Here is a 115,343-nt window from a genome sequence, read left to right as displayed (position 1 = left end):
CAAGCCGCCACCAAGCAGGCGCGAACCGGCGTACAGCACGGCGCTTTGGCCCGGAGCCACCGCAAACTGCGGTTCGGCGAAGCGCAACTCGAAGCCCGTTTCATCGGCGCGAATGACCGTAGCCCGCACAGGCTGGGTGCGGTACCGCACTTGCACTTCCAGTTCAGTGGGCAAGTCGGCCAAGTCCAGCAGATAATTGGGCGTTTCGGCTTTCAGGTCTGTCCAGAGGCAGTCCTCGTAATCGCCCACCCAGACGGTGTTGGTGGCCGGGTCAAGGTGCACGATGTGGCGCACCCGGTGAGACTGATACAGGCCCATGCCCTTCTTCTGGCCCAGCGTATAAAACTGCGTGCCCATGTGGTCGCCCACCACTTCGCCGCTGCTGATTTCGCGGATGAGTCCCGTGGCCTGCGGCAAATGTTCGGCCACGAAGTCCTGCACCTTGCCCGGCACGAAGCAGATGTTCTGGCTTTCGGGTTTGCGGGCCGTCAGTAGGCCGCGTTCCTCGGCGATCTCGCGCACACGAGGTTTTTCCAGTTCGCCTACCGGAAACAGAATGTACGGCAGGGCGTCGCGGGGCGTGCCCCACAAAAAGTAAGTCTGGTCTTTGCGGGGATCGTCGCCCCGGTGAAACTGCACTTCGCCGCCCTCCAACTCCACACGCTTCACGTAATGCCCCGTCGCCACGTAGCGGCAGCCCAGCATCTTGGCCTTCTTCACCAGTTCGTCAAATTTGACCTTGGTGTTGCAGTTCACGCAGGGATTGGGCGTGCGGCCCTTGGCGTATTCCTCCAAAAAGGGGCCGACGATGTGGCGCTGAAACTGCTCGCGGTAGTCCAGCAGATAAAACGGCACGCCCACTTGCTCGGCCACGCGCCGCGCTTCGTAGGCCGCGTCGGGCGAGCAGCAGGTATCGAAGGTATCCACGCGCTTGTCGTCGGGCCAAAAACGCATCATCGCGCCCACCACCGAGTAGCCCGCGTCTTTGAGCAGGGCCGCCGTGACGCTGCTGTCTACGCCGCCTGACATGGCGCACAGCACGCGCTCGCCCGCCGGAGCGACGCCCGGAGTGCCCAGATAGTGCTGACCCAGATAGTTGTTCACCTGAGGGGTGGTGGGGGTGGGGTTTTCCGCTGCCGTCATACCGCCGGGGAGCTTAGCAGAGGGCGCGGCGCGGCGCGGTGACGAGGGAAGCAATCGCCGCCTGAGCTGCGGGTCATGAACGAAGTCCTCCAGCGGGGATCAGCAGTACCATTCAGGGCAACTGCTCCAGTACAGCGTCCTGAAAGTTTCTCTGCGCACTCAAGACAATTCTTGAGACAGTACTTTCACGCCCAGCACGCATTTCCCACTCACTCCTGACCCCTCACTCCTAGCTGGGCACCACGGCCAAAACGCTGCTCTAAGCGCTCCGCCGCACACTGCCGCCCACGCTTTTTCGGGCAGGCAAGCGCCCGGCGGCGTGGGCCGTCAAAAAAGCATAGATGACCTGAGGATCGAATTGGGTGCCCGCGCCCTGTCTCAGGTAGTTCAGGGCGTCGGCTTCCGTCCAAGCTTCCTTGTAGGGCCGGGCCGCCCGCAAGGCGTCGTACACGTCGACCACGCTCACGATTCGGCCCACCAGCGGAATGGCCTGCCCGCGCAGACCCAGCGGATAGCCGCCGCCATCCCAGCGCTCGTGGTGGGTGCGGGCCGCCGCCGCTGCCAAGGGCAAAAAAGGATGCTGCGGGCCTTCCAGAATTTCTGCGCCAACAAAGGTGTGTGTTTTGATGATCTCGAATTCTGTAGGGGTCAGGTGTTCGACCTTTTGCAAGATGGCGTCTGGCAGGGCAATTTTGCCGATGTCGTGCAGGCGGGCGGCCACCTGTAGGGTCTGCACGAATTCTGGCGGCTGCCCCAGTTCGCGTGCTATGCAGGCCGCCGCGTCTCCCACCCAGTGCATATGCGCCCGCGAATCCTGATCGCGGTATTCGGCCACGGTAGCCAGCCGCTCCAGCGTATGCAGTTGCTCGCTCTGGAGGGCGTCTTCCCGCTGCTGCACCAGTTCGCTGAGGGTGTCGGCCCGCCGCCGGGCCACTTTGCTGGTCTGCTGGGCCTGCGCCACCTGAAAGCGGGCGGTCATTTCTTCCAGCGTCCTTCTGGCCTCGTGTTGCAGGCGGGCAAACAGCAGGCGGTTGTAGGCTTCCAGCTGAGCCAGCGCCGTTGCAAGGTCTCCGACTTGCCGCGCGGCATGGCCGTACTGACTGTGCAGGCGCAACCACGCCGTGTCCTCGAAGGGAATGGACTGGGTCAGGGTCAAGGCCTGTTGAAAATAGGAATGAACGCCTGCCGGGTTGCCCCGCAGTCCGGCCTCGCGGCCCAGCGCACACAGCCAGCGGTGTTCGGTACGCGGATTGATTCTCAGTTCGTGGTCGTCCGTCCACATCCGCCAGCGCTCCAGCGCCTGCCGCAGCGGGTCTGCCTGACCCTGATCCTGTCCGGCCCTCCCCGCCTGCCCGCCTACCGGCTGCACCTCCACCGGCTCCATGAATTCCAGCAAGCGCACATGCACATGCAACATCCGCTGCTGAAAAGCGGCGTTGTCGGTGATGGGCGGCAACTGGAGCAGGCGGCTGAGGGCCACCAGACCCAGCCGGGCATGCGAGTTCACCTCTGGGTGGTGACCGCTGAGCAGGGCGTGTTCTGCCAAGTGCGCCGAACCTGCCGCACAGGTCAGGTGTCCATACGAGCAGACTTTATTCTGGACGCTGGGCGGCAACCCGGACAGATCGAGGGCCAAGATGTCTCGCCCCAGTTCCAGCACGCGCTCTGGGCGGTGGAATTCGTTGAAGCCGACGCTGGAGTTGTAGAGCGCGAAAGCCAGTTCGGCGGCGTCGAGCTGCTGGGCCAGCGCACAGGCCTGCTCGTGCTGCCCGGCGGACTGTGTCAGTTGGCCTAAGCACAGGTACGCGATGCCCAGAATGCCGTGAATACGCCGCAATTGCCGTGGGGGCGCGTAGATTCGGCCCAGCCGCACCGCCTCCGGGGCAGATTCGGCCAGCCAAGTGTTCATGCCCAGAAAGCCTGCCAGCGGAATCTGCTGGGCCAAGGCCGCCCACTGCGCCGCCTCGTCACCCCTTCGCCGCGCCTCTACGTAGGCCAGCCGCGCCAGCTGAAACGAGGATTCCGGCTGTCTTTCGCTCAGCTGAATAGCCAGATCTATGAGGGGGGTCGCAGGCAGGGGCGCGGGGCCAGATTGAAACGCATCTTTGGGCATTTGAATTCGGCTCCTGACCCGCGAGCCGAGTCTAAGGACAGCAGTTGGGAGGAGTGAAGGGGCAGTAGGGAGTCTGAACAGGAAAGGCGTGGTGGCCGATTCAACTAAGATTCATGTTGGCTCAGAACCTTTGGAACGCCGCACTAAATGAACACCTGTATTGCAATCTATAGTATGACACAGCACGTCAGCACAGCGCGGTTCCGCTTTTCAGGGCGGCGCGGCAGGGAGAGCACCTGTGCCCGGCACATCTTCACGGTCACTGGCCTGTTTACACTGGGGAGCTGTGAGCCTCTCCCCCACCGACACCCCCCAGCACGCCCCCGAACACCTGCACCGCGCCGCCGCCCAGTACGGCACGCCGCTGTACCTCTACGACGCCGCCGAACTGGACGCCGCACTGGGGCGGGTGCGCTCGGCGTTTGGCGCGGCGCGGGTGTACTACGCCATGAAAGCCAACCCCAATCTGACCCTGCTGCGGCGCTTGCAGGCGGCGGGCGTGGGCTTCGAATGCGTCAGCGCGGGCGAGATTGCGCGGGCCGAACGGGTAGGCGCGGGCGGCGAGACCTTATTGGTGAACGGGCCTGCCAAAAGTGACGCCGAATACGCGGCGGGCGCAAGGCTGGGAGCCACTTTTATCGTAGACCGGGCCGAAGAAGTGGGCCTGCTGCCGCCTCACTCGCGGGCGCTGGTGCGGGTGAATCCGGCGCTGGACATCAGCACGCACGATCACCTTGCCACCGGCGCGGCACACAGCAAATTCGGCGTAACCCTGGCTCAGGCTCCGGCGGTGCTGCAAGCCCTCCGGGAGGCGGGCCACACGGCGCTGGGGCTGCATGTGCATATCGGCAGCGCCATTCGCAACGCGCAGGATTTCACGGCGGCCTTTGCGCGGCTGGCCGACCTGCGTGCCGAGACTGGCCCGCTGGCCGTGCTGGACGCGGGCGGCGGCTGGGGCCTGAACGCCGACCTGCCCGGCATTGCGCGGGAAGCGTGGGCGGTGGCGGAGGTCTTTGGGGCAGACCTGTGGGTGGAACCGGGCCGCTACCTGGTGGCTCAGGCCGGAACGCTGCTGACACGGGTGGTGGGCACCAAACACACCGGGCGAAACTTTGTGCTGGTCGACGCGGGCATGACCGAATTGCTGCGGCCCATGCTGTACGGCGCGGCGCATCCGGTGTCGGCGCTGTGGGAGGGGGCAGAGGAAACCGTGTGGGACGTGGCCGGGCCAGCCTGCGAAAGTGGCGACCTGTTGGCGCGGGACGTGACCCTGCCCACCCCCAAACGCGGCGACCTGTTGGCGATTCATGAGGCCGGAGCGTATGGCGCGGGCATGAGCAGCAATTACCTGACCCGCTCCCGCCCCGCCGAGGTGCTCTGGGAGGGCGGCGAACTGAAGCTGATGCGTCGGCGCGAGACTCCGGAAGAGGTGTGGGCGGCGGAAGAAGTGTGAGTGGTGGAGTAGGTGGTAGAGCCTCGCTGGAAAGTTGTGGGGAGCGGTTTTACGCCAGATGACGGTATGGTTGAAGCATCATGATCCGCCTCGTTGCCCTCGTTGTTTGGCTCATGCTTAGCTATGCTGCCGCTCAGCCCCTCACCAGAACCGTTCCGAGCAATCTCTTTTACAACACGATCTCACCGGAACGTCATTCAACGATCTGTCAGGCGGCCATAGCAACAACACTAGACACAACCCTTACCGATGACCAACGCGATGCCCGTTTCAAGCGGGAGGGCGGCTACTCTTTACCGATCTTCAAGGATAAAAACATCACTGTCTATTTAAAAACTCCGGAGATTGGTGCTTACATTTCTTGTGCCGGTGAAGCAAGACGAGTTCAGAAAATCGGTGCTCCACTGAGTAGTATAGGCCCACTCCAAATTGTAGACGTTGATTTTTATGTAATTGGAGAAGCAGAGAGTTACTTTGATGCGACATTCCCAAGACTTGAACTTGTCTTCCTAGATTCCAGAAAATCAGAGATTATTCGATTGAAGTACAGAGCGGGTGGGGCGGATCCACGAGCTCTGCTCAACAGTAATGACGAAGTTACATCTTGGAGAGTAAACAGCTTTTACAGGTTTACCTACTATAGAGAACCTGATCAGTACGTTGAGCAGTTTGCCAAAGCGATGTATCTTCGTGTTGAACTACAGTATGAAGACGTCAACAAGTTCATTGACTTGAGAGTCTTGCGCCGATAAATCTGAGATGCCCCTGCCGCATCTGGCGTAAAATTGCTCCCATCGTTCCAAACCTTTCCGTACTGGGGCCGATTGGGGGTTATGGCTCGTGGCCTCCTGTTGCCTGCTCCTCTACTTCTGGCCCGGTATGATGCAGCCGTGACCGCCCCGCACCCGCCGACGCCCCTGCCCGACACCACCCGCACCCGCATTCAGACCGAGGCGGCGCGGCTGTTTGTCGCCAGCGGCTATCACGGCGTCAGCATGCGCGAGGTGGCCGAGGCGGTAGGCGTGACCAAGCCCGCGCTCTATCACCACTACGCCGACAAGGAAGCCCTGTTTCTGGCCATGCTGGACGGCACACTGGCGGGCTTGGCGCGGCTGGTGGCTCACGCGGGCGAGCAGCAGGGCATCCGGGCACAGTTGGAGGTGTTGGTGGGCGATTTGGTCGCCAGTGCTCCGGCCCAGCGCGTGGGCCTGCAACTGGCGGGCGAGCTGCGGCATGTATCGCCCGAACGCCGCGCCACCTTCGAGGGTGAATACCGCCGGGTGTGGATGGGCGGCCTGACCACGCTGATAGAAACGGCGGCGGCACGCGGCGAACTGCGTGCCGATTTGCCCCCAGCGGTACTGACGCGGGCGCTGCTGGCGCTGACCTACCCGCTGGTCACGGGCGCGCCGCCTGCCGATCCGCAGGGCACGGCGCGGGCGCTGCTGGCGGTGTATCTGGACGGGGCGGCGGGGCAGTGAGGGGCGGTCTAAGGGTCTAAGAACGGCGTTGGCTCAACACCGACTCTGCTCCCCCTTTGGCTCAACTGAGATCTTGCAGTTTTTCAAAACGATGTCTGGAACGCACTTTTGGCCCCATAGTGGGGTGTGAACCCAAAAGAACCGCGCTCCAGACGCCTCTATTCTGACATCCTCACGTGCTTTTCAAGGTCGCAGCATCGGGCTTCGTTCGAAGTGTTCCTTGATCTGCTGCTGGATGGTTCTGGCCATCCCCTCCCCGAACGGGCCACCGTGAAATCACCCTCGGCCATCAGTCGGTTCCTCAATCACGCCGGGTGGAACACCCGGCAGTTCTGCCGGGTGATGCGTCAGCACGCCCTGCAACTGCTGCAAGACGAGTGGCGATCTCGGCCCCATCAGCGACCTCGACTCGACCTGTTGGTTGACTTGACCAGCCTCGAGAAGCGTGGCAAGTTCGCCGACTTGGACGACTGGATGCACACGTTCAACAGTGTTCATGGCGTCCATCTGGTCGTGCTGTACCTGTGTTGCGGTCATCTTCGTCTGCCCTGGGCGGTTCAGATCTGGCGGGGGAAGGGGACGCCTTCCCCCGCACAACTGGCTTTGAAGTTGCTCCGCACGGTGTCCCCTGAGCTGCGATCGGGGAACCGGCGTCCCCGTCTGCATGCGGATGGGGGGTTTGAGAGCATGGCGTTCGTCCAGGGTGTCCTCGCTCATGGCCTCGACATCGTGGTGGGGGTTCGCTGTACACGCAAGCTTGAGGATGGCCGTCAGGTGCGAGATCTCATGGTCAGAGGCGATCTGGTCAAGCCCCAAGGGCTTGACCAGACGATGTGCATCTCTTGGGTGTGGTTACACCGCAACAAGGAGCCGGAACAACGCTTTGTGATGTCGGACCTCAATCTCGGCGGCGTGTATCTCGCACGGGTCGGGAAAGGGCGCTGGAGGATAGAGGCGTTCTTCAAAACGATCAAGGGCCGCTTTGGACTGGAACGCTTTGCCCAACACAGCAAACAGGGCGTGTTCCGCTGGTGGTGTCTGTCCACCTTGGCCTTTTTGCTCTGTCATGTCCAAGACTTGGACACACCCATGACGAGACCCAAAGTCTGGCCGGATTGGGGAGCTTTAGCGAGAACCATACGGTTCTCGTGTGTTCCAGAAGTGCGTCGCAGAGCGCTTCTCCTAGAACTGGCTGCCCTCGATGCCTTCCAGCACGCACAAATCCCCCTCAAGGTTTAAACTGCAAGATCTCAGTCAACCCTTTGCAAAGAAGAACGAGCGAAAAGCCTACAACGACAGCCTTTCCCAAGGAGCGAGACACCCCAGCAAAAGGCTATCCACACGCCTTTAGGCCCTCGCCCCTTAGACACCTCCCCCACTGCCCGCCAAGAATACCCCCGCCGAGGGGCACAGGTCGCGCAGCACGCAAGCTTCACAATCAGGGCGCTGGGCGCGGCAGGTTTCGCGGCCATGCCGAATGGCCGACACATGAAAGCCGTAGCGCGAGGCCCAGTCACGGGGCAGCACTTCATCGAACCAGCGTTCTACCTTTATGGCGTTCCAGCGGGCGGGAACCCACTCCAGCCGCGCCGCGATCCGGCCAATGTGCGTGTCTACGGGCATGGCAGGCCGCGCCAGATCGAACAGCAGCACAAGAGACGCCGTTTTCATGCCCACTCCCGGCAACGATTCCAGCAGGGCGCGGGCTTCGACGTCGTTCAGGTCATGGGTGTCTTGCAGGCTCAGGGTGCCCCGCGTTTCTTCCAGCCTGTGCAGCACGTTGTAGATGTAGTCGGCCTTGATGCGCGCCAGCCCGCCGCCTGCGCCCCGCAACACGCCCTCTATACCGTCTGGGCCATCGGCCAACGCCGCTTCCCACTGCGGATAACTGGCTTTCAGGGCCGCGAATTGCCGCCGCGCAATAATGCTCGTATTTTGCTGAGACAAGATGGTGCCGATCAAGGCGTCCACAGGCTCAGGGCTACGGCGGGGCGCAGGCAGCGTGGGCAGATAGCGTTCCCGCAAGCGCCGCGCCACCTCACCCAAGTCGGCGGGCGGGGGCTGCTGCTCGGCCAGAGTAAGTTTTGGCAGTACGGATTTGGGCAGTGTGGATTTGGGCAAACGGACAGCGGGCGGCACGATTCAGGGTAGGCGGCGGCCCCTCCCCGAAGTGTGCTGTTGGCCGGATTGCGCGGGCCACTACAGCTGAAAAAAGCTTCAGCGGGCGCGGAAGGTGGTGCTGTTGCCCGCCGCGTCTATGGCCTGCACATCGGCGTAAATGCCGCTGGTTTCGGCATAGAACTGCACGCTGGGGCCGGGGGTGATGTTCAGGCGGTTGCCGTCTACGATGACCTGCACCACGCGGGTGTTGTCGGTGGCCACGCCAGACACGCGAATCTGGTTGCCAGACCGCTCGAACTGCGCCACCTTGATGGCCGGATTCACCGCGTCCACGCTGATCGGCAGCACCAGCGTGCTTTCGTTGCCCGCCGCGTCGGTGGCCTTGATCGTGAACTGGCCCTTGCTGCCCTGCACCACCGTCTTGAACTGAAAATTGGCAATTTTTCGGCTGCTGGCCGGAATCGGTATGGCCTTGCCGTCCACGGTCAGGCGCGTGACGCCAATATCGTCGAGCGCGTACCCCTGAACCGTAAAATTGCGCTGGCGACTGACGCCGCCGCCGTCCGGACTGCTGATGACAATACGGGGCTTGAAGGTATCCACCGTGCGGGCGCAACTGCTCAGAACGCTGCCGAGCGCCAAAGGCAAGGCGGTGGCAATCAGCAGGCGGGCGGCAGGAGAACGCATGACCGCGAGTATACCGGGGCGGGGGCGGTTTGGCTTGGGCGGGGGCGAGTCTGAGGGTCTAAGGTGCTGGGGCCGGATCGCTGCGGAATTGCCCCCTCTTGCACGAGGGGCGAGGCGTCAGCTTGAGCTGGGTCTTGTAGCACGAAAAAAGGCCCAAGCAAAGACGCCTCCGCCGTTGCTTAGACCCTTCGACCCTAGACCCTTAGACTAGCCCCCACACAGTCAGAACCAACCCATTAGGCAAAGTTAGGCCGAAGCCCCAGCGCCCGCAGCCGCATCATGCTGGCGACGAAGACGGCGGTGCTGAGCAGAGTGACGAACATCAGGGTAATGAACGCCGCTTGAGGGCCGAGGCTGGGCTTGAGAAAGGCGAAGGCGAGGGGCAGGATGAACCCGCCGAGGCCGCCCAGTAGGCCCACCAAGCCACCGACCACGCCCATATCGTGCGGATACCACTGGGCTACCAGCGTATAAGTGCTGGCCTTGCCCACGCCCATGCCCACACCGACGACGGTGGTCAGCAGCATAAACGTAGTCAGGGGCAGTTCACGAATCAGGGGCAACGTGCCCAGCAGCATCACGGCAAAGCTGGCCACCGTGATGCTGCGCGGGCCGAAGCGGTCACTGAGGTAGCCGCCGAGGGGCCGCAGCAGGCTGGCCGGAAAGATGAACAGCGCCGTGAGCAGGCCCGCCTGTGCCAGCGGCAGGTCGTAGTGGTCTACGTAATATTTGGGCAAAAACAGGCTGAGGGCCACGTATGCGCCGAAAAACACCACGTAATACAGCCCGAACCGCCAAACCTGTGCGCTGCCGAGGGGCCGCATCCAGTCGGCAAAGGTACGCACTGGGCGAACAGCGGCGTCGGCGGGCGTAAAGCGGGCGGTAAGAGCGGCGATCAGTACCAGCAAAATGGCGAACACGAACGGGACGAAGTGCCAGCCACCGGGAATGAGGAAGCCTACAGGAACCAGCGTAATTAGCAGCGGCGCAAGCAGCTTGGTGATGCTGGCCCCCGCGTTGCCCGCACCAAAAGTGCCCAGCGCCAATCCACGCCGCGACACCGGAACCCACTGGGCAATCCACGCGTTGCCCACCGCGAAACTGACCCCCGCGAGACCCACGCCCAGCGCCAAGGCCAACAGCGTGTTGTAGCTATTGGCAAACGCCAGAGCGAGGGCAAACACCGCCGTCAGCAGCGTGACGCCCAAAAAGACCTTCTTGCCGCCGATTCGGTCTGCCATCAGGCCAGCAGGCAAGCGCAGCAGCGAACCCGTCAGCACGGGAATAGCGGTGAGCAGCGTGAACTGAGTATCGCTGAGGCCGAGGGTTTTGCGGATCGGCAGGCCAACGATGGCAAACATGACCCACACGGCGAACATCAGCGTAAATCCGGCGGTGCTCCACGCCACCACGCGGCGGGCATCGGGGCTGATCGGCTCGGCAGCAGGACTGGAAATCGGGGTAGATGTCATGGCAAAACCTCGCAACAGAGACAAGAGAGGGCAAACACGGCGCGGGAAACACGGTGTCGAGCGGCAGAGCGGGAATATTGGACGGTCAGCGCATCACAGGTTGACCCACCCCCCGCATTGGTTCGTTGGCTAGTTCGGCAGCATGGGCCGGGTGCAGCGTGACGGGCGTGGCCTTGAACGCGGGCATCTTGGAATGGGGGTCAAGGGTGTGGTGATCGGTGAGCAGGTTGGCGGTATCAGGCCAGTGAAACGGCAAAAACACCGTGTCGGGCCGAATGCCGGGGGTGAGGGATACGGGGAGCGTGGTGCTACCATGCGCGGTTCTGAGGGTCACGGCGTCGCCTGCTTTCAGCCCATGCTGGCGGGCGGTATCAGGATGCATCTGGGCGGTGTTTTCGGCGCGGAGGCCTGCGTTGCGCCGCGTCTGGGTGCCGCTCTGGTATTGGTTGCCGAGGCGTCCAGTGGTGAGGGTGAGGGCCAGCTTTGAGGATTGGGGGGCAGCGGTAAAGGCGGGTAGCGTGGGCAAATGCAGGGTTGCCAGCCCATCGGCGGTGGGGTAAGTGGGCGCGTAGGCGTAGGGCGTATCGGGGCCAGCCGCGTGTGGCACGGGCCACTGGGCACTGGCGCGGTCAAGGCGTTCGGCACTCAGACCGCTGTAATCGGCCTTGCCCCCGCGTGTGGCCCGGAAGAATTCGTCCTGCAAGTCCCGGAAGGTGGCGTACTCAAACCCTTTGGGACGGCCTACCGCGTGGGCCAGATCGCACAGGATGCGCCAGTCTTCGCGGGCGGCCCCCGGCGCAGTGATCGCTTTGCGGCGGCGCTGCACCCGGCCTTCCAGATTGGTGGTCGTGCCTTCTTCCTCGCACCACATGGAACCGGGCAGCACCAAGGTTGCCAGTTGCGCCGTCTCGCTGGGCAAAAAATCGATGACGATCAGGTGCTTCAGCGCCCGCAGGCGTTCGGTCACGTGGCCCGCTCCCGCCGCGCTGACCACCGGATTCGATCCCAACACGATCAGGGCTTCTATGTCGGAACCGCAAGCATTCAGAAGTTCCTGTGCGCTCTTTCCGGGCTGGGGCAAATCGGCAGGATCGCAATCCCACAAGGCGGCTATTTCGGCGCGGTGACGAGGATCGCGCAGGCTGCGTGCGCCCGGCAACTGGTCGGTTTTCTGGCCGTGTTCGCGCCCGCCCTGCCCATTGCCCTGCCCGGTCAGCGTGCCGTAGCCCCCGCCCGGTTTGCCAAAATGCCCCGTCAGGAAAGCAAGATTCAGCAGCGCATGAACCGTGTCGGTGCCGTGGGCGTGCTGCTCTGCTCCGCGTCCAGTCAGGATTAGGGGCTTGGTGGCGTTCGCGTAGGCGTGGGCCAACGCCATAAATTCGCTTTCGGGAATGCCGCATTCGTGGGCCACGCGGGCGGGCGGGTAATCGTCGGCTTGCCACAGCACCCCGGTCAGGCCGTGTGCGGTGGCGGTGGGCCGAATCTTGTTCCACTGCTTCATCAGGTGCAGGAGGCCCAGCGCCAGCACGCCGTCGCTGCCGGGCCGAATCCCCAGATGCTTGCCCGCGACTTTGGCGGTGGTAGTGGCACGGGGGTCTATCGCGTACACCAGCGCACCCCGGTCTTTGGCGGCCTTGAGGTACTGCATGATCGGCGGCAACGTCTCGGCAATGTTCGCACCCACCAGCACAATCAGATCGCTGGTGCCCATATCGGACAGGGGAAAGCCCAGCCCCCGGTCATAGCCCACCGTGCGGTTGAGAGCCGTGCTGGCCGACGCCATGCAGTAACGCCCGTTGTAGTCGATGTTGGCCGTTTTCAGCGCGAGGCGGGCAAATTTGCCCAGCAGATAAGTCTTTTCGTTGGTCAGGCTGCCGCTGCCGTAGACGCCCACCGCGTCAGGGTTGGCCGCCAGCATTGGCGTCAGGGCTTCACGCACATAGGCCATCGCCTCGGCCCAGCCCACGGGCACCAGTTGGCCGTTTTTCCTCAGCAGCGGCGTGGTCAGGCGTTCGGGGTGGCGCAGATCGCTGAGGGCCGCCAGCCCCTTTTTGCAGACCGTACCGTGTGCCACCGGGCATTCTTTGGTGGGCGTGCTCTTCACGGGCAGATTGTTTTCTATGTGCAGATCGAAATTGCACTGCACCGCGCAGTAAGGGCAAGTGGTTCGCACCAGCCGGGGCACGGCGGGCGGCAACACACTGGAAGCGGAGACGTGCGGCGCAGACATGGCCTCACCTTGCGGGGTGCTTCGGCCTATGTCAAGGCCAAATTTGCAGAGTGGAATCTTTTTTGATGACATTAAACTGCACACGTCTAAATTCTGCTGTTACCATCCCAGTAGTTTTGCAATTTGTTCGTAAATCTATTGACAATTGGATTGGAATCGTTCCCAATAGGGGATAGAGAGGGTGCGGCGTGCAAGTTGGCCTTCCCTGACCCGGCCAGCCCCTCACCTTCCCCGCCCGCTTTACGCCAGAGATTCGTGAGATTGAGAGAGGTTTTTGATGTCGCAACCCACCCGTTCTGCCGTTCCAAGCACCTTGCCGCACGTTGTCGTCGTGGGCAGCGGCATGGTCAGCCACCGTTTCGTAGAACAACTCCGGGCGCAGGCCGACGCGAGTTGCCTGCGCGTGACCGTGATCAGCGAGGAATCCCGGCTGGCCTACGACCGGGTGCATCTGAGCAGCCACTTTGACCAACCGCGCCCTGAGCTGGCACTGGCGACTCCTGCGGGCTACGCCGAGCTGGGCGTGAATGTGGTGTTTGGCCGCGCCAGCCACATCAACCGCACCACCCGCAGCGTGAGTGTGGGGAACACTGAACTGACTTACGACGTGCTGGTGCTGGCAACGGGCAGCTTTCCCTTCGTGCCGCCGCTGCCCGGAAAAGAGGCGGCAGGCTGTTTCGTTTACCGCACGCTGGATGATCTGGACGCCATGAAACAGGCCGCCCACACCCTCATCGCAGCGGGCAAAACCACCGGAATCGTGATTGGTGGCGGGTTGCTGGGGTTGGAAGCGGCAGGCGCATTGGGCAAACTGGGACTCCAGACGCATGTGGTGGAATTCGCGCCCCAGCTGATGCCCGCGCAACTGGACGCCGAAGGAGGTGCGACGCTGCGCCGAACGATAGAGGGCATGGGCATCGGCGTACATGTGGGCAAGGCCACTTCTGAAGTACAGATGGATGAGAGCGGGCAGGTGACCGGGCTGGCCTTTGCCGACGGCTCCAGCTTGCCCGCCGACCTCGTGGTGTTTTCGGCAGGCATCCGGCCCCGCGACGAATTGGCCCGCACGAGTGGCCTCAGCGTAGGCGAGCGCGGCGGAATTACCATTGATGACCGCTGCGTGACCTCCGACCCCGCCGTGTACGCGGTGGGCGAATGCGCCCTGCACGATGGGCGCGTGTACGGGCTGGTGGCCCCCGGCTACAGCATGGCAAAGGTAGCCGCCGCCAGTGTCCTCACCGATTTGGGTCTGAGCAGTGCCTCTGAAGCCCGCTTTACCGGGGCCGACCTGTCCACCAAACTGAAATTGTTGGGCGTAGAAGTGGGCAGTTTTGGCGACGCCAAAGGCACGACCCCCGGCGCACGCACGGTGTCTCTCAGCGACAATGTGCGGAACACGTACAGCAAACTGGTGCTGTCCGAAGACGGATTGCGCGTGCTGGGCGGCCTGCTGGTGGGTGATACGGCCCGCTACAGCGACCTGCTAGACCTGACCCTGAGTGGCACGCCCCTGAGCGTGCCGCCCGAAACGCTGATCGTGCCGCCCATACCGGGAGGCGCGGCTCTGCCCGCATCTGCCAACGCCCTGATCTGCTCCTGCGAAAACGTGCGCTCGGACGAGTTGTGCAGCGCCATTGCAGGCGGAGCGCGGGACGTGGCGAGTCTGAAAAAATGCACAGGCGCGGGCACGGGCTGCGGCGGCTGTGTGCAAGTGATGCATGGCCTCCTGCAAACGGAACTGCGGCGGCTGGGCGAGACCGTGTCCAACCACCTCTGCGAACACTACCCGCACTCGCGTCAGGAACTCTTCGACCTGATTCGCGTGAAGGGCTGGCAGAGCTGGGATGAGGTGCTGGACGCACACGGCAGCGGCATGGGCTGCGAAGTGTGCAAGCCAGCGGTGGCTAGCATTTTGGCGAGCCTGCACAACGAGTATGTGCTGAAGCCGCAGCACGCGCCGCTTCAAGACACCAACGACGCTTTCCTCGCCAATATCCAGAAAAACGGCACCTACAGCGTGATGCCGCGCATTCCCGGCGGCGAAGTGACGGCAGAAGGCCTGATTGCAATTGGTGAAGTGGCCCGCAAATTCGGCCTGTACTGCAAGATTACGGGTGGGCAGCGCATCGACCTGTTGGGTGCACAGCGCGACGATCTGCCCGCCATCTGGACAGACCTGATCGCGGCAGGCTTCGAGAGCGGGCACGCTTACGGCAAGAGCCTGAGAACCGTCAAAAGCTGTGTGGGACAGACGTGGTGCCGCTACGGGGTGCAAGATTCCACCAGCCTCGCCATCCGGCTGGAACTGCGCTACCGGGGCCTGCGCAGCCCGCACAAGCTCAAATCGGGCGTATCGGGCTGCACCCGCGAGTGCGCCGAGGCCCGCAGCAAAGACTTTGGCCTGATCGCCACCGAAAAAGGCTGGAACCTGTACGTGGGCGGCAACGGCGGCGTGACGCCCAAGCACGCGCTGCTGCTGGCCGAGGGGCTGGATGAAGCCACGCTGATCACGCTGCTTGACCGCTTCCTGATGTTTTACGTGCGAACCGCAGACCGCCTGCAACGTACCAGCACTTGGCTGGAAAACCTAGAGGGCGGGCTGGAGTATCTGCGGGCCGTGATCGTGGACGACAAATTGGGCATCTGCGCCGATCTGGACGCGGCCATGCTGCACCACGTCGGCACCTACGAAGACGAATGGGCCGCCGCCCTCACCGACACGGCAGGGCTGGCCCGCTTCCGCACTTTCATCAACAGCGACGCCCGCGACAACGCCATCGAGTGGGTGGACGAACGCGGCCAAATCCGGCCCGCACCGCTGCAACCCCTGTCATTGGATGGGCTGATGCCGTTGCCGATGGCGGGCGGGGACGATTGAGAAACCCGTTAGTGGTGAGTGGGAACTGCAAAAAAACCCTGACGTTCGCCCCTCAAACTTTGACCAACTCAGACCCTTAGACCCTCGACCCTTAGACCAGTTTGTGCCCCCAGTCTTCGACTTGTCCAGCGTCCAGAGTTCACAGCAGCTCACCAAATCTCAACAGGAGCCATGATGACCCTCACACTTTCTTCTCCGTCTACCGCTTGGGTTCGCGTGTGCAAGCTCGACGATATTTTGCCCGGTGCGGGCGTGTGCGCCCTCGTGGACGGCGCTCAGGTGGCCGTGTTCCGCGTGAATTACCGGGGCGCAGACCGGATTTTTGCGGTGGGCAACCACGATCCCTACACCAGCGCCAACGTGCTGTCTCGCGGGCTGACTGGAAGCTACACGGCGGTGGATGGCCTGCGCTTCAAGGTGGCCTCGCCGCTACTGAAGCACGCCTTCGATTTGGAGACGGGCGTGAGTTTGGACGACCCCGCCCTGCGCCTGCCCGTGTATGCGGCCCGCGCCAAAGGGGGTGACGTATGGATTGGTTTGGCGGTTTAAGGGTACTGAGTTTGGAATCCCGGCGCTCCGAGGAAATGGCGACGCTGATCGGCAAATACGGCGGCGTGGCGTTGGTGGCCCCCAGTATGCGCGAGCAAAAGCTTGACCTGAGCGCCCACCTGACCCAATTTGAGGCGGGGCTGGCGGCAGGTGACATTCACGCGGTAGCCTGCATGACGGGCGTGGGCAGCAAACTGTTTTTGCGCGACTTGGCGGCCCTCAATCCACAGCACCTAGAAACGCTGCAAACCATTCCGATGGTGGCACGCGGCACCAAGCCCATGCAGACACTCAAAACCTTTGGCCTGACCGGGGTCAGTGTGCCCAAGCCGTGTACGTGGCACGAAGTTCAGGATCATCTGATCGCTACCCTCTTGCCCGGCCAGCACGCCGTCATTCTGGAATATGGCGACGCCACGCCGCCCGCCATGCTGCACACGCTGAAGCACGCGGGCCTGCGCGTGACCAGCATTCCGGTGTACCGCTGCGCCTTTCCCGCCGATACCGCGCCGCTGGCCCACGCCATCCGCGATACCGTGCTGGGCGGCCAGGACATCTTGCTGCTCTCCAGCGGCACACAAGTCTTGCATCTGCTGAAATTTGCCGCCCGCATGAATCTAGAAGCGGAACTGCGCGACGCGATTCGCCGGATGGTGGTGGTCAGCATCGGCCCCGCGTGCAGCGAGAGTGCCGCCGAACTGGGCCTACGAATTGATCTGGAAGCCAACCCGCACAAGATGGGGATTCTGGTGCGTACCGCCGCCGAACACGGCCCCGCGCTGCTGCGTGGGCGGCTGGGGAAGGTGGGGTAGATGGACTGGGCAATCGCTTCGCTCACTGCCCCCCTCCCAGCCTCCCCCGCAAGGGGGGAGGAGCTAAAAGAAGTGCCATGATTGGCGATTGTGCGGAGGATTTACCTTTATTTGTTAAGCACGCAGGTGATAAGGCACGTTCTCTCTGGCTCTTACTCCCTCTCCCCTTGCGGGGGAGGGTTGGGGAGGGGGCAAGTGAACGTGAGTTCGGGTTAAGCCACGAGCTTCAAGGGGCCTGCTTGGGGGATGAGCGAGGGTTTCTTGGGCTGACGTGAATAGGCAATCAGTCCACACACCAGGTTGACCATGAAGTTGACTGGGCTGCGGTGCCGGGAATGCTCGATCTGGCTGATATTTTTCAGTTGATCAATGACGGATTCGATGATGGCTCTCTTCCTGAGGAAGAGAGCATCTTCGCTCAGGACGGGGACAGCGCATTTCATGTTCTTGCGGAGCCGGGTGTGTAGCGCCACGTGGTGCTCGTTGAGAAGTTCGGTGGCGAGGGCTTGTGAGATATACCCGCGATCTGCAAACACCTTCCCAAACAGGGAAAACAGGTCATGTTGGAAAAAATCCCGCAGGGCGGCGCGATCATCTCCATTTCCTGGCGTGAGGCTCACCCACAGCAACTCACCGGTGTCGTTGCAGAGCAAATGCAGTTTGAAACCGTAGAACCAGCCCATGGAGGTCTTCCCCAAGGCAGCGTCCTCCTTGAACACCCGGTGGGTGTTCATTCGCTTCAGCCGACAGACTTCCAACTTGGTGGAGTCCACGAAAGAAATCCCGGTACACGCCCCGAAGCTGCGATAGAAGTAGATCACCAGAGACAGCAGCGCCCGTGGCATCAACTCCACGAAACGGGAATACTTGGGCGCTTTTGGGAAGTCAGCTCGCCCATGTTTCAAGATTTCTGTTGTGTAGTACGCCTTGAACTGGCGATAGCTCGACTGATGAAAGGCGATGAGGATCGTCATGATTTCGCTGAGATGGAGTCCAGTGGGACGATTGCGGATCGGGCGTGAGTCCGAGGCCTGCTCTGGGAGAGCAGGTCTGGTCAGTACCACTTGGAAGGGCGGGAGAGTTTGGCAGAAGTCGTCGACGTCGCAAAACAATTCGAGTATGGTCATGGTGGCTCCTGAGTGGGTGTGCAAACCAATCATCTCAGTGAGCCTCTACTTATGCCAATCTTTCGTCTAAAAACAGAATATATACTTGTATTACGCCAATAGGCTTAACCCGAACTCACGTAAGTGAGCAAAGCGATTGCCCTCCACTCAAATCCTACCTTCCCCGCCTGTCTGCCATGCCCAGACGGGCGATTCCTTTGAACTGCACGGGTGCTAGCCTGCCGGAAACGCGACAACCTACCCCAACAAGGCTGCACCGGAGGAATTCCCATGACCCATGCTCCATCCCCCCTCGAATCCGTCTTTACCGTCGAAGCCACCCCCATCAAGTTTGGGCCGGGAGCGGCGGCAGAGGCGGGCTGGGAACTGGCGCGGCTGGGCGTACGGCGGGCCTTCGTGGTGGTTGATCCGGCCTTGCTGGAACAGACAGCGGGGCAAGCGGTGCTGGACAACTTGCGGGAAAGCGGCGCTGAATTGGTGATCTTTTCGGATATTCGGGTAGAACCGGACTTGCAAAGCCTAGAGCGGGCGGCAGCGGCGGCACGGGCATCCGGGGCCGATGGATTCGTGGCGTTGGGCGGCGGCAGCACCATCGACACGGCCAAAGTTGCCAACTTGCTGGCTTCCTGCGGGGGCGGGGTGATGGATTACGTGAACCCGCCCATCGGCGCGGGCCGCCAGCCGACGCGGGCGCTGATGCCGCTGCTGGCGATTCCCACCACGGCGGGCAGTGGATCGGAGGCCACCACCGTCGCCATTCTGGATTTGCCCGAACTGGGCGTGAAATCGGGCATCAGTCACCGCTTGCTGCGGCCTTCGCAGGCCATCGTAGACCCTGAACTGACCCGCACGGCCCCGCCCCAAGTCATCGCCGCTGCCGGGCTGGATGTGGTCTGCCACGCCGCCGAGAGCTTCCTGAGCCGCCCTTACACCACGAGGCCGCGCCCCGCCACGCCCGCCGAGCGCCCGCCGTATCAGGGCAGCAATCCGGTGGCCGACTTGTGGTCAGGCCAAGCCCTGCGTTGGGGTGGAGACTACCTGCGCCGCGCCGTGCAGGACGGCCAAGACACCGAGGCACGCGGCTTCATGATGCTGGGGGCGACGATGGCGGGCGTGGGCTTCGGCTCGGCAGGGGTGCACATTCCGCACGCCTGCGCCTATCCCATTGCGGGCCTGCGCCACAGCTTCCAGTCTCCGGGCTACCCCACAGATCATGCCTTCGTGCCACACGGCTTTTCCGTCATCGTCACCGCGCCCGCTGCCTTCCGCTTCACCTTCGAATCCAGCCCCGCACGCCACATTCAGGCCGCCAGCTTTTTGACCGGGGGAACCTATGCACCGGATGACCGGGACGCCCTGCCCAACGCCCTTTCGGCCTTGATGCGTGATGTAGGCGCACCGTCAGGACTGCGTGCGCTGGGCTACGTGCCCGCCGATTTGCCCGCACTGGTAGACGGGGCGCTGAAGCAGCAGCGGTTGCTGGCCGTCGCGCCGCGTCTGCCTACCGGAGCGGATTTGGAAGCGATATTTGCGGCGAGTTTTGAGAACTGGGGGTAGGGCAATAGCTTTGCTCACTCACCCCCTCTCCTGCGTAGCTCTACGAGTCCCAACCCTCCCCCCTCAAGAGGGAGGGCTTAAAAACCCAAATTGTGCGACTTATATAAATCTGCTTGCCCCCTACTCCCCCACCGCTTCCGCCACCGTCTTAAACCCGTCGCGCTGCAAATACTGCGCTAGCGTGCGGTTCAGGCGGGCGGGCAGCAACGGGCCTTCGTAGATTAGGCCGGTATACAGCTCGATCAGGCTGGCCCCGGCGCGGATTTTGGCGTAAGCCTCAGCAGGGGTAAAAATGCCGCCCACACCCACAATCGGCAGGCGGCCCCGCGTTTGGCGGTAGGCATCACGAATCAGCGCGGTGCTGCGGAGGGCCAACGGAATCCCGCTGAGGCCGCCCGCTTCGGCAGCGTGGCCGTGGGTCAGTCCGGTGCGGTTCAGCGTCGTGTTACTGATGATCAGACCGTCTGCACCCGCGTCCTGCACGGCGTTGACGCTGGCCTCGAAGTCGGCGGGGTGCAGGTCAGGGGCCAGCTTCACCAGCACAGGCGGAGCGCGGCGGCCCCCTCGCACCCGCCCCGCCTCACCCCCGCTCAGCCGTTCCACTTCTTCCTGCACAACACGCACCAGCGCCGCCAAGCCCGCCGCCTCTTGCAGCGCCCGCAGACCCGGCGTATTGGGGCTGCTCACATTGATGACAAACCCGTCGGCCACCGCGTGCAGCGCCCGCACACATTTAAGGTAGTCCTGCGCGGCTTCTTCGTTGGGCGTGTCTTTGTTTTTGCCGATATTGACCCACACGGGCACAGGCCGTATTCCCCCCGCCAGACGCCCGCGCAAGGCCTCTGCCCCGGCATTGTTGAAGCCCATCCGGTTGATCAGAGCCCCGTCGGATGGCAGACGGAACAGGCGCGGGCGCGGGTTGCCGGGCTGCGGCAGCGGTGTGACTGTGCCCACTTCCAGAAAACCAAAGCCCATCGCGCCAAAGGCCGGAACCGCCACACCGTTCTTGTCCAGCCCCGCCGCCAGCCCCACCGGAGAGGCGAAGGTGCGCCCCCACAGCGTTTGCGTCAACTGCGGTTGCACCGTTCCGGGCAGCGTGACTCCGCGTACCAGCGCAGGCCACAGCGGAAGCCGGGAGGCCGCCTCCAACATATTCAGGCTCAGGTGATGCGCGTCCTCGGCATCCAGACGAAACAGCAGCGGGCGGAGGGCTTGGCGGTACACGGGCAACAGGATAGAGCGTGGAAGGTCAGAACTTCTCTGGACAGATCACAGGGTTTCAGTCGCTCCGGCCAAGTTGGAAAGTGAGAACAATCCATCTGGCGCGGGCCGAAAGTCGGACACCCGGACTACGGCGTCCAGATTGATGGTGCCGTAGACATGCGGGAAAAACAGCCCACTGTCTTCGTATTCCTCGGACTTGAGTGTTGAGGTTAGTCGTTCGGGATTGATGTGCAGTAACAATAGGTCAGGCTGGCCCAAAAAATAGGCGTTGGCAACGGCGATAACCTGCTCGGCAGTCGGCGTAGAGCAATGAATGTATCCGTCTGCAACCAGACTGGGATGGCTATAGTGGCCGACGTGCTGTGCCTCCGCCCAAGCTGAGCGGGTGGTGATATGAACGATCATTCAAGCCTCGCGATGTCAGGGACGGAAACCTATCTTCGGGTTTCAGGGAGAACACATGAGCCAGACCGCCGTAAAGCGTTTGTATATGATGCAGGTGGGAAACATGCCGCAGTACCAGATTCCGATTGTGTGCTACTTGGTGCAGATGGAGGACGGCCACAACATTCTGATCGACACTGGCCTCCCAGAGATCATCCCAGAAGAAGGCTCCGACTTCGAGAATGGGCAGAACGTGACCGTGCAGTTGGCGAGCATCGGCCTGACACCGGACGACATTGATACCGTCATTTCGACGCATTACGATCTTGACCACGCCGGAAGACACGCGGCCTTCAAGGAAGCGCAGTACGTAGTTCAGCGTGTGCATCATCTAGACGCGGCGACCAATCCCCGTTTTGCGGCCACACGGCCCGAATGGGATCAGCCCTCAGAGCGAATCCGACTGGTGGATGGGGACATGGAACTGCTGCCGGGGCTAGAGCTGATCGAAACGAGCGGGCACGTACTGGGGCACCAATCGGTGCTGGTGCGGCTGCCCAAGACAGGGACGGTGTTGTTGCCTATCGACGCGGTTTCCTTGGGCAAAGACTTCAGCCGTGACGAGCATGCTGACGGCAGCAATCCGGACGCCGAGGCAATCCGCATCAGCACCGTCAAGCTGCTTGATCTGGTGGAACGCGAGCAGATCGGGCTGGTCATTTTCGGGCATGACCAAGCACAGTGGGCAGGGCTGAAGACGCTGCCGGAGTATTACGATTGAGGAGGGTAAGCCTTCTAGCTACCCAGCCCCAACACATCAGGCCGCATAGGTTCCAGTTGCACCAAGCGGGCGTGCTGTTGGCGGTCACTCTGCTCGATCAGATCGGCCAGCGAAGTGCCGCCCAATACGTCGCGTAGGGCAGCATCTACGCGGTACCACAGGTCTTGCGTGCCGCACACGTTCTGGCTGTCGCACACGTGGTTGTCCTCTACGCAGGACACTGGGGCAATGCTGCCTTCCATCGCCGTGACCACATCGTAGGCATTGATGGCCGACGCCGCCCGCGCCAGACGGTAACCGCCGTGTGCGCCGCGAATACTGCGAATAAACCCGGCCCGGCGCAAATTGCTGGCGATCTGCTCCAGATAGTGTTGGCTGAGGCCTTGGCGCTCGGCCACATCCTTAAGCGGCACAGCCTCACCGCCCCGGCGGCCTATCTCAATCAGGGCACGAAGTCCGTATTGCGCTTTGGTTGAGACCCACATGGGGTTAGTTTACCCGGAAAGCCGTACAAGAAATAGGGGATTAAGCGGGGATGTAGAGCGTGGAGTGTGGATCGTAGGAAACGCCCAAGATTCTAGGGTTGGCCCTTGACCTTCCCACTCACCACTACCCACTGACCACTCACGGTTTCTCTACACTTACAGCCGTGCCAGACCTCACTCCCCCACTCCTCTCTCCGGCAGACGTGCTGCTGCGCCTGCGGGCCATGCATGCCCCCGGCATTGCCCTGCTGGAATCGCTGGGGCCAGAGGTGGATTACGGGCGCTTTTCGTACCTCAGCGCGTGGCCTGCGCGGGCGCAAACCGAACTCCCCGAACGGCCCAGCGGCGGTGAATTGTTTCCGGCGTGGTTAGGCGGCCTGAAGTACGAGGCGGCGCGGGAATTTGGGCTGGAAACTCACGACTCGGACGGCGCGGCGGGGTGGTGGGGCTTCTATCCCAGCGGGTTGGTGTGGGACAGACAGGCGGGCACGCTGACGGTGGTGGGCGAGGCGGGGCATGTGGACTGGGCGGCAGTGTTGGCCCACGCCCCGGCTCCCATCCCGGCGCTGCATGTGGGGCCATTCGGGGCCGATGACGTGGCGTACCCGGACGGTGTGCGGGCCGTGCAGGAGCTGATCCGGGCGGGTGAGGTCTATCAGGTGAACCTGTCGCGGGGGGTGCGGGCGGCGGCGGCGGGCGATCCGTTGGCGGCCTACCTGCGCCTGCGGGACGTGAATCCCAGCCCTTTCATGGCGTTCTTGGAGATGGGGAATGAGACGGTGGTGTCGTGCAGCCCGGAACGCTTGGTGCTGTGGGAGGGCGATAGATTGTCGGCCCGCCCGATTGCGGGCACGCGGCGGCGCGGCGACACGCCCGCAGAAGACGCCGCACTGGAAGCCGAACTGCGGGCCAGCGCCAAAGAACAGGCCGAACACACGATGCTGGTCGATTTGGTGCGCCACGATCTGGGCGCGGTGGCGGCGGCTGGCACGGTCTCGGTGCCCGATCTGATGCTGGTGGAACGCTACAGCCACGTCATGCATCTGGTGTCGGAAGTGACGGCTACCGCCCGCCCCGGAATTGGCTTGCGCGACGTGCTGGCTGCCACTTTTCCCGGCGGCACGATCACAGGCGCACCCAAACCCCGCGTGATGGAAGCGATTCGGGCGCTGGAGCCGGGGCCGCGTGGCTGGTATACGGGCGGCGTGGGCATTTTGTCGGGGGCGCGGGTAGACCTGAATATCCTGATCCGAACGGCGGCGTTTGTGCGAGATACAGACGGCTGGACGGTGACGGTACGCGCAGGCGGAGGCACGGTCATAGATGCCGACGCCGACGCCGAAGCACGGGAAACGGTACACAAGGCTCAGGCGCTGCTGGGCGTGCTGGCCGATGTGCCGGGGCGAGCGGCGCAGGCTCCAGCATTACCAGCAAAGGGGCGGGCGTGGCAGGCTCCCAACGCGAGTGCCGCTGTGGGCGCGGGCCTGCGCGTGCTGCTGCTGGACAACCGCGATTCCTTCACTTGGAATCTGGCCCACGACTTGCGGGCGCTGGGCGCAGAGGTCAATGTGCACTCGCAGGACGAACAGCCTGAAGCGCTGCTGGCAACTCGCCCTGACGCCGTGCTGATCGGCCCCGGCCCCGGCACGCCCGATTCCAGCGGCTGCACGTTGGCTCTGACCCGGCTGTGTCTGGAACGCCAGATTCCGCTGCTGGGCGTGTGCCTCGGGCATCAGGCGTTGGGGCAAGTGTTGGGGGGCAACGTGGAACGGGCCGCGCCTGTGCATGGCCGCCCGGAAGCTGTGCAACACGCGGGAACGGGGCTGTTCGCGGGGATTCTGGACGGCGCAGAATTTGGCCGGTATCACTCGCTGGTGGTGCGTGGCCTTCCACCCAAACTGATCACCGCCCGCAGCGCCGACAGTTCGGAAATCATGGCCCTGCAAGCCCAAAACTTACCCGCGTGGGGCGTGCAATTTCACCCCGAAAGCATTCTGAGTCCGTTTGGACGGGTGCTGCTGGGCAATTGGCTGAAGGGAAGCCGAGCGTGGTTGGTGGATCGTGGATCGGGGGAGAACCTGTGAACATCTTGCCTGCTGGCTTGGACGATGCGGCTTGGCTGCATGGGGCTTCGGCGTTTACAACTGTTCGGACACGGCAGGGCGCGGCGTTGAACTGGCCTGCACATTGGGCGCGGCTGGCAGGCACTTGCACGTTTCTGGGCCTGCCCGCACCTGAAACCGAGTTGCCAGCGCTGGAAGCTTTCGCGTGGGGCTTATTACGCGTCACAGTCACGGCAGGCGGCACCTTCGCCCTGCACCGCCCGCTGACCCCCGGCCCGCGCCCTGTTGCTGGCGTCCGGGTTGTCCTCACCGACATTCAGCCGCACCCGCAATTGGCCGCGCACAAAACCGGAAATTATCTGCCCTACCGCCTCGCCGCGCAGCAAGCCGCTGCCGCAGGAGTGTTTGAGGGTTGGTTGCTAGATGCAACTGGTCACGTCGTAGACGGCTCGCGCACCTCGCCTTTGCTGGAAATCGGCGGGCGACTGGTTCTTCCGGCGGGCGGCTTACCGGGCCTCACCCGCGCCGCCTTTGTACAGGGGCAGGACTTCGAGACGCGGCCCGTGTCTGCCGCCGAACCGTCCGAAGTCAGCCGCGCCTGGATTTGCGGCGCGGGCGTGGGCATCGTGCCCGTGCAGGAAATCACGGGGCCAGGGCTGCGGCTGAGTTTGCCCGTGCAGTGGCCGGAAACGGAGGATTGGGAATTGGTGTGGCCGGGGGAGGAGATGGTCTAAGGGTCTAAGAAGGACAATCGCTGGCGCTCACTTCCCCCCTCCCGCTGTTTCACAGCGCCCTCCCCCGCAAGGGGAGAGGGGGAAAACAGACCCAAATCGTCCCCGCCCGAATCCGTGTGAGGCCGTCGTCCACGCAGTGGGCGGGCCAATTCCATTTTCAAGACGATTAGCGATTCCGCTTCAGATGAACGAGCCAGCCGACTTGAAACACGACAAGATCACTCCTCCCGAGCGGAGCGCTTAGCTCCCCTGACCCCTTTGGGGGCGGGGGCTGGGGGGTGGGGGAATCCAACGTGGGACAAGCTCCAAATACCGCCCTCAACGCCGCTCAAACCCCGTCACATTCCACTCCCCTTCCCCATCGGCCACATTCGCTTCCTCCGTACCGCTAAACAACCGCGTCGGATGCCCATCCTGCGCGTCATATTCGGCCTCTATCTCCGGGCAAGGCTGCCCCTGCTGATAGGCCAAAGCGTCGGCAATATTCTGAAAGAGGTCTTCGACGGTGGCGCGGGCCTGCGCCGAGGGTTCACCCTGCTCGCCTGCTTTGACGGCCACACTCTGCACCGCCCCGCCGCTGACGGTGACGCGCACGGCGGGAAAGCGCACAGGCAAGGCGTACTGGGCAAAATCGTAGGCGTAGGTGGAGGGGGCGGCAGCCTGCCAGCGGGTACGGGCGGCACCCAGATCGGCGTTCAGGCGGGCGAAATCGGGGCGGGTGTAGCTATCTACGCAGGCGGCGGGCTGCGTTTGTGGTTGGGGCTGTGGTTCCGCGCCGCCGGAAGTTGCCGCAACAGGTTTATTCATGCACGCGCTCAGACTCAGCGTCAGCACGGCCAGCAACACGGAACGCATCATGCGCCCAGCCTACCCAACCCCGCATGATGGGCCGCTGATGAAGCCTGCACGCCGTCTTGAGCGAACCTGAAGACCATTGCCCCGCCGCCCTAGGCGTACCCTGACCGCATGACCGCCCCCGCTCCCGCCGTCCTTCAACTGGGTTACTCGTTTTGCCCCAACGACACGTTTATTTTCCACGCCCTGCACGCGGGCCTTACGCCGTCGCCTGTGCCCGTGCAAGAGGTATTGGAAGACGTGCAGACGCTAAACGACTGGGCCGTGCAAGGCCGCCTGCCCATCACCAAAATCAGTTACCGCGCCTATTTTGGCGTGATGGACAGGTACGTGGCGCTGCGGGCGGGCGGCGCACTGGGCCGGGGCGTGGGGCCGCTGGTGGTGGCGCGGAATGGAGCGGCTGCTACGGATTTAAATGGAAAGGTAGTGGCTTCTCCTGGCGCACTGACCACCGCCGAACTGCTGCTACGGGCCGTCTACCCAGACGTGAAGGTGCTGAGAATGCGCTACGACGCCGTGATGCCCGCCGTGGAGTACGGGGAATGGGAAGGCCAACCCGTAGACGCGGGCCTGATCATTCACGAGTCGCGCTTTACCTACCCGCAGCACGGCCTAGGCAAAGTGCTGGACTTGGGCGCGTGGTGGGAAGGCGAAACCGGGTTGCCGCTGCCGCTCGGCGCAATCTTGGTACGCCGTGACCTGCCCGCCGAATTGCAATGGAGCCTGAATACCGCTGTGCGCCAGAGTTTGGACTATGCCTACGCCCACCCGCAGGCCGCCACCGAGTACATCCGCGCCCACGCCGCCGAAATGTCGGACGAAGTGATGCGGGCGCACATAGACCTGTACGTGAATGAATTCAGCTTGGATGTGGGCGAGGAAGGCGAACGCGCCGTACAGGAGTTGCACCGCCGCGCCAGAGCTGTGGGGGCAGTTCCAGATTCAGATTTGCCCTTGTTCGTTTCTTCTGGCTCCTGATGTATAACAAACCAGCTGTCTTCTCCAGAGTTGGGCCGCTGCTTAAGCTCGCCTCAACTCAGCTTTGAGAAGAGGCTTAAGTAGCACTCAGAAGGTGTCAGAAAGCAGGTTTGGACATTTCAGGCGTGTGTGATGCTGCTTTTCAGGAGGCTCCACACCATGCGTATACCCTTTCTGACCGCTCTGACGGCGGCCCTTACTTTTGCCAGCTTTGGCCCAGCTTCCAGCACCCTTGCCCAGCAACCGCCCCCAGCCCTGTTGCCGCCCGCCCAGCCGCGCCCGGTTGCGCCGCCCGAGCCACCCGCCACCGCCACTGTGACCCGCAACGAGCCGACGCCGCTGGAATTTACGACGGACAAACTGACCCGCCTGACCGTGCCGCAGGGCTTTACCCTCAGCGTGATGGCGACGGGACTGGGTAACGCCCGCATGATGCACGTGATGCCCGACGGGGGCATGTACCTGACGCGCCGCCAGCAAAACGATGTGTGGTACCTGAAAGACGTGAACAACGACGGCAAGATTGAGGCCGTGGAGCGCAAGCAGGTGGCCCAGAACCTCAAGGCCGCGCACGGGCTGGACGTGAAAGAAGGCAAATTGTACGTGGTGGGCGAGAAAACCATTTGGGTCATGACGATGGCGAAGGACGGCACCCTCAGCGTGCCCCGCGTGTTTGCCGACGGCTTCCCCGACGCGGGCCAGCACCCGGCACGCACGATCCACTGGGGGCCGGACGGCTTCCTGTACGCCACCTTCGGGTCGACCAACAACGACGCGCCTACCCTGAACCCCGAGGAAGCGACGATGCTGCGAATCAGCCCCAACGGTCAGATTCGGGAAGTGTTCGCGCGGGGCCTGCGTCACACCATCGGCTTCGGCTGGCACCCCATTTCCAAGACCCTGTACGGCTTCGATCAGGGCAGCGACTGGCACGGCGACAACATCCCGCCCGAAGAACTGAACGTGATCCTGCGCGGCAAAAACTACGGCTGGCCCTTTTGCTACGGCGACAAGCAGCCCGATCCCTACGTGAACGTGGGCAACATTCCCAGCAAGATCACCAAGGCCGAATACTGCGCGGGCACGCAGGGCAGCACCCTGAATTACACGGCGCACGCGGCAGCCATTGACGCCAAGTTCTACACGGGCACGCAGTTTCCCGCCGAATTCCGCAACGACGCCTTCGTGGCCTACCGGGGATCGTGGAACCGTTCGGAACCCAGCGGCTACGAAATTGCCCGAGTAAACTTCGACACCGCCAACAAGCCCACCGCCATCACGCCCTTTATTTCGGGCTTCGTGTTCGAGGAAAACGGCGAGTGGAAGCAGTTTGGCCGGGTGGCAGGGGTTGCGCAGTACACCGACGGCAGCTTGCTGTTTACCGACGACCAGAGCGGCGTGATTTACCGTGTGCGCTACACCGGGGGGAACTGAAATGCGGGCACTCAACAAGTTGACTAAACGGGTCAAATGGACAGCGCTAGGCGTCCTCACACTGGGTCTGGCTGCGGCGGGCGGCGCAGAAATGGCGCAGATGATGGCCCCGGCCACGACGCCCCTGACCGCCAACGCCGCCATCACCGACGAGCAGGGACAGGTGCGCGGCCTCGCTACCTTCCGGCAGGCAGGCTCGGCAGTGGCCGTAACGGTAGAAGCGCGGGGGCTGACGCCGGGGCAACACGGCATGCACGTGCATGACACACGCAAATGCCTGCCCGGTGTAGACCCCGCCGTGAACAGGGTGGTGCCGTTCGGCGCGGCTGGCCCCCACTTCGACCCCGAAATGAGCGGCAACCACGACAGTCCCGAGGCCGACAACAAGTACGGGCACGCAGGCGACCTGCCCATGCTGACGGTGGGCGCAGACGGCGTGGGCCGCGCTTCCTTCATGTCCGACAAGATTTCTCTGACGGGCATGAACGGAATTTTGAACCGCACCCTGATTATTCACGAGAAGCCCGACGACTATAAGAGCGACCCATCGGGCATGACGGGCGCACGCGTTCGCTGCGGCACCATTTTGCGCGTTGGCCTGAATACCCGCGACTACCCGCTGCCGGGCGTGCAGACCTTCCCCGAAGGCGTGGCGTATGACGCCAAAAAGGGCGTGCTGTACACGGGCAGTGCTGCCACCGGAGCCATCTATACGGTCAATCCGACCAGCGGCACCGTGACGCTGTTTAGTGAAGGTGGAGCTTTGGGCCGCAGCAGCGCACTGGGCCTGAAGGTAGACAGCCAAAGCCGCGTCTGGGTGGCAGGCGGAGCGACGGGCACGGTCAGTGTGCTGAGTCCGAACGGCACGCCCGTCGCCATTCTGGACACGCCCAAGAGTCCGAACCCGTACATCAACGACCTCGCGCCCGCCGCAGACGGCAGCGTGTACGTCACCGATTCCACCCGCCCCGTCATCTTCCGCGTGTCGCCCGACCTGAAACTGCGCGCGTGGCTGGACTTGGGCAACACGCCCATCAAATATGGCCCCGGCATCAACCTGAACGGTATTCTGGCGACCCCCGATGGCCGTTACCTCCTGACCATGCAGCTGAACACGGGCGACCTGTGGCGCATAGATTTACGAACCAAAGCCGTGAAGAAAGTGATGGGCGGCCTGACCCGTGGCGACGGCATCTTGCTGAATCCCGCCGACCCGCGCACCCTGTACGTGGCCCGCAACGCGATGGGCGTGGTCAGCAAAGTGGCCCTCAGCGCCGATTCGGGCACAGGCGCGCTGGTGGCCGAAGAACCGCTGCAAGGCCTGCGCTTTCCCGCCACCCTGACGGCAGTGGGCGGTGACGTGGTGGTCACGCAGAGCCAACTGAACAAACTGATGGGCGGCACACCCGAAACGCCCTTCCGCCTGACGCGGTTTAAAGCCTTCTAAGCCAGGAAGCAAACTCAGGTCAAGCGAGAGCCGGGGCTGATGCTTCCGGCTCTTGTGCTGTGTGGCACGGCAGAATTGGAAGGTGAACCCCCCCGTTGCTGGCGCAACGCCCCCCTTAGACTTGAAAAGCTCCGCAGGAGAGGGGAGGACTAAAGGCTCTTGCGCTCCCCTCTAAGGGGGCTGGCTGCGAAGCAGGCTAGGGGGTTTACACGCGGCATTGCAGGCCCAGTCCCCTCGCCCCTTACACGCCTTTCCCGCCCAACCACCGTGTCTTTTTCTACCCTCCCCTTCATGCTCTGGCCGCAGATGGGGGCAGTGTAAGAACTTGGTGGAGTTTATTGGGTTAGGTTAGGCAAGTGACTAAGCAAGGCGCGCCCGCACTTCCGGCCATCGAGGTGCGCGGATTGGTGAAGCGGTACGGTTCCAACACCATCCTCGAAGACGTTCACCTGACCGTAAAGGCGGGCGAAGTGTACGCCCTGACCGGCCCCAACGGTGCAGGCAAAACCACCCTCATTCGCTGTCTCACCGGGCTGGCTTTTCCCACCGACGGCGAGGTGAGGCTCTTGGGGCGCGACGTGCATACCGACGGCACCCGCGCCCGCGCTTATCTGGGCGCAGTCGTGGAGGCTCCGGCCAAGTTTTACCCGCAGTTTACGGGCACGCAGAATCTGCAAACCCACGCCAACCTTGCGGCGATGGCTCCCGGCGGGCGCAAGGTCAGCCGTGACCGAATCCGGGAAGTGCTGGCCCTGCTGGAACTGACCCGCATGGCTGACCGCAAAGTGCAGGAATTCTCGCTGGGGCAGCGGCAACGGCTGGGCGTGGCATCGGCCATTTTGGCTGAACCCAAAGTGTTGATTCTGGACGAACCCACCAGCGGCCTCGATCCCCTCGGCATCGGCCTGATTCACCGGATCGTGACTAGCCTCGCGACTAGCGGGTGCGCCGTGATCCTGAGTACCCACCACTTGCGCGAAATTGCCACCTACGCGCATACGGTGGGCATCCTGACGGGCGGGCGCATGGTCGACACCGTGGATTTGCGGGCGCGGCAGGCGGCATACCGCTTCCGGGTCGACGATCCGGTGGGCGCGGCCTCGGCCCTAGAGCGGCTGCCGTTCGTGCGCCGCGTGAGTACCCGCACGCCCTACGCCATCGCGTACTTGGGCGGAGAATCCCGCGTGCCCGACGCTTTGGCGCATCTCAGCAACGAGGGCATCCGGGTCTTCGAGGCCAGCCCTGACCATTTCGACCTGTACGAGTACTACCGCGAGCGCGTGGAGCAAGCCTGATGCTGACCCTGATTACCCTAGAGTTCCTGAAACTGCTCGGTTCCCGCAGCGCCCGCCTCGCCCTGATCGTGTGCTTTGTGCTGCCGCTGCTGTGGGCCTTCGCCCCGCGTCTGGAAGTGCTGATGAAAGTGGCGGTGGTCAGTGGCTGGCAGATTCCCGCCATCAGTATCGGCATCGCCGTGCAGTTCCTGATTCCGCTGTTCATTGCCGTCACGGTGGCCGAGATGATCGGCACGGAGGTCAGTCAGGGCACGCTTGCGCCTCTGCTGCTGCGTCCGGTGGAACGCACTACTGTTATCGCCAGCAAACTGATCGTGGCTCTGTCTTATCCGGTGCTGCTGGTGGCTGTCACCGTCATAGGATCGCTGCTGGCAGGCATTCCCAGAGGCTTCGGTGAATTTACGGGCGGCACGGGCATGGGGCCGGGGCTGTTTGTGGGCGTGGGCAGCCTCACCAGCAATGCAGCGTTGGCCGAGGTGCTGCGCGGCAGTCTGCTGGCCGCCATCATGCTGATGCCGATTGCCGCCCTCGCATTGTTGTTCGGCGTGCTGCTGCTGAACACTGCCGCCGCCGCCCTTGCCACCTTTGCCGCCCTCAACCTCATGCGCCTGCTCGTGGTCTTCCCCGACACCATCCAGCGTGTGCTGCTCACCAGCCACCTGAACCTGTACGCCCAACAGACCGATATTACCCAGCCGCTCATTTTGCTGATTATCTATACGGTGGGATTTGGCTTGATGGCCGTGTTCGCCTTTGACCGCCGGGATGTTTAAGGGCCGTAAGCGGTGAGTGGCACCAGATAAAGATTGGAGCTATGCCCCTGCCTTCTGGTGGGGGTTTGCTTTTGGGGCGGGATCGCGGCGGAATTGCCCCCTCTGCTGCGCAGTTATGAGAGTCCCACAGGGGGCGAGGGCGAAGGGCTAGAAGCTGTGTGTTCTCCCTCTCCCTTGAGGGGGGACTCGTAGAGCTGCGCAGCAGTGGGCTGGGGACTCGCAGAGCTGCGAAGCAGAGGGGGTGAGTGAGCGCTAGCGATTGCCCTTCCACCCCACACCACCAAAAAAAGCCCCACCATCTCGGCAGGGCCACAACTCCCAACTCCTCTCTGTTTCTACAACTCGGTTACTTGTTCTGAGACAAGCGCTCCAGCACCAAGCGGCTCACGGTTTTCAGCGTCTCGAACACGCCGCCGCCGAGGTGCGCGGTGGCTTCGAACAATTGCAGTTCCTGACGGGGATCGATGACCGAACGGATCATGTTGGTGGGCAGAGCGTCGGGGAGGTCGCGCTTGTTGACCTGCAACACGATGGGCACGTCACGCACGTCGATGCCGTGTTCGGCCAAGTTTTCGCGGAGGTTGCGCATGCTTTCGGCGTTGGCCCGCAGGCGGTTGGGGGCGCTGTCTGCCACGAACACGATGCCGTCTACGCCGCGCAAAATCAGTTTGCGGCTGGCGTTGTAAAACACTTGGCCGGGCACGGTGTACAGGTGAAAACGGGTCTTGAAGCCCTGCACGGTGCCGAGGTCAAGGGGCAGGAAGTCGAAGAACAGGGTGCGCTCGTCCTCGGTGGCGAGGCTGACCATTTCTCCGCGCAGGTGGGCGGGAACTTTGCCGAACACGTGCTTGAGGTTGGTGGTCTTGCCGCTCATGCCGGGGCCGTAATACACGATTTTGCAGTTGATTTCGCGGGCAGCAAAGTTGATGGTACTCACAGCGGAGCCTCCGGGTGCGGGCGCAGGTCAAGACACTGGCGCGGGTGAGGGGAAGGGAGGCGGGCGGACAAATCCAGCACACTGAAAAGCTGAGTGAGGGGCAGCGTCATGAGGGTCACCCGAGGAGATCGTCGAGCAGGGCGTTGGCCCCCTTGGAGAAGTCCGAATCCAATTGCACGGGCGGAATATCTTTGAGTTCTTCCAGAATGGCGGCGAGTTGCACGATGGATTTGCGGGCGTACACCTTGACCTTACCCAGCGGCACCGCCACGTCGAAAATCAGGGTCAGGAGCGCCTGATCGCCCACCGATTCCACGTACAGCGTGCCGTTTTCGCCCTGATGGGTCTGCTCGCTGAAGGTGCGCTCACCCAGCATGTTGGCGAGTGCGCCCGTGGCGGCGGCGTTGCTGGCCACCAGCGTCGCCACACTGTCCAGCGCAGGCGGACGCGGTGCCCACAGCGCCTCCTTGTGAGACAACACGAAGCCTTTGCGGTCTACGAGCAGCCCATAACGGACGCCGGTGACCTCCAGCAATTCCTCTAATAATCGGTCAACGCGGGCAAACGCGTCTCCGTACAGGGCAAGTGAGGGTTCAATCATGACGCTTTGCAGTATAGGAGGCGTCCGGCACAATCTTCTGACGTTTTTGAAAATAACGTGAGAAATCTTGCAGCCCGAGACCTGTTTCTACGGTATTCGGCAGAGTTTAAATGGGGGCGGTGGGGGGGGTGCGGCCTTCCTCACCCGGCAGTCAGCACCCGAACAGTACACTCGCCCGCGTGAGAGGGCTACGTTTGGGGTTGGGTGTGAGCAGAGTGCAGTGCGAAGTGCAGAAGCAAGCAGGCAGGCAAAAAGCAGGCAGGCGCGGGCTGTGGCTGACGCTGCTGGTGTTGGCAGCCAGTGCAGCCGGGCAAGCGAGTGGTCAGGCGGCGCGTCCGGTGGCGATTGGAGGCGTGCTGCAAAGTGCGGCGCTGGAAACGCGGGTGCTGGGCGGCGTAGAAAACATAGCGGTCTGGACGCTGCCCCGCGTGGGCGTCAGCGTGCGCAACGATCCGCGTGATGTGCGCCTGCTGTACGGCAATCGCGAATTGCGTTACCGCCCCGCCGACGCTGGGGGAGCGGGATGGACAGCCCTCGGCTTCGCACTGACCACGCCCCTGCCCGCGCCCGAAATCCTGAACGGCAGCCTGTATATCTCGCTGCAAACCCTACAACTGTTGGGCGTGCGCCTACTCTCCGACGCGCCGGATGTGCTGGATTTCGCTGCGCCCGCCGTAGTGCCGACCAGTACGCTACCGCCTTCGCCTGTGACGGCAATTCCGACGCCACCTGTTGCCACGCCGCCGCCCACGCCCCCACTCACCGAGCTTCGGCCTGTGCCTATGCCGCCCAGCCCGCTTCAACCGCCTGCCATTCAGCCCATCGTCGTTCAGCCGATTCCTGTTCAACCCAGCCCTGTTCAACCCAGTCCTGTCCAGCCGATCACTGTGACCCCAACCTTGCCCGCCCTTGCCCACCTGGGTACCGTGCGGGTCAGCCGCACCCTGCACCGCAAAGTAGAGGTGCAGCGCGTGGTACTGGAACTGAGTGCGCTGGCCCCCTACAGCGTGGTGCGCGAGAAGACGGGCTTGAGCGTGACCCTGCCCCGCGTGAGTGCGACTGCCAGCGCACAGGAATTGCCCTCCGGAGACCGCCTGAGTGTAGAGCCGACAGAGGCCGGAACCACCGTGCGCCTGAACACGGGCGGCGGCACCAGCACGCTGTTTACACTGGACAACCCAGACCGCGTGGTGATCGATACGACAACTCAACTCGATACGTCGGTGCCGCCTCCACTTGACCCGGACGCTGTGCCCGCTGGCGTCACTTACCGCCAAAAAGGCCTGCTGCACCTGCTGAGTTTCGACTCGGCCCTGTATCAGCCGCGTGTGGTGAGTGCGCCCAGTGGCAAGGCGTCCGATGTAGCGGCGTTGGTGCGGGGTGTGGGCGGCGTGGCAGGCGTAAACGGTGGGTACTTTGACCCTGCCAGCGCCCTGCCCGTAGATTTGGTGGTGGCAGGCGGCCTGATGACGGCCCCCAGCTTGGAGCGCCGCGCCACCATCGGCTTTACCGCGCAGGGCAGCACGTTGTTCGGGTATCCCAAGCCGCGCTACCTGCTGACCGGGCCATTTGGCAGCCTCACCGTGAACAGCGTGAGCAGCAAGCCCCGGCCCGATCTGCTGACCGCTTTTGTGGGCAACGGCAGCACGCCCGTGGGCGCAGACACCCTGACCACGCTGTATGTGGGCTTGGGCGGCAGCACGGTGCTCAGTGCCCTCACCGGGCGGGTTACGCCGCCTGCCGGAACCCTGAGTGTCACTTTCGATCCGGCCCGGTTTCCGCAGTTGCCGCGTACCGCCGGGCAGCCCCTGAACGCCGCCCTGAGTTGGCGGGCCGACGACGCGCCTTGGAATACCGCGCTTGACGCCCTGAGCGCGGGGCCGCTGCTGGTACAGGGCGGTCAGGTGGCCCTCAATCCGGCCCGCGAGATGTTCGATACGGGCACGAACCTGTGGCGGGCGACCCGGCAGGTGGCGCTGGGCGTCATGGGCGGGCAGGCCACCATCGCCTACTTCGAACACGGCACCCCGGAAGCGTTTGCCGCAGCCCTCGCCGGAGCAGGCGTGCGCGACGCCGTGCGGCTCGACAGTGGCAGCAGCGCCACCGCCTACCTGACGGGCGGGTATGCCAATTTAGGCGCTTACCTGAACACGGTCTGGAGCCGCCCCGTGCCGAACGCCATCGTGTTTGTGCCGCGCACCGCCCCAGTGGTGCCGGAACTGTCGCGCCGCTGAGGGCTTAAAGCATCTGCCGGACTAATGACCGAGCGGAGCAATTGAATTTTATCGAACAGGACGGACTCGAAGAGCTGCGGAGCAGAGAATGGAGCCACCGAAAAGCTCTTTCTTCGGTGGTGTACTTCGGAGAACTGCTCTAGAGAACGTAGGTGTGGGCAGGAGGAAAGGCAGGGTGGCCGATGTCATTGCGCTGTGCGCGAGTTGAGACACTGATGCCTCCGCCTCTGCGGTGGTCATGCCCTGATCACGTCCCATTCTGTAGGCTGGCAACAGCAAGAAAACGCAGCCGAGGCTTGGGCTGCAAGGGGGCAGGCGCATGAAAGAAACCTTCGTGGTGCTGCGGGAAATTTCGGTTCAGGACGCGACGCGGGATGTGTTCGAGGGGGCGGCGGCTGAGGCGTTCAGACCAGACTTCAGCTCTGCTCCTGCCGACGCACAGGCAGCCCGGCCTTCCAGACGGCGCGCGACCCGGCCCCGCGTGACGGTGGAACGCCTAGACCGCCGTGATCTGCCCGATCTGGCGCAGGAAAGCAACGTGCGGGCTATTGCCCCCAGCGTACCCCTGCGCCTGATTCGGCCTGTAGAACGGCGAGACTTGGCTGAGACGAACGCTGTACCCAACGCTTGGGGCATTGCCGCCGTGGGCGCAGATTCCAGCCCCTACACGGGCGCGGGGGCCGTAGTGGCGGTGCTGGATACGGGCATAGACGCCGCGCATCCGGCCTTTGCGGGTGTGGATTTGGTGCAAGAAGACTTTAGCGGCGACGGCAACGGCGACCGCGAGGGCCACGGCACGCACTGCGCGGGAACGATTTTTGGCCGCGACGTGAACGGCACGCGTATGGGTGTGGCGCGGGGCGTGGGCAAGGCCTTGATCGGCAAAGTGCTGGGCGAGCAGGGCGGCAGCAGCGAGGCCATCGCCCGCGCCATCTTGTGGGCGGTGCAGGAAGGTGCACACGTGATCAGCATGTCGCTGGGCATCGACTTTCCGGGCTTGGTGGATCGCCTGATCAAGCAGGGCTATCCCGCGCCGCTGGCAACGTCTATTGCCCTAGAAGGCTACCGGGCCAATGTGAAGATGTTCGAGGCGTTGGCCTACACCGCGCAGCACTGGGGCGCAGAAGAACGGCCCGTGCTGCTGGTGGCCGCCGCCGGAAACGAGAGCGAGCGCGGCAAAAACAAGGACTGGGAAGTGAGCGTGGCCCCGCCCGCCGTCAGTACCGGATTCTTGAGCGTAGCGGCGCTGGGTCAATCTGCACCGGGTCAATCGGCAGGCGGGTTAGTCGTCGCGCCGTTTTCCAATACCAACGCCAATATCGCGGCCCCCGGCGTGAACACCGTATCGGCGCGGGCGGGCGGCGGCAGCGCCAACCCCTTCATCAGCATGAGCGGCACGAGCATGGCGACCCCGCATGTGGCCGGAATTACCGCACTGTGGGCCGAAAAACTGATCGGGGCCAACCAACTCAGCCTGCTGCAACTGGGCACGCGGGTGGCAGGATCGGCCACTTTTGCGGGCCTCGCCAGCGGCACCAACCCCGCCGATGTGGGGTTGGGCTTGGTGCGTGCGCCTGCCTGAATGAGGGGTGTTGGGGCTGAATTGAAGGGCGAACCCCCCCGTTGCTGAAGACTTGAAAAGCTCCGCAGGAGAGGGGAGGACAAGTGCTGTTCTTCGACCCTTCGACCCTTCGACCCTAGGCCCTTAGACAAAGCCTCCGCAAATCGCCCTACCGACTCGCCACCTTCAGCCGCTCCATCAGTTGCACGAACGCCTGCGCTGTCACCTGCACGTCTCCGAACGAGCGGTGGCGGCCTCCCTCGGCAAAGGTCAGATTCAGGCGCTCGGCCAGCACTCCTAGATTGTGGGCGCGTTCGCGGGGAAAGGCGCGGCGTGAAAGCTGCACGGTGCAGTATTCGGTGGGCGGTGCCCAAGTCAGGCCCGCTCGGCGCGCCGCCACCCGCACAAACCCGTTGTCGAAAGGCGCGTTGTGGGCCACCACAGGCGACTCTCCTACAAAGGCCAGAAAATCGGGAAGCGCCTGCGCGATGGTGGGCGCACTCCTGACCATCGCGTCCGAAATGCCGTGAACCTGCTGCGCCCGCCACGGAATCTGGAGGGTGCTGCCGCTTTCGCTGGTGGGGCGCACCAAGGTTTCAAACTTCTGGCTCTCGTCCACGCGCCCATCGACAATCCTTACCGCGCCGATTTCGACGATGCCGTCCCGTTCGGGCGACAGGCCAGTGGTTTCAAGGTCAAACACGACAACGTTCATTGGGCCTAGCGTAGCGCGTGGTGAGGTGCCGCATTGATCCCCGCCTCATGTCGCAGTTCTGTCAGAGGCGGGCGGCTAGGCTGCTGGGCATATGACTCGTGCTGCCGTTTCGTTCTCTACCGGGGCTGCGTCTACCGGATCTGCGCCTGCCGGGTCACAGACCATGCACAGTCAGGCTTTGGCCGCCGCGCTCGCGCAACTGGACAACGTGATTTTAGGCAAAAGCCATCAGGTGCGCCTTGCGGTGGCCTGCTTGCTGGCGCGGGGGCACCTGCTGATCGAAGACCAACCGGGCGTGGGTAAAACCACGCTGGCACACGGTCTCGCCCGCACGATGGGGCTGGCGTTCCGGCGGGTGCAGTTCACGGCAGACCTCTTGCCCACCGACTTGCTGGGCGTCAGCGTGTGGGACGCCGCTGCCGCCGAGTTCCGCTATCACGCTGGCCCCATTTTCTCTGAAGTGTTGCTGGCCGATGAAATCAACCGGGCCACGCCCAAAACGCAGGGCGCGTTGCTGGAAGCGATGGAAGAACGGCAGGTCAGTGAAGGCGGCGTCACGCGCCCGTTGCCCGATCCATTTTTTGTGATCGCCACGCAAAACCCGGCAGCGTTCGTGGGCACATCGCCCCTGCCCGAAGCACAGCTAGACCGCTTTTTGCTGACCGTAACGCTGGGCTACCCCGACGCCCGCGCCGAGCGCACCCTGCTGGAAACAGGCGGGCGGGTGCTGACCGTGCGCGACTTGCCGCCTGTGCTGAACGCGCCCCTGCTGACCGCCATCCAGCGCGAAGTCGACGGGGTACACGCGGCGGCCCCGCTACTGGATTACCTGCAACTGCTGGCCCGCGCTACCCGTGAGCATGCGGCTTTGGCGGCAGGCCTGAGTCCACGCGCTCTGCTCGCGCTGTTGGCCGCCGCCAAAGCGTGGGCTTACTTGGCGGGCCGCCGCATGGTGCTGCCCGAAGACGTGCAGGCCATCTTTCCCGCGCTGGCCGCCCACCGCCTGCCCGTGCGTGACCCCAGCATAAGAATCGGGGACGTGATGGCCCGAGTGCTGGCCGACACGCCGATTCCTTAAACGGCCTCCCCCTTGGCTCTCTCTGCCCTCTCCTACCGCCTACGCCCCACCCGCATGGGCGTCGGCTTCCTGCTGCTGACCGTGCTGACCCTGGTGGGCTGCGTGAATTACAGCCTAAGTTTGGGCTACGGCGCGACCTTCTTGCTGGCAGGCGTCTGGGCCGTCACCGCCGGACAGGCCATGCGGGCGGGGCGTGCATTAAGGGTCAAGTTGGACGCACCGATGGAGGCGTTCGCGGGAACCGAATCGGCCTTGACCGGGGGGGCGACGGGACTGGCAGGCACGCCGTTCGAAGTGCGTCTGGGAACAACTACCGCCACTGGACGCACTCCGGCAGAGGCAGCGGGCCGATTTACTCTTAAGCTTCCTGCCCAAGCACGCGGCCCGCTCACCCTGCCCCGTGTGCAGATCGCCGCTTACGACAGCCTCGGCCTGTGGCGCTGGGTGCAGGTGTTGCCGCTGGCAGACGTGGGGCTGGAGGTGCTGCCCGCCGTGTTTCCGGCCCCCGAACAGAGCGCACCGCCGCCCACGCGCCGTACCGGGGCCGCTGGCGAAGGCCTGACCCGTACCGCTGGCACCGAAGATTTTTCGGGCTTGCGGGCTTACGTACCGGGAGACTCGCCGCGCCTCGTGTCTTGGAAGCACGCCGCCCGCACGGGCACGCTGCTGACCCGCGAATTCGACGCCCCGGCAGGGACGGCCCTGATGTTCGACTGGGCCGATACGGCGGCGCTGGGCAATACCGAGGCCCGCCTTTCTCGGCTGAGTGCTTGGATCGGCGCGGCGCGGGCGAGTGGCCTGCCGTTCGGCCTAACTCTGCCGGGGCACACCTTGCCTGTAGCCGCTGGAGAAGCCCACGCACGGGCGTCCCTGACGGCATTGGCGCTGCATCAGCCGTTGCCCGCGCCTCTGCCTGCCCCAAAATCCCCCCATCTTCTCCCCATTCTCCCCGCCGCCGCCCTGCGCTTTACGCTGTTCGGGCTGGCAGTGGCCCTCGCGCCGGGAGTGCTGCGCCAACCCGTGTGGGTGTCGGTACTAAGCGCCGTCTTGCTGGGCTATACCGCGTGGCAGACCCGTCCTCTACAGCCCCAAGCCATACAGACTTGGCGACTGCCACGCCACCTCCCCAGTTGGCTGCTGGGCATCGCGGCAGGGCTGGCGGCGGTGGCCCTCAACGCCGAATACGGCACGCTGCTGGGCAGTGATGCGGGCACGGCCTTGCTGGGTTTGTTGGTGGCCCTCAAAGCCGCCGAATCGCGGAATATGCGTGACGCCCGGCTGCTGGTGCTGCTGGGCTTGTTCGTCACGTTCACGCACTTTTTGCATGGGCAGGGGCCACTCGTCGCCCTGCACGCCCTGCTGAGCATCACCCTGATGCTGGCGGTGGCGGGCGTGTGGGTGGTGCCAAACACTCAGGCCGATACAGAACCCGGCCCCCTGCGAACGGCGGGCAAAGTAGTGGCGCTCGCGCTCCCGCTGATGCTGGTGCTGTTCGTTCTGTTTCCGCGCCCAGACGGCCCGCTGTGGCAGTTGCCGCTGCAAGGCCGCGCCCAAACCGGGCTGTCGGACGAAATTCGCGCCGGAGAATTCAGCGACCTGGCCCGCAGCAATGCGGTCGCCTTCCGCGCCGATTTCAGCATGGGCCTGCCTGACCCCCAAGACCGCTACTGGCGCGGCCCAGTATTCGAGGGGTATGACGGCTTGGCGTGGACACAGGCGCGGCTGCGGGGTGCGTCGCCCAGCATAGAGGCGACTGGCCCGGAGAGCGCCTACACCCTGACGCTGGAACCCAACGGCAAACCGTGGCTACTGGCGCTGGACGTGCCCACCCAACTGCCGCCCGGCGCGTTCCTGTCTACGGCGTTTCAGGCCGTGAACCCGCGCCCCAGCACCAACCGCGCCCGCTACGCCATCCGGGGCCGCAGCGCCCGCCTAGGCGTCCAGGAAAGCCCTGAGCGCCTGAATTACAACCTGCTGCTCCCAGTGGGCCAGAGTCCCCGCGCCCGCGACTTGGCGGCCAGTTGGACTGGGTTGGCCCCAGCGGCGCGCATAGAAGCGGCGCTGAACTACCTCCAAACGGGCGGCTTCACCTATACCCTGAATCCGCCCATTTTGCCCGAAGAAAACCGCGTGGACGCTTTCTTGTTCGGTACTTCAACTGTGGGCGCACGCACCGGATTCTGCGAGCATTACGCCAGTGCCTTCGCCTTCTTGATGCGGGCGGCGGGGTTGCCTGCCCGGATCGTGGGTGGGTATCTGGGCGGCGAAATCAACCCGGACGGCGGCTACCTGATCGTGCGGCAGCAGGACGCGCATGCTTGGGTAGAAGTGTGGCTGGCAGGGCGCGGCTGGACGCGGGTAGACCCGACAGCGGTGGTGGCCCCCGCCCGCCTGAACACCAACCTCAGCACTGCCCTGACCCGCCCGAATGCTACCCAAGCCGCGCCCATCGGTACCTTTGCCCGCCTGCGCCTGCGCGTGGACGCCCTTCAAAACCGCTGGAACGATACGGTAGTGGGCTACAACGGCGAGCAGCAACGCAGCCTGCTGGGGCGCGTGGGGCTTGGCGAAGTGGGGGCCGCGCCGTATCTGTTGGCCTTGCTGGGGCTGATCGCGTTGGCCTTTGTGCCCGCCCTGTTGGTGGCCCGCCGCGCCGCCCGCCCCCGTGACCTCGCCGCCCGCGCTCTGCATGACCTGACCCTGCGCCTGCGCCTGCCCCGCGCCCCCGGAGAAACCGCCAGCGCCTACGCCCTGCGTGTGCAGCAGCGTTGGCCTCAGTCCTCGGAATCGCTGAGCGCCTTCCTGAACGCCTACCACGAAGCCCGCTATTCGCCGGAAGCCTCGCCGGAAGGGGCAAAGAAGTTGCGGGAACTGGTGCGGAAGGTGCGGCGTTAGTGTCCCAAACGCGCAGCCGTTCTTAGACCCTAGACCCTTTGACGCTTTTCTCCCCCGCCCACACTCCGACTGCCGCATACTGACCGCACATGAAAGTCCTGATTATCGTAGCCACAGCGGGCGAAGCGGCGAGGCTGGCAGGCGTGCCCGCGCATGTCGTCGTGTGCGGCGTGGGCGCGGTGGCGGCAGCCCTGACCACCCAGCAAGAGCTGATGCAGGAACCCTATGATCTGGCCGTCAGTGCCGGAATCGGCGGCGCGTACCCCGGCAGCGGCCTGAATCCCGGCGATCTCGCCGTTTCCAGCCTGATGGCACAGGCCGATTTGGGCGCGGTAGACGGCTTACCGGGTCAGGAAACGTTTTTGTCTTTGGAGGAATTGGGCCTCAGCGTGCAGCCCGATCAACCCTCCGATCAGCCCAATGGGGGGATATTTCCGGCATGGCAAGGCGCACAGGCTCTGGCCGAACGCCTCCAGCATTCCGGGGGGCAACAGTCTGGCCTACGCGTCGGCTACGGCCCCGCCCTCACGCTGTCCACGGTTACAGGTAATGTGGCTGTGGCCCATGCCCTCGCCGCCCGCTTTCCCGGTGCAATGTGCGAAGGCATGGAAGGCGCGGGTGTGGCGCACGCGGCCCTGCGCTGGGGCGTGCCCGCACTAGAAATACGCGGCATAAGCAACCCGGTGGGGCCGCGTGACCGGGCAAGCTGGAAACTGGGAGAGGCATTGGCGGCGACAAGGCGGGGCGTGGAAGGACTTTTGGGGTGGTAAACACCAACAATGAGCTGTAGGACGGGCTTTTCGCCGCACCCTACAGCCCACTTCCTCCGCCCTCAGTTCGGTTTCAAAAACAGATTCTGCACGGGCGTAGGCGCAACGGGGAAGTTGACCTGCACGTGCACGGTGGTTCCGGCGGGCGTCTGGGGATCGACGTTGATCCAGTGGCTTGCCAGCACAGGCGGATTGGGCTGGGGATCGATGGCCCGCACCAACACGCGGCCCTGCGCGGGTACGAACACGCACCAGCCTTCGGGGGCAGCCGTAAAAGCCCGCACAGGCAGCACGCTTTGCAGGGTGAGGTCGGTGGGGGTGGCCCAGTACTCGATCAGAAGGCTGGCCTGCTCACGCGTCAGGTCTTTTTCTTCGATGTTGAGCTGAATTTCGACGCTGTCGCTCTGGCCGGGCACCAGATTCATCCAACCGGGAACCACGTAGCGGCCACTGCGGGCGCTCTTGAATTGTTGAGGGGCGGGATTGGTCATAGAGTCAGAGTAGCGCGGCTAGTCTTTCGGGGTCATCACACCGCCCTAGCGGGGCTGGGGGCACTGTTTGGGGGTAAAGCGGAAACCGACTTGAATCCTGCTCTATTTAGGATCCGATCCGATTTGCAAAACCCCGAAGGGGAGCAGAGCGAGTGGGAAAGAGTCCGGGCTACGCGGAGTGGAGTCCGTAGGGCCGGTTATTCGGCGGCGTCTCCGTCAGGCGCGGCGGTCTGGGCGGTGTGCAGCAGGGCACGCACGGCCACGTAACCCACCACGAAAAACAGCAGCGGCACGAGGTTGATGTTCACTTCGGCGTCTTTTTCGGGGGTCAGGGCATTCTGGCGGCGGAATTTGATCATGGCTACAGCCTACGCGCCCAACATGACCGGGAGGCCACACTGGAGCTTGAGCCAGCGTTGACGAATGGCCGACAGAAGACGGTGGCCCGCTATTCCGGCCAACGGTGAAGGCCCACATTGCACGAGTTGTCTAGGGGGAGTAGAACCGTTGCCGTGACCCTTTCTCCTGCGCCTCATCCTTCCGAACCATCCCATTCTGAAGCTGTCCAACTGCCGCGCACCATGCGGGCGCTGAGCAAACAACACGCCCGCGAAGGCATCTGGATGATCGAAACCGACGTGCCTACCCCCGGCCCCAACGATCTGCTGATCCGGGTCAAGAAGAGCAGCATTTGCGGCACCGACGTTCATATTTACAAATGGGACGAGTGGGCACAGCACACCATTCCCGTGCCGATGGTGGTGGGCCACGAATATGTGGGCGTGGTGGCGGGCATGGGCAGCGAGGTGCGCGGCTTCGTGGTCGGAGACCGGGTGAGCGGTGAGGGCCACGTGACCTGCGGGCATTGCCGGAATTGCCGTGCAGGACGCCGTCACCTGTGCCGCAATACCCTCGGCGTGGGCGTGAACCGTCCGGGCAGCTTTGCCGAATATCTGGTGCTGCCTGCCTTCAATGCCTTCAAGATTCCCGACGATATTTCGGATGAGGTGGCGGCCATCTTTGACCCATTTGGGAATGCCGTGCATACCGCCCTGAGTTTTGATCTGGTGGGCGAAGACGTGCTGATCACGGGCGCGGGGCCGATTGGCGTGATGGCCGCCGCCGTTGCCAAACATGCTGGAGCGCGGCAAGTGGTGGTCACCGATATCAATGACTACCGCCTAGACTTGGCCCGCAAGATGGGAGCCACACGGGCGGTGAACGTGGCCCGCGAAGACCTCTGGACGGTGGCGACGACAGAACTGGGCATGACCGAGGGCTTCGACGTGGGCCTAGAGATGAGCGGCAGCAGTCCGGCCTTTGCCCAGATGGTGGGCGTGATGAACAACGGCGGAAAAATCGCCTTGCTGGGCATTCCGGCGGGCCGCGTAGACATCGACTGGAACGCCGTTATCTTCAAGATGCTGACCATCAAAGGCATCTACGGGCGCGAGATGTTCGAGACGTGGTACAAGATGGCCGCCCTGATTCAATCGGGCCTAGACCTGACCCCGATCCTCACTCACCGCTTCGGCATAGACGACTTCCAGCAAGGCTTCGACGCCATGTTGGGCGGGCAAAGTGGGAAGGTGATTTTGGACTGGTGAGGTTGGATGGACTACAGTTCTGGTGTGACTGCGCCGCCCAAAACGCAAATTTTAAGCTCTGAGCCGACTTCACAACTTTTGGAGCAGGTTCAGCATGAGTTGCGGCGCGCCTATGTGCTGTACGCAACGGAATACGCCACTGATGCGGAAGAGCAGGCGGAGGCAGAGGCTTGGCTTCACTTTGCCGTGCAGGAAGTGCCGGAGAATGACCTGTCGCCCGCCGCCCTATGACTGAACGGAACAACAGCCAGCGCCCCAGCCCACTCCATCCAAAACTCGAGCTGCACTTGGGCCTGATCTAGCAATAAACACGCCCGCAAGCGAGCCATACCCCCGACACCACTTTTTCTGAGTGTGGTCATGTTAACCTGTGGGTTAAATGCTGGTGCTGTGGCGCTGGCTGTGACCCCCAAAATCACGCTTATCCAGCGCACCCACCAAGAGGCCAAGAGACACTGATATGACCGGACAAACAGACTATTACGACCTGCTGGGCGTGGCCCGCACCGCCGCCCCCGACGAGATCAAGAGTGCTTACCGCAAGTTGGCGCTCAAATTTCACCCTGACCGCAACAAGGAAGCGGGCGCTGCCGAGCAGTTTGCCCGCATCAACGAGGCCTACGCGGTACTGTCGGACGGCGAAAAGCGGGCGCACTATGACCGCTTCGGCAGTGCGCCTGGCAACGGCATGCCGGGGGGCGACCCGTTTGGCGGCATGGGCGGGGCGGGCTTCGATCCGATGGACATTTTCGAGCAGTTATTCGGCGGCGCAGTGGGCGGGCGCGGCGGGCGGCGTGGCCCTGCACGCGGCGACGACCTCGAAACCGAAGCACATGTGACGCTGCTTCAGGCGCGGGCGGGCGACGAAATCGAGGTGAATGTAGACCGCCTGACCACCTGCGAACACTGTCAGGGCAACCGCAGCGAGCCGGGGGGCAAGCCGCCCAAAACCTGCACCACCTGTAAGGGCGCGGGCGCGGTTCGGGCACAAGCACGCACTATTTTTGGCGTAGTCGACACCCAGCAGCCCTGTCCCACCTGCCGGGGCGAAGGCGTCCTGATCGAAGACCCTTGCACCGTGTGCCGGGGCCGGGGCCGCACTCTGAAGGCCGAAACGGTGAAGGTGAAACTGCCACGCGGCATAGACGAGGGCTACCGAATCCGCGTGTCGGGCATGGGCAACGAGGGGCCGGGGGGAAACGGCGACCTGTACGTACACATAGAAATGGAGCGCCACGCCGAGCTGCGCCGCGAGCAGGAACACCTGATCTACACCTCGCGCATCGGATTTGCTAAAGCCGCGTTGGGCGGGCAAATTACCGTGCCCACGCTGGACGGCCCCCAAAACGTAGAGGTCAAGGCAGGCACGCAGCACGGCGAACTGCACCGCCTGCGTGGGCAAGGGTTGCCCCGCTTGCAGGGTGCAGGCAGCGGCGATCTGATCGTGGAATACGACGTGCAGGTGCCCAAACCCGCCCAACTGACTCCCGAAGCCCGCGAAGCCCTGCTGGCCTATGCCCGCGCGGTAGGCGACGAGGTGAACGAGAAGCCGGAAGGGTTTTTCGACAAGGTGGGGAAGATTTTCAGGGGGGAATAAATTCTGATCGGACAGAGGATTTCTGTTTAATCCGAGCAGAGCGAGTGGGAAACACACGGCTTCCAGAGTGGAGTCGGCCTCCGGTGCAGATACGCGCAGACGCGATGGCCGGAAGCCGGGAACGTGAATCGCAGATCGTGGAATGGAAAACGTGGATCGTGGAAAGGGACAACATCCCAGACCACGATCCACGTTCCGTATGCCACCCGCCCTCACTTCTAGCCCTGTCACGCAGCGACGGACGGCCCCGCCCGGCCACTCACGGTATGCTGCCTGCGACAAGCTCTGCCGACTGCCCCGCGCCTTCTCTCCCCGTTTCTGGAGGATTTCACCGTGTCCCTGCTCCGATCCACCCACACTGACCGCATTGCCAGAAGCCACCGTGCGCCGCTGCTCGTGTTTGCAGGCCAGAGCAACCGCCCGCTGGCACAGTCCATCTGCGACAACCTCGGCGTGCCGCTGGGCAACAGCAAAACCGAGAAATTCACCAACGACAACCTGATCGTGCATTACGAAGAGTCCCTGCGAGAAGGCGACGTGTTCATCATTCAGACGTTCAGCACGCCCGTCAGCGACGCGATTATGGAACTGATGCTCATGATCGACGCCGCCAAGAGCGCGAGTGCAGGCCGCGTGACCGCCGTGATTCCGTACTACAGCTATGCCCGCAGCGACAAAAAAGACAGCCCCCGTATCTCCATCGCGGGCCGTCTGGTGGCCGACTTGCTTCAGGAAGCAGGCGCAGACCGAATCCTGATGATGACCCTGCACTCGCCGCAGGTTCACGGGTTTTTCAAAGTGCCCGTAGACCACCTGTCGGCGGACATCGTGCTGACGCAACACTTCAAAAAGTGTGTGCCCAACGCCCATGAAGGTGTAGTATTGGCCCCCGACGCGGGCAGCATCAAGCGGGCGTCCCACATTGCCCGCCGCCTCGATTCCGGCCTCGCCATGATCGACAAAGAGCGCATCAGCGACACCGAAGTTCGGCCCCGCGCCCTGATCGGGGAAGTGGAAGGCAAAACCGTGTTCATCGTGGACGACGAGATCAGTACGGCGGGCAGCCTCGTGGAGACCGTGAATATCTGCCGCAGCATGGGCGCAAAAGACGTGTATGTGGCGGTGACTCACGGCGTCTATACTGGCCCCGCCATAGAGCGAATCGCCGCGCTGGACGTGACGCAGGTGGCGAGTACCAACACGGTGCTGGTGCCCGAAAGCAAGATTCTGGCGGCGGGCGGCAAACTGGCCGTGCTGGACGTTGCGCCGCTGTTTGCCAACGCGATTGCCAATATTCATACCGGGGAGAGTGTGAGTACGCTGTTCGAGTAATTCCGATTGAAAGCGCCGTCGTTTGGCGCTGTAATCCGACTAGAAGGAGGAAGAACAAGGACGGGTTTCGGGAGATGGAGCCGCAAGCGGTGGTGTTCCGATTGTGGCGGAATTGGACGGAACCCGGAGAGGAATGTAGAACGTGGATCGTAGGTTGGAGGTTCCCTGTCCACGATCCACGTTCTACATGCCACCTTCCAAGCCGTATTCTCCGCGTGCCAATGCCCCTCTAACCTGTTCCACCAGCCGCGTTTGTTCGGGCCAGAAGAGGGGCGGCGCGTCGGCCAGAGCGTGCCATTCCAGCCTGAAACCGGGTTCCAGCGGCGGCTGACCCATCTCCTCCGTGACGCCGAGGCTGTAGCGCGTGACTTGCCACAGCGTCCGGGCGTAGTTCAAGCGTTCCAGCGTGCCCAAGTCGGCCACCACGCGCACGGCGTATAGGCCCGCTTCCTCGCGCAGTTCCCGCATCAGCGCCTGCTCATGCGTTTCGCCCGCTTCTACGCCGCCTTTGGGCAGTTGCGGATAGTCACCGGGTTCAATGACAACGGCGAGGAGCCAGCCGGAATCGCTGCGCTTCAGCACGACTGCGCCCACGCTGGCCCGTTCGGGAGTGGCCGGGGGGTGGGTGTAGAAAGTGGCGTCTGGCGGGGGGAGTTTCATGGGGCTAAGTTTCCGGGTGCCTTGTCTAAGAGTCTAGGGTCTGAGGGTCTAAGGAAAGGCAATCGCTGCGCTCATACACCCCCTCTGCTTCGCAGCTCTGCGAGTCCCCAGCCCTCCCCCCTCAAGGGAGAGGGAGTAATCTTCCACGCTCACAGCGTCACCAACCCGTGCGGCGTTTCCAGCAAGGCCGCCAATTCCGGTTGAGGCGCTTCATAGACTTCTACTTCCCCCGCAAAATGAACAGCGTCCAGCCAAGCACGCAGGCGGTCTGGGTCAGGCGTGCCCAGACGCAGGGAAGCCAAGCGCACCCCAGCATCCGGCAGGCGCGTGGGCGGGGGCGGCGTGTGCCACACGATCAGGCTGGGCTGCACGCCGCCGCCCGGCAAGCTTCCATCTTGGGGCACGGTCAACGCCCAACGGTTCTCGCCGCGTGAGAGTTCCAGCAGGTCTGGAGTGGGGGGCAGGCTGGGCACACTCGCCACCCAGTGAATCAGGGCGGGGCCATTCTCTAACTTGTCCTGTATTTCGGGTGTATCCAGCCCAAACCAGCGCGGGCGGGAAGGGGCGGGCGCGTGCGGATTGATGGCGATGACCTCTAGGTAGGCGTCCGGCCCCAGCGACAGCAGCGCATTGTGCGTGCCGAATTGCGTGTGTTCGCCACCGGGTGCGAGCGTCACGCCCAAACGTCCTTCCAGCCACGCTTGCCCTTCTTGCAACGTGCGGGCGGCGATGACCAGATGATCTAATGCGGCGGCGGGCAGTTCTGGCATTAGCTCCCCCTCGGTCTGCTCATTGCCACCAAGTCGCTCAGCACGATGGCCGCCGCCTTTTCGCCGCTTTCCATCGCGCCCTGAATGCCGCTCATGGAGGTCAGTTCGGAGGCCAGCAGCACGCCGGGAAGCGCGGTGGCGTGGCCGGGCAGGTGGGCGGCGTACCCGGCAGGCTGGGGATACTGGGCGTGTTCTATTCGCTCTATGTGCAGTGTGCGGAGGGTGCGGGCGTCGGCCTCGCCGTACCAGACGGCCAATTCTGCCCGCACCTGTGCATCCAGTTCGGCATCGGAGACTTCTGTTATAGACACTGTGGGGCGGCCCAGCACTGTGGCGATCAGCAGATGTTGGCCTTCCGGCGCACGCCCCGGCACCGCCTGACTGATCCAGTGGGCGTTGTTGATCCAGCCCGCTTCGGCATTCAGCAGCAGGCGGGGTTGCGGGTCTATAGGGTGCGGCGTGGCGTAATGCAAGTACGCGCTGCTGAGGCTGCCGCGCGCCAAGTCTCCGCCCAGAAGCGTTTGGGCCGTGTTCGGATCGGTGGCGACGATCACGTTCCGGGCCTCCAGATCGCCCGCACGTGTGGCCACGCTGACCATGTCCCGGTGGGCGGTCAGGCGGGTCACGCGCACGCCCAAGGTCACGTCCAGCCCGTCTGCCAGTTGCGCCGGAATCTGGCCCATACCCCCGCGTGGCACGGCAATTTGGCCGTCCATCAGCATGCGGAAGTAGTAGCGGAACAGCCGGGCCGACGTAGACAAGTCGCGCCGCAGGAACACGCCGCCGAAAAAGGGGCGAAAGAATCGGTCAAGAGCTGCCTCTGAAAAGCCCTGACGCCGCAGATAGTCCTGTGTGGACTCGTCGGGGCCGCTCAGCAGCGTGTGAACCGGAGGCGTGCGAAGTTGCGCGGCCAGTTTTGCCACCCGCAGTTTGTCGGGCAGCGGCAGCACCCGCGTGGTCAGGCTCGAAAACAAGCTGGCCGGATCGCGGATGGGGTCGCCCAGTACGTCTGCCCGCGCCCCACGCCGCACCACCGCCGCCGGGGGAATGGGCACCAAATCCAGCGCCTCTAGGTTCAGGTGCCGCCGCACCGCCGGGTAAGCCGTGAACAACACCTGAAATCCGGCGTCCAGTGTGAAGCCTTCCAGTTGGCGCGAACGCACCCGCCCGCCCACTTCTGCCCCCGCTTCCAGCACCCGCACGCGCCGCCCTGCCCGCGTCAGCACCCGCGCCGCCGTGAGGCCCGCCAAGCCCGCTCCAATCACCAAAACATCTTGCATAGGGGCAGACTAATGCAGAAGGGGGGCGAATAAGCGAGGGGGAATAAGCAACGCCGAACAGGCAATTCAGCGCGGCTGCACGCCGTCTAGGCTGTCGAGTTGCTCGCTCAGCACACGGCCATTCAGCAAATGCGCGGCCAGCACGCCCGCCAACCAAGGCAAGCTGTCGGCAGGCACCTGGGCCGGATCAAACCAACCCACTTCCGAGGTCTGCTCCAAAGCCAGAGGTTCCCCGCTCCAGTCACGTGCCAGATACAAAAAATCGCTGCCCTGCACACCGCCTACGTCGTAGCGGCTGACGCCGACGAAGGTCAGCGTTGCCGCGCTCACTTGTAGGCCCATCTCTTCCCACACTTCGCGGGCGGCAGCGTCGGCCAACGCTTCGCCGCGCTCGACTCGGCCACCCGGCAAGCCCCATAGTCCCGCGCCGTAGCCCGTGCCCTCGCGCCGTCCGAGCAGCACGCCGCCCTGAGTGTCTTGCACAATCAGCCACACTACGAGGTTGAAGGGAGCGGGAAGAGTCATGGGAACATGATGGGGGCTGAAGGACAGGGGAGGCGTCTCAGGAGCGGCGAACAACTTGGAGTTGACCGTGTGGGGGCTAGTCTAAGGGTCTAGGGTCTAAGGAAAGGCTGAGGCGTTTTTGCTAAAGCCTTCTTCCTTTGGGGTGCGAAGAAGCCACCCAACGGCATACCCACCCCAGCACCTTAAACCCTTGACTCTTAGACAAAGCACCCAAAGATGCTGTCTCCCCCAACTTCTGCGCTATGCTCTCCCCTGTCGTCACCGGGGGTGCCCTAAAACGTTAGGGCTGAGACATACCCCAGGAACCTGATCCGGGTCATTCCGGCGGAGGGAGCGTGATGCGCGGAACGCTTGCCCAGTGCTACTTACCCAGTGCGGCCCCGTTCCGTGTGCCCTGCATCGTCAGGGAAACGCCCCCCTTCCTGACGCGAAGGGGCTTTTTTATGCAGATTAGACGAGTAGTGATCATTGCAGGACTCCTGTTGGGCAGCGTGGCTTCGGCCCAGACCACCCTCACCGTCATTTCTCACGACAGTTTCGAGGTCGATAAGGCGTTGGTGGCGGCCTTCGAGAAAGCCAACGCCGCCCGCGTGCGCTTTGTGAAGGCGGGCGATGCGGGCGAACTGCTGAACCGCCTGATCCTGACCCGCCGTGCGCCGCTGGCCGACGTGGTGTACGGGATAGATAACAGCCTGCTGCCGCGTGCCCGCGCTGCCGGGGTGCTGGATGCCTACCGCTCGCCCGCGTTGAAGGCCGTGCCCGCCGCCTACCGCATGGATGAGGCCAACGGGACAACCCTGCTGAATACGGTGGATTACGGCGTGGTGGCCTTCAACTATGACCGCGCTTGGTTCCAGAAAGCGGGGCTGGCCCTGCCCAAAACGTTGGATGACCTCAAGAATCCGGCCTATGCCAAATTGACGGTGGTGTCGTCTCCGGCGACGTCTAGCCCCGGTTTGGCCTTCCTGCTGGCAAGCGTGAACCAGTACGGCGAGGCGGGCGCGTGGAACTGGTGGCGCATGGCCCGCGCGGGCGGCATGAAGGTCACACGCGGCTGGTCAGATGCGTACTACAAGGAATTTACGCGCAACGGGGGCAAGTTTCCCATTGTCCTGAGCTATGCCAGCAGCCCCGCCGCCGAGGTCTTTTATGCCGAGGGATTCAACGCGGCCAAGTTGACCCAGCAGTCACCCACCGGGAATCTGTTCTTGCCCGGAAGCACCTTTTTGCAACTGGAAGGCGTGGGCGTGCTGAAGGGAGCCAAGCAGCCCGCACTGGCCCGCGCATTCGTGGACTTCATGCTGTCGGGGGGCGTGCAGGCCGACATTCCCACCCGGATGTGGATTTACCCGGCGGTGGCAGGCACGCCGCTGAATCCGGTGTTCAAGTTTGCCGAGCAGCCCAAGACAGCGCCCATCAAACCCGCGTTGCTCGCCAATCCGCAACGCCTCATCGACGGCTGGGTGACGAACGTGCTGCGGCGCTAGGTGGCCCGCTTAAGCACCTTCCTGCTGGCCCTCTTGCCCCTCAGTTTCATGGCCCTACTGCTGGCGCTTCCGCTGGGGCGCACGCTGGCTGAAGGCGGGGTGCAGTTGGGCGTGTGGCGCGATCCGTATTTTGTGGGCCGCCTCGGCTGGACGCTGGGGCAAGCGCTGGGCACGGCGGCGGTGGCACTGGCAGTGGGCGGGCCGCTGGCCTACCTGCTGTCGCGCTGGGACGTGCCGGGGCGGGCGGCGTTTCTGCGCTTCTTGCTGCTGCCGTTCGTGACGCCCACACTGGTGGCCGTGCTGGGCCTGACCGCGCTCTTGGGGCCGCAAGGCTGGATCACCCGACTCACCGGGATTGACCTGAGCGACGGCCCCGGCCTGCTGCTGCTGGGCAATCTGTTCTTCAATCTGCCCGTGATGATTCGGCTGGCCCACGCGGGGTTTTCACGGGTTCCGCCCAATCTGATCGGCGCGGCACGGTCATTGGGAGCATCGGGCTGGAAGGCGGCTTGGACGGTGGCACTCCCGCTAGCCCTACCCGGACTGGCCGCCGGATTCATTCTGGTGTTCTTGTATTCGGCCCTCAGCTTCGGCCTGCCGCTCACGTTGGGGGGCGAGCGCTACAGCACGCTGGAAGTGGAGATCTACACCCTCACCGCCTACCAACTGCGCCTGCCGGAAGCCTCGGCCCTGATCGTGGGCCAACTGCTGCTGACGGGCGCGGCAACGTGGGCCTATGTGGCCCTCACACGCGGGGGCGCGGGCATCAGTGGGCGGGGGCTGGTGCCTGCACGCGGGGGCACACGGGCCGTGATCTGGCTTCTGATGGGCGGCGTGTCACTGATCTGCTTCGGGCCATTGCTGGCGGTGGTGGCCCGCAGCGTGCTGACCTCTAGTGGCCTCAGTTTTAGCGCGTGGGAGGCCGTTCTCAGCAATGCTGAGACATGGGCTTTGGTGGGGAACACCCTGCGCTTCGGCGTCTTGGCTCTGATCGGTGCAGTCACACTCGGCGGGCTGCACGCTTTGGCCGCTTGGCGGGCGCGTGGGCCAGTTTCACGTGTGCTGGACGGCTTATCGCTGCTGCCCCTCATGGTGTCTCCGGTCAGTCTGGCGGTGGGCTACCTGCTGGCGTATCCGGCGCTGTCGGCCACCCTGCCCCTGCTGATCGGGGCCTATACGCTGCTGGGCATGCCGTTGGTCACGCGCAGTTTGCTTCCGGCGCTCCGTGCGTTGCCGCCGCGCACGCTTGAAGCCGCCCGCACACTCGGCGCGGGCAGTTGGACGGTATGGCGCACCGTCACCTTTCCCCTGACTCTTCCGGCCCTGCGCGGCGGCGCGGCCTTGGCCCTCGCCACCGTGCTGGGCGAGTTCGGGGCCACTTTAGTCCTGACCCGCCCGGAGTGGGCCACCCTCAGCACGGGCCTGTATGACCGTCTAGGCCGCCCCGGAGAACGCAACCTCACCGAAGCCTGCGCTCTGGCAACCTTGCTGCTGGTGCTGGCGGTGCTGGCCTTTACGCTGCTGGACGGCGGCGAAGGGGAAGTGACGTGAAGCGGGCTATGGGGTGTAGGGTGTGGAATCTTTGGGAACCGTGCACTCTATGACTAAAACTTCCCCTGCCCTAGACGCCCAGAACCTCAGCAAACGCTACGGCGGCGTAAACGGGATTCAGGCCGCGAAAGACGTGTCTCTCACGGTAGAAGCGGGCGAAACGGTGGCGCTGTTGGGGCCGAGTGGCTGCGGCAAAAGCACGGTTTTACGGATCATCGCGGGGCTGGAGGTTCCAGATTCCGGCGCGGTGCAAGTCGGTGGCCGGGACGTGACGGCCCTGCCCCCCGAAGCGCGGCACATCGGGTTGGTGTTTCAGGACTACGCTCTGTTTCCCCATCTGAGCGTGCTGGACAACGTCGCCTACGGCCCCCGCGTGCGCGGCTTGCCCCGGCCCACTGCTGCTGCACAGGCGCGGGAAGCCTTGGCGTTGGTGAATCTGGCGGAATTGGGGAGCCGCCGCGTGACCGAGCTCAGCGGTGGGCAGGCGCAGCGGGTGGCGCTGGCACGTGCCCTCGCCACCGCCTCTCCCCTGCTGCTGCTGGACGAACCCCTCAGCAACTTGGATGAACGCCTGCGGGCCGAACTGCGGGGCGAGTTGCGGGCGCTGTTTGCGCGGGTGGGCGCGGGCGTACTGCTGGTCACACACGATCAGCGCGAGGCATTGGCCTTGGCAGGCCGCGTGGCCGTGATGCGGGCAGGCCAGATTGTGCAGCAAGGCGCGGCGCGGGACGTGTTCCGGCATCCGGCAACGGCGTGGGTGGCGGCGTTCTTGGGCCATCTCAACCTGTGGGCGCAACCGGGCGGCCTGTGCCTGCTGGTGCCCGAACAGGCCGTGACTGTGGGCGAAGGTGAACCGTATCCGGTGATGGCCCGCCAACCCCACGATTCCGGCGAAACGGTGACGCTAGCCCACCCACGCGGCCCCCTCACACTGAGTCTCAGCGCCCGCGAAAGCCTGCATATCGTGGATGGACAGGTGCGGGTGCGGGTAGATGAGGGGCGAATTCAGCGGTTGGTGGATGACCGGGAAGCCGTGAACACCCCCATCTGACCACCCTGTTTTTATCTAGACAATGCATGATTTTCCGTCACTATCGCCTGCAAATTCGCCTAAGTGACAGGTCGTTCACTGTTACACTCGCCCTGAACCATCCAGTGGCTTTTCTCACTTTTATTTTTGCCGCCGAATGCATTCAGGGAGAACCTATGACACAGCTCCGCTTCACGCTTTCCACACTGCTCCCGCTCTCGTTGGCCTGTTCGGTGGCAGCGGCCCAGACGGCTCCGGCCCCGGCACCAGTCGCCTACAGCGGGCCGCAAGCCGTGCTGTACCTCGCGCCCATGTCCTGTCAGGGCGGAAGCTGCGGCAACAACGCCGGAAGTGAATTTGAAGCCGCCTTGACGCAGGCATTGCAGAACAGCGGCTATTTCCGGGTCATCAAGCGCGAAGACGTGGCCAACCTGAGCGTTTCAGGCGGCATAACGAACATTGAGGAGAGCAGCAGCGGCGGATTTCTCGGCATTGGACAGAAAAAAACGAAAGTCAAAGCTGCGCTGCAAGTTGCTGATCCTTCCAGCGGAGAATTGATTTTTACGGAGCAATGTGAAGGTGAATCTATAAGTACGGGCATCTCAATCGGTGGAATAAATATGGGCAGCAACAGCGGGTACGGTAAAGCTGCCGCCGACTGCGCCATCAACTTGAGTCAGGCCATTACTGCTTCCAAGCGGATTCAACCCTTCCTGAAATACGCTCCCGGCGCGGCACTGCCCACTGCCCGGAATGGTGGGCCTGCCACTACTCCACCATTGGGCTCTGTCCCTCCTGCCACTGCACCCGCCGCACCCGGCTCGATCACCTCCGATCAGGCCGCCGTACCCATCAAGATGCTAGAAGGCGCACTGAAATCGCTGGCCTTTGCCGATATGAACGCGCTGTTTACCTCTGATCCCTACAACCCAGTCAAGATCAAGGAACTGAACGCCGCCGCCACCACCGCCACTCTTCAAAACGCCGCCAAGATGACCTTCAAGGTGTCCAGTAGCGAAAATGTAGGCTTGGGGCAACTGGTCGGTGTGACCTACACGCTGCCTAACGGCACAGAGAAGTTCGCTCAACTGCTGGTCATGGGGCCGTCTGAACTTAATTCACGTGGCGGCGTGCGCCTGATGTACATGTCGCCGTTTAATCCTATGCGTGGAAGCGTGCCGCAATTTGACGCCCTCAGCAAAAATATGGAAGCGTTTCTGGCCGATATTCACCAAGGCTTGGGCCTGCCGACTCCGTAACCTCCGAACGCAATCCCAAACAGAGCCGCCGAGCAATTCTGTCTCGGCGGCTTTTGTCTGTTCTCCTCTACAGTGCAGTCATGATCGCTTGGATTCTGGTGGGGGGCCGCCTGACGCCGACGCCGATGCTGGCGGCGTTGCCCCGGCCCGCACTGGTGGTGGCCGCCGATGGAGGCGCACGGCACGCGGCGGCGCTGGGCGTAATAGTAGACGTGTGGGTGGGCGATTTCGACAGTTCGGCGGGCGTACATGTGGACGCCCCACGCGAGGTTCACCCGGCGGCCAAAGACGAAACCGATGCGGAACTGGCGGTGCGGGTGGCCCTGCAACGCGGCGCGACAGCACTGGTGTTTATTGGCGCATTCGGCGGGCGCTTTGACCATACGGCGGCCCTGATGCTGGGCGGCATTCGGCGGGCGCGTGAAGGCTGGCCCGTAATCCTCACCAGCGGCGACGAATGGGGCTGGCCGCTACTGCCCGCCTCTCCGGTTGCGCTGGAGTTGGAAGCGAATTTAACTCTCAGCGTCCTGGCCTTCTCCGACTTACGCGGCCTAAGCCTCGGCGGAGTGCGCTGGCCCCTTAGCCGCGCCGATGTGCCGCTGGGTAGCGGGTGGACAGTAAGCAACGAAACTACCGGGGCAGCGATAAGAGCCACGCTGGAAGACGGCTGGGCGCTGGTGACGGTGTTGGTGGGTGGGACGGAAATGGTTGGGGATTGAGGTGAGGGCTATGGGCCATGAACTGCAAAAAAGATGACCCCGCCTTTCAATTCGGCGGGGCCATTCTGATGCTCAGGACGGCGCAAGAGCAGAAGCTGAATCACTGATTTTTGCTCAGCTTGGTAGGTAAACCCCCCCGTTGCTGGCGCAACGCCCCCCCTCAAGGGGAGGACAAGGGTGCTTTTTCGCTCCCCTCTAAGGGGGGCTGGCTGCGAAGCAGACTGGGGGGTTCACACGCCATCGTCAACGCTGAATTCTCGCCTCACTGCTTGGCACCCGTCAGACGTTGCCGAGCTATGCAAAGATCAAGAAGAAGTCACGTTTACGCCGCCCTCAATTCACCCCACACGCCGCCACACCTGCACGGGTGGCGCGGGTAAATTTGCAGCCGTAGTTGGGGTTAGCCACGACAGTCGGCGTGGTCACATCGTCGCCCGCAGGTTTCACGCCCGTTTTCTCCCACTTCACCAGATCGCCGAACGCCTCCACGAGTTCGGCGGCGTTGAATTCGCAGTGTCCGGCGGCGCGGACGGCCCGCTGCACCAATCGGTCTCCGTTTCCGGCAGCCAGCGCCGCAGCCCGGTATTTTTGCTGGTGGGCAAACGGCACGTAAAAGTCTCCAAGGGTATGCACCGTCAGCACAGGCACGCTGAATTCTCCGTTGATGCGGGGCAGCCAGCGCACGGCGTCCGGGCGGGCCGGGTTGGGATCGGTGTCACCCTTCACACGCAGAATGCTGGCATTGAAAGCAGTTTCGGCGGCTGTGGGAGTCGCGCCCGCCGTCCAGCGGTAAGACACGTTGGTGTTGTCGTACAGATTGCGGGGCAAGATTCCGGTCACGGTGCCGTCTGCGCCGCCCGTTCCCAGCACGGCACTTTGCCAAGTGGCGCTACGGAATCCGAGTTCGAACACGGGGCGGTCTCCTCCGGTCAGGCTACGGGCAATTTCGCGCAGTTTTGCACCTTGCACGCTGTTTTCTTGCCACTGTGCGCCCTCGGTGCTGGAAAACAGGGCCGCTTTGATGTCGGGCAGCAGGGTCTGGTAGTCGGTTTGGGGAAAGGTGCGGGGGCCAAAGCCCGCAAGTTGTGCCGCCGCCAGCGTGTAATCGCCCAGCCACTGAAACTCGTATTCCTCGTCCATCACGCCGCAAAGGGGCAGCGACGCGGCGTAGGTGGTCTTGTTTTTGGCGCTGGCCTGCGTTTCCTTTTCTACGGCGGCCCCGGCCACATGCCCGCCCATGCTGACGCCCATGATCAGCGTTTTGGTAGGCGCGGCGTGCTTGCCGCCGGTGAGGCTGGTAAAGGCGTTGGCGAGGGCGTTGGTGTCCTCTACACCCGCCTGCACATCGTAATAGTTGGCGCTGTAGCTGCTGGCCGCCCACGCGTACCCCTGAGACAGCAGGAAAGGCCGCAGCGACGGAGCCTGCACCCGCAGTTCTGCGCCCGTGCCCGCGTAACCGTGCGCGTACATCACGAGTTGGCCGTTCCAGTTGGCCGGAACCTCTATGGCGTAGCTGGCCTCGCCCCGGATTCCGGGGTATTTGCCCTGATACAGCGCCGCGCCGGGCGTTGCAGTCAGCGTGGGCACCACAGCCGTAAACGTGCGCGTGTCTTGGGCACGGGTTTCTACAACGGGCGCGATGGGCTGAGTACAGGCCGCCAAAGTCAGGGCCGAAAGAAGGAGAGCGGTGCCGGAGCGGGCAGTCAGGAAGACAGAACGGATCATAGGAAACCTCCGCAAGAGTGCAGTAAAGCCCGCACATCTAGGTTGTTGAGACCCGCCGAGTGTAGCGCAAGACAGCCCGCGCGGGAACCTTCTTCACGTTCGGCCCGTACCCTAGGGGCATGAGACGAAGAGGAGTAGGTTTTGGCTGCTTGGGCTGTGGCGGCGGCACGCTGTTAGTGCTGGCGTTGTTAGGTGCGGCGGCGTGGTTTCTGGTAATTCAGCCCGCCCGCAGCTTCTTGGCAAGTTGGCAGGGCGTCCCCGCGCAGACGCAAACGCAGACCGGAACGGGCACCTCTGGCACCACGATTACGCCGCCGCCCTCATCTGGCACGGCCACGACGGTGAACACCGCCAGCCCACTGACCAAAGCCGACGTGCAAAAGTTCGTGCGAATCCGGCGCGACGTGCGGGGCGCACTGGGCAGCAGTTTCACGGGCCTACAAACCGTGTGGACAGACGTCCAGAACGGCGCGACGCCCAACATTTTGCAAGTCGTGAATATCTTGCGTGAGGTAGGTGGTAGCGTGGGAGCCGCCCGCACCGCACAGGCCGCAGCCCTAGCCCGCGAGGGTATGACCGCCGAACGCTACGCCGCTGTGCGGAACGACGTGAACCGCGCTCTGGGCGTCCCCACCGTGGATTTTGCACAGGCCGCGCAAGCCTTGCAGCAGGGCCGCCTGCCCGATCTGAACACCAGCGTGCAGACCGCAGACCCGCAGGCACAGGCGTTGGTCAATCCCTTCAAGACCGAACTCTTGACGACGGCGGCAGTGGGACTATTGGGACTCTAAACCCCTAGCCGATAGTTGATTAAACAGCGGGCTGGACGGACTGGAGAAGGTTTCAGCCGTCCAGCCTTTTCGTGTGGCTGACCCATTCCAGACCGCTGAGGCTTATGCTGAAGCCGTTCTTCTCCCTCACAATTTCAGCGCCCCAGCATATTCCAGCCCTTTGCCCGCTCAAGGAGTCTCTATGTTGCCTGCCCCTGTGTTGCCTGCCTCCGTGTTGCCCATTCGCCGCGCTGCCCTACCCCTGACTGCCCTCCTGATCGGCACAGCTTTGGCCGCCACTGCTCTCAAACCCTTTTCTCTGGACATAGAAAACGCGTCGGGCAGCGAGGAATACACCATTTCAGGCAAAGCTCCGGCCACCTACAAAGCCGACAATTTCTTCGGCAATCTGGAAGACAGTGTGCGCAAGATCAGCATGAAGTTTCGGGCGGCCACCACGCTGGTGACGTATGACGTGTCTGCGCCGCGCAAAATCCTGCGGAGTGTGAAAACCCCGGCGCGGCAAGTGGCAATTCTGGATACGGTGGGCAATTCCAGCTTTTCTGACCGCTACCACGTGGGCATGACGGTGGCCGCCAAAGGCGTGCCGGGGCGCTTTATCTTCTGCGAGGCCAGCACCAACACACTGCAACTGGTGTACGAAGCGATTGCCATCTGCGATTCGCTGAGCATGAAGAAGAAAAGTTAGAGGAGGCATGGACTGGTGCATGGCGCATCCGGGGGTGAAGCTGAGTGACTCCCGGAAAGATCAGCTTCGCAGCGAAACGGGCAAAAGCCACTGATTTTTCGGCAAAGGCGCTTGATACTCCAACAACTGCCCACGCATCCCAAACCGCGTATATGGTGAGTCCAGCCAAATGTCCCCCATCCATGCTGTCGCCTGTCTCAACTGCTCGAACCGTCCGGCGATATGACCCAACTCCAATATCTTTCCCTCTTCAGTCGTCACTTGCAGCAGCCGCACGTGATGCCAAATCAGATCCATTACCGGCTGAATGCCCAAAACGCCCACCACCTCCACCTGCCCTGTGGCCGAAACCACCGCAGACAAGCTGGGCTTTTCCCTCAGGACAGCGGCCCGCTCGTACTGCGGAATGTCGTCGAACACGTCGTAAGTGAACTCTAGGAACCTGTCGGGGGCTAGGTGCTGCTCTATGAACGAAGCGGCTTGACTGAGCGTCAACGTGCGGTCTACACGAAATTCGTTCAGGTGCGTCCAGAGCTGCACCTGAATGGATTCCGTGTAAGTTTCATCAGCATATCGCTCTAGAACTTCAATACTGGAAACCAGTCCGATATCCAAGGCCGCAAGACGCTGGAGAAATTTCTGACCTTGGAGCATAGGGATAAGAAAACCGCCCTCTGTCAATGGCTCTGCCCAACCAAATTCCTGTTGCAAAAGAAGGCGTTTCTCGGCAGCGTCCATAACTACAGGTCATCCTGCCACAGCTTTGCGCCGCACACGCACCACACCGCCCCCAATCTCACCCCCCATTGGCCCCACGTTCAGACTGTCTGCCCCCTCGCCGCACGTCTCATCAGGGTTCGGTAAGGTGTGCCGTATGACGGCGAATCCTGAGATTCTTTCTACTCCTTCTTCTCAAGCGGCCAGGACAACGCAGTCCCAAGCCTTGTTTGCGCGGGCGCAGGCGGTCACTCCCGGCGGCGTGAACAGTCCGGTGCGGGCCTTCCGCAGCGTGGGCGGCACACCGCGTTTTATCGCGCGGGCCAACGGCGCGATTCTGACCGATGCAGACGGCAACGACTACATCGACCATATCGGTTCGTGGGGGCCGATGATTTTGGGCCACAACCTGCCCGCCGTGCGCGAGGCTGTCATCGAAGCGCTGGCAGGCGGCACCAGCTTCGGCGCTCCCGGTGAGCGGGAAGTGTTGCTGGGCGAGGCAGTGACGCGCATAACAGGCGTAGACCGAGTGCGTTTTGTGAACAGCGGCACGGAAGCCACCATGAGCGCCTTGCGTCTGGCACGGGGGTTTACGGGGCGCAAGTACATTCTGAAGTTCCGGGGTAACTACCACGGGCACGCTGACGGATTGTTGGTGGAAGCGGGCAGCGGGTTGATGACGGACGCGGTGGCCGACGGCGGCCAACTGAACCGCCAAGGCTTAGGCCAAGCCGCCCCCAGCAGCGCGGGTGTGCCGGAAGAATACGCGGCCCTCACATTGGTCAGCGAATACAACGACCCCGCCGCACTGGACGCCCTGATGACGGCACGCGGGCATGAAATAGCCGCCGTGATTTTCGAGCCAGTGGTGGGCAACGCCGGGGTACTAATTCCGAACCCCGAATTCTTGGACGCCCTGCACCGCGTTCAGGCGGCGGGCGTGCTGCTGATTGCTGATGAAGTGATGACCGGATTCCGCCTGAGCCTGCGCGGGGCCACTGGCCTGCTGGGGCTGCGGCCTGACCTGACCTGCTGGGGCAAAATCATCGGCGGCGGGCTGCCTGTGGGCGCATACGGTGGGCGGGCCGAGGTGATGAACTTCGTGTCTCCGCAAGGCCCGGTGTATCAGGCCGGAACCCTGAGCGGCAACCCGTTGGCGATGGCGGCAGGGTTGGCGATGCTGGGCGCACTGGAAGCCGATCCCGGCGTGTACGAGCGCCTGAACACCTACACGGCGCAGTTGGCTGAGGGGCTGAAGGCGGGAGCTTCGGCGGCAGGCGTACCCATCAGCGTGAACCAGATCGGTTCGATGCTCACGGCCTTTCACAGCAGCGCCCCACACGGCAGTATCCGTACCTACACCGACGCCGCCCGCAGCGACACCGCCGCCTTTGCGGGCTGGTTTCAGGGCATGTTGGCACGCGGAATCTACTGGGCACCTTCGCAATTCGAGAGCATTTTCGTGAGCGCCGCCCACACCGACGCGCACCTGAACGCCACGCTGGAAGCAGCGGCACAGGCCTACGCCGCCCTGACGGTACGAGGAGAACAATGACCCTACTGACTTCCACCGCCGACGTGATTCGCGTGCTGACCGACAACAAAACCATCGCCGTGATCGGCTTTCACCGCGACACCGTGAAGCCCGCCCATTACGTGCCCGAATACATGCACCGCCAAGGCTACAGCGTCATTCCGGTGAATCCGTCTTTGGCGGCGCGGGGCGAGAGCTTTTTTGGGCAAAAGGCGGTGTCTACGCTGGCCGAGATTGTCACGCCTGTAGATGTGGTGGAAGTCTTCCGGCGCAGCGACAAGGTGCATGACCATCTGGCCGATATTCTGGCGATGAACCCGCTGCCCAAGGTGGTCTGGCTGCAACTGGGCATCCGCGACGACGCCACCGCGCAGGAACTCGCTGCACACGGCATAGACGTGATTCAAGACCGCTGCATGTTGGCCGATCACCGGGCGCTGCTTTGAGTCTGCCCTCTGAACTTGCCCAGCCTGACCTACTGATCGTCGGCGCGGGCTTAGGGGGGCTGGTCTGTGCGCGGGACGCTGTGGGCGCAGGCCTACGCGTCAAAGTGCTGGACAAATCCAAGGGCGTGTCGGGGCGGGCCGCCACCCGCCGGATTCCCTTAGATGATGGCCGCGAAGCACGGCTGGATCACGGCGCACGCTTTTTTACGGCCCGTCATGACCGCACCAGAGCGCTGGCAGAAGCAGGCCTCCGCGAAGGCTGGCTGAGTGAATGGACGCGCACGGTCAGCGAGTGGCAAGGCGGCGCAATTCACACCGCGCCAGACGGCCATCCCCGCTACGCGCCCGCCGAGGGCTTTAGCGCCATGGGCCGCGCCCTCGCACGCGGGCTGGACGTACAGACCAATACCGAAGTGACCAGTTTGGAACGCCGGGGCAAGGGCTGGCGCGTGCATACCCGCGACGGCGCAAGCTGGGACGCCCCGCGCCTGATCCTCAATTTGCCCGCCCCGCAAGTGGCCGCCCTGCTGGAAGATCACGAGGTTGGCGACGCTGCCGAAGCGGTGGGCCGCGTGCGCTTCGATCCGTGCTGGGCGGTGGGCGTGGTGCTTGAGCAGGATTTGATAGACCACACTTGGCCTGCCCTGAAACTGACTGGACACCCGACACTGGACTGGATCGCCCGCGAACACACCAAACGCGCTCCCGGACACCCGCCCGCGCTGATGCTCCACGCCGGGGCCGAGTGGTCACGCGCCAACTTGGAGCGCCGCCCCGACGAGGTACTGCCAGAATTATTAGAGGCTGCCGCCGAAGTGTTGGGCCAACGTTTGCCTCACCTGCACGCCTTTGCCCACCGCTGGCGCTACGCCACCCCCACCGCCCGCGTGCCCGAACCCTGCCACTGGGATGAAGAATTAAATATCGGCTGGTGCGGCGATTGGCTGACGCCCGATCCACACGGCCCAAGGGTAGAAGCGGCCTTGCTGAGTGGTTGGCGGTTGGCGGCGAGGGTGGGGGCCGGATCGTAGCGGATAGGGGGTTGCAAAATTGTACGGATTTGCTTCGACTTCTATCCACCCTCGCCAGTCGTTCACAATTTCAGGTCCTTGGCGTCGATGGCCGGAAATTTGGTTAACCTTCCAATCTACAGAGCGCCTTCTATCGACGACCTTCGCTGGTGTCAGGATACGCTCCCCGTATTTCCGCTTCTCATGACCTAGCCGTTAGCTGACAGTCAACAAAAAGGACAGAGTTATCAGCTGTTGAAGCCACATTTGCACAGCTAAAAGTCAAACGTGCGATACTACCCACCTTTGACAGTTAACTGGCAAATTCTCGGGGAGGCTGTAGTGGCGAACGAAAAGGTTGTTCCAATTTTTCCGACTGCAAACTTAAAAGCAACTCTCGAATTTTATACTATGCTAGGGTTTAAAATTCTCTACGAACAGCACGCACCTTATGTATATGGGAGTGTGGCACTTGAGAATATTCAAATTGATTTTATCGGCAACAAAAACATAGCGCCGAATCACGAAAATGGGCATATGTGTTTGGTGGCAGTAACCAATATAGATGAGTTGAACAAACTATTCTCAAGTCGAATCAAAGCAGCTTTCGGTAAGCAACTCCGCAGTGGTGTTCCGCGAATGAATGGGGTGAATGACGTGAAAAGCGGTGATCGTCGTTTCAATATGGTTGACCCCGCTGGGAATTACCTCATTTTTGTTCAAATTGCAGAAAAAACCGCGAAGCCCACCAAAGTAGAGAGCAGTTCGCCCCTGACCCCACTGGCGCGAGCCGTGAAAGCGGCAAGGTTGTTTGCCTACTCAAGAGATGACCCCAAATTAGCAGCGGAGCATCTCGATCGTGCCCTCGAGAAACCAGATTTGCTAAGCGTTGTGACGCAATTCCAAGCTTTTATCTTGCGAGCTGATATTGCTGTCATGTTGGACGACAGAGTGACCCTCGAGAAATACATCAAAGCCGCAAAAAGCTTGGTTCTAGAGGAAGCGGATTTGCTTGAAGTGCAAGAAGAAGTGGAGCGTCTGTCTGAACTCGAGGGTTGAGCAAGGCTCGGTTATTGACTTTTTTCGTTGTTGACAACTCGATCCAAATACGAGTTTGCCTTTTGAGATAACAAACGAAGAATTTATCAAGATCGCCTGTGGCAATATATCGTCCATACAATTCGCTACTCATCGTTCGAACGCAGCTCTTGTTGGCCGTGCGTTACTTTTTGAGAGCGACAAAATCTACGAAGGTGTTTGTATTTATTTTTCTTACAGAGGGGCCATCCGGACGGCGGCACCCCCTTGTCTACCCTCCCCCCACTCCACCCTGCGCCCGACGCCTATGCTAACAGCATGAATTACGGGCGAATTATTCAGAGATTCGGGGAGCGACGCTTCCGGCTCTGAACTGCCGTGATGCCCTTCCCCGCCGATCTGGTGGGGATTTTTTTTGAATTTGAACGCTGAACAGACAAGGGAGCGACCAACATGATGCAGGCCAACGAATTCAAACCCGGAACCCTCGACGCGATGGATGTGCTGCGGCTGGCGCTGACCAGCAAGGTGTACGGCGCGGCCATCGAAACGGCGCTCAGCGAGGCTCCGGGCCTCAGCAGGCGCACGGGCAACCGCGTCTTGCTGAAACGGGAAGACCAGCAACCTATCTTTTCCTTCAAAATTCGCGGCGCATACAACAAGATGAGCCAACTGACGGCGGCGGAAGCGGCACGCGGCGTGATCTGCGCCTCGGCGGGCAACCACGCGCAGGGCGTAGCATTCGCGGCGCAGGCGCTCGGCATCCGCGCCGTGATCGTGATGCCCGCCACCACACCCGACATCAAGGTGCAGGCGTGCAGGCAACGCGGTGCCGAAGTGGTGCTGCACGGCGACAGTTTCAGCGACGCGGAAGCCCATGCCTACGGCCTTCAGCAGGATTCGGGCCTGACCTTCGTGCATCCTTACGACGATCCCCTGGTGCTGGCCGGTCAGGGCACGGTGGCGCTGGAACTGCTGCGGCAACTGGACGCACCACACGGCTTTACGGTGTTCGTTCCGGTGGGCGGCGGCGGCCTCATTGCGGGCGTGTCCGGCGTGCTGAAGGCGTTGCGGCCCGATATTCGCATTGTGGGCGTGGAACCCGACGACTCTGACGCCATGTACCAGAGCCTTCAGGCGGGCGAGCGCGTGCGGCTGGACACGGTGGGCATTTTCGTGGACGGCGTGGCGGTCAAGCAGGTGGGCGCGTATACGTTTGACTTGACGCGGCGCTACGTGGACGACTGGGTGCGCGTGAATACCGATGCAGTCTGCGCGGCCATAAAAGACGTGTTCGACGATACCCGCGCCGTGATGGAACCCGCCGGAGCTTTGGCGGTAGCGGGCCTGAAAAAGTACGCCACCGAGCGCGGGCTGCAAGGCGAAGTGCTGGTGGCCCTGACCTGCGGCGCAAACGTGAACTTCGACCGCCTGCGCCATGTGGCCGAACGCGCCGAAATTGGCGAGCAGCGCGAGGCGATCCTGGCCGTGACCATCCCCGAACGCCCCGGCGCATTCCGGCAATTTATCGAAGTGATCGGCGGGCGGGCCATCACCGAATTCAATTACCGTTACGCCCCCCGCACCGACGCCCAAATTTTTGTGGGCGTGCAACTGGCACAGGCTGGGCAGCGGCCCGCGTTGGTGCGCCAACTGACCGATCTGGGCTACCCCGTGACCGATCTGACCGAAGACGAACTCGCCAAAGTGCATGTGCGCCATATGGTGGGAGGCCGCGCCCCCGAAGCCACCGACGAGCGCGTGTATTCTTTCACCTTCCCGGAACGCCCCGGCGCACTGCTGGAATTCCTGACCCACCTGCACGCGGGCTGGAATATCAGCCTGTTCCATTACCGCAATCACGGCAGCGCACATGGCCGGGTCTTGGCCGGAATACAGGTGCCAGACACCGAAATGGACGCCTTCGCCACGTTCTTGGAGGGCTTGGGCTATCCGGCAGAGGACGCGACTCAGAACGCGGCGTACCGGTTGTTTTTGACTTGAGGGCTGAGTTTGCTGGGGGGTAGTCTAAGGGTCTAAGAAGGTCAAGGGCAATCGCTGGCGCTCACTCACCCCTACCAGCCGATGGGGAGGGAGCTAAAACCACCACACCGCCACCCTAAATCGTCCCCGCCCAACTGCGTGTGAGGCCGTCGTGCGTGCAACGCGCGGGCCAATTCCAGTTCAAAGACGACTGCCAGTTCCGGTTCAAGTGAGGGATTCAGCCGGGTTTGGACGCGACAAGATCAATCCTCCTCAGCGGACTCGCAGAGCTGCAAAGCAGAGCGACAAACTCCCCTGACCCCTTTGGGGGCGGGGGCTGGGGGGTGGGGGAAGGCGTAGGAGAAATCCAAAAATACCGCTCTCAACAAGCCCAAACGCCTCTACCTACTCCGGCAAACTCACCACCCGAACGTTCCCATCCTTAGCACTCAGGTAGCTGATCTTTCTCCCGTCCGGGCTGACGCTCCAGTCCCCCTGCCTGACCTGATCGCCCAAGTCGCCCAACGTGCGCCAAGCCCCCGTGCGGGCGTTGTACTCGCGCAGAACGTGTGGGCTGCCGTTTGGAACCAGAGGAATGAGCAACAACCGCGAGGCGTCGCGCCAACGGTAGGAGCCGAAGGAATCGAGCCGCTTGGCCGCGCCCCCAGCCGTGTTTTGAATCCACAAGCCGTTGCGGGCCGCACTGTCGAAGGCAATGTAGTACACGACGCGGGAACCATCGGTGCTGAGGCTCAGGCCCCGGAAACTCAGGGCAGAGCGCAGGGTACGGCGTGAGCCTGTGCGGGTATCCATAGTAAACAGGTCACGGTCACGGGCAGAGGCGTTCAGTTTGCCGTTCAGGAGCAGGGTAGAATCCCCGATCCAGCCGCTGATACCGCCGCCATTCAGGGTAGCGACCTGCTTGGGGGCGGCGAACACGTCAGAGACGAACACGCGGTTGGTGCGGCGGTCAAAGTTGCCGCTGGTATCGCTGCGGGTGTAGGCCAGCCGGGTTTCGCTGCCCGTCCACGTCACGTCTGCGCCGCGTGTAGGCAGGGTGAACTTGCGCCCGTCGCTCAGGCGTTCCAGCGTAGTGTTTTCGCCAGTGCCGGGGCGCACCGCCCAGCGCAGTTTGGGCGAAAAGTAGGCCACCGAGGAAAACCGCCGCGTAACTGTGCCGCCGTCTGCCGGAACCGAATAGATGCCCGTCGCGCTGCGAACAGGCGGGCCATCGAGGAACATCAGCGAGCGCGAATCGGGTGCCCAGACTACGCCGGGGCAACAGGTGCCCGACAATACGGCTTTTGAGGGCAAGGTGGCGGCCAAAGCCGATCCCATAAGAGCAGCAAGCCCGACCAGAACGGCGGCCCGCTTCACCTCGCTCCCCCCGGCGCGGGTGGCCAGGGCTTGGCGAACTCGTTCAGAATGCGCCCGCCGCGCCGCACTTCAGGCTGAGATTCGGGCGTTTGCCATTTGCGCGGCGTACTCAGGTCGTACTGGTAGCCCCGGCCAAAGCTGCCTGCCAGCGCCAGAGAATCCCAATCGGCGGCGATGTACGGCAACGGATTGAAGAAGCGCTGATGCGAGCGGTCACGCAGTTCCAGATGCAGATGCGGCGCACTGACACAGGTGAATTGGGAGTCTCCGCTTTCACCGATCACCTGCCCCCGTGTCACGCGCTGCCCCACCCGCAGAGACGAGCGCACCCGCAGATGGCCGTACAGACTGCTCAGGTTGCCCGAATGATCGATGACCAGATTGTGCGGCGGGCTGCCGTGTGGGCCGTCCACTTCGGACACTACGCCGTCCCCGATGGCCCGCACCGGGGTGCCGCAGGGCGCACTGAAATCCAGCCCCGCGTGTACACCCTGAAGGTTGCCGTAGGTGCTGCGGCGTTGCCGATACGCGCCCGTGGTGTTGCCGTACCCCTGCCCCAGCAGCCAAGTGTTCGGCCCCGGCGCACCCGCAAAAGGCAGCCCGAATTGCCGCGAGGGTTTGGCGATGACGCTGTCGGGCAGGGCCGCCGCATAGTGGGCCGCTGCCCACGTGCCGCCCGCACCAACGCACAACATCCCCACAAGCGCCCACCGTGTTCCCTTCCACCGCCGTTTCATGGCCGAATGCTGGCGCACCGGGCCGCCGCAGAGAGTGGGAAAGGCCACAGGCGGGGCAGGGTCAAGCCTTCAGAGAAGACTGCTTTCCGACCTTCCCTGTGCCCCCCCAAACGTCAGCGCAAAGCGTCCGGAATGCGGCACACTTCGACGTAGCCGGACACAGGCCCTTGCTTTTCCAGTTGAACGGCTAGGGAACGGACAGATTTTTCGTCGGCCAGCAGGCTATAGAAGTCGGTTCGGCTGCCCGTGAAATAGGAAGCAGACGTCCGGTAGATTTCAAACTTCAGGGGCGAGCCGTCCGTGTAAGTCCCCTCTCTGACTTCAAGGTAATTCGTGGGCGCGTCGGTATGAATATGAATCAAGCTGTTGCCCTTGCTGGCCCCTTGCGGCTGGGGTGCAAATACCATCTTTGCCGCCGGAGTCGAAAATTTAGTTTGAGCGATGCGGTTCGCGTCGGAACAGCCGATCAGGGCGGCAGTCATCTGGCCGTAATCGAAATCGCTGTTGGAAATCCCGCCCATAAACGGCACCACCACGAACGGCGGCAACTTGTCCACCAGCGCCGGATCTGCCAAGTAGCCCGCTAGGGTCGCCGTCCTGCCGTTTCCAGAGACCGAGTTGTTCACCACCGGCAGCGCGGTTTTGGCCTCCAACAGTACGCCAAAGTTTTTGTCCACTCGGGTACTGCTGTAGCTCAGGCCGAAGCTGTCGCCAAAAATACCGATCACCGGCTCGACGTCATCGAGGAGTGAGGTGGATTCGGCAGTGTAAGTGGCGTCGTACACGGGCATCGCCTCGATCTTGAGATCACAGGCCTTCATATAGTGCGAACCCATTGACCCCGCAGATCCCCCCGCGGGCTTGATGGTCAGCTCACCTTGCTGCCGCTCCAGGTCAAGCTTCTGGGCCTGGGCGAGGGCCGAAATCTGTGCGGCGATTTGTGTGGTGGCGGCCTCCATTCCAGACAGAGACCAGTGGTGGTCACGGGATTGAAAAAAATCTTCACCGCGTGCATTGACTTGAAAATCGAGGACAGTGGGCAGCAGATCGATGACCGTGATTCCCGTAGCCCGCGCCTGAGCGATCATGGTGTTCCACGACGCCACATAGTGGTCTTTGGAAAACTGAAGTTGTGGGTAGCGTGCGAAGTCGAGCGTCTTGTCGGCGCTCACGGCGCGCGTGGGCACCGGTACCAGAATCAGGGTAGAACCCCGCGCCTTGAACGCTTTGGCCAGCCGGGTCAGGGCCGCCACTGAAGTGCCTCTCAGGCCTTCTAAAGCTGAAAATTCGTAACTCTCAAAAATCCAGCCGTTCGAGCCGAACAATTCGTAGGTGCCCTTCCCATCGATGTCGCTGGACTTAGCGCAAGCGGCGTAGGTAGGCTGTACCGAGGAAACGGCGGCCTGCGCCAGAGCCCCCCCGAGGGAGAGTGGAGCCAGAGCCAGCACGATCTGGGCGGCCCGTGTCCACCGGGAACGGATCACCGGCAGATTCTCAGGTATGTGGCCCAATCGTTGGGCCGCAAGTGGAGCGTAAATTGGCTTCAAGGTGTTCATTCGGGGGGTATTGCTGCCGCGCATAAGCCATGCTGACTGTTGAGGCGTTACCCGCACGCTAAACCACGCAGGAAACAGACTCACCCCGTTCCCATATTTAGCTCATGGGAGCCTTAGATTCTCATGCTGATCGTTCATTAGCACAAAATTAAGAGAAGTGTCGCGGCAAAATCTCACACCTTTGGGTACAGGCTGTGCAATTTCCAGCTAAGTTAGAGGAATGCTAAGAGTCTTTCCTCTGACTTGCCTGTTGATTGGCCTCGCCGCTGCTCAGGAAACGGGCCTGTATGACCCCGCTCCGCCCGCCGACTCGGCCTTCGTGCGGGTGATCAATGCACCCGCCGCCACGCTGGGAGGTAAAGCTGTGACTGCCCTGAAGGGAGCGGCCAGCGCCTACGTGGTCATTCCGCAAGGAGAGTTTGCCGCCAACATCGGTACATCCACCAGCAAGCTGAAGGTCGAGGCGGGCAAGTTCTACAGTGTGGTCAGTCGCGGCGGCACAGTCATGCTGCTGGCCGATCAGGCTGCTGAGAACCGGGCCAAAGCGCTGTTGACGATCTACAACCTGAGCAAGAATGCCAGTATCGACCTGAAAACGGCGGACGGAAAAACGGCGGTGGTTGCGGGCGTCAAAACGGGCCAGAGCGGCAGCCGCGCCGTCAACGGTATTACGGTGGATTTGGCCGCGTTCGCGGGTACTAGGGCGCTGGGTACCCTCAAAGGCGTGAAGCTGGAGCGCGGCAACGCCTACGCGCTCGTGCTGACCGACAGCGGCCTGACCCTCACCCAGAGCAGCACCAAGACCAAATAACCCCGTGGTCTTCAGTTCCAACGTCTTCCTGTTCCTGTTTCTCCCACTCTTTCTGGTCGTCTATTACCTGTTGCCCTTCAAGGCCCGCAGCGCGTGGATTCTGGCAGGCAGCTACGCGCTGTACGGCTGGTGGCGACTGGACTTCCTGTGGCTCCTGATGGCGATTACGGGCGTGGCCTATGCCTACGGATTGGTGCTAGACAGACAACCGGACGGCCCCAAACGGCGCTGGACGCTGATCTCGGCCATCGTGCTGAACCTCGGCGCACTGGCCTATTTCAAGTACGCCAACTTCGGCATCGAGAGCTTTAATGCCCTGACCACCAGCCTGGGCCTCCAAGCCTTCAGTTGGACACCCATTTTGCTGCCCATCGGACTGAGTTTTTTTATCTTTCATGCCATCAGTTACATCGTAGACGTGTATAGGCGCGAGGAACCGCCCACGCACAAGCTGCTGGATTTCGCGGCCTTCATCGCGCTGTTTCCGCACCTGATCGCCGGGCCAGTGCTGAAATACAACCTGCTGGCCGATCAGTTCCGCACCCGCACCCACACGCTGGAAAAGTTCAGCTACGGGGCCACCCGCTTTATGACCGGGTTTGCCAAGAAGGTCTTGATTGCCGACACCATCGCGCCGTTGGTCACGGCCAGCTTCAATCAGCCTGATCCCACGATGGCCGATGCGTGGCTGGGGGCCGCCGCCTACACCCTCCAGTTGTACTTCGATTTCAGCGGCTACAGCGATATGGCCATTGGGCTGGCGGCCATGATGGGCTTCAAGTTCCCCGAAAACTTCAACCATCCGTATATCAGCCGTTCCATCACCGAATTTTGGCGCAGATGGCACATGAGCCTGAGCAGTTGGCTGCGCGAATACCTGTACATCAGCTTGGGCGGGAACCGCTATGGCCGCGCACGCACGTACCTGAACCTGTGGCTGACGATGGTACTCGGCGGCCTGTGGCACGGGGCCAACTGGACGTTTGTGCTGTGGGGCATCTGGCACGGCAGCATTTTGGCCATCGAGCGCCGCCTGAAAGAGACCAACGGGTGGAAGCCGAGTCCGGCGTGGCTGACCATTCCCGGCACGCTGCTGCTGGTCATGGTGGGCTGGGTCATGTTCCGCGCCGACAACGTGCCAGACGCCTTCCGGATGTACCGGGGCATGATCGGTCTCAACGGTGTAGGTCTCAGCGACACGCTGGCCTGGCAAGTGCGCGGCAGTGTGCTGGTCACGATGCTGCTGGGCACAGTGTTGGTCTTCGTTGCACCAGTCTGGGGGGCGCGGGTCGGTGATCTGGGCAGCCGGTTGCTGCGGCCCCGGCTTGCGGTGGGGGCCACGTTGGTCTTGCTGCCCCTGTTCGTGGTCGCCATTCTGAAGCTGTCGGCGCAAAGTTACACGCCCTTTCTGTACTTCCAGTTCTGAGGTTTGCATGACTGAAGTTGCTCAGGACACCGTAAAACGCAAAGACGAACATCCTGCCGCGCCGCGCTTGCTGCGCTGGCTGCCCGCCGCCTTCCTGCTGGGCGTGGTCGGGTTAGGCGCAGTGGCAACCCTCGGCAGTCCCGGCTTCCGCGAGCGCGTGGCGGGCCAAGACGTGCTGACGGGCACTTGGCAACTGGCCTGGGAAAAGGGTCTGGATGCCAAAGTGCCGTGGCGTGACCCCAGCGTGAATCTGTGGGGCCGCCTCAATTACCGTCTGTTCGGAGAAGCCCGCGAGGGCGCACTGGTGGGCAAGGAAGGCTGGCTGTTCACCAGCGAGGAATACCAGACGGCGGAGGGTGACGAGGCCGAAATTGCCGCCAAAGTGAAGTACATCTCGGAGGTGCAGGAGGAGTTGGCCAAAGACGGAGCCAAGCTGGTGGTTGCCCTGATTCCCGCCAAAACCCGCCTGTATGCCGAGTTTCTGTCTGTGCCTGTTCCCCGCCAGCAGGCCGATACTTACGCTTCTTTCCGCGTTGCCCTCACCCAAGCCGGGATCGCCGCGCCTGATCTGCTCGCCAGCCTTCAGGGAGAAAAACAAGAAGATGCAGGCGACCTGTTCTTCCGCACCGATACTCACTGGACGCCGTATGGCGCAGCAATAGCCGCCCGAACGTTGGCCCCGGCCATCACAGAACTGGCCCCCGATTTGCCGCCCGCCGAGTATGCAATGCAGATCAAGCCTGCCACCGAACGCACAGGCGACCTTCTGCGCTACGTGCCCGGCCCAGCACCCGACCAAGTGCGGGAATTGGACTACACCCGCACCGACGAGGGCGGCGGCGGTCTGCTGGGCGAAGAAACTCTGGCCGTTACGTTGGTGGGCACCAGCTACAGCGCCGAGGGCAAAGACAACGTATGGCATTTCGCCGGGGCGCTCTCGCAGGCCCTAGGCACCGAAGTATTGAACGCCGCGCAAGAAGGCAAAGGCCCGATTGTGCCTATGCGTGACTACCTGAAAAGTGAAGACCGCCAGAACAACCCCCCACAAGTCGTCATTTGGGAAATACCAGAACGGTTCCTGCGGGTGGCGTACAAAGAATCGCCGTAAGTGCGGACTCTGCCCCACAAGCCTTCCTGCTTGGGGGTAGGTCGGCTTGGATGAGGCGTGAGGCTCTAGCTCCCGCGACATAAATCCTAATGGCTGGCCTTGCAACTAGATTAAAAGCCGGCTGGTACGTCGAATGGCGTGGAGTTCAGACGAGCATTGGCTGTCTTTAGAGTGTGAGGGTTCGGGCGATTCTGCCCGGCACAAGGCATAGGCTAGAGCCGTAAACCCAGACGTTATGGCAGAGGCGGCGGCACACGGCTAGGCCATAGATACAAAGAAAAAACGCCCTCTAGGAAGGCGTTTTGGTTGGTAGACCCGAGCAGATTTGAACTGCTGACCCCTACAGTGTCAATGTAGTGCTCTACCCCTGAGCTACGGATCTGAACCTAAGTGAAATCGGGGAAAACTTGGAGGCGCTGACCGGACTTGAACCGGTGGTGGAGGTTTTGCAGACCTCTGCCTTACCACTTGGCTACAGCGCCGGGGGTCTGCGTGGTGGTGCTGAGGTGCCGCGGGCGGAATGTTGCTCCTGCCAGCGGAAGGAATAGTAGCACGGGGTCAGAAGAGTGTCTACCCTCGGCGGGGCAGCGTCTCAACAGCGGCGGGTGGTCTTAGAGTAGAGGCACTGTGATGCCACCCCTACCCACCAGAGAAGTTCATGACAACGCATTTCAGCACGCTTGGCGAAATCCGTGGGTGCGGTTGGCCGTCTTTGGGCTGATCGCCTACCTGATGTACCGCCTGCTGGGGCAGATCACCAGTGTGGTAGTGGATTTTCTGGTGGCCTTCCTGATCGCCTACCTTGCCAATCCCCTGCTGAACTGGTTGCAGCGCGGAAGGGTCAAACGTGGGCTGGGCGTCTTGTTCGTACTGCTGATGTTCGGCGGCATCTTTGCGATGGCTGGGGCCTTGATCGTCACTATTTCCGCGCAATTCATTCAATTGTTTCAGGATTTGCCGGGCCAAGTGGAGCAGCTCAGCTCGGGCCTAGACCGATTGACGGGCTGGCTCACGGGGTTGGGCGTGCCGGGCCTAGACAATGCCCGCGAACGCCTGACCGAGGCGGCGCAGACCTACCTGCAAAGTCTGGAAGACAACATCGTCCCCATCTTGCAAAACGCCCTGAGTTCGTCTAGCACGGTGTTCGCAGGCCTGATGTCTATCGGCGGTTTTATCGGGCAAGTACTGCTGATTTTGCTGCTGTCGGTGTACCTGATGCTGGATTACGCCCGCGTGAACGTGACCCTGCTGCGCGTGTTTCCGCGCCCCTGGCAGCCGCGTGTGCTGGAACTGTCGGGCCTCGTGGGCACGGCGGTGGGCGGCTACGTGCGCGGGCAACTGCTGATCGCCATTTTTATCGGCGTGTTCGTGTGGCTGGGCCTGACCCTGCTAGGCATTCCTAGCGCCGCCGCCATCGGCTTTTTGGCGGGTGCGTTCAATATCGTGCCGTACTTGGGGCCAGTGGTGGGGGCCACGCCCGCGCTGCTGCTGGCGCTGCCCGATGGCTGGGTCAAGATGCTGCTGGTCGTGGTGGTGTTCGTGGCCGCCAACCAAATAGAAAGTAACTTCCTGAGCCCCTACATTCTGAGCAAAACCACCGATCTGCACCCGATTACGGTGCTAGTGGCAATTTTGGTGGGCGTAGCGCTGCTGGGCTTCGTGGGAGCGCTGCTGGCCGTGCCGGTGGTGGCGCTGGGCAAACTGCTGCTGGAAAAGTACTACTACGCCAGCCGGGTGTACAGCGAAGGGCCGTAACGTGTCCCGTCAACCATCGGCCTGAAGTAATTCTACTTGCCGCCCATCGGGGTCTTCTACAAAAGCCATGTCGCGCCCGCTGGGGCTGGGTTGCAAGTCCCGCGTCACCACCACGCCCGATGCCCGCAGCACAGGCAGCAGCCCCCGCAAATCGGGCACATGCAGGGCAATATGTTCGGCCCAGTGGGAATGCGGCGCGGGAGTTTCGCCCTTTATCTGAAAAAATTGCAAGAGGCCGCCGCCCAAGCGCACCACAGCGCGGCGGTGGCCTTCTGCGGTGGTCAGGTTCTTTTCGATTACGCCGCCTAGATGTGTATAAAAGGCGAGTGTGGCGGGCAAGTCGCGGGTCAGGAAGGAAACGTGTTTCAGCATGGCTCTACGGTACGCTGAAGCCGTGCCCACCGACACCGTGCCCATCCACTGTGCCCCGCCGCCTTGGACACTGCACGGGCGCGGCCTAGTTGCGCTGTACCGCCAACCTGCCACGTGGGGGGCGCTGATGCTGCTGCGCTACACCGATTCTCCGGTGGGGCCATACGACGAACTGTTGTGGGCAACCGCGCCCCATTCGTCGCCCGCTGGCCCGCGTCCACAGGTGCGCCAGATTGTGGTGAGCAGTGAAGCCAGCGTGCGCTGGGGCCGCCGCAACTGGGGCATTCCCAAAGGGTTGGCGCGATTCGAATGGCAGGAGGAAGGACAGACAACACAAGTCCGAATTTCTGCACCAGACGGACAACTGTTGGCACACTTGGCCTACCAGACGCGGGGAAGCTCGCTGCCCGTTTCCACTACACCTGTGCCCGCCCAGTTCCGCACGCTGGCCCAACCTGCATTAGACGGCGAAACTGGCTGGCTCCTGACCCCCGTGAGCGCTGTGGGCAAGGTACAACCCGCCCGCCTGACCGTGCTGGACGCCGCCGGATTCCACGCGCCACTTACGCAGCTTCGGCCCCGGCTGACGCTGGCTGTGCCGCAGCTTCGGCTTACGTTTCCAGTGCCGGATAAAGTTGGCGATGTGGCGCTTGAGTGAGCCAAAACGAAAAATCCGCCCTGCTCGGACGGTGATAAGGCAAATATAGCGTGATATGCAGGCTCTGTCAACTCATGCACACGGGCCAGAATTTCGCCGTACTGGACGATGTTTCTAGCTTCGCAACTTATCGCGGGCTGAATATCCACACCTCTTCCCGCCGATTTGAGGCATAAAAAATCCGCCCTTCTCAGACGGCAGCGGTCTTGCTTTGGGTTGCCTTACTTGATAGGGATAAATATAGCGCGGTATGCAGCCGCAGTCAACTCATGCGTGTGACTGAAATTTTGAGCGTGCCAGACGACATTCTTCAGACGCACCTACCTGCGCTGCTGCATATCCGCGCCTGACCTGTCGGTCGGGGTGCATTGTCCCGGCGGCACAGTGAAATAGTGCAGGCATGGAATACAGGAAGCTTTTGGGCACCGACCTGACCCTCAGCGCCGTCGGGTTTGGCGTGTGGACAGTGGGAACGACGTGGTGGGGCGTGAAAGACGAAGACGTGGGCGTGCGGTTGCTGCGCCGCGCCTTCGAACTGGGCATCACCTTTTACGACAATGCCGACACCTACGCCTCGGGCCGCGCTGAGGAATTGCAGCGGAAAGCGCTGGGCGACGTGCGCGATCACCTGATCATCGGCACCAAGTTCGGCTACGACATCTACAACAACCCCGAACGCCCCGGCCAGCAGGAGCGCCCGCACGACTGGACGCCCGCCTACCTGCGAAAGGCGCTGGAAGGCAGCCTGACCCGCCTCGGCACAGACCGCATCGATTACTACCAGTTGCACAACCCGCGCCTAGACGCGATTGCCCCCGGCTCCGCGCAGAGTGACGATCTGTTTGCCGAACTGGAAGCCCTGAAAGCCGAAGGGCTGATTCGGGCGTATGGCACGGCGCTGGGGCCAGCCCTGAACGAGCGCCAGATTGAGGAAGGCATTGCCAGTGTGCAAGGTCGCCGCGCCCCCACCCAGATTATTTACAACCTGCTGGAGCAAGTACTGGGCGAGCAAATCCTGCCTGTGGCCGAGGCCGAGGGCGTGGGCGTGATGGCCCGCGTGCCGCACGCATCGGGGCTGCTGGAAGGCTATATGACGCTGGACACCACCTTTGAACCCGGTGACCACCGCAACTGGCGTATGACCACCAACGAGAAGCGCAAAGCGTGGATGGAAGACGGCCTGAAGAAGGTAGAGCAGTTGCAGACCGAGTTTGTACAGGGCCGCACGATTGGGCAACTGGCGCTACAGTTCGCCCTGCGTTCGCCCGCGATGGCGTCGGTGATTCCCAATATCTACGACGAAAAAGGGCTGGAAGAATACGCTGCCGCCCCGAATGCCGCCGAGCTGACCGACGCTGAATATGCAGGCATTCAAGCCCTGTACGCCGCCAACTTTGGCCTGAACACCAACTTGATTGGGGAGGTTGTCCGATGAGCGAGCCACAAAATCAAACTGAACACACCCCGCCCGCCCCGACTGGACGCCCAACAGGCGCACCAGCAGGCGGGGGCCGTCCGAAAATGATGGTTGACCTCGACCCCAGCGGCCAAGTGACCGGGCGCGAGCCTGACCGGGCCAACCGCCAATTTTTGAATTATGCCTTCTTCAAGCTTGATCCTGCTTTTCGCCGCTTGCCGCACGCCGAACGCGAGGAATTGAAGGCCGAGTTCTTGGCCGCCGCGCAGGGCTGGACAGAAGACGCGCCCGCCCCCAAAGGCCTGATTCAGCGCCCGTACTCGCTGGTGGGCGTGCGGGCCGATGTGGATTTCATGCTGTGGCGCATTGCCTTCGATGTGCGCGAGTTTCAGGAAGCGCAGGGCCGCCTGAACCGCACCCGGCTGATGGGTTACCTGACGCAGCCGTACAATTTTGTGAGCATGAACAAGCGCAGCCAGTACGCCAACCGCGTAGACGGCAGCGGGCACGGGCTGGAAATCTTGCCGGGGCAGGGGCAATACCTGTTCATCTACCCGTTCGTGAAAACGCGGGCGTGGTACGACCTGACGCCGCACAGCCGCCAAGGCATGATGGACGAGCATATTCACGCCTCGGTGCCGTTTAAGGGCGTGCGGATCAATACCAGCTACAGCTACGGCATAGACGATCAGGAGTTCGTGGTGAGCTTCGATTCCGACCACCCGCAGGAATTCGTAGATTTGGTTCACCGCCTGCGCTACACGCAAGCCAGCCTGTACACCCTGACCGACACGCCTATGTTTACGTGCGTGAAAAAAGATTTGGCAGGTGTGCTGGACGATCTGGGCTGAGGCTCAAACAAGTTAAGCGGGCGTCAGGCGGCATGGTTCGCCCCTGACGCCCGCTTGCTGTATGCATTCGCCCTCTATTTGATGACCTATAAATCTCGTGCAGCACAGTGAATTTTGCTTGGGTCTGATGGGGTTGACACGCGATGTATACCGCGCTATATTTTCTTTATCACCGTCCGAGCAGGGCGGATTTTTCGTTTCACCCACCTGCCCGCTGGAAAGTCCTTTGCCTGACGTCAATCAGCTTGCTGAGCTTGGCTGAACCCTAAAACACCATACAGCGCGGCCAGCAGCGAACATAGCGGCGTATAGAACCGGGCGTCCATGCGGGCAAACTGAGTGTCTGAGGGCTGCCGGGTCAGACCCACGCTGCGGCCATCGCCTACAGCACGCAGCAAAAACACACCCGCAATCAGGCGCAGAGGCCAGCGCAATCGGGCTGCACTCTGGGATTGAGAGAGCACGGCTGCGCCGCTCATGCCTGCCAAACCTGCGGCAACCACCAGTGTTGCGGCTGGTGAGGGTAAAAACATGGGCTTGCCCGTTGTGTGTTGAGGCAGGGCAGCACTCAGTCCGGCGCGGCCCCCAGCAGCCCAGTACACATGCAAGGCAGAGATGACCCCCGTAATGAGAGCGGCCCCAGCAGAGGCTAAGCGCACAACAGCGGGGGCCGGGAGTTTGTCTGACATAGGGTGATCAGACACTTTTTGGCCTAGAAGAATGTCCTGCTTAGGCTATATCGCGCCCGGTTTGGCCTAGTAGCAGCAAGCCGTAGCCCAGCGCGTAAGCCGTAAGAGTCATGCACAGCGAGGCGGGGAAAGGCAGGGCCAGCGAAAGCAAAGAAGCCAAAGCCACCCCCACGAGCAACAGAATTGGAAACAAGATAAGGGGGCGGCTCAACATGAGGTCAGCCTGAGCGCGGGCCGTGACGCGAATCTGACAACCTAGCCATTTGGGTGTGTTGGTGCTTGGCGTGCAGCAAGTCTGCTCTGACGTTCGCCCCAGAGGAGGCCCAAGCCGTAGCCGACAAAGGGGAGAACGAGGCCCAGCACGAACAACAGGCCAAAACCGGTTCTGCTCCAGAATTCAGCCACCGCCATAGCTGAAGCCAAGCCGGCGCAAACGCCCCACCATGCGCTGAGGTGCGGTTGAAGTTGTCTGGTGCGTTCAGCCTGCTGACGAAGGAGAACAAGCGGCAGCAATATGAGTCCCAGCAGCAACCCCAGAACGATCAGGATGGGATACAGCATTGACTCAAAGGAGAACGGATTCGCTGCTCTGGTGAGCGCGTGGAAGACCGTCATGCTGACGACGGAAAAGAGCGGAATGAGCAGTGGCCACAGCCAAGGCACAAGCGGCAGCGTGGGGCTTTTGACTTGTGTTGGCCCCCGCCACAACGCCGCACCCATCATGCCGCCCAGTAAAGCAGCGGGCAATAAGGGAAACAGCCAGCCGAGCAGCACATAGAGACTGATGGGCATACTGGCGTCTCGAAAATGTTCGGGCATCAGCAGGTAAAAGTTCACGCCAGTTGCGACAATGACAACCATCAGTCCCGCGCCCCACGCCGCGCCCTTATTGCGTTGACTGACCCAGATGCAGAGCGACACCATAACTGCAACTGGAAGCAACAACAGAGCCGCCACAACCAGTAAATTCATACAATCTTCACTGCCCAGCAGCACACCCCGCGCCATACTCGCCAAGCTGCCCAGCAGCGGCACGCCCAGCATCAGCGCAGGCAGCGCAAACGGCGGAAGGAGTCGGAAATTCAACCCTCATCCAACGTAGCCAGCCCGTGCCGCAGCGCGTACAGGGCGGCTTGGGTACGGCTTTCTAGGCCCAGTTTGCCCAGCAAGCGGCTGACATGGGTTTTCACGGTGGCCTCTGCCACGCCCTGATCTTGGGCAATGTCGCGGTTGGAGTGGCCGTGCGCGATCAGTTGCAGCACGATCACTTCTTTGGGCGTCAGGTTTTCTCGCATTTCGGGCGAGCGGAAATCGCGCACCAAGCGGCGGGCGGCTTCCGGGTGCAATCTCACTTCCCCGCGTGCGGCGGCGTGAATGGCTTCGGCCAGCGTATCGCTACTGGCGTCCTTGAGCATGTAGCCCATCGCTCCGGCATCAATCGCGCCGTTCACTTTATGTTCTTCCAGCGTGCTGGTCAGGGCAATCACTTCGGTGTCGGGCAGTTGGCGGCGCAGCAGGCGCGTGGCGGTAATGCCGTCCATCACGGGCATCATCAAGTCCATCACCACCACATCGGGGCGCAGGCGGGCGGCTTCCGCAAGGGCTTCTTCGCCGTTGGCGGCCTCGCCCACCACGTCTATCAGCGGGTCTAGGCCCAGAAACAGGCGCAGGCCTTGGCGCACCACCGCATGATCGTCTACGAGCAGCACCCGCACGCTACGGTTAGAGGTGGGAGCGGCGTCGGGCGTTGGGTGCTGGGTCATGGATTCCTCCGGGGGTCAGATGTGCTGTCAGATGTGGAAGTGTCAGTAGGCGAGGTGTCGGGCGTAGGCGTCGGAGCAGCATCATAGGGAGAGGCGGCGTCGGTGTAGGCCAGCGCAAAAGCTGTGGCGGGTGCGTCTACGAACACGTCCAGCGCGGGGGGAATGAAAGGCGGGGGCGTTTCTGGGAGAACGGTTTCAGGAAGCACCGTCTCCCCTACCAACTCTGCTGCTTGCGCCGAGGCCTCTGGCAAAGCGGGCGCGGGCAGGGGCAGCACCAGCGGGTCACGGTCTGTAAAGCGCACGCGCAGGCTGAGGGCCTGCGGCACGCGCAGCAGCACCCGGCCCGCCCCCGCCCGAATATCGAGGCTACCGCGTGTGCCGGGGCGCACGGTAACCGTCACATTGCCCCGCCCCGCGTTCACGCTGCTGCGGCCCGATTGCGGCAAAGTCAGGCGCACGTTGCCGCCCGACGCGCCCACACTCAGCGTCTGCACCCGCGCCGCACCCAAGTTCAGAGCCAGAGTGCCGCCGTCGGCGTTCACGCGCAGGGCTTCGGGGGCGGCTCCGGTGGGGGCCAGCACGGTAATGCTTCCGGCGGCACTCACGATAGACAGCGGGCCACTTTGCCGCGCTGGCAACGTAATGTTCAGCTTGCCGAAAGTGGTGCGGGTGGTCAGGGCACGCAGCCGCAGGGCGCTGAGGTCAAGGGTTTGGTCGCCCGAAACGGTGCGGGTGGTCAGGGTAATCGGCAGGCCCCGGCTCAGGCGCAGGTCTAGGCGGTGTTGCAGCGGCTCTGGCCCCCCGGTCACGGTCACGCCCCGCTGAAGCGGCTGCACGTTCAGCGTTACGGCGGCGGTCATGGTGGCTCCCTTCAGGCCAGTGGCTCCCAAAGTGCCGCCCGCGCGGCTCGTGTCTACGCTGACCGGGTTGCGGGTGCGGTGCGTAGCGGTTCCGCCCAACAAATCGGCGCTGCCGGGGGCCAACGCGTCTAGGCGCAGGTCGGTTCGGTCTCCTTCCAGCCGCACTGCCGCCGCCGCCAGCCCATCCTGAGAGACATTGACGGGCGTGAGATTGCCGCGTAGGCCGGGTGTAGGCCGCACCGTGACCGTGTTCCAAGCCAGCGTGCCGCCCAACACCGCCAGCCCCAGCCCCAGCGCCATCCGCGCCAGAACGGGGGGAATGGGCTGTCCGGTCTGGTTGGAGGGACGTTGGTTAAAGTGGGGCCGAGGTGGGGTGCGGGTCATGACTGCGCTCCGGTAGCCAGGGCGGCGGCTTGCGGTTCGGCGGGGGCAGCAGGCAGGCGCAGCGTTACCGTCGTTCCCGATTCTGTTCCCAACTCTGTGGCCTGCACACTCCGCACCTCCAGCGTACCGCCCGCGCCCGCCGCCCGCTCGCGCATACTGCGCTGGCCCAAAGTGCCCCGGCCCTGTTGTTCTGGGTCGAAACCGCGCCCATCGTCGCGCACGGTCAGCGTGACCCAGCCGCCCGCCTGCGCCACACTCAGCCACACCTGATGGGCGCGGGCGTGCTTGACCACGTTGTGCAGGGCTTCCTGCGCCACGCGGTAGGCGGCGGCCTGAGCGTCAGGGGTCAGGTGCGGTTCGGCGGGCAGGTCGGCAAACACGGTCAGGCCGTGCCGCGCTTCCATCGCCTGTGCGTGTCCGGTCAGGGCGGCCACCAGTCCACCTTCTTCCAGTGCGTCGGGGCGCAGGCTGAACAGCAGGGCTTTCATCTCCGACACGCCGCCCTCGGCCAGCCGGATGGTGTAATCGAGGCTGGCGCGAGCTTTTTCGGTGTCTCGGTCGAGGGTGGCGCGGGCCGTTTTGGCCCCCAGCGTGATGCCGTACAGCGCCTGAGCCACGCTGTCGTGCAGTTCGCGGGCCAGCCGGGCGCGTTCCTGTTCTCCGGCCCGCGTGCCTGCCCGCTCTATGAGTTGTGCGGCGTGCAGGGCAGTTCCGGCGTGGTCGGCAATAGAGAGGAGGAAGGCCAGTTCGTCGGGGCCGGGGCGCATGCCGGGGGTGTACACGGCCCGCAGGGTGCCGCCGTCCAGCACCTCGGCAGAGGGGGGCAAAGACACCGGAAAAGACACCAGAGTGGCCCCGCCTGCCGTGTAGCGCACGTCGGCCTCGCCTTGCGGTACGGTGGCGGACTGATCAGGCCGAGCTGACCCAAACTCCTGAAACCACTCTGCGGGGGCCGTGCCACTAGATGCCCGAGAAGTACCGTCAGGGGCCAAGAGCGCCACGGCCTGTGCGGTACTCGCCAGCCGCGCCTGTACGGCCAGATCAGCCAGAGTCGCGTCCAGGTCGTCGCCCAGCGCCACCCGGCCCGCCGCCCGCCGAAGGGCCATCACTTCTCGCCGCGCCGCCTCGTAGCCCATGTCGCCGCCCAAGAGGGCCAACGTGAGGCGCGTCCACATCCGGCCCATCAGGTTCAGCACGCCGCCCAGCACCAACAGGCTACCGAAGCCCAGCACCAGCAGCCCAGCCACCACCGGCAACCCCGGCGTGACGGTGGAATCTCTCCAGACCAGCGGAAACAGCGGCGGATACAGCCACCAGAGCGGCGAGGCCAGAGCGCCCAGCGTAAGCGCCAGCAGCGTGCCCAGCACCACCCAGCACAGCGCCGCCAGCGGAAACTGCACCACATGAAACAGCAGCGCCCGGTAGGTGGCCGGGTCGGACAGGGTGGCCCGCACCCACGGCCACACGCCCGTATAGGCCGGGGGCGGCCCCGCCCGCACGAAAGACACGCCCAACAGTCCGGCCAGCACGCGCTGCACGTCGGCCAGCCCGCCCACCAGCCATAAGGCACCCAGCAGTAGGGCCGCGCCCACCACCAACGCCAACGTCAGGACACCGCCCACCACGCCCACCGTCAGCAGCAGCACCACCAAGCCGCCCGCCGGAAGCGCCAGCAACACGTACAGCGCCACCCGGAAGGCGTGGGGGTCAAGGACATCGGCCAGCACGCCGCGCCGGGGGGCAGGGGAGGAGACGGGGGGGGGCGGGGCGGTCATGGCCCTCATCATGCACGCAGGCTAGGGCGGGTGGGTAGGCGCGGGCGTCCGCCGAAAGGGGGAAGGGGGTGGCGGGTATGGTGTGGGGGCTGGGCCTAAGGGTGCGGTGTCTAAGGGTCGAGGGTCTAAGGTGCTGGGGCGGGAGCGGTTCTGGGTGGGCACAGCCGTCAGGGAAAGCGTCTGGTGCTGCCTTTGTCTTCCTTAGACCCTTGACCCTAGACCCTTAGACCAAGCCCCCAGAAACGCCGCTTCATACCTACCCTCACCCCACGATGTCCCGCAGCCGCGCCGCGTCCGTTACGCGCACGGTTCGGCGTTCCAGCGAAATCAGGCCCAAGCGGTAGAACTCGCCCAGCTTGCGGCTGACCACTTCGGGGACGCTGCCCAGTTCGGCGGCCAGAGTGCTGTTGGTGGGCAGAGGAAAACCGCCGGGTCGGGCATGCTCCAGCAAATACGCGGCCAAACGTGCACCCAGTTCGGTCAGCACCAGCCGCTGCATTCGCGCCATCAGCTCGGCTTCGCGGCGGGCCAAGTGCGCCACCAACGCCCGCGAGAGGTCGGGGGAAGCAAACACGGTGCGCCGTACTGCGGAGGCGGGCAACGTCAGCACCCGCGTAGGCGTCAGCGTAGTCAGGGTCGCTGCGTGCGGTGCAGAGTCCAGAAACACCTCGCTGCCGCCCGCCACTTGCCGCGCCCCCGCCACGAACAGGGTCAGTTCCCGGCCCCCCGCCGCAATGCTGGACGCATGAACCGCGCCGGACTGCACTATAAACAGGCAGTCGGCAGTGTCGCCTTGCCACGCCAGCACCGTTCCCGCCGCCACGTCCAACACGCGGGCCACCTGCGCCAGTGGCTTCAGCGCCTCTGCCGACGCCTCTGAAAACAGCGGGGTCAGACGCAGGAGGGCGGGAATATCCATGTGGGGATACTGGCATGCTGGGAATCTCAGAGGGAAAAATGGGCGCGGTTGCGGGCGATAAAGCTGTACTGGTCGGCGGGCACATCTACGTCTTCAAAAATGGCGCTGACGGGGCAGGCAGACACACACGCGCCGCAAATAATGCATTCTTCGGGATGAATGACGAACTGATCCCCGGCGTCGTAGATACATTCGACGGGACAAACTTCGGTGCAGGCCGCGTCCTTGACGCCGATGCAGGGGCTGGTGATGACGAACGTCGCGCTAGGTGTCATGCCCGCAGCTTGGCGAGTGTAGCCAGCCCACGCCATGACCCAAGTCAAGGCCAATCAAGACACAGACCCAAAGAAAAGCGCCGCCTTCCAAGTTGGGAGGCGGCGCTCAGCTTCAGATTGCTTAGCTAGGGATACGCAGTTTCTGGCCCACTTTGATCAGGTCAGGGTTGCTGATGTTGTTGTAATGGGCAATCTTTTTGTACTCGCCCGCATTGCCGTAGTACTTCTGGGCAATTTCGCCCAAGGTGTCGCCAGGCTTCACGGTATACACGGTGTCGCCGCTGTCTTCGTCTTTTTCTTTGGTGAGTTCTTTGGCTCCGGCGGCGACTTTCAAGCCGCTCACGTCTACAGCGGCCACACCGGGCACGGCGCGGGCCAACTGCTCGGCCAACCGCTGCTCGTGGTCGTTGTCCACGACGCCGCGCAAGATGATGCTCTTGCCGCTTTGCAGCACATCAATCGGGTCGTCTTTCAGTTCGCCATTGTTCTTGAGGGCGCTGTGAACGGCCTTGGCGATCTTGCTGTTGTCCTCGGCTTCCTTCAGTTCCGCCTCGATGCTGGGGCTGGCGGCTTTTTTGGGCGCGGCGGCGGGCGTACCGATGTTGGGCGCAGAAATAGTGGGCGTGGGTGCGCCGGGGGCGGGCTGGGCTGGGGCGCTGGCGGCAACGGGGGTGGTTTCCTCGGCCACCAGACCGCTCACGTCCACGCTCTTGACGCCGTTGATGCCCTCGGCGACGACGCTGACCAATCTGCCGTATCGGTCATTGGGAACCATGCCGCTGACCGTCACGTTGCCACGACTTTCAGTGACCTGAAGGCCCAAGTCTTTGAGCTGAGGCTGGGCGTTGAGGGCGTCTTTCACTCTGTCGGCGGTGCTCTTTCCAAAGGGCCACATAGGAGGCAGCGTACACCGGAACACCCCCACTGTGAAATACCCCACGATTGGTGAAGAGAAGCTCAGCGGTGCTTCTCATACAAGTCGAAAAATAAGCTCTGGCACACCAAAAAATATGAGACTGGGTGGTCAGGGAACGACAGGTAATGGGGGCAGAGTGGGAGATTCTATCCAAAGTCTCAAGGCCGCCTCACCCGCTGACCCGGTTTGGGTGCGGGCCAGCGCCAACAGATCTGCGGTTCTGACCGTGCCGCCGCTGTAGCGGGCCGCGTAGGTCTGCACAAAAGTTCGGAAACTGTCGTCTCCGATAGCCACACGCAGGGCGTGCAGGGCCAGTGCGCCCCGGCGGTAGGCGCTGAGATCAAAGAGCTGTTCCGCGCGGCGGGCCACCAGTGGACGCGTGCCGCCCCGGTCTAGCGAGTTCCACCAGCGGGCGGCCATTTCCTGTCCGTCTTCGCCCTGCGCCTCGGCCCACAGCAGCTCGGCGTAGGTGGCAAAGCCCTCATTCAGCCACACGTCTGACCAATCGGCGGGGCTGATGTCGTTGCCGAACCATTGGTGCGCCAGTTCGTGCAGGGCTACCGGTTCACGGCTGGAAGATACGGGCATGGTAGACAGCGTGGCCGTTTCCAGAGCGGGCAACGGAGGCGTGACCACTGCCACCCCGTAAGCGCTGAAGGGATACGGCCCGAACCAATCCGACAGCACGCGCATCATTTCGGCGGTACGGATGTAGGCGTCGCGGGTAGGCTGCGGGGTACCAAGAGGAAAATAATCGCGGCGCTGCACGGGGGAGCCGCCCACCCCCACAGGCACGGCGGGCGACTCCACACGCTCGAACTTGTTGACATGGATGGCAAGGGCATAGGTGGGGATCGGCTGGGCCTGCGAGAACACGAAGGTTTGGGGGCCGCCGCTTACGCCCGTCTGGGCCACCTGTACGCCACTGGCCGCCCCAATAAAGCCTACCGGAACCGTGATGCGTGTGGTAAACGTGGCCTTGTCGGAAGGATGATCGTTGCTGGGTAAGAAGGTGCGCGTGCCGTTGGGTTCGCTGAGCGTGAAGTTTGCTCCGGCTGTCGCCCCCTCTGCGGGCACACTTTGCCAGCCCAGATTCACCGGAAAATTAAAATCGGGGTCACGGACAGTGCCGGGCGTGCCCGCATACCTGACCGTCAGATTGCCCCGGACTCCCGGCAGCAGCGGCGCGGGCAGCGACACCAGCAACTTTTGTGCGTTGCTGTCGGTGCGAAACGGCACGGCGCGGCCATTCCAGCGCACCGACGATACGGTGGGGCCAACAACATCCAGCCGAATTTGCGGCAGTGGGCGCGTGGCGGTCAGCAGCAGCGTCACTTCTGCCTGTATCTGCGGCGTGCCGGGGCGGGCCACCGTGAGGGCCAAATCATAATTCAACACGTCCAGCCCCGCCTGCCCCAATTTGGGGAAAATAGAATCGCCAATATTCTGCGTGCTGGGCAGTGGTTGCAGCAGTGGGGTGGGCGGCAGGGCCGGAACCACCTGTGCCTCTCCCCTGCCGCCGCACAGCAGTAGGCTGACCAAAACTAGTCCCCCTAACCTTGGTTTTTGCATGTTCAGATGGAGTAGTAGCTGCGGATTTTGCCGCGCAGGAAGTCTTGGGTAGGCAGCCAGATCAGCGGATTGCGCTCCTCCACTTCAGGTGGCGGGCCGTAGCGCACCAACGCTTCGACCATCTCGAAAGGCACCCATTTGACGCCCACCACTTCGGGGTCGGTGGGGTCAAGTTCCCCGTGAAACTCGGCGGTAAAGCGGGCAAAGGTGGCGTAACACTCGTTGCGTGTGCCGGTCAGCAGTTCGCCTTCCAGCAGGCTGACAAACATCAGATCGGTGACGGTCAGGCCCGTTTCGACCAATACCTGACGCACGGCAGCGGCGGCCAACGTTTCGCCCGCCTGCGCTTTGCCGCCCGGAAGTCCGTAAAAAATGCTGCCGTCGTCCATCCGTTCTTCGACCAACAGCAACTGGCCTTCGCGCACCAGATAGACGTGCGCGGCGCGCTTGATGGGCAGGGTGCGCGAGAGGTGACTCATGTGCCGCGCAGTCTAGAGCATTGGCGTGTGGGCGGGGCGTCTAAAGGCCTGGGGTCTGAGGTGCTGGGGCAGGGACGTTTCCGGGTGGCTGCTGCCGCCTCTTATTCCCCTCGCAGCAGCCTCAGCACCTCATCCGGTAAGCGTGCTGGGCGGTAGGTCTTGTCGGTGGCGATGTGCTGGGTTTCTCCAGTGGCGATCAAGTCGGCGGGGCCGTCCGGGTTCGCGCGGTGCAGTTCGTAGGTAAATTTCAGGGTGCGGCTGCGAATTTCCGAGACGCGGGTGGTCAGGGTCAGGCGGTCATCGTAGCGGGCGGCGCGGCGGTACTGCACGTTCAGGCCGCTCAGCATCAGAAAGTAACCGCGTGCTTCCACCTCGGCGTAGGGCAACCCCAGCGCGTGCATCAGGTCGGTGCGGCCTACCTCGAACCAGATGGGGTAATTGGCATGATGGGCCACCGCCATCGCATCGGTTTCGGCGTAGCGCACGCGAATTTCTGTTTGGATACTGGCTGTTTGAATAGAACTGGAATCGCTCATTCCATTCACCGTCAAAGCGGCACATCGGCTGCCGAATGAAATTCCAGCACCGGCGTTCGCCTCAGCTTCACCTGCGCCGTCACTTCCCGCTGAAGATGGCCGCGTGCGTGGTTCAGGGCGTCCAGTAGGCCGTTCATATCGGCGTTCATAGAACTGACGTAAATGCGGGCAATGCCGTAATCGGACGTGACGGCCACGCGCTCTACGGTCACGATCATGGGCACACGCGGGTCACGCAATTGGGCAATAGCGTCGCTGAGGACGCGCAGGAGTTGGGACTGGACTTGTTCGGGCCTCATGGCTGCACCGGGGGAGAGAAAACGGGCGAGATCATCTGGACATGTTACGTGATGACCTCTCTCGCGCAGTGTTATCTGGCATAACGTCTGCCCGTGTAATCGGTAAATATGCCGATGCCGTAGCTGACTTTGCGCGTGCTGTCTATAATCGCCGCGCCGTTCCAGGCCACGCCCGTACTGCTGCCGCCGTCGAGCAGCAGGGCGTCGCGCACACCGAGGCGGGCCATGACTTTGCCCATTTCGGTGGTGGTCAGGCGAGAATGCGTTGATACGAACACGAGGTCGCGGTTGCTGCTGAGGCCCACAGCACTGCGGGCGGCGCGGCCAAACAGAGCAGGATCGCGGAAGGCCGTGTTGTAGCGCGTTTGGACTCGGCCCCCCAACAAGATGCGCGGCCCGGTGGCGATCACGGTTTCCATGCCGTTCCATGTAGCGTCCAGTGGGCGGCCCAGCAGTCCGGTGGTGGTCACGGCAAAGGCGGCGCGGTTGTCGGGCGTAATCGCTAGGGCGGCGGGAATGCGGCCCCACGTCAGCAGGCGGCCCTGCATCACGAGGTCTCCGGCAGGGGCAAACGTTTGGGGATGAAAATAACTGCCGTTGATGACGGCTCGCGCTCCGCTTTGCTGGGCCAGTGTGCCCACCCGCGCCCCGTAGCCGAGGCCCGCACGCGGCAACACCGGAGCCACCAACACGTCGCGGTGACGCAGGTCGACCCGGAACACTTGCACCGGAATATTGAGTGGCCTAAAGCGCTTATAGGTCACGGCGGCCCCGCGTGCAGCGGGCGGAATCGGCACGGGCACCCGCTGAGGCACCAGCAGTTTTTGCCCCGGCATCAGGCGCGTGCGGGCATTCAGAAGGTTCAGCTTCATCAGGGCGGGGCGGGTGGTGCGGTAGCGGGCGGCGAGGCTGTCGGCGGTGTCGCGCAGGCCCACGCGCACGTAGGTATGCACGATTCGGACTTCTGTGGTGGGCCGGGGGGCAGGGCGGGCAACAGGAGCAGAGCCGATGCCCGTCCCCCGCGTGGGCAGGCGCAACCGCTGGCCCGGCGTGATCACACTGCCGCGCAGGCCGTTCAGGACTTGCAAAGCTCCCACGCTGACCCCGTAGCGCACCGCAATCTTGCTCAGGAAGTCGCCAGATTTGACGGTATAGACGCCCTGACCCATATTGACCGAGCTGCGGCTCACAGGCGTGGCAGTTCTGCTGAGGCGCAAGACTTGGCCCACCCGGATGGTGTCTCCGGTCAGACCGTTCAGGGTTTTGAGGCGGGCCACGCTCAGGCCCCCACGGGTAGCAATCTTAAAGAGGGTGTCTCCAGACTTTACTTTTACGGTAGCGGGCGCGGCCAAGGCTCCACCCAACATCAGGGCCAACACAACAACAGAGCAGACACGGCGTACCATCGCTGCCTAGCTGAGCATGCCAAGTTCAGCGGCGGGTGAGCCGAAGCTGACTGGGCGTGAGGAGAGAGGGGCCGGGGCGGTGGGGGGTGTGGTTAGAGGTGGAGGGCGAACCCCCGTTGCTAGCGCAATGCCCCTCCTTAGAGGAGAGGACTAAAAGCTGTTGCGCTCCCCTTAAGGGGGGCTGGATGCGGAGCAGACTGGGGGGTTTCCACGTCAACGCAACAATCTCTCAAGTCCCCGGCGTACTCCCCGGCAACACCGCCACGCGGCCCACCATGTACGCCACGCCGTACAAAAACAGCGTCACCACTGGCAAAAAGCGCAGGCCCGTCTTGTGTTCTATCAATTTGCCGCGCACCAAAACTTCCAGCACGTACAGGCTCAGCAGCGCGAAGGCCGAGTACATCCAGTGTTCCCAGTTGCGGCTGGGGTCAGGCTCGAAGCCGTACTTGGTGAGGCCGCCCGCCGCAGCGGTGGCGCTGGGCACGGCCCGCCCACTCAGGGCCAATATGATGCCTGTAACGGCTGGCAATAGCGTAAAAAACCACGTGATGCGCAGCCAGAAGGTAAAGCCGGAACGCACCACGCCTTTGAGCGCCGGGGCGATGCTCCAGATGAACAGCACCAGCGTCACCATCGCGTAGGGCGTCGGCGTCAGCTTGGCCCACGCCCCAAAAAACTGATACCCGTGAACGGCTTGCAGCAACTCCATAGGGCTAGCCTAACGTGCTGGGGGCGGGACGTGGGGGAAACAACGCACCCCCCCTACCATCCCTCCATTCAGTCGTTCAAAAAAGTCAGTTCCGAGGCGGGCGGCAGGTACGTGCCGGGGCGCAGGGGCGCGGGTTCCCCAAATCGGCTGAGGATCAGGTGGCTGGGCACGTCGGCCAGCAGCACACGCGGGCCGCTGGAGCTGACGCGCACCCCCGCGAGGGCCGGAGCCTGAAACGCCGCGCCCAAATCGGTGATGCCTGCCCCCAGCGTAAAGGCGTGATCGCCGTATGGCCCGGTGACGTGCAGGGTCACGCCATCGGCCAGCAGGCGCAGCGGCAGGCCCAAGCCCACCAATGACCCCAGCGGCGGGTGAGGCGCACGCGAGAGCCGCGCGACGGCCACCCCCAGCAGCGTGCCGGGGCGCACCACGTCGCCCGATTGCAGCAGGCGTGCGCCCTGACTGACTTCCAGATCGGCAGGCACAGTAATGATGCTGAGGCCGTCGCGGTGCTGCTCGGCCCGCAACCCACTCAGGTGCGGCACACTGGCAAGCTGACCCAGATCGAACGCGCCCCCCAGAGGCATGTTGACGCTGCTCACGTCGCCGTTGGCGGTCACGAGGGCCAGCGTGCGGTCTTCGCGGTATTCCAGCCCTTCTACAGCGGGCGGCGGGGCAGAGACGGGAGCAGCGGGAGCCACGCGGCGAGCCTGCCTTCTGCGCCAGAGGAAGAACAATAGGCCCAAGAGCGCCGCGCCCCCAAGAAGCCAAGCGGCAATTCGGGCAAGGCCGCCGGGGTTCTCCGGTTCAGCCACAGGCACGGGGGGCGTGGGATTAACTGAATTATTGATGATCAGCACCGGAATTACGCGCCCGCCCTCATCCCCAGTCACGGTGGGCAGAGCCAGCCGCCGCCCGTTTGCCAGTGCCAAGGTAGGGGTCAGGATTCGGCCCGGTTCTAAAGCCTCGTTGGTGAGCCGCACCGTGAATTCCCGGCTGCCGGGTTGCCCCTCCAGCACGCCTTCCAGCCCGGTTCCATTCAGCCCGCCCACCCTTGCACCGTCCAGATTCAGGTCAGCCGCTGCCCGGTAGCGCAGGTTCACGGTCTCGCCTGCTTTGAGGAGGCGGTCTGCGGCAGGATTAAGCCAACTGAGGGCCGGATCGGTGCCGATATTCAGGCGCAGCAGCACGCGGCGGGCCGGAGCTTCGGCACGGGTGGAAGGCGCACACAGCAGGGCCGCCGTGCCGTGTGGCAGGCGCGGCGGCACACTCAGGCGCACCTGCCCGCCCTGCGCTGTCGGCTGGGCCAATCCCACCCCACCAACGCCGGAAGCCAGCGCCAGCGGCGTTCCATCGGGGTAAGGAGCGGCCACCTTGCCCGCGTCGGTCACGGTTCTCAGGCCGTCGCCCGCCGCCACCAGCGTCAGGTCTGGCACCTCACCCACAGGCACCGTCTGACTGTCGGCGTAGCCACTGGCCGCCAAGGCGCGGGCGGCGTCGGCAGGCACGGTGGCCCCCAGCGCCACGTAATGCAGGCTGTCCAGTGCGCCCCGTCCGGTGAAGGCCGCCAGCGCACTCTGGGCTGTGGCCGTGCGGCTGGTGTCATTGTCTATGCCGTCGGTCAGCACGAACACGCGGGTCAGGTAGCGCTCGGCACCCGCCAGCGGTTTCAGGGCCGCTTGCAAACTCTGATACAGGTAGGTATTGCGTCCATCGGCCCGCAGTGCGCCGAGATCGCCGTTAAAGCGCCCAGCCGCTCCCGGCAAGTCGTAGCTGCGCTGGGTTCTCACGCCGCTATCGAAAGTGACGAGGTCGACCCGGTCTGGTTGCTCGGCCCGCACATAGTTGTTGAGACTGACCTTCACCCGCTCGAAAATATTGGCCTGCCCGTCGCCGATGCCGCGCATGCTGCCGCTGGTATCCAGCAGAAACACGGCCCGCGTCTGGGTGGGCAGCGGCCCAGCAGGAAGCACGCAGACGGGAGCCGGGGCAGGCCGGGGCGGCGCTGTGGGGGCGGCCAGAGGCAGGGAACCAGTCAGGGCAAGGAGGAGAGGGGAAACGCGGCGCATCGCGTGCCCATTCTGACCCGTACAGAGGCCCGGCGTGCAACCCCGCGCCCCAGCCCCAGCCCCAGCCCAAAAGCTGCAAGCAAACGGACGGGCGCTGGGACGGATTTTATACCCCCATTGCGGGTCAAGAAGACGGCCCACATATTACGCTTATAACATAATTTATTTGACCCATTTCAGTAAAGGGAGTATACTGGACAGACTGATGGAGGCGCAGTGCGTGCCACCTCACCCACTGGCTTATCCCCTTTCCACCTCTGGCCCGCCCTGCTTTCATCACATCTGGGCCAGAACCAGCGAGACGCCCCGCGTGGGCGGATCAGGAGGAACATGACGAAAACTGACCCCAAACCCAAGGACGCCGTGCTAGACAGCGACACTGACAACGTACAGAGTGAAAGCAGCCTCTCGGAAAGTACCGTAGCGGGCGGCCCCAGCGGAAGCTATACCGCCGCCGATATTTCTGTTCTTAAGGGCCTAGAAGCCGTTCGCAAACGCCCCGGCATGTACGTGCAGGGCGGCACGGGCATCGACGGCTACCACCAACTGCTCACCGAGATCATCGACAACGCCATCGACGAAGGTTTGGCGGGCTTTGCCAACGAAGTCCATGTGATCATGCACGCCGATGGCAGCGCCACCGTGACCGACAACGGACGCGGTATTCCTGTGGACATCATGAAAAGTGAGGGCCGCTCTGCCATCGAAGTGATCTTTACGGAATTGCACGCGGGCGGCAAGTTCGGACAGGGCGCGTATAAGGTATCGGGGGGCTTGCACGGCGTAGGCAGCAGCGTGGTGAACGCGCTCAGCAGCTACCTTGACGTGACCGTGAACAAGCACGGCAAACTGCACCACATCCGCTTTGAACGCGGCGACGTGGTAACCCCGCTGGAAGTGCTGGGCGACACCCCCGCCGACGTGAAGTGGGCCACGCAGGTCAGCTTTCAACCCGACGCCGCCGTGTTTAGTGAGTTTGCCAACCTGTTCGACTATGACCGCATTCGCCGCCGCCTGCGCGAGTTGGCCTACCTGACGGGCCTGAAAATCGTGATCCGCGACGAGCGCACCGAACTGCACGCGGGCGACGTGAAGGAAGAAACGTTTTACGAGCAGGGCGGCATCGCCAACTTTGCCCGCGCCCTCGTGACCGACGACTCCAAGCTGCTGTACGACCAGCCCATCGTGATGCGCGGCACGCACAGCGAAGTGGAAGTGGAAGTGGCGTTTATTCATGCCAATACCTACAACTCCGACAACATCCTGACCTACGCCAACATGATCCGCACCCGCGACGGCGGCACGCCCCTGACCGGATTGAAGACGGCTTACACGCGTATTCTGAACAAGTATGCCCGCGACAAGAACCTGATCAAGAACGGCAACCCCATTCCTACGGGCGACGACCTGCTGGAAGGGATTTATTGCGTAGTCAGCGTGAAATTGGGCGAGCCTCAGTTCGAGTCTCAGGCCAAGGTGAAGCTGCTGAACAGTGAAGCGCAGACCGCCGTGAACGCCATCGTGGGCGAGAAATTCGCGGAGTTTTTGGAAGAGAACCCCAAGATCGGCAAGACGATTGTGGAGAAGGCCGCCGAAGCTGCACGCGCACGCGAAGCGGCCCGCAAAGCCCGCGACATCGTGCGCCGCAGCAACCCGCTGGAAAACGATGACCTGCCCGGCAAACTGGCCGACTGCTCCTCGCAAGACCCCGCCGAATCCGAACTGTTCATCGTGGAAGGCAACTCGGCAGGCGGCAGCGCCAAGGGTGGCCGCGAGCGCCGCTTTCAGGCCATCTTGCCCCTGCGCGGCAAAATCCTGAACGTGGAGAAGTCGGAACTGAACAAGATTCTGAAAAACGCCGAAATCCGGGCGCTGATCGGGGCCATCGGGGCGGGTGTGGAGGGCACGGGTGACCGGATGCACTTCGACCTGACCAACCTGCGCTACCACAAAGTCGTGATCATGACCGACGCCGACATGGACGGCGGGCACATCACCACGCTGCTGCTGACCTTCTTCTTCCGCTATATGCGCCCGGTGGTGGAACAGGGCCACTTGTACATTGCTCAGCCGCCGCTGTACCGCGTGACCATTGGCCGCGAGAAAAAAGGCACCTACCTGTACGACGAAGAAACCTTGAAGCAGCATGTGGCCCGCGCCAACAAGGAAGGCAAGAAGTACGAGATTCAGCGCTTTAAGGGACTGGGCGAAATGAACGCCGACCAGCTCTGGGAAACCACCATGAACCCCGAACTGCGCGTGCTGAAGCGCGTGAACATCGAAGACCTGATCGTGGCGAACGAAGTGTTCGATTCCCTGATGGGCACGGACGTCGCGCCGCGTAAGGAATTCATTCGGGAAAACGCGAGGTTTGCAGAGATCAGCGTGTAAATGTGCCCTAGAAGAAAGACCGCCCCTTCCAAGTTGGGGCGGTTTTTTCTGTAGCACAAGGCTATTTTATAAGCGAAACATTATCCTGCCACATGGAAGGAACAGTCGTCTCACCGGAGTGCATCCACTCGGCCAGCAAACCAGTCACCAATGGGCTGGCAAATGAAGTTCCCCAAAAGGCCAAGCGCTGATCACCCAACGCCAATTGGGCTGGCGCAGAAGGAAAATAAAAGACGCCGGGCGCACTTACGGTAGGCAGGGTGTTGAGCACTCCTTCGGGCAACATCAGCCGACCAAATCCGGCCTTGTCCCAACCGTGCAAGTTTGGTTGTAAAGCTCCTACACTGATTATGTTTTTACCAAAGTTTTTGGAATCTAGAGAGGCCCAATCTGCTGGAAAATGGTTACACCTATCTAGAGGCTGTAGTTCTCTGCAATCTAGATTGCCTTTCCTGAGTGGATCAGAATTTCCATGGGCGACTACGAACTTAACGCCTTGCTCGGCTGCATATTCCATGGCCTCTAGGAAAAACTTCCCCGGCACAGGTGTGGTGAAGCTCATATTGACGATGACTGGCCGCTTGGTCTTGGAGGCTGTTACGGCTGCCAAACAGACACCTTGGATAACTTGCGCTATGCTACATGCACCTTGATAATCACATGCTTTAATGCTTTCAATGTCTGCACTTTTAAATACCCTTTTTATAATGGAAGCTACATGAATCCCATGTCCGTAAAAGTAATATGATTTGCCTTTATTAACCTTAAAATCATCCCGCATAAAATTTGATCTCTCAAGACCAAAAGTATCGATAATGTAGATTAAAGGTGTCAAACTTTTGTCTAATCTAGTCTCCTCAGATGGTATGCTATTTTCTTGCACATTTGTGCTTTGTACTGTATGCTTCAAGGTACTGTAAATACCTTCATTAAAACGATTACCCTCTTGCATCGTCACAGTTTCCTGAAGATTAATTGACGTATTTCCGTTTTGCCCAGTATTGGGTTCTTTGGTCGGTGAAATATTAGCCGATATTCCATGGTTATTGTAGTATGTAGTAAACACCTCATAATCCAATGCTATTGTAGAAGATTGGCTGGGCGGCTGGATTTCTGACAGATTCTTGCTGCATATTCCGTCACCACCCTCCTTTTTATTCATAAAAAACTTGATAACACTCTGACTAGGAATGTATGATTTGGCTTGAAAATCATTTTTAAGCCTCAACAAAGAAGCTTCTATATCTTTGGTGCTGTACTTGACTAAACTAGAGTTGGGTATGCTACGTAGCTGTCCAGCTAATTCACTGAAATTCTTGTATTTCGTACCTAGAGCAACAAGGGGGCGCTGATAAAGTACGCCCTGATTTAATATCTGGGGACTTGATGATAATTCAGATGGAGGTAGCAACTTAGATAAACCAGTAATGCTAGGCAGAACTGGTAAAGAGGGTTTATTTGGATCAAATCTAGGCAGCGACAGCTGAGGCAATACTTGCCGCAAGCGTTCCAATTCATTGACACTTAGAGCAAGACGGCCATCGTTTAACACTCTTGAATTGACATCAAATCTCTGCTGATTAGCATTTAATCCCGAGTTAAAAGCAGAATTGACTTCCTTAGCTGTAACAGATAAAGCGGAAGACACAGCACTTCTATTCAGTGGGATAGAAAGGATTGGATCCGCAATTCCAAAACTGAATACTGCTTCTTTTTTACTTAATGGGCTATTTTTTACTGATGAAGATTCAATAAATATAGGAATGCTAGGTAATATAGTGATTGAAGTGGTTTTTTTAAAAGCATTGCCATTGACAGAGATACGGACGTCTTGTAGACCTAAAGCAGCGTTTTCTGGAACTTTACAAGACCATGCACTGAGCACTCTGAATTTAGAACATGTCTCCTCTTTACTTCCTACTTTCCAATTCAGAGTGCTGGCTGCTAGATCACCATTATATTGGAAATTTCCATCCTGAATCGCAAGAACATTTGGGTATGACTGTGAAATTTGAGATTCCCCAATCCCACATAGGAGTAAGGAGGCCAAGGTGGTTGCGAAGATGTATCTTAGCATTCTGCCCCCAAAACGCTCTGCTTAGGCTGATGAAACGTAACTCTGCTCCAACCCTACAAATGAATCGGCTATAAGGTTTTTATGGATGATTTCAGCTAATTTGCCGTGACCAGTACCGTTGAGAAATTCAATATTTTCGCTGAAACCAGTGAAGTCTTCTTCTATTTCCCCTATATTGCTGAGAATCAATCCCATTGATCTAACGTCGCCACTGCCCTTCAGACATTCCAAAGCTTGATAATATAACCTTTTGGCGTCACCAATCTTGCCTTGCAGATGTTTGTTGACCGCAAGTGAATTTAATGTCTGGGCGATTCCATGCCTATCTCCCAAAATCTCTTGAAGCCTCATGGCTTCTCTATATAGATTTTCCGCCTCCAGATAAGATTTATCTGTAGTGTCCGGCGTTGATGTCAGACTATAGGCGAAGTTGCATAGCACCAGCGCCTTTTGCCGTGCGTAGGCCGAACTGGCCTGCACGAGTGCTGGAAAAATCTGCCTTGCCTCTGCCCCTAACTGAACAGCAAGGGTCGCCAGTAAATTCTCGGCAATCAAGGCAGAAGGCACGTCATTATTGAGGCGGTAGACCTGAGCCGCCAAACGGTAATGCTTCTGAGCGCACAAGAACTCATGTTCTTTCAAAGCGACGTTGCCTCTGATCATGCTGCCATGCGCTGAACTTAAGCTGCCGTCAGTGGGGAGGGCAGCCGCCCAAGCAAGTGCTTCTGAAAAATGACCTAGTTTATAGGTTGCGGTTCCTAAAGCGGCCAGCACATTCGCGGTGTGTGGTAAGGATGCCAAAAGATTCAAAGCTTCTAGGGCCTTGCCGCACTCAATTAGCGCCCACCCCCGCAGCAGCCGCACCTCATCCGTCTGCGGGGCCAGTTCCAACGTGGCCGCCGCCCGTGCCGGATAACCGCGTTTCATTTCCTGATCGGCGTGCCAGTGGGCTGCTTTGGCCGCCGCTTCCCGGTCAGTGTCTTCCCAGAGATGCTGGGCGGCCTGCCAATGAACCCAACCGCTGGTGTGCGGGTGGGCACGGGCCAAACGCAGATGCAGCAGTTGCGTGTCTATGGGCTGTGCGGCCAGCAATTCGCGGGCGGGGGCGGGGGTGCGCAGGTGGCCTTCCGGGGTGGTCAGCCCTTCGCGGGCCAGCCCATCGAGCGTGTGGGCAAAGTCGGCGGCGCTGAAGTCAAGGGCGGCGCGGGTGGCGTTCAGGTGGGGCGGGTCTTGGGCGGCGAGGGCCAGCAGCAGCGCACGCGCTTGGGGGCCGAGGTGCGCCAGATGGGCTTCGAGGCTCTGGTGTGCAGATGCACCGCGCAGGAACGCCCGCAGCAGGGCCGGATTTCCCCCGGTGGCCGCCAACGCACCGGGATGCCCGCTCAGGTCGGCCTCACGAAGGGGGCCAAGCGTCAGGTGCAGGTCTACGGGCAAGGCGGGGGCGCTGCGGGCGGCGATCAGGAGGGCCGCGCCGGGACGTTGGCGGGCCGCCAAACTCAGGGCGGCGCGAGTGGCGTCGTCGGCATCTTCCCAGCCGTCTATCGCCACGCGCAGACGGGGATCGCCCAGCAGGGCCAAGGCTTCGGCGGTGCTGGTAAGAGGCCGGGAAGCCAAGGGTTCGAGGGTCGCAAAGGGCAATCCGGCCCGGCCCAGCAGCACGCGCCAGCCGCCACGCACGGCAAGAGCCGACAGCAGGGCACTCTTGCCGATACTCGGCACCCCGGTCAGCCAGCCTACCTGCCCCGCCGCGAGGGTCTGAAGCTGGGCCAGTTCAGCGGTGCGGCCCACCAGTGGCGGCGCAGAAGACACCGGCTGAGGCGTCAGGGTCATACCCAATTCGCGGGCTTCACGGCGAATCGTGTCGGCCAAGGGATGCTGCCCAGCACTGAGGAGCCGGAACAGGCGCGGCAAGTCTTCGGGTTCGGGGGGCGGTGCGCCGGGAAGGCGGTAGGCGGCTTCGGCCCCGTGCGCGGCCTGCACCACGTCGCCGCGTGCCTGCCAGTCTTCGGCCAGCGTCAAGTGAAGGGCGCGGGCAGCGCGGGCCAGGGTTTCGCGCACGCCCAACACCCACTCTTCCAGCTCCTCCCCAAGTTCAGTTTTCAGGCCCGTGAGAAACGCCCCGCTGTAGGCGTTCAGGGCGTCGGCCTGCCGCCCCGCACACACATGATCCTGAAACTCCCGTGCATCGCAGGTCAGGTCTGTTCGGAGCAGTTGGCCGTCTTCATGCACCACGTGGCCCAGGGGCCGCAACCGGATCAGGTGCTGATTGAGGTTGTTCAGTTGTTGCGGCCCTTCGGCGCTCGGCCAAAACAATTCGGCCAGATGACGGCGCGGCTGCGGCCCTTCCAGCGCAAGGTAAGCCAGCACAAGCAGGGGCTTTTCACGCCCGTACTTTCCGCCCTCTATAGACACGCCCCCCAGCGTCCGGAGTCTCATGTAACATTGTATTAATTTTCATGGATCGGGGGTCAAGTACCCCCTGAAAGTCGGCAGTTCAATACAACGCGGAAAGAACTTTAATCTGGAGGGTTTTAGCGTTGAGGACGCGAGAAGTTGAAAAGTAAATTAAGAACGCCTGAAGAAAGACTCAAGGACGCGGTTTCAATTGCATCTTTCACCAAATGAGTCTTCTCAGGCAGCAAGAGATTACGGGCAGGTTCCCAGAGCAGCCAGATTCATGGGAGCCACACCCGGCGTTAGGAGCAGCGGCAAAAAGGGGACGCCGGGGTTGCACTGCGCCCACAGCGCCAGCCCGCCCGCCACTACCGGAGCCGCGAACGACGTGCCGAAGTAGGGCCGCCCGCCAAACCAGAATTCGCCGGGAGCCTGCACGCTGGGCGGCGGCGCAGTCACTCCTTTTAGGCGCATGGCGCGGTTGTAGGTCGCCATTTCCTGAGTGCCGATGTCCCAGCCTGCCACACTGAGCAGCATGGTGGGGCGCTTTTGCGCAATCAGGCTGGGCAGGCCAATGACCGAAAATTCGGCGTGCCAGTCGGCGGGATAGTGCCAGCAGCGGTCACCGGGAATCAGGCCAGCGCAGTCGTCGGTGTTGCCATATGAGGCTGCGGTAGGCACGCCCAACCGGGCCACTTCTTGCAGCGCCAGACGCAGGCCCACCAGCGGCACCGGGCCGCCCAAGCTAAAATTGACCACATGCCGCCCGCCCTGCCGCGCTTGCGTAGCGACAGCACAGAGGGCCTGCACGGTCTTGAGGGTGGAGCAGTTGCCCGCGCTGTCGCACACAGCCTGATACTGCAGGGCTGCGCCGGGAGCCACCGTTCCGGCAATTTGGCCCACGACGCTGCCGTGACCGGGCACATTCGGGTAAAGCTGGTTGTAGTAATTGACTGGCTCGCCCACCACGAACGGGTCGGAGACGCTGTTGCCCGCGCCACTGGCCGTGTCCAGCACGTGAATAGTCACGCCTTTGCCTGTGCCGCTACCTACGCCGATCAGTTTTTCCAGTACCGTGCCGGGTTTTTCGTTTTGGAAGGGGGCTTGGGCCTGTGAAGGATGGCTGGTTGTAGAAGGATCGGTTTGCAAGTCGTCTCCGAAGAGTGCGCTCAGCAAGGCCAACACGCGCCCGGTGGGAAGGCCCGACGTGGGCAGAGTCGTGCCCAGCCAATCGCAAAAGCTGCTATTGCGGCGGGCGGCCACCACAGCGGCGCTGTTGAGGGGCGGCAGGGTCAAGTTCTGAAGTCTGAGACTTTGGATGTTGAGGGCAGGCGCACCCGTGACAGTGGCCGCACCCGGATTGATTCGCACAGGATTCAGCGCCGCAGAAGGCAAACGCACCATTCCTCTAGAGACTTGGCCCAACGGTTGCAAGGCGGGCAAAGTCAAGGCCGACAGGCGGTCAAGGGTCTGGGTCAGTTCGGCGGGGCAACCGCGCTGGCAAGCCGCCGCGAACCGTTTTACGCGCTCGCTGAAGCCGCTGCGAATCTCTGCCGCCGCCGCTGGATTCACGTAGATCACCACATCGCCAAAGGCCGACTCTGGGGGCAAGACATTTAACACAGGGCCGCCCTGCCGCGCCGGGGCATTTACGCCCAGACCTTGGGGGCCGCCCGCTGCGTCTTTTGGCACGTCGAAGGCCAGCCAGCCTGACACCGAATCGCGCACCAGCGCAGTAGGCCGCCCGCCCACCCAGAGGGTATCGCGCACCGTCAGGCGAGTCGGCCCCGGAATCCACACGCGCTCGCCGGGGGCCGCTGTGCTGGGAAAAACCGTGCCTATGCTGGGAATCGTGGCAACGGTGTTTTGTGCGTTGGCTACGCTCAGCATCAGCAGAGCCAGCAGGCCGAGCATCAGCGTTAAGGCGTGTGAAACCGAGAGGACTGGGACGGGAAAGGACGCCGTGCGGGTCTGCACTGTACTGATCTGAAGCTTGTGGTGGGCTGAGTGGACAGGATTCATGGCCGAACCTCCTGAATGCAGTGTGAAACTGTAGGGAGTGTGAACCTCACGCCGTGATCAGCGCATGACCGAGCCTCTCAGGAATGCAGGGGACTCGGCGGAAGGCGGGCCACCAGTTGGGCATTGCGGCGAATAGAAGCCACGAGTTCATTCTGTCCGGCCCGCTCCAGCATCTCCATCACGTCCTCAAAGGCACTCAGGTCGCCCTCTATTTCGCTGAGGTTGCTCAGGGCAAAGCCGAGAGTCCGGATACTGCCTGTTCCTTTCAGGAGATTGAGGGCCTGCTTGTAATAATCCGCGGCAGATTTGAGGTGGCCGCGCAAATGCAGGCTCACCCCCAGATTGATGAAAAGTGATGCGAGTCCCATCACGTCGCCTGCCGTTTTGAGTTCTGGCACCGCCTCTAGCAACGCGGCTTCGGCCTGTTCCCATTGGTCGTGCTGACCCAGCATCTGGGCGTAGTTCACCAGCATCGTACCGCGCACACTTGGCAACCCTTTGGCACGCTCCAGCAAGGCGTCGAAGGCTTCGGCGGGAGCCACGCCCAACCGCACGCGGGCCAGCGCCACGAAGCCCAGTTCACTCAGATGTTGTTCCTCGTCGCCGTTCAGTTGCCACAGGTCAGCGGCGATGCGGCTGTAGCGGCGGGCCTCGTCCCAGCTTTCGCGAATTCGGGCGGCGTGGGCCAGCACACTCGCGGCCTGTGCGCCTTCCGCCCCCGTACCTATGACTCGGCCTGCCAGCGCAGTGGCCTCGGCGTGGCGGCCCATGCGAACCAGTGCGGTGGCGCGGGCGGCCAGCGCGGCGGGAGCGTCGGCATGGGGCGGCGTGAGGGCATCTAGCCGCCGCAGGGCCTCGGCGTACTGGCCCGCACCCAGCAGCGCCCAAGCGTGCGGCACGGCCAATTCGGGCCAAGCGGGAAGGCCGTCCAGCAAGGCGCGGGCTTCTCCGGGGTGGCCCCGCCGGATCAGGGCGTCGGCACGGGCTGCCGCCACAGCCGCGATTCGGGTCTCGTCGGCCTCTTCCCACAGGTCGCGGGCGGCGGTGTAGTGCGGCCAAGCCGCTTCGGGCGGCAGGGCGCGGGCCAAGCGCAGGTGCAACAGTTGAGACTGCACGTAAATGGCCGACAGGTAATGACGAATAGCCGCCGCCGCGTACACCCGGCCCGTTTCGCCGGTCAGGCCCTCTACGGTCAGTGCCGACAGGATGCGGGCAAAGGCGTCGGCGTGCAGGTTGAGCGCGGCGCGGGTGGCCCGCAGATCGGGGTGGTCTTGCAGGGCCAGCAACAAAAAAGTGTCGCGCAGTTCGGGGGGCAGCGCCCGCACTTTGGCCCCTTGCCCCAGTTCCAACGGTTGCCCCCGCAGGGCCGCGCCCACCAGCGTCGGGTGTCCGTCGGTCAGGGCGTGGAGGCCGGGCTGCGGCACGTCTTCAGGATTTAGCAGCCCGAGCGTCAGGTGAGCGCGGACTTCGAAGGGGGGGTGGCGGCGCGACGTGACCACGATCACGGCTCCGAATTCTTGTCGTTGGGCCTGCCGTGCAACCAGGGTCAGCACCTCCCGGCTGGCCTCGTCCACGCTGTCCCAGTCGTCAATGGCGACTTTCAGGCGGGGAGTGTTCAGGGCGCTCAGGGCTTCTGCCGCACTCCTGACCGGGTGCGGCAACAGGGGCGCAAGCGTGGCGTAGGGCTGGGCAGCTTGAGCTTCTGGGCGGCCACTCAGAACCTGCCAGCCCCCGGCCCGGTTCAGCGCCTCTAGCAGCGCGGTTTTGCCCATTCCACCAGGGCCGCTGACCCACCCGAAGCTGCCGGGGGACAGGGCGGCCAGTTGCCCCAATTCGGCGGCGCGGCCCACGAACGGCGCGGCGGCCACGATGCGGGCACTCGGACTGTCCAGCGGCACGCCCAGCGTGCGAGCGTCGCGCTCTACCTGTGCGGCCAGCGGGTGAGCGCTCAGGTTCAGCAGGTGGTACAGGCGCGGCAGTTCGGTTTCGTCGGGTGGGGGCGCTCCCGGCAGCAGCAGGGCGCGGGCGGCCAACGCTCCGGCTCCTTCGGTGTTGCCCCGCGCCGCCGTTTGCCCGCCCAGCGTCAGCAGCGTCCCGCGCATTTCAAGCGCCAAAGCTTCCCGCGTTTCGTACACCCATTCCTCCAGATCGCCCCCCAGCGGAATGGTCAGGCTCTCCAGAAACGGGCCGCCATACAATGAAACCGCTTCCTGCCACTGCCCACTTCTGGCCGCCGCCCGCATCTGGGCCGCGTCGCAGGGCAGGGCGGCTTCTACGCGGCTGCCTTCTTCGTGCAGCGATCCCGGCAACCCGCGCAGATGCACCAGATGTTGCGCGAGGCTGTTCATGGGATTGGCGGCTTCGGGCCAGAATACGTCGGCCAGACGGCGGCGCGGCTGCGGCCCCTCTAAGCACAGGTACGCCAGCAGCAGCAGCACCTTTTCGCGCTTCAGGCCCGAACCTTCCACGGCCAATGCCCCCAATGTGCGAAGTCTCATCAGGTCAGCGGCGGCCCGTGGGGGCAGGAGTGGAGCAACGCCGTCTCATACGCGCATTCTTGACCAAGGTGGGAAGGCGTGCAAGTAGCCTGAGATAAACCTCACAGGTCAGCAGGCCAGAAGGGGGAATGTCAGGCCGATTTTGTCGGAACTGTGAACAGGGACGCCCAGAGACACACGCTTTTCGGGCAGCTGACCCGCCGCCGAGAATCTAGCTCTCTGAACCCGGTGCAAATCTATGAGTGCTGAGTTGGGAACTGGATTGGAAGGTGAACCCCCCCGTTGCTCCGCAACGCCCCCCCTTAGAGGGGAGGACTAAAAGCAGTTGCGCTCCCCTTGAGGGGGCTGGCTGCAAAGCAGACTGGGGGTTCACCCAGAACCGTCACCTCTCCACTCGTGCCAAAGGTTCATGCCCACGCTCCCGCCCCGGCGGTTTATGGTAGGGCCATGTCAACTGCACCCGCCGCCCTGCAAGACATCTCCCGCGCCCTGACCCCCGGCCATCCGAGTTGGCCCGGCGACCCCGAATTCGTGCTGCATCCCCGTGGACGCATGGCGGCGGGCGACAGCGTGAACACGGGCGAATTGGGCCTGAGTACACACACGGGCACGCACGTAGACGCGCCGTGGCATTACGCCGACGCCGCCGAAAAGCTGGACGCCGTGCCGCTGAGCCGCTATGTGGGCCGTTGCCGCGTGATGAGCGTGCAAGCAAGTCAAACACAGGGGAGCGGAGAGCCTGCACTCGTGGGGCTGGACATCCTCAACGACTTGCCCGATCAACTGCCGCCCCGGGTGTTGCTGCATACCGGGCAGCCCGCCCACTGGGACACCTTTCCCGAAGATTTTACAGCCCTGCACCCCGACCTGATCACGGAACTCGGGCGGCGCGGCGTGCAGCTCATCGGCACCGACAGCCCCAGCGTAGACCCCTTGACCAGCAAAACGCTGGACGCCCACGCCGCCTGCTTTGCCTCAGGCATTCTGATTCTGGAAGGCCTGAACCTGAGCAGCGTGCAGGACGGCGAATACGACCTGATGTGCCTGCCGATGCCGCTGGCAGGCGGCCCGAACAAAGAAGGCCAGTACATCGGGATAGACGGCGCACCTGCCCGCGCCGTATTGCTGCCCGCTGGGACTTTGGCGGCGTTGGAACCGACAGAACTAGAGGTGGCGGCCCTGAGTGGGCTGGGCGAATGAGCGTGCAAGCAAGCGGCGTTGACTTCACACTCAACATCCAACCTGTTCACTTGAAATCTGTTCAAATAGAGACCCTATGAGACGCGACCTTTTTGCGATGCCCCCCGGCATCTACATGGACGGCAACAGCCTCGGCGTGATGCCCCACGCGGCGCGGGAAGCGGTGCTGCGGCGCTTGGACGATTGGCAGCACGACTCGGTACACGGCTGGGACAAGTGGTTCGGGCTGGCCGAAAGCCTGTCGCCGGGGGTGGCGCGGCTGGTAGGAGCCTTGCCGCACGAGGTCATGGCAACCGGCAGCATCACCTCCAATCTGCACTCGCTGATGGCGACCCTGTACCACCCGCAGCCCGGAGACACGCGGCGGCATCTGGTGGCTACGTCGCTGGATTTCCCCTCGGACGTGTACGCGATGCAGAGTTGGGCCGATATGCACGGTGCAGAACTCCGGTTGATTCCCAGCCGCGACGGGCAGACGCTGACTACCGAAGATATTCTGGCGACCCTCACCGACGACGTGGCTGTGGTGCTGCTGCCCACCGTGTTGTACCGCAGCGGCCAACTGCTGGATATTCCGGGCCTGACTGCCGAAGCTCAAGCACGCGGCATCTTGATCGGCTGGGACGCGGCGCATTCGGTGGGCAGCGTGCCACACGACTTGCACGGCAGCGGCGCGGATTTTGCGGTGTGGTGCCACTACAAATACGTGAACGCTGGCCCCGGCGCACCCGGCGGGCTGTTCCTGCACGAGCGGCATCATGGCCGTATGCCTGCCCTGCGCGGTTGGTGGGGCCACGACAAGACCAGCCAGTTCGAGATGGCCCACAATTTCCGGCCTGCTGCGGGTGCGGGCGGCTACCAGTTGGGCACGCCGCCTGTGCTGGCATTGGCGGGGCTAGAGGGAGCGTTGGAAGTCTTCGCCACCGTAGAAATGGAAGACATCCGCACCCGGAGTCTGGCTCTGACCGACCACCTGATCGCCCTTGCCGACGCGCATCTGCCAGAGTTGAAGATGGTCACGCCGCGCGATCATGCCGTGCGCGGCGGCCATGTGGCGCTGGCCCACCCGGACGCCCTCGCCCTCAGCGTGGCCCTGCGCGAACGCGGCATCATCCCTGATTTCCGCCAACCCGACATTCTGCGCCTTGCACCAGTGGCCCTCTACACCACCGAAGCCGAAATAGAAGAAACCGTGCGTGTGCTGCGCGATTTGCTGGATACAGGCAGCTATAAAGCGGCGCGGGAAGTGGGGTTGGTGACGTAAGGGGGGGCGTCTAAGGGTCAAAAAGTCTAGGGTCTAAGGTGCTGGGGCGGGTGCGGTGCGGAATCGCCCCCTCACCCTTGGCTTGAAAAGCTCCGCAGCAGAGGGGTGAGTGAGCAACGCGATTACCCTTCTTAGACCCTTTGACCGCCTCTACTCCCGCTGAGTTCCCCCATCCGCCAACGCGATCAGCCACGCGAACAACTGGATGAAGGCCAACGCCAGCGCGGGCACTCCGGCCAGCATCATGATCCAGCCGCTGAGTTGCTGGTTGTCCAGTGGGGTCAGGTTCCAGAGGCACAGGGCGTTCACGTAGGGCGTGTACAGCACGTCCGGCGAATACAGCCAGACCATGCCCACCGCCATCATGGGGAGGGCAGCCAAGAGTCCGAACCAGCCGCGAGAGCCGATGGAGGCAGGCTGTACGGCGGGCAAGGGCCGCAGCACCACCGCCCACACCATCAGGCTGCTGAGGAGATACAGCGCGGGCAGCAGGGCCGCCGCCGTGTTCGTGACCACTGAGGCATTGAATCCGGCGGGAATATTCCAGAAGATGATGACGGCAGACCAGACGCCCAGCGCCACCCAAGGATCAAGGAGGACACCCAGCACGCGGCCTAGGCCCCTGCGGGCGTTCAATTTTACGTTCCGGGGAATACCCAGCATCAGCAGGGGCGGCACCACTTCGGCCAGCACCATCAGGCGGCCCATGTACAGCGCCATGCTGCCGGAAGTCAGGTCGGAGGCGCGGCTCTGGGTGGTCAGCAGCAGCAGCAGGATGCCGAGGCTAAACAAAATAGGCTTCCACACGGGCCAGCGCTGACGGCCTTCCGGGGTACGCCGCGCCTGCACATACCGCCAGAAGTACAGCGCCGCCACGATCAGCGCGGGCACCAGCATCAGCGGATCGGGGCGCAGGGCCAGCAGGTCGGCCAGTGTGGGATTCAGGTTGGCGGCCACTTCCGAAGCGGAGATGATGGGGGCGCTCACGGGGTCTCTCCAGCCTGAATCGCTCCGGTCTGGGCCAGTGTTTCAGCCTGTGCAGCTTTCGCCGGGGTGCCCAGCACGTAGCGCACATCGGCGGTCACGCGCTCCACCTGCGGCAACTGCGTGTAGTCCCACAGCACGCGCAGGCGGCCTTCCGCGTCTATCAGGTAGGTGGCAGTGGTGTGATTGATCTGGTATTCGCGGGCAGTTTTTATATCGGCCTTCTGGTAGCTGGCCCCGTACTCCCGCGCCACCCGGCTCAGGGCAGGTTCAGGAATCCAGACGCCCTGCGCCTTGCCAAAAAACGTGACGTATTCGCGCAGGCGCTCCGGCGTATCGCGGGCCGGATCGACGCTGACCAGCACGACCTGAAACTGGGCTTGCTCGGCGGGCGTCAGACTCAGGCGCACTTTGTCGAGGTACGCCAACGACAGCGGGCAGATGTTGGGGCAGTGCGTGAAGCCGAAAAACAGCGCCGTAACCTTCTTATCGGCAGCCGGAGTGAACGCGAACGGGCGGCCATCCTGATCGGTGCCCCGGAAGGCGGCGGCCTGCTTGGGCGCGTCGTAAGCCGTGCCGTAAAACGGAAACGGGCTGCGAATTCGCGCGAACACCCACGCCCCGCCCAGCACCAGCGTAATGGCACACACCGCCAAAATGGCAGACACGTACCAAGGCCGCCCGGATGGATGCGCGGGCGTGCTGGGGGCAGGATTGGCGGGATGATCGGTCATGGGTGGGGCCTTTTGGGGTGGCACAACAGATTCGGCTGAGATGCTCTGAGACTGGGATGATCTGGACTGAATTGGATCTGGGCTGAGTTGAATTACGGCTTGCGAACCAACGCCACGACCTTCAAACTACGGCCATCCGAGGTGCGGAGCGTGAGGGGCAGACGCTCACCGACTTTCAGCGGGCGCTTCAGGCCCATCAGCATCAGGTGGTCTCCGGTCTCGCTGAGGGTCAGGCTGCGGCCAGCGGGCACGGTCAGGGCGCGGGTTTCCGACATTCCGGTGCGGCCCTGTGCGTCGCGGCGCGTGACCATCAACATGCCGTGTGCGGCCACCGCAGAGGTGACGCCGCTCAGGACGATGGGGGTGCGGCCCGTATTGCGGAGCGTCATGAACACGCTGGTTTCGCTGATGCTGGGGGGCACGGCCACGATGGTGGCGTTCTGGCTGGTCAGCGGCAGGGCGGCAACCGGAGCAGTGATGGGCACGGCCAAAGGTTCGGTGATGGCGTGGCCCGCCGCGTGGCCTTGTTGGGCGGCAGCCGTATTTTGGGCCAACGCCACCGACAGCACGAAGGCGACAGATGCGGCGGCCAGAGACAGCGCGAGCGCCACAGGCTGCCGCACAGGTTGAGGGGAAGGTAGAGAAGATGACATAGGGACTCCAGTGGGGCCGGGAAGGTGTGTATTACGGCAAAAAGTTGTCGTGCCCTGCACCGCCACTCAGGACAGTTTAGGCGCTGGGGCCGGGCTGAATTGTCCCTGTGTGCGGTCAGGTTCGTATCTGGCCGCCCCGCTCTGTCCCGCCTGCTTAGACGACTGACCATCTGCCTGAGCAGGCCGTGATGGAACCCGTTCCACGCAACGCGGTATGGTGACCGGTATATCTATGCGAAAGCCCACCATTCAGGATGTCGCCCGTGAGGCGGGTGTCGGCGTCGGCACCGTCTCGCGCGTGCTGAACAACCACTCGGCTGTGCGCGGCGCAACCCGCGATACGGTGCTGAAGGCCATTGCCGATCTCGATTACACGCCCAACCCGCACGCCCGCCGCATCGCTGGGGGCAAGAGTTACACCATCAGCGTGCTGCTGCCCGTGGTCACCACCGAATTTTATGTGCGCCTGCTGGACGGCCTAGAAACGGCGTTTCAGGAAGCGCGGTACGACGTGGCGATTTTTCCGCTGCTGGATCGTTCGCGGCTGGAACGCTACTTGGGGTCACATACGCTGGCGTATCAGGCCGATGGGTTGGTCATGGCGACTTACAACCTCACGCAGATGTTTAACGAACACCGCCTGAGAACGCAGCAGCCCACCGTGCTGGTGGACGCCTACGCCGAGGGCGTGGACTGCGCCTTCATGGACAACGTGACGGGCGGCAAACTGGCCGGAGAGTACGCTGCCACGCTGCCGGGAACGCTGCACGCGATCTGGGTCGAGACTGAACTTGACCAGCTCTTTACCACCCGCGTCTTCGAAGATCGCCGCACCGGATTCCTGAAAGCGGTGGCCGGGGCGGGCCGGGAAGTGACGAGCGAACACACGTCCTCGTTTGACCCGCTGGCGGCCCGCAACAGCGCCTGCGCGGTGCTGGACGAGATCGCGGCGGCGGGCGGCTTTCCCTGCACGGTGTTCGCCTCTGCCGATCTGCTGGCCGGATCGCTGCTGGACGAGGTGCGGGCACGCGGCCTGACACCGGGGCAGGACGTGCGGATTATCGGCTTCGATGACCAACCTTGGGCCGCCGCACGCGGGCTGACCACCCTGCACCAACCCGTCGAGAACATGGGCTACGAGGCCGCCCAACTGCTGTTGTCGCGTTTGGGTGGGCACCGAGGCCCCGCCCGTGCCCGCCGCTTCGAACCCAAACTGATGGTGCGCGACACGGCCTGACGTGTGATCTGGAATGTTCTCCGGCTCAGTCATCTGACCCGTTGCCTAGCTTGAGGCAACCGCCTGTGCCGGGGGCGCGTAGCCTGACGGTATGACCTCCACTCCCGACGTTCTTCCTCCGCAGGCTCGCCCACACGCTGCCCCGGCGCTGGAACTGGTGAATCTGGGCAAACGCTTTGGCGGGCGCGAGGCCGTGCGGCGGCTGAATGTGCGGGTCGAAGCAGGCGAGCTGTATGCGCTGCTGGGGCCGAACGGGGCAGGCAAAACCAGTACTATCCGCATGATCGCGGGCCTGAGCCGACCCGACACGGGCGAGGCGCGAATTGGGGGCCACAGCATGACCACCGACGCGCAGGCCGCCAAACAGCACCTTGCCTACCTGCCCGACGATCCCCTCCTGTACGACAAATTGACGCCGCCCGAATATCTGGAATTCGTGGCGGGGCTGTGGGGCATGAACGCGGCGCAGGCCGCCCCCGAAGCCGAGCGCCTGCTGAAATGGTTGCAACTGTGGCCGCACCGATACGAGCGCACCGAGGGCTTCTCACGCGGCATGAAGCAGAAGCTGGCGCTGGCGGGCGCACTCATTCACGGGCCGCGCCTGCTGCTGCTGGATGAACCGCTGACCGGGCTGGACGCCGCCGCTTCCCGCCAAGTCAAGGACGCCCTGCGCGAGTTTGTAGACGCGGGCGGCGCGGTGGTACTGACCACGCACATTCTGGAAGTGGCCGAGCGGCTGGCCGACAGAATCGGGATCATCGCGGGCGGCGAACTGGTGGCCGAGGGCACCCCCGCCGAACTGCTGGCCCGCACCGAAACGGCCACGCTGGAAGACGCCTTCCTGAGCCTGACCGGGCCAACTGCGCCGACGCCGAGCACCAATCTTCGAGCCGAGGAGAACGAGTGAGCAGCGCCCCACCCGGCAGTCTGCTCTGGCTGCTGCGCTGGCAAACGCGGGGTGCTTTGGCAAATCTCACCACGGGACAACGCTGGGGCATCGGGATTGGGCTGGTGGTGTTTTCCGGCTTCCTGATCGCCATTGGCCTGTCTTTGCGGCCCCGACTGGCGGCCCTGAATCTGAACGCCCCGCTGCCGGACGCGGCCCTCCCCCTGCTGGCGCTGGGCCTGCTGGTGCTGTGGACGATGATGGTGGCTGCTGCCGTCAACGCGGCACTCACCGCCCTGTTTACACGCGGAGACTTGACCTTGTTGCTGCACTCCCCCATCGCGCCGCGCACCGTGTTGGCGTCGCGGGCGCTGGGGGTGGCGCTGTCGGCGGGCCTGAGTGTGGCCCTGCTGATGGTGCCGCTGCTGGCCGCCGCCGCCGTGCTGGGTGCGTGGCGGGCGATGGGGCTGCTGGGCTGGTGGCTGGCCGCCGCCGTACTGGCCGCCTGCGTGGGCCTGTGGCTGACACTGGGATTGGTGCGCGTGTTGGGTGTGCAGCGCACCCGCACGGTGTCGGCAGTGCTGGGATCACTCATCGGCGCGGCGGTGTTTTTGGCCTTTCAGGTGCCGAATCTGCTGCGGCCGTCGGGCCAAGACCGGGGCAGTAACCAGATCAATCCCGTGCTGGACGTGTTGGCGGGCCTGCGGCTGTCTTCGGGAAGTCTGCTGGCCCTGCCCGTGCAGGCGGCGTGGTCAGAACCCGGCCCGCTGCTGGGGCTGCTGGCGGCAGCGGCGCTGGGCCTGATGCTGACCGTGATGGCCCTGACCCGCCTGTTCGTGCTGGGCGCACAGACCTCGCAGGAGCGCCCCACCGCCCGCCTGCCGCGCCGCACTGCTGGCCGCCCGCTGCGATTTAGGACGGCCAGAACAGCTACGCTGCTGAAAGAATGGCGGCTGATCTGGCGTGATCCGGCGCTGCTGTCGCGCACGCTGTTGCAACTGTTGTACCTGCTGCCGCTGCTGGCCCCGGCCCTGCGCGGCGGCAATCTGGCAGCAACGGTAGGCGTGGGCGTGGTGCTGCTGACCTCCAATCTGGCGGTCGCTTTGGCCCAACTGACCCTGAATGCCGAGGACGCCCCCGATCTGCTGCGCTCGGCTCCGCGTTCTCCTGCGGCCCTGCGGCGCGACAAATGGTTGGCCGCCAGCCTGCCCCCGCTGGGGTTGGGATTGGCCGGGCTGGGGTTACTGGCCTTCCGGGGGCAGATTCAGGCCGCCGCCCTAGACCTGCCGTTGCTGCTGCTGGGCGTGGGCGGCTCGGCCCTGATGGTGCTGTGGCAACCGCTGCCTGTGCGCCGCGCCGACTTGTTCAAGCGCCAGCAAAGCGCCCCCCTGTGGCTGAATATCTTGACGTTGGTGTTTCAGGCGGCGTTGGCCGGAACCGCGTACTTACTAAACGCGGGCCAGTGGTGGGGCCTAGGCACGCTGGCAGTGGCCCTGGTTGCCCTCGCTATCGCTTATGGGGAACGCCGCTCGGACGCCACCTGATGGGGCGTGACATAGCCTGAAGCGGCTAGCCCCGCGCCCGCAAGCCCACCAGCAGCGCCGCCGTAAAAGCCCCCGCGAACGGCAGATTGGCCGTCAGCAGCCGCGACAACCACGCCGCGCCCTGTTCGCTGCCCTGCCTCAGCCAAGGTTCGCTGAGGGCCTGCACCCGCGTCCAATGCACCGTAACCAAGTCGAACCACGACAGCACTTGCAGCGCGATAAACAGCAGGCCGACAAGCAGCAGCACCACGCGGCCCAGCTTTTTGAGGGCGTACCCTGTGGCAAATCCCAGCACCGCGCCCACACTCAGGTCAGGCAGCAGGGACGCCAGCAGGCCGCCCGTGAGAGCGGTATCGGCAGAGGCAGGATCGGCGGCAAGGGGCGCGGGCATGGACGGGGACGCATGCTAGAGCATTTCGTCTTGCATAGACCTGTCAGGCAGGGAGCAGTCTCAGGGTCTAGGGTTTAGGGGTCTGAGAAAGGATTTCGGCCCGGCTTGACGGTGTTCGTTTCGCCTGCACCACGCCTTCAATTCCCCCACCAATGCGGCCCCAGCGCTGAGCAATGTGGCCTATCCGACGATTGCACTGCCGGAACGTGTGCCGGGGCGGTATGGTGTAGGCAACGTGGAACCCGCCCCAGACTTGCCTTCTCTCCCCCCTGATCTGCTGTCTGCGGAATTGCTGGCACGGCTCACGGCAGGCGAGGAAGCCGCGTGGCACGCCTTTGTCACCGAGTACGAGGGCCGGATGTACGGCTACCTGTACCGCTTGGAGGGCAACAGCGAGGACGCCCTCGACCTCACGCAGGAAGTGTTTTACCGGGCGTGGCGTTCTATTCGCACCTTCCGGCCCGGCGAGCGCGTGTTGCCGTGGCTGTATCAGGTGGCCCGCAATACCCAGATCGAATCTCATAGACGCCGCCAATTGCAGCGTTTTAGTCTGGAAGAAGCCCGCGAGGATGTGGGCTTTGAAGTGACCAGCGCGGCCCGCAGCCCCACCCAGGCCGCCGAGAGCGCACAGGCCCAAGACCGGGTGCAGCGTGCCCTGCTGAAACTGCCCGAGGAGTACCGGGAAGCCGTCGTCCTGCGCTTTGTGGAAGACCTGCCCTACGATGAAATTGCCCGCATTCAGGGCGTGGCGGTGGGCACAGCCAAAAGCCGCGTGTTCCGGGCCAAAGAGCAGCTGGCCGCGCTGCTGGCCGACGTTGCCGACGTGCATTGAACATAGGTTCGGTCAAGACTCAGTGGAGAAGGCAGAGCAGCCGCAGCACCCGCGCTTTGAGGACTCAGTGTTGAACACTCGGTGTTGCTGCCACCCATCCCCCCCACTACAGAGGCGCTGCCCCCAAACTCCCGCGTAGATTCCTTCACGTCATCTTAAGATTCGCCCACCTAAGCTGAGTAGGTGAGCGCCAGAACAAAGAAAATCCGGGAGCCGCAGCACAGGAAGCCGAAGTGGGGCCGGGCCTTGCTGCTGGTGGGCCTCAGTGCGGTGTCGTGGACAGACTTGGGCCGCAACCTGTCCTCGTTGGCGCAGGCACTTCAAACGGGGCAATCTGTGGGCTACAGCGTGCGCCTGAGCGCCAATGGCGAGGGCCGCGCCCCGCTGGACGTGACCATGACGGCCAC

Annotated in this window: 101 protein-coding genes, 2 tRNA genes and 1 riboswitch (2 of these 104 only partly in view); of the genes, 52 read left to right on the top strand and 51 right to left on the bottom strand. The window is 62.9% G+C overall.

Translation table 11 applies throughout. From position 1 onward, the window contains the following. Together mnmA and SU48_RS04285 are read right to left on the bottom strand one after the other, a co-directional pair. Positions 1 to 1,029, bottom strand: partial view of a tRNA 2-thiouridine(34) synthase MnmA gene (gene mnmA, locus SU48_RS04290; protein WP_064015834.1) — the 5' portion only. It extends 33 nt beyond the left edge of the window; only the first 1,029 of its 1,062 coding nucleotides appear in the window; it begins with the start codon at positions 1,027 to 1,029; its stop codon lies beyond the left edge, outside the window. A gap of 373 nt (positions 1,030 to 1,402) precedes the next feature. Further along, positions 1,403 to 3,256 (bottom strand): HD-GYP domain-containing protein, encoded by a 1,854-nt coding sequence (locus SU48_RS04285; protein ID WP_064014173.1) that lies wholly within the window; start codon positions 3,254 to 3,256, stop codon positions 1,403 to 1,405. A gap of 286 nt (positions 3,257 to 3,542) precedes the next feature. Between SU48_RS04285 and lysA the strand changes: the two genes are divergently transcribed. The 4 genes from lysA to SU48_RS04265 all read left to right on the top strand — a co-directional run bounded on the left by lysA (position 3,543) and on the right by SU48_RS04265 (position 7,429). Then, positions 3,543 to 4,709, top strand: a complete 1,167-nt coding sequence (gene lysA / locus SU48_RS04280; protein ID WP_064014172.1) for a diaminopimelate decarboxylase — start codon at positions 3,543 to 3,545, stop codon at positions 4,707 to 4,709. 80 nt (positions 4,710 to 4,789) lie between these two features. Then, positions 4,790 to 5,461, top strand: a complete 672-nt coding sequence (locus SU48_RS04275; RefSeq protein WP_064014171.1) for a hypothetical protein — start codon at positions 4,790 to 4,792, stop codon at positions 5,459 to 5,461. Between the two features lie 138 nt (positions 5,462 to 5,599). Continuing rightward, on the top strand, positions 5,600 to 6,190 hold the full coding sequence (locus SU48_RS04270; protein WP_064014170.1) for a TetR/AcrR family transcriptional regulator: 591 nt from the start codon (positions 5,600 to 5,602) through the stop codon (positions 6,188 to 6,190). 126 nt (positions 6,191 to 6,316) lie between these two features. After that, on the top strand, positions 6,317 to 7,429 hold the full coding sequence (locus tag SU48_RS04265) for a transposase (protein WP_082869659.1): 1,113 nt from the start codon (positions 6,317 to 6,319) through the stop codon (positions 7,427 to 7,429). 123 nt (positions 7,430 to 7,552) lie between these two features. On the opposite strand, the gene SU48_RS04260 is transcribed toward SU48_RS04265, so the two are convergent. The 4 genes from SU48_RS04260 to SU48_RS04245 all read right to left on the bottom strand — a co-directional run bounded on the left by SU48_RS04260 (position 7,553) and on the right by SU48_RS04245 (position 12,700). Then, positions 7,553 to 8,329, bottom strand: coding sequence for an endonuclease III domain-containing protein (locus SU48_RS04260; protein WP_231881676.1), 777 nt, complete (start codon positions 8,327 to 8,329; stop codon positions 7,553 to 7,555). 78 nt (positions 8,330 to 8,407) lie between these two features. After that, positions 8,408 to 8,998, bottom strand: coding sequence for a hypothetical protein (locus tag SU48_RS04255; protein WP_064014168.1), 591 nt, complete (start codon positions 8,996 to 8,998; stop codon positions 8,408 to 8,410). A gap of 236 nt (positions 8,999 to 9,234) precedes the next feature. Then, positions 9,235 to 10,470 carry an MFS transporter gene (locus SU48_RS04250; RefSeq protein WP_064014167.1) on the bottom strand — a complete coding sequence of 412 codons (1,236 nt, stop codon included), beginning with the start codon at positions 10,468 to 10,470 and terminating at the stop codon, positions 9,235 to 9,237. Between the two features lie 85 nt (positions 10,471 to 10,555). Beyond that, a complete protein-coding gene (locus SU48_RS04245) occupies positions 10,556 to 12,700 on the bottom strand; it encodes a molybdopterin oxidoreductase family protein (protein ID WP_064014166.1) in 2,145 nt (714 codons plus the stop codon). Between the two features lie 277 nt (positions 12,701 to 12,977). On the opposite strand from SU48_RS04245, the gene nirB reads away from it, so the two are divergent. From nirB to SU48_RS04230, 3 genes are all read left to right on the top strand, one after another. After that, positions 12,978 to 15,578, top strand: a complete 2,601-nt coding sequence (nirB, locus tag SU48_RS04240) for a nitrite reductase large subunit NirB (RefSeq protein ID WP_064014165.1) — start codon at positions 12,978 to 12,980, stop codon at positions 15,576 to 15,578. Between the two features lie 174 nt (positions 15,579 to 15,752). Next, a complete protein-coding gene (gene nirD / locus SU48_RS04235) occupies positions 15,753 to 16,127 on the top strand; it encodes a nitrite reductase small subunit NirD (protein ID WP_064015832.1) in 375 nt (124 codons plus the stop codon). Then, positions 16,106 to 16,939 carry a uroporphyrinogen-III synthase gene (locus SU48_RS04230; RefSeq protein ID WP_064014164.1) on the top strand — a complete coding sequence of 278 codons (834 nt, stop codon included), beginning with the start codon at positions 16,106 to 16,108 and terminating at the stop codon, positions 16,937 to 16,939. Before nirD ends, SU48_RS04230 begins: the two co-directional genes overlap by 22 nt. Positions 16,940 to 17,151: 212 nt before the next feature. On the opposite strand, the gene SU48_RS04225 is transcribed toward SU48_RS04230, so the two are convergent. After that, positions 17,152 to 18,066, bottom strand: coding sequence for an IS982 family transposase (locus SU48_RS04225; protein ID WP_064015831.1), 915 nt, complete (start codon positions 18,064 to 18,066; stop codon positions 17,152 to 17,154). A 270-nt stretch (positions 18,067 to 18,336) separates the two neighbouring features. Between SU48_RS04225 and SU48_RS04220 the strand changes: the two genes are divergently transcribed. After that, entirely contained in the window at positions 18,337 to 19,623 is a 1,287-nt protein-coding gene (locus SU48_RS04220) for a hydroxyacid-oxoacid transhydrogenase (protein ID WP_064014163.1), read from the top strand. Between the two features lie 120 nt (positions 19,624 to 19,743). Here SU48_RS04220 and SU48_RS04215 read toward each other — a convergent pair whose 3' ends face one another. Then, on the bottom strand, positions 19,744 to 20,847 hold the full coding sequence (locus tag SU48_RS04215; RefSeq protein WP_064014162.1) for a quinone-dependent dihydroorotate dehydrogenase: 1,104 nt from the start codon (positions 20,845 to 20,847) through the stop codon (positions 19,744 to 19,746). A 45-nt stretch (positions 20,848 to 20,892) separates the two neighbouring features. Further along, positions 20,893 to 21,252, bottom strand: coding sequence for a DUF952 domain-containing protein (locus SU48_RS04210; protein ID WP_064014161.1), 360 nt, complete (start codon positions 21,250 to 21,252; stop codon positions 20,893 to 20,895). Between the two features lie 55 nt (positions 21,253 to 21,307). Between SU48_RS04210 and SU48_RS04205 the strand changes: the two genes are divergently transcribed. Continuing rightward, on the top strand, positions 21,308 to 22,012 hold the full coding sequence (locus SU48_RS04205) for an N-acyl homoserine lactonase family protein (protein ID WP_064014160.1): 705 nt from the start codon (positions 21,308 to 21,310) through the stop codon (positions 22,010 to 22,012). A gap of 14 nt (positions 22,013 to 22,026) precedes the next feature. Here the strand turns inward: SU48_RS04205 and SU48_RS04200 are convergent, their stop codons facing one another. Next, entirely contained in the window at positions 22,027 to 22,497 is a 471-nt protein-coding gene (locus tag SU48_RS04200) for an RrF2 family transcriptional regulator (protein WP_064014159.1), read from the bottom strand. A gap of 224 nt (positions 22,498 to 22,721) precedes the next feature. On the opposite strand from SU48_RS04200, the gene SU48_RS04195 reads away from it, so the two are divergent. Together SU48_RS04195 and SU48_RS04190 are read left to right on the top strand one after the other, a co-directional pair. Further along, positions 22,722 to 24,581 carry a chorismate-binding protein gene (locus SU48_RS04195; protein ID WP_082869814.1) on the top strand — a complete coding sequence of 620 codons (1,860 nt, stop codon included), beginning with the start codon at positions 22,722 to 22,724 and terminating at the stop codon, positions 24,579 to 24,581. Further along, positions 24,578 to 25,294, top strand: a complete 717-nt coding sequence (locus SU48_RS04190) for an aminotransferase class IV (RefSeq protein ID WP_064014157.1) — start codon at positions 24,578 to 24,580, stop codon at positions 25,292 to 25,294. The genes SU48_RS04195 and SU48_RS04190 overlap by 4 nt, the downstream gene beginning before the upstream one ends. A 318-nt stretch (positions 25,295 to 25,612) precedes the next feature. Here the strand turns inward: SU48_RS04190 and SU48_RS04185 are convergent, their stop codons facing one another. Further along, positions 25,613 to 26,152, bottom strand: a complete 540-nt coding sequence (locus SU48_RS04185; protein ID WP_064014156.1) for a DUF6174 domain-containing protein — start codon at positions 26,150 to 26,152, stop codon at positions 25,613 to 25,615. 108 nt (positions 26,153 to 26,260) lie between these two features. On the opposite strand from SU48_RS04185, the gene SU48_RS04180 reads away from it, so the two are divergent. The 5 genes from SU48_RS04180 to SU48_RS04160 all read left to right on the top strand — a co-directional run bounded on the left by SU48_RS04180 (position 26,261) and on the right by SU48_RS04160 (position 32,076). Beyond that, complete coding sequence (locus SU48_RS04180) at positions 26,261 to 27,127, top strand: 1,4-dihydroxy-6-naphthoate synthase (RefSeq protein ID WP_064014155.1); 867 nt, start codon at positions 26,261 to 26,263, stop codon at positions 27,125 to 27,127. A gap of 159 nt (positions 27,128 to 27,286) precedes the next feature. Beyond that, the gene (locus SU48_RS04175; RefSeq protein ID WP_064014154.1) at positions 27,287 to 28,561 is read left to right on the top strand and encodes a PQQ-dependent sugar dehydrogenase; all 1,275 of its coding nucleotides are present in this window, start codon (positions 27,287 to 27,289) and stop codon (positions 28,559 to 28,561) included. A 1-nt stretch (position 28,562) separates the two neighbouring features. Then, positions 28,563 to 30,008 (top strand): superoxide dismutase family protein, encoded by a 1,446-nt coding sequence (locus SU48_RS04170; RefSeq protein ID WP_064014153.1) that lies wholly within the window; start codon positions 28,563 to 28,565, stop codon positions 30,006 to 30,008. A 356-nt stretch (positions 30,009 to 30,364) separates the two neighbouring features. Continuing rightward, a complete protein-coding gene (locus SU48_RS04165) occupies positions 30,365 to 31,303 on the top strand; it encodes an ABC transporter ATP-binding protein (protein WP_064014152.1) in 939 nt (312 codons plus the stop codon). Then, positions 31,303 to 32,076: an ABC transporter permease gene (locus tag SU48_RS04160; protein WP_064014151.1), complete on the top strand. Its 774-nt coding sequence runs from the start codon at positions 31,303 to 31,305 to the stop codon at positions 32,074 to 32,076. The genes SU48_RS04165 and SU48_RS04160 overlap by 1 nt, the downstream gene beginning before the upstream one ends. A 346-nt stretch (positions 32,077 to 32,422) precedes the next feature. Here the strand turns inward: SU48_RS04160 and mglA are convergent, their stop codons facing one another. Together mglA and mglB are read right to left on the bottom strand one after the other, a co-directional pair. Then, positions 32,423 to 33,013, bottom strand: coding sequence for a GTPase MglA (gene mglA, locus SU48_RS04155; RefSeq protein WP_019008293.1), 591 nt, complete (start codon positions 33,011 to 33,013; stop codon positions 32,423 to 32,425). 115 nt (positions 33,014 to 33,128) lie between these two features. Then, positions 33,129 to 33,614 (bottom strand): GTPase-activating protein MglB, encoded by a 486-nt coding sequence (gene mglB / locus SU48_RS04150; protein WP_019008294.1) that lies wholly within the window; start codon positions 33,612 to 33,614, stop codon positions 33,129 to 33,131. Positions 33,615 to 33,883: 269 nt separating this feature from the next. On the opposite strand from mglB, the gene SU48_RS04145 reads away from it, so the two are divergent. Continuing rightward, positions 33,884 to 35,848: a phosphodiester glycosidase family protein gene (locus SU48_RS04145; RefSeq protein WP_407919270.1), complete on the top strand. Its 1,965-nt coding sequence runs from the start codon at positions 33,884 to 33,886 to the stop codon at positions 35,846 to 35,848. Positions 35,849 to 36,167: 319 nt separating this feature from the next. Continuing rightward, positions 36,168 to 37,430, top strand: coding sequence for a S8 family peptidase (locus SU48_RS04140; protein ID WP_064014150.1), 1,263 nt, complete (start codon positions 36,168 to 36,170; stop codon positions 37,428 to 37,430). Between the two features lie 148 nt (positions 37,431 to 37,578). Here SU48_RS04140 and SU48_RS04135 read toward each other — a convergent pair whose 3' ends face one another. Further along, on the bottom strand, positions 37,579 to 38,124 hold the full coding sequence (locus tag SU48_RS04135; RefSeq protein ID WP_064014149.1) for a 3'-5' exonuclease: 546 nt from the start codon (positions 38,122 to 38,124) through the stop codon (positions 37,579 to 37,581). Positions 38,125 to 38,215: 91 nt separating this feature from the next. Between SU48_RS04135 and SU48_RS04130 the strand changes: the two genes are divergently transcribed. From SU48_RS04130 to mqnB, 3 genes are all read left to right on the top strand, one after another. Continuing rightward, positions 38,216 to 39,202, top strand: a complete 987-nt coding sequence (locus SU48_RS04130; RefSeq protein WP_064014148.1) for an AAA family ATPase — start codon at positions 38,216 to 38,218, stop codon at positions 39,200 to 39,202. A gap of 12 nt (positions 39,203 to 39,214) precedes the next feature. Beyond that, positions 39,215 to 42,097: a transglutaminaseTgpA domain-containing protein gene (locus SU48_RS04125; protein ID WP_331710200.1), complete on the top strand. Its 2,883-nt coding sequence runs from the start codon at positions 39,215 to 39,217 to the stop codon at positions 42,095 to 42,097. A gap of 89 nt (positions 42,098 to 42,186) precedes the next feature. Continuing rightward, positions 42,187 to 42,867 (top strand): futalosine hydrolase, encoded by a 681-nt coding sequence (gene mqnB, locus SU48_RS04120; protein WP_064014146.1) that lies wholly within the window; start codon positions 42,187 to 42,189, stop codon positions 42,865 to 42,867. Positions 42,868 to 42,929: 62 nt separating this feature from the next. Here the strand turns inward: mqnB and SU48_RS04115 are convergent, their stop codons facing one another. Both SU48_RS04115 and SU48_RS14275 read right to left on the bottom strand, forming a co-directional pair. Next, on the bottom strand, positions 42,930 to 43,358 hold the full coding sequence (locus SU48_RS04115) for a hypothetical protein (RefSeq protein ID WP_064014145.1): 429 nt from the start codon (positions 43,356 to 43,358) through the stop codon (positions 42,930 to 42,932). Between the two features lie 197 nt (positions 43,359 to 43,555). Next, positions 43,556 to 43,717, bottom strand: coding sequence for a hypothetical protein (locus SU48_RS14275; RefSeq protein ID WP_197474683.1), 162 nt, complete (start codon positions 43,715 to 43,717; stop codon positions 43,556 to 43,558). A gap of 222 nt (positions 43,718 to 43,939) precedes the next feature. Here SU48_RS14275 and tdh point away from each other — a divergent pair, with 222 nt between their 5' ends. The 4 genes from tdh (at position 43,940) to SU48_RS04095 (ending at position 47,894) form a co-directional block, all read left to right on the top strand. Continuing rightward, the gene (gene tdh, locus SU48_RS04110; RefSeq protein WP_064014144.1) at positions 43,940 to 44,965 is read left to right on the top strand and encodes an L-threonine 3-dehydrogenase; all 1,026 of its coding nucleotides are present in this window, start codon (positions 43,940 to 43,942) and stop codon (positions 44,963 to 44,965) included. 24 nt (positions 44,966 to 44,989) lie between these two features. After that, the gene (locus tag SU48_RS04105) at positions 44,990 to 45,196 is read left to right on the top strand and encodes a hypothetical protein (RefSeq protein WP_157451077.1); all 207 of its coding nucleotides are present in this window, start codon (positions 44,990 to 44,992) and stop codon (positions 45,194 to 45,196) included. A gap of 229 nt (positions 45,197 to 45,425) precedes the next feature. Further along, positions 45,426 to 46,562: a molecular chaperone DnaJ gene (gene dnaJ, locus SU48_RS04100; protein ID WP_064014142.1), complete on the top strand. Its 1,137-nt coding sequence runs from the start codon at positions 45,426 to 45,428 to the stop codon at positions 46,560 to 46,562. A 333-nt stretch (positions 46,563 to 46,895) separates the two neighbouring features. Continuing rightward, entirely contained in the window at positions 46,896 to 47,894 is a 999-nt protein-coding gene (locus tag SU48_RS04095; RefSeq protein ID WP_064014141.1) for a ribose-phosphate diphosphokinase, read from the top strand. Positions 47,895 to 48,077: 183 nt separating this feature from the next. Here SU48_RS04095 and SU48_RS04090 read toward each other — a convergent pair whose 3' ends face one another. The 4 genes from SU48_RS04090 to SU48_RS04075 all read right to left on the bottom strand — a co-directional run bounded on the left by SU48_RS04090 (position 48,078) and on the right by SU48_RS04075 (position 51,129). Continuing rightward, positions 48,078 to 48,554 carry an NUDIX domain-containing protein gene (locus SU48_RS04090; protein WP_064014140.1) on the bottom strand — a complete coding sequence of 159 codons (477 nt, stop codon included), beginning with the start codon at positions 48,552 to 48,554 and terminating at the stop codon, positions 48,078 to 48,080. A 149-nt stretch (positions 48,555 to 48,703) separates the two neighbouring features. Then, positions 48,704 to 49,324, bottom strand: coding sequence for a VOC family protein (locus SU48_RS04085; RefSeq protein ID WP_064014139.1), 621 nt, complete (start codon positions 49,322 to 49,324; stop codon positions 48,704 to 48,706). Next, entirely contained in the window at positions 49,324 to 50,604 is a 1,281-nt protein-coding gene (locus SU48_RS04080) for an NAD(P)/FAD-dependent oxidoreductase (RefSeq protein ID WP_064014138.1), read from the bottom strand. The genes SU48_RS04085 and SU48_RS04080 overlap by 1 nt, the downstream gene beginning before the upstream one ends. Positions 50,605 to 50,670: 66 nt before the next feature. Beyond that, a complete protein-coding gene (locus SU48_RS04075; protein ID WP_064014137.1) occupies positions 50,671 to 51,129 on the bottom strand; it encodes an NUDIX domain-containing protein in 459 nt (152 codons plus the stop codon). A 253-nt stretch (positions 51,130 to 51,382) separates the two neighbouring features. Next, a riboswitch (TPP riboswitch) is annotated at positions 51,383 to 51,480 on the top strand. 92 nt (positions 51,481 to 51,572) lie between these two features. Here SU48_RS04075 and SU48_RS04070 point away from each other — a divergent pair. From SU48_RS04070 to SU48_RS04050, 5 genes are all read left to right on the top strand, one after another. Beyond that, a complete protein-coding gene (locus tag SU48_RS04070) occupies positions 51,573 to 52,616 on the top strand; it encodes a thiamine ABC transporter substrate-binding protein (RefSeq protein ID WP_082869812.1) in 1,044 nt (347 codons plus the stop codon). A 48-nt stretch (positions 52,617 to 52,664) separates the two neighbouring features. Beyond that, on the top strand, positions 52,665 to 54,167 hold the full coding sequence (locus SU48_RS04065) for an ABC transporter permease (RefSeq protein WP_064015828.1): 1,503 nt from the start codon (positions 52,665 to 52,667) through the stop codon (positions 54,165 to 54,167). A 49-nt stretch (positions 54,168 to 54,216) separates the two neighbouring features. Then, positions 54,217 to 55,218 (top strand): ABC transporter ATP-binding protein, encoded by a 1,002-nt coding sequence (locus tag SU48_RS04060; RefSeq protein WP_064014136.1) that lies wholly within the window; start codon positions 54,217 to 54,219, stop codon positions 55,216 to 55,218. Between the two features lie 155 nt (positions 55,219 to 55,373). Next, positions 55,374 to 56,456 (top strand): hypothetical protein, encoded by a 1,083-nt coding sequence (locus SU48_RS04055; RefSeq protein ID WP_157451076.1) that lies wholly within the window; start codon positions 55,374 to 55,376, stop codon positions 56,454 to 56,456. A gap of 80 nt (positions 56,457 to 56,536) precedes the next feature. After that, a complete protein-coding gene (locus tag SU48_RS04050; RefSeq protein ID WP_064014134.1) occupies positions 56,537 to 57,175 on the top strand; it encodes a thiamine diphosphokinase in 639 nt (212 codons plus the stop codon). 333 nt (positions 57,176 to 57,508) lie between these two features. On the opposite strand, the gene SU48_RS04045 is transcribed toward SU48_RS04050, so the two are convergent. Further along, the gene (locus SU48_RS04045) at positions 57,509 to 58,900 is read right to left on the bottom strand and encodes an alpha/beta hydrolase (protein WP_064014133.1); all 1,392 of its coding nucleotides are present in this window, start codon (positions 58,898 to 58,900) and stop codon (positions 57,509 to 57,511) included. A gap of 119 nt (positions 58,901 to 59,019) precedes the next feature. On the opposite strand from SU48_RS04045, the gene SU48_RS04040 reads away from it, so the two are divergent. Then, the gene (locus SU48_RS04040) at positions 59,020 to 59,691 is read left to right on the top strand and encodes a hypothetical protein (protein WP_064014132.1); all 672 of its coding nucleotides are present in this window, start codon (positions 59,020 to 59,022) and stop codon (positions 59,689 to 59,691) included. Between the two features lie 181 nt (positions 59,692 to 59,872). Beyond that, positions 59,873 to 60,379 (top strand): hypothetical protein, encoded by a 507-nt coding sequence (locus SU48_RS04035; protein ID WP_064014131.1) that lies wholly within the window; start codon positions 59,873 to 59,875, stop codon positions 60,377 to 60,379. 60 nt (positions 60,380 to 60,439) lie between these two features. Here the strand turns inward: SU48_RS04035 and SU48_RS04030 are convergent, their stop codons facing one another. Further along, positions 60,440 to 61,117 carry a hypothetical protein gene (locus SU48_RS04030; RefSeq protein ID WP_064014130.1) on the bottom strand — a complete coding sequence of 226 codons (678 nt, stop codon included), beginning with the start codon at positions 61,115 to 61,117 and terminating at the stop codon, positions 60,440 to 60,442. Positions 61,118 to 61,253: 136 nt separating this feature from the next. On the opposite strand from SU48_RS04030, the gene hemL reads away from it, so the two are divergent. The 5 genes from hemL (at position 61,254) to ilvA (ending at position 67,128) form a co-directional block, all read left to right on the top strand. Beyond that, a complete protein-coding gene (hemL, locus tag SU48_RS04025; RefSeq protein WP_064014129.1) occupies positions 61,254 to 62,651 on the top strand; it encodes a glutamate-1-semialdehyde 2,1-aminomutase in 1,398 nt (465 codons plus the stop codon). Further along, entirely contained in the window at positions 62,648 to 63,076 is a 429-nt protein-coding gene (locus tag SU48_RS04020; protein ID WP_064014128.1) for a CoA-binding protein, read from the top strand. Before hemL ends, SU48_RS04020 begins: the two co-directional genes overlap by 4 nt. Then, on the top strand, positions 63,073 to 64,107 hold the full coding sequence (locus tag SU48_RS04015) for an NAD(P)/FAD-dependent oxidoreductase (protein ID WP_064014127.1): 1,035 nt from the start codon (positions 63,073 to 63,075) through the stop codon (positions 64,105 to 64,107). Before SU48_RS04020 ends, SU48_RS04015 begins: the two co-directional genes overlap by 4 nt. 321 nt (positions 64,108 to 64,428) lie before the next feature. Further along, positions 64,429 to 65,145: a VOC family protein gene (locus SU48_RS04010; RefSeq protein ID WP_157451075.1), complete on the top strand. Its 717-nt coding sequence runs from the start codon at positions 64,429 to 64,431 to the stop codon at positions 65,143 to 65,145. A 432-nt stretch (positions 65,146 to 65,577) separates the two neighbouring features. Then, entirely contained in the window at positions 65,578 to 67,128 is a 1,551-nt protein-coding gene (gene ilvA / locus SU48_RS04005; RefSeq protein WP_064014125.1) for a threonine ammonia-lyase, biosynthetic, read from the top strand. A gap of 384 nt (positions 67,129 to 67,512) precedes the next feature. Here the strand turns inward: ilvA and SU48_RS04000 are convergent, their stop codons facing one another. The 3 genes from SU48_RS04000 to SU48_RS03990 form a co-directional block, all read right to left on the bottom strand. Next, a complete protein-coding gene (locus SU48_RS04000; RefSeq protein WP_064014124.1) occupies positions 67,513 to 68,445 on the bottom strand; it encodes a hypothetical protein in 933 nt (310 codons plus the stop codon). Between the two features lie 35 nt (positions 68,446 to 68,480). Continuing rightward, positions 68,481 to 69,179: a M23 family metallopeptidase gene (locus tag SU48_RS03995; protein WP_064014123.1), complete on the bottom strand. Its 699-nt coding sequence runs from the start codon at positions 69,177 to 69,179 to the stop codon at positions 68,481 to 68,483. Between the two features lie 155 nt (positions 69,180 to 69,334). Next, positions 69,335 to 70,705, bottom strand: coding sequence for an alginate O-acetyltransferase AlgX-related protein (locus tag SU48_RS03990; RefSeq protein ID WP_197474682.1), 1,371 nt, complete (start codon positions 70,703 to 70,705; stop codon positions 69,335 to 69,337). 292 nt (positions 70,706 to 70,997) lie between these two features. On the opposite strand from SU48_RS03990, the gene SU48_RS03985 reads away from it, so the two are divergent. The 3 genes from SU48_RS03985 to SU48_RS03975 are packed head-to-tail and all read left to right on the top strand — an operon-like array spanning position 70,998 to position 74,122. Beyond that, entirely contained in the window at positions 70,998 to 71,588 is a 591-nt protein-coding gene (locus SU48_RS03985; protein WP_082869657.1) for an alginate O-acetyltransferase AlgF, read from the top strand. 4 nt (positions 71,589 to 71,592) lie between these two features. After that, positions 71,593 to 73,014, top strand: a complete 1,422-nt coding sequence (locus tag SU48_RS03980; protein WP_064014121.1) for an MBOAT family O-acyltransferase — start codon at positions 71,593 to 71,595, stop codon at positions 73,012 to 73,014. A gap of 7 nt (positions 73,015 to 73,021) precedes the next feature. Next, entirely contained in the window at positions 73,022 to 74,122 is a 1,101-nt protein-coding gene (locus tag SU48_RS03975) for an alginate O-acetyltransferase AlgX-related protein (RefSeq protein WP_064014120.1), read from the top strand. A 307-nt stretch (positions 74,123 to 74,429) separates the two neighbouring features. On the opposite strand, the gene SU48_RS03970 is transcribed toward SU48_RS03975, so the two are convergent. Together SU48_RS03970 and SU48_RS03965 are read right to left on the bottom strand one after the other, a co-directional pair. Then, positions 74,430 to 74,504 (bottom strand) — tRNA-Val (locus SU48_RS03970). Between the two features lie 26 nt (positions 74,505 to 74,530). Beyond that, positions 74,531 to 74,604 (bottom strand) — tRNA-Cys (locus SU48_RS03965). 148 nt (positions 74,605 to 74,752) lie between these two features. Here SU48_RS03965 and SU48_RS03960 point away from each other — a divergent pair. Next, on the top strand, positions 74,753 to 75,877 hold the full coding sequence (locus SU48_RS03960; protein ID WP_064014119.1) for an AI-2E family transporter: 1,125 nt from the start codon (positions 74,753 to 74,755) through the stop codon (positions 75,875 to 75,877). A gap of 9 nt (positions 75,878 to 75,886) precedes the next feature. Here the strand turns inward: SU48_RS03960 and SU48_RS03955 are convergent, their stop codons facing one another. After that, positions 75,887 to 76,249, bottom strand: coding sequence for a VOC family protein (locus tag SU48_RS03955; protein WP_064014118.1), 363 nt, complete (start codon positions 76,247 to 76,249; stop codon positions 75,887 to 75,889). A gap of 22 nt (positions 76,250 to 76,271) precedes the next feature. On the opposite strand from SU48_RS03955, the gene SU48_RS03950 reads away from it, so the two are divergent. The 3 genes from SU48_RS03950 (at position 76,272) to SU48_RS03940 (ending at position 79,175) form a co-directional block, all read left to right on the top strand. After that, on the top strand, positions 76,272 to 76,907 hold the full coding sequence (locus SU48_RS03950) for an acetoacetate decarboxylase family protein (protein ID WP_231881675.1): 636 nt from the start codon (positions 76,272 to 76,274) through the stop codon (positions 76,905 to 76,907). 400 nt (positions 76,908 to 77,307) lie between these two features. Beyond that, positions 77,308 to 78,342, top strand: coding sequence for an aldo/keto reductase (locus tag SU48_RS03945; protein WP_064014116.1), 1,035 nt, complete (start codon positions 77,308 to 77,310; stop codon positions 78,340 to 78,342). 86 nt (positions 78,343 to 78,428) lie between these two features. After that, positions 78,429 to 79,175: a chlorite dismutase family protein gene (locus SU48_RS03940; RefSeq protein ID WP_064014115.1), complete on the top strand. Its 747-nt coding sequence runs from the start codon at positions 78,429 to 78,431 to the stop codon at positions 79,173 to 79,175. A 236-nt stretch (positions 79,176 to 79,411) separates the two neighbouring features. Here SU48_RS03940 and SU48_RS03935 read toward each other — a convergent pair whose 3' ends face one another. From SU48_RS03935 to SU48_RS03865, 15 genes are all read right to left on the bottom strand, one after another. Then, positions 79,412 to 79,864 carry a DUF3995 domain-containing protein gene (locus SU48_RS03935; RefSeq protein ID WP_064014114.1) on the bottom strand — a complete coding sequence of 151 codons (453 nt, stop codon included), beginning with the start codon at positions 79,862 to 79,864 and terminating at the stop codon, positions 79,412 to 79,414. Positions 79,865 to 80,119: 255 nt separating this feature from the next. Next, on the bottom strand, positions 80,120 to 80,950 hold the full coding sequence (locus tag SU48_RS03930) for a hypothetical protein (protein WP_064014113.1): 831 nt from the start codon (positions 80,948 to 80,950) through the stop codon (positions 80,120 to 80,122). Continuing rightward, positions 80,947 to 81,627, bottom strand: coding sequence for a response regulator (locus SU48_RS03925; RefSeq protein WP_064014112.1), 681 nt, complete (start codon positions 81,625 to 81,627; stop codon positions 80,947 to 80,949). The genes SU48_RS03930 and SU48_RS03925 overlap by 4 nt, the downstream gene beginning before the upstream one ends. Next, positions 81,624 to 82,871, bottom strand: coding sequence for a DUF4097 family beta strand repeat-containing protein (locus SU48_RS03920; protein WP_197474681.1), 1,248 nt, complete (start codon positions 82,869 to 82,871; stop codon positions 81,624 to 81,626). Before SU48_RS03920 ends, SU48_RS03925 begins: the two co-directional genes overlap by 4 nt. Beyond that, the gene (locus SU48_RS03915) at positions 82,868 to 84,646 is read right to left on the bottom strand and encodes a sensor histidine kinase (RefSeq protein ID WP_082869656.1); all 1,779 of its coding nucleotides are present in this window, start codon (positions 84,644 to 84,646) and stop codon (positions 82,868 to 82,870) included. The genes SU48_RS03920 and SU48_RS03915 overlap by 4 nt, the downstream gene beginning before the upstream one ends. 262 nt (positions 84,647 to 84,908) lie before the next feature. Next, positions 84,909 to 85,565, bottom strand: a complete 657-nt coding sequence (locus tag SU48_RS03910; protein WP_064014109.1) for a Crp/Fnr family transcriptional regulator — start codon at positions 85,563 to 85,565, stop codon at positions 84,909 to 84,911. A gap of 26 nt (positions 85,566 to 85,591) precedes the next feature. After that, positions 85,592 to 85,876: an indolepyruvate ferredoxin oxidoreductase subunit alpha gene (locus SU48_RS03905; RefSeq protein ID WP_231881674.1), complete on the bottom strand. Its 285-nt coding sequence runs from the start codon at positions 85,874 to 85,876 to the stop codon at positions 85,592 to 85,594. 85 nt (positions 85,877 to 85,961) lie between these two features. After that, entirely contained in the window at positions 85,962 to 86,735 is a 774-nt protein-coding gene (locus tag SU48_RS03900; RefSeq protein ID WP_064014107.1) for a BON domain-containing protein, read from the bottom strand. A gap of 129 nt (positions 86,736 to 86,864) precedes the next feature. Beyond that, positions 86,865 to 88,298: a M1 family metallopeptidase gene (locus SU48_RS03895; RefSeq protein WP_231881673.1), complete on the bottom strand. Its 1,434-nt coding sequence runs from the start codon at positions 88,296 to 88,298 to the stop codon at positions 86,865 to 86,867. Between the two features lie 32 nt (positions 88,299 to 88,330). After that, complete coding sequence (locus SU48_RS03890; protein ID WP_019010786.1) at positions 88,331 to 88,807, bottom strand: NUDIX hydrolase; 477 nt, start codon at positions 88,805 to 88,807, stop codon at positions 88,331 to 88,333. Between the two features lie 101 nt (positions 88,808 to 88,908). Beyond that, positions 88,909 to 89,343 carry an acyl-CoA thioesterase gene (locus tag SU48_RS03885; protein ID WP_064014106.1) on the bottom strand — a complete coding sequence of 145 codons (435 nt, stop codon included), beginning with the start codon at positions 89,341 to 89,343 and terminating at the stop codon, positions 88,909 to 88,911. A gap of 11 nt (positions 89,344 to 89,354) precedes the next feature. Further along, positions 89,355 to 89,642 (bottom strand): 30S ribosome-binding factor RbfA, encoded by a 288-nt coding sequence (gene rbfA / locus SU48_RS03880; RefSeq protein ID WP_064014105.1) that lies wholly within the window; start codon positions 89,640 to 89,642, stop codon positions 89,355 to 89,357. 71 nt (positions 89,643 to 89,713) lie between these two features. Beyond that, positions 89,714 to 91,021: a LysM peptidoglycan-binding domain-containing protein gene (locus tag SU48_RS03875; RefSeq protein ID WP_331710198.1), complete on the bottom strand. Its 1,308-nt coding sequence runs from the start codon at positions 91,019 to 91,021 to the stop codon at positions 89,714 to 89,716. Between the two features lie 256 nt (positions 91,022 to 91,277). Then, on the bottom strand, positions 91,278 to 91,760 hold the full coding sequence (locus SU48_RS03870; RefSeq protein ID WP_064014103.1) for a hypothetical protein: 483 nt from the start codon (positions 91,758 to 91,760) through the stop codon (positions 91,278 to 91,280). Between the two features lie 68 nt (positions 91,761 to 91,828). Next, a complete protein-coding gene (locus tag SU48_RS03865) occupies positions 91,829 to 93,829 on the bottom strand; it encodes a vWA domain-containing protein (protein ID WP_064014102.1) in 2,001 nt (666 codons plus the stop codon). A 330-nt stretch (positions 93,830 to 94,159) separates the two neighbouring features. Between SU48_RS03865 and SU48_RS03860 the strand changes: the two genes are divergently transcribed. Further along, positions 94,160 to 96,220 carry a DNA topoisomerase subunit B gene (locus SU48_RS03860; RefSeq protein WP_082869654.1) on the top strand — a complete coding sequence of 687 codons (2,061 nt, stop codon included), beginning with the start codon at positions 94,160 to 94,162 and terminating at the stop codon, positions 96,218 to 96,220. Positions 96,221 to 96,281: 61 nt separating this feature from the next. On the opposite strand, the gene SU48_RS13905 is transcribed toward SU48_RS03860, so the two are convergent. From SU48_RS13905 to SU48_RS03840, 4 genes are all read right to left on the bottom strand, one after another. Continuing rightward, entirely contained in the window at positions 96,282 to 98,297 is a 2,016-nt protein-coding gene (locus tag SU48_RS13905) for a S8 family peptidase (protein ID WP_082869653.1), read from the bottom strand. Between the two features lie 21 nt (positions 98,298 to 98,318). After that, positions 98,319 to 100,733, bottom strand: a complete 2,415-nt coding sequence (locus SU48_RS03850) for a tetratricopeptide repeat protein (RefSeq protein ID WP_064014100.1) — start codon at positions 100,731 to 100,733, stop codon at positions 98,319 to 98,321. A gap of 210 nt (positions 100,734 to 100,943) precedes the next feature. Beyond that, on the bottom strand, positions 100,944 to 102,713 hold the full coding sequence (locus SU48_RS03845; RefSeq protein WP_157451074.1) for a S8 family serine peptidase: 1,770 nt from the start codon (positions 102,711 to 102,713) through the stop codon (positions 100,944 to 100,946). A 77-nt stretch (positions 102,714 to 102,790) separates the two neighbouring features. Then, a complete protein-coding gene (locus SU48_RS03840; protein WP_157451073.1) occupies positions 102,791 to 105,211 on the bottom strand; it encodes a tetratricopeptide repeat protein in 2,421 nt (806 codons plus the stop codon). Positions 105,212 to 105,658: 447 nt separating this feature from the next. On the opposite strand from SU48_RS03840, the gene SU48_RS03835 reads away from it, so the two are divergent. Next, entirely contained in the window at positions 105,659 to 106,411 is a 753-nt protein-coding gene (locus SU48_RS03835; RefSeq protein ID WP_082869652.1) for a cyclase family protein, read from the top strand. A 76-nt stretch (positions 106,412 to 106,487) separates the two neighbouring features. Next, positions 106,488 to 107,675, top strand: coding sequence for a kynureninase (gene kynU / locus SU48_RS03830; protein WP_064014097.1), 1,188 nt, complete (start codon positions 106,488 to 106,490; stop codon positions 107,673 to 107,675). 150 nt (positions 107,676 to 107,825) lie between these two features. On the opposite strand, the gene SU48_RS03825 is transcribed toward kynU, so the two are convergent. From SU48_RS03825 to SU48_RS03815, 3 genes are all read right to left on the bottom strand, one after another. After that, positions 107,826 to 108,572 (bottom strand): cytochrome c oxidase assembly protein, encoded by a 747-nt coding sequence (locus tag SU48_RS03825; protein ID WP_231881710.1) that lies wholly within the window; start codon positions 108,570 to 108,572, stop codon positions 107,826 to 107,828. Between the two features lie 86 nt (positions 108,573 to 108,658). After that, entirely contained in the window at positions 108,659 to 109,393 is a 735-nt protein-coding gene (locus tag SU48_RS03820; protein ID WP_064014095.1) for an SCO family protein, read from the bottom strand. A gap of 92 nt (positions 109,394 to 109,485) precedes the next feature. Beyond that, on the bottom strand, positions 109,486 to 110,046 hold the full coding sequence (locus SU48_RS03815; RefSeq protein WP_082869651.1) for a copper chaperone PCu(A)C: 561 nt from the start codon (positions 110,044 to 110,046) through the stop codon (positions 109,486 to 109,488). Positions 110,047 to 110,278: 232 nt separating this feature from the next. Between SU48_RS03815 and SU48_RS03810 the strand changes: the two genes are divergently transcribed. From SU48_RS03810 to SU48_RS03800, 3 genes are all read left to right on the top strand, one after another. Beyond that, positions 110,279 to 111,283, top strand: a complete 1,005-nt coding sequence (locus tag SU48_RS03810) for a LacI family DNA-binding transcriptional regulator (protein ID WP_064014093.1) — start codon at positions 110,279 to 110,281, stop codon at positions 111,281 to 111,283. A 91-nt stretch (positions 111,284 to 111,374) separates the two neighbouring features. Further along, the gene (locus SU48_RS03805; RefSeq protein ID WP_064014092.1) at positions 111,375 to 112,190 is read left to right on the top strand and encodes an ABC transporter ATP-binding protein; all 816 of its coding nucleotides are present in this window, start codon (positions 111,375 to 111,377) and stop codon (positions 112,188 to 112,190) included. Further along, the gene (locus tag SU48_RS03800) at positions 112,187 to 113,713 is read left to right on the top strand and encodes a putative ABC transporter permease subunit (protein WP_064014091.1); all 1,527 of its coding nucleotides are present in this window, start codon (positions 112,187 to 112,189) and stop codon (positions 113,711 to 113,713) included. Before SU48_RS03805 ends, SU48_RS03800 begins: the two co-directional genes overlap by 4 nt. 25 nt (positions 113,714 to 113,738) lie before the next feature. Here the strand turns inward: SU48_RS03800 and SU48_RS03795 are convergent, their stop codons facing one another. Beyond that, complete coding sequence (locus tag SU48_RS03795) at positions 113,739 to 114,104, bottom strand: FUN14 domain-containing protein (RefSeq protein WP_064014090.1); 366 nt, start codon at positions 114,102 to 114,104, stop codon at positions 113,739 to 113,741. 235 nt (positions 114,105 to 114,339) lie between these two features. Here SU48_RS03795 and SU48_RS03790 point away from each other — a divergent pair, with 235 nt between their 5' ends. Continuing rightward, entirely contained in the window at positions 114,340 to 114,936 is a 597-nt protein-coding gene (locus SU48_RS03790) for an RNA polymerase sigma factor (RefSeq protein ID WP_407919269.1), read from the top strand. A 183-nt stretch (positions 114,937 to 115,119) separates the two neighbouring features. After that, on the top strand, positions 115,120 to 115,343 hold the beginning of the coding sequence (locus SU48_RS03785; protein ID WP_231881672.1) for a CAP domain-containing protein. The gene runs 835 nt beyond the window's last position; the window shows 224 of its 1,059 coding nt (coding positions 1-224); its start codon is at positions 115,120 to 115,122; its stop codon lies beyond the right edge, outside the window.

Source organism: Deinococcus puniceus, assembly GCF_001644565.1.
Classification (GTDB): Bacteria; Deinococcota; Deinococci; order Deinococcales; family Deinococcaceae; genus Deinococcus; species Deinococcus puniceus.
This window is presented reverse-complemented; position numbering and strand designations above follow the sequence as displayed.

Coding starts and splice junctions, on each gene's coding strand:
- kynU (WP_064014097.1), top strand. CDS start 106,488: ATGAGACGCGACCTTTTTGCGATGCCCCCCGGCATCTACATGGACGGC.
- SU48_RS03975 (WP_064014120.1), top strand. CDS start 73,022: ATGACTGAAGTTGCTCAGGACACCGTAAAACGCAAAGACGAACATCCT.
- SU48_RS04170 (WP_064014153.1), top strand. CDS start 28,563: ATGCGGGCACTCAACAAGTTGACTAAACGGGTCAAATGGACAGCGCTA.
- SU48_RS14275 (WP_197474683.1), bottom strand. CDS start 43,717: ATGATCAAATTCCGCCGCCAGAATGCCCTGACCCCCGAAAAAGACGCC.
- SU48_RS03825 (WP_231881710.1), bottom strand. CDS start 108,572: ATGCTGGTGCCCGCGCTGATCGTGGCGGCGCTGTACTTCTGGCGGTAT.
- SU48_RS04090 (WP_064014140.1), bottom strand. CDS start 48,554: ATGAAACTCCCCCCGCCAGACGCCACTTTCTACACCCACCCCCCGGCC.
- SU48_RS03920 (WP_197474681.1), bottom strand. CDS start 82,871: ATGACCCGCACCCCACCTCGGCCCCACTTTAACCAACGTCCCTCCAAC.
- SU48_RS03910 (WP_064014109.1), bottom strand. CDS start 85,565: ATGGATATTCCCGCCCTCCTGCGTCTGACCCCGCTGTTTTCAGAGGCG.
- SU48_RS03850 (WP_064014100.1), bottom strand. CDS start 100,733: ATGAGACTCCGGACGCTGGGGGGCGTGTCTATAGAGGGCGGAAAGTAC.
- SU48_RS04135 (WP_064014149.1), bottom strand. CDS start 38,124: ATGAACGTTGTCGTGTTTGACCTTGAAACCACTGGCCTGTCGCCCGAA.
- SU48_RS03905 (WP_231881674.1), bottom strand. CDS start 85,876: ATGGCGTGGGCTGGCTACACTCGCCAAGCTGCGGGCATGACACCTAGC.
- SU48_RS03995 (WP_064014123.1), bottom strand. CDS start 69,179: ATGTTGTGCGTTGGTGCGGGCGGCACGTGGGCAGCGGCCCACTATGCG.
- SU48_RS04230 (WP_064014164.1), top strand. CDS start 16,106: ATGGATTGGTTTGGCGGTTTAAGGGTACTGAGTTTGGAATCCCGGCGC.
- SU48_RS04220 (WP_064014163.1), top strand. CDS start 18,337: ATGACCCATGCTCCATCCCCCCTCGAATCCGTCTTTACCGTCGAAGCC.
- SU48_RS04130 (WP_064014148.1), top strand. CDS start 38,216: ATGACTCGTGCTGCCGTTTCGTTCTCTACCGGGGCTGCGTCTACCGGA.
- SU48_RS03940 (WP_064014115.1), top strand. CDS start 78,429: ATGATGGTTGACCTCGACCCCAGCGGCCAAGTGACCGGGCGCGAGCCT.
- SU48_RS04035 (WP_064014131.1), top strand. CDS start 59,873: ATGTTGCCTGCCCCTGTGTTGCCTGCCTCCGTGTTGCCCATTCGCCGC.
- SU48_RS04000 (WP_064014124.1), bottom strand. CDS start 68,445: ATGGGATCGGCTTTGGCCGCCACCTTGCCCTCAAAAGCCGTATTGTCG.
- dnaJ (WP_064014142.1), top strand. CDS start 45,426: ATGACCGGACAAACAGACTATTACGACCTGCTGGGCGTGGCCCGCACC.
- SU48_RS04275 (WP_064014171.1), top strand. CDS start 4,790: ATGATCCGCCTCGTTGCCCTCGTTGTTTGGCTCATGCTTAGCTATGCT.
- SU48_RS03870 (WP_064014103.1), bottom strand. CDS start 91,760: ATGGAGTTGCTGCAAGCCGTTCACGGGTATCAGTTTTTTGGGGCGTGG.
- SU48_RS04195 (WP_082869814.1), top strand. CDS start 22,722: ATGCATGCCCCCGGCATTGCCCTGCTGGAATCGCTGGGGCCAGAGGTG.
- SU48_RS04080 (WP_064014138.1), bottom strand. CDS start 50,604: ATGCAAGATGTTTTGGTGATTGGAGCGGGCTTGGCGGGCCTCACGGCG.
- SU48_RS03845 (WP_157451074.1), bottom strand. CDS start 102,713: ATGAATCCTGTCCACTCAGCCCACCACAAGCTTCAGATCAGTACAGTG.
- SU48_RS03890 (WP_019010786.1), bottom strand. CDS start 88,807: ATGAGTCACCTCTCGCGCACCCTGCCCATCAAGCGCGCCGCGCACGTC.
- SU48_RS04205 (WP_064014160.1), top strand. CDS start 21,308: ATGAGCCAGACCGCCGTAAAGCGTTTGTATATGATGCAGGTGGGAAAC.
- SU48_RS04225 (WP_064015831.1), bottom strand. CDS start 18,066: ATGACCATACTCGAATTGTTTTGCGACGTCGACGACTTCTGCCAAACT.
- mqnB (WP_064014146.1), top strand. CDS start 42,187: ATGAAAGTCCTGATTATCGTAGCCACAGCGGGCGAAGCGGCGAGGCTG.
- SU48_RS04180 (WP_064014155.1), top strand. CDS start 26,261: ATGACCGCCCCCGCTCCCGCCGTCCTTCAACTGGGTTACTCGTTTTGC.
- SU48_RS03915 (WP_082869656.1), bottom strand. CDS start 84,646: ATGACCGCCCCGCCCCCCCCCGTCTCCTCCCCTGCCCCCCGGCGCGGC.
- SU48_RS04050 (WP_064014134.1), top strand. CDS start 56,537: ATGATCGCTTGGATTCTGGTGGGGGGCCGCCTGACGCCGACGCCGATG.
- SU48_RS03925 (WP_064014112.1), bottom strand. CDS start 81,627: ATGACCCAGCACCCAACGCCCGACGCCGCTCCCACCTCTAACCGTAGC.
- SU48_RS04250 (WP_064014167.1), bottom strand. CDS start 10,470: ATGACATCTACCCCGATTTCCAGTCCTGCTGCCGAGCCGATCAGCCCC.
- SU48_RS04115 (WP_064014145.1), bottom strand. CDS start 43,358: ATGACCAATCCCGCCCCTCAACAATTCAAGAGCGCCCGCAGTGGCCGC.
- SU48_RS03810 (WP_064014093.1), top strand. CDS start 110,279: ATGCGAAAGCCCACCATTCAGGATGTCGCCCGTGAGGCGGGTGTCGGC.
- nirB (WP_064014165.1), top strand. CDS start 12,978: ATGTCGCAACCCACCCGTTCTGCCGTTCCAAGCACCTTGCCGCACGTT.
- SU48_RS03835 (WP_082869652.1), top strand. CDS start 105,659: ATGTCAACTGCACCCGCCGCCCTGCAAGACATCTCCCGCGCCCTGACC.
- nirD (WP_064015832.1), top strand. CDS start 15,753: ATGACCCTCACACTTTCTTCTCCGTCTACCGCTTGGGTTCGCGTGTGC.
- SU48_RS03935 (WP_064014114.1), bottom strand. CDS start 79,864: ATGTCAGACAAACTCCCGGCCCCCGCTGTTGTGCGCTTAGCCTCTGCT.
- SU48_RS03815 (WP_082869651.1), bottom strand. CDS start 110,046: ATGTCATCTTCTCTACCTTCCCCTCAACCTGTGCGGCAGCCTGTGGCG.
- SU48_RS13905 (WP_082869653.1), bottom strand. CDS start 98,297: ATGCTAAGATACATCTTCGCAACCACCTTGGCCTCCTTACTCCTATGT.
- SU48_RS04210 (WP_064014161.1), bottom strand. CDS start 21,252: ATGATCGTTCATATCACCACCCGCTCAGCTTGGGCGGAGGCACAGCAC.
- SU48_RS04075 (WP_064014137.1), bottom strand. CDS start 51,129: ATGACTCTTCCCGCTCCCTTCAACCTCGTAGTGTGGCTGATTGTGCAA.
- SU48_RS04245 (WP_064014166.1), bottom strand. CDS start 12,700: ATGTCTGCGCCGCACGTCTCCGCTTCCAGTGTGTTGCCGCCCGCCGTG.
- SU48_RS04200 (WP_064014159.1), bottom strand. CDS start 22,497: ATGTGGGTCTCAACCAAAGCGCAATACGGACTTCGTGCCCTGATTGAG.
- SU48_RS03805 (WP_064014092.1), top strand. CDS start 111,375: ATGACCTCCACTCCCGACGTTCTTCCTCCGCAGGCTCGCCCACACGCT.
- hemL (WP_064014129.1), top strand. CDS start 61,254: ATGACGGCGAATCCTGAGATTCTTTCTACTCCTTCTTCTCAAGCGGCC.
- SU48_RS04055 (WP_157451076.1), top strand. CDS start 55,374: ATGACACAGCTCCGCTTCACGCTTTCCACACTGCTCCCGCTCTCGTTG.
- SU48_RS04255 (WP_064014168.1), bottom strand. CDS start 8,998: ATGCGTTCTCCTGCCGCCCGCCTGCTGATTGCCACCGCCTTGCCTTTG.
- SU48_RS04175 (WP_064014154.1), top strand. CDS start 27,287: ATGCGTATACCCTTTCTGACCGCTCTGACGGCGGCCCTTACTTTTGCC.
- SU48_RS03820 (WP_064014095.1), bottom strand. CDS start 109,393: ATGACCGATCATCCCGCCAATCCTGCCCCCAGCACGCCCGCGCATCCA.
- SU48_RS03900 (WP_064014107.1), bottom strand. CDS start 86,735: ATGTGGCCCTTTGGAAAGAGCACCGCCGACAGAGTGAAAGACGCCCTC.
- SU48_RS03985 (WP_082869657.1), top strand. CDS start 70,998: ATGCTAAGAGTCTTTCCTCTGACTTGCCTGTTGATTGGCCTCGCCGCT.
- SU48_RS04285 (WP_064014173.1), bottom strand. CDS start 3,256: ATGCCCAAAGATGCGTTTCAATCTGGCCCCGCGCCCCTGCCTGCGACC.
- SU48_RS03865 (WP_064014102.1), bottom strand. CDS start 93,829: ATGCGCCGCGTTTCCCCTCTCCTCCTTGCCCTGACTGGTTCCCTGCCT.
- SU48_RS03885 (WP_064014106.1), bottom strand. CDS start 89,343: ATGAGCGATTCCAGTTCTATTCAAACAGCCAGTATCCAAACAGAAATT.
- SU48_RS04065 (WP_064015828.1), top strand. CDS start 52,665: ATGGCCCTACTGCTGGCGCTTCCGCTGGGGCGCACGCTGGCTGAAGGC.
- SU48_RS04160 (WP_064014151.1), top strand. CDS start 31,303: ATGCTGACCCTGATTACCCTAGAGTTCCTGAAACTGCTCGGTTCCCGC.
- SU48_RS03945 (WP_064014116.1), top strand. CDS start 77,308: ATGGAATACAGGAAGCTTTTGGGCACCGACCTGACCCTCAGCGCCGTC.
- SU48_RS03860 (WP_082869654.1), top strand. CDS start 94,160: ATGACGAAAACTGACCCCAAACCCAAGGACGCCGTGCTAGACAGCGAC.
- SU48_RS04085 (WP_064014139.1), bottom strand. CDS start 49,324: ATGCCAGAACTGCCCGCCGCCGCATTAGATCATCTGGTCATCGCCGCC.
- SU48_RS04030 (WP_064014130.1), bottom strand. CDS start 61,117: ATGGACGCTGCCGAGAAACGCCTTCTTTTGCAACAGGAATTTGGTTGG.
- SU48_RS04070 (WP_082869812.1), top strand. CDS start 51,573: ATGCAGATTAGACGAGTAGTGATCATTGCAGGACTCCTGTTGGGCAGC.
- mglB (WP_019008294.1), bottom strand. CDS start 33,614: ATGATTGAACCCTCACTTGCCCTGTACGGAGACGCGTTTGCCCGCGTT.
- rbfA (WP_064014105.1), bottom strand. CDS start 89,642: ATGAGGCCCGAACAAGTCCAGTCCCAACTCCTGCGCGTCCTCAGCGAC.
- SU48_RS04040 (WP_064014132.1), top strand. CDS start 59,020: ATGAGACGAAGAGGAGTAGGTTTTGGCTGCTTGGGCTGTGGCGGCGGC.
- SU48_RS03955 (WP_064014118.1), bottom strand. CDS start 76,249: ATGCTGAAACACGTTTCCTTCCTGACCCGCGACTTGCCCGCCACACTC.
- SU48_RS04185 (WP_064014156.1), bottom strand. CDS start 26,152: ATGATGCGTTCCGTGTTGCTGGCCGTGCTGACGCTGAGTCTGAGCGCG.
- tdh (WP_064014144.1), top strand. CDS start 43,940: ATGCGGGCGCTGAGCAAACAACACGCCCGCGAAGGCATCTGGATGATC.
- SU48_RS04045 (WP_064014133.1), bottom strand. CDS start 58,900: ATGATCCGTTCTGTCTTCCTGACTGCCCGCTCCGGCACCGCTCTCCTT.
- SU48_RS04020 (WP_064014128.1), top strand. CDS start 62,648: ATGACCCTACTGACTTCCACCGCCGACGTGATTCGCGTGCTGACCGAC.
- SU48_RS04060 (WP_064014136.1), top strand. CDS start 54,217: ATGACTAAAACTTCCCCTGCCCTAGACGCCCAGAACCTCAGCAAACGC.
- ilvA (WP_064014125.1), top strand. CDS start 65,578: ATGATGCAGGCCAACGAATTCAAACCCGGAACCCTCGACGCGATGGAT.
- SU48_RS03795 (WP_064014090.1), bottom strand. CDS start 114,104: ATGCCCGCGCCCCTTGCCGCCGATCCTGCCTCTGCCGATACCGCTCTC.
- SU48_RS03960 (WP_064014119.1), top strand. CDS start 74,753: ATGCCACCCCTACCCACCAGAGAAGTTCATGACAACGCATTTCAGCAC.
- SU48_RS04140 (WP_064014150.1), top strand. CDS start 36,168: ATGAAAGAAACCTTCGTGGTGCTGCGGGAAATTTCGGTTCAGGACGCG.
- SU48_RS03840 (WP_157451073.1), bottom strand. CDS start 105,211: ATGAGACTTCGCACATTGGGGGCATTGGCCGTGGAAGGTTCGGGCCTG.